Consider the following 112,423-nt stretch of genomic DNA (forward strand, 5'->3'; position numbering starts at 1 on the left):
TTCGCCAAGAAGCTCAACTCGGCGGTCTTCCCCGGCCAGCAGGGTGGCCCGCTCATGCATGTGATCGCGGCGAAGGCTGCCGCGTTCAAGATCGCTGCTACCGAGGAGTTCGCCGACCGTCAGGTTCGTACTCTGTCGGGTGCCCGGATCCTCGCCGAGCGTCTGACCGGTGCTGACGTCAAGGACAAGGGTGTTTCCGTCCTCACCGGCGGCACCGATGTGCACCTGGTCCTGGTCGATCTGCGCAACTCCGAGCTCGACGGTCAGCAGGCCGAAGACGTGCTCCACGAGGTCGGTATCACCGTCAACCGCAACGCGGTCCCGTTCGACCCGCGTCCCCCGATGGTGACCTCGGGCCTGCGTATCGGAACGGCGGCTTTGGCGACTCGTGGTTTCGGTGATACCGAGTTCACCGAGGTAGCCGACATCATCGCCGCCGCGCTGGCTGGCACCTCCGATGTCGACACCCTGCGTGGTCGTGTCTCCAAGCTGGCTCAGAGCGTCCCGCTGTACCAGGGCCTCGAAGACTGGCGCCTGCTCGGCTGAGCCGGCCCCCACACGAAACGCCCTCGCCGACCGATACTTTCGGTCGACGGGGGCGTCGTCGTGACAGGGGATGGTCGGTATCGATTGTCGGAACGCACAAAGTTCCGGCGAATTGCCTACGTGGCTAATGGAATACGGCATGGTCAGTCCGTATGAAATATCGACGTGCGCTCGCGCGCGAGGTCGGCGGGGAGGTGCACGCGTTCGAGCTGCTCTCCGAGGCCGAGGCCAGGGAGCTGATCGAACTGTTCCGGGCCGCGCGAGCCAACGAGGTGCGGGCACTGCGCCGGGCCATCGATGCCGCGCTCACCGCGATGCCCGTCCCCCTGCGCAAGGTCACCCGCAAGATCATTTTCGGCAGCTGAACCGATGATCGAGACCGAACTGGAAGCCCAGACCCAACTCGTGGTGCTCGCGCGCACCCTGCAGGTGCCGCCGCAACACCTCGCGCCGCTGGCTCGTCTCGGCGCGGTCCATCTCTCGGCGATGCAGCGGCAGATCCTGCGCGCGCTGCACGCCGAGCACGCGGACATGTTCCGGCGGATCGGCCCGGTCGTGCCGATCTTCCCGGTCGCTCTCGGTGTCGCGCTGTTCGAGCGGGTGGTGCCGCCGGTGGTCGCGGCCAGATTCCTCGGGGCGGTCGGCGTCAAGTATCCCGAGAAGTGCGCGCAGGCGTTGTGCACGGTCGACGCCATCTACGCGGCCGACGGCGCACCGTTTCTCGACCCCGACGTCTTCGAGCAGCTGATGCGGTACGGCAGGCCGGAGCCGATCACCCTCATCATCAACGAGCTACTGCGGCGTCGCGACTATGTGACAGCGGCGCGGTTCCTCTCGGTGGTGAACGAACCCTTGGTCGCGGCATTGGAGCAGACCGTTCTCGACGATGCCGGTCTGGTCTTCACCGCCGCCTACGCCTACCCCGCGCACACGCTGAGCCGGATAGTCCGGCAATTGCTCGCGGGCCCGCGCGGGCGGGTACCCGGCATGCTCCAGACGGTGCTGGCCGGTCCGCCCGCCCTGCATCACGCGATGCTCGCGTTCTTCTGCAAGGTCGCCCCCGATGTCGCGGCGACCCTCGGCGACATCTTCTTCGGCCGCGGTACCACGCACGAGGTCGGTCGATTCCTGCTCACCGCGGTCAACCGGAACGCCTCTCCCGCCCTGCTCACCGTCATCGGCCGGCTCAATCCGGTTGCCCTGTGGGCACTGTCGACGAACCCGCAATTCGCCGACACCGACGTGCTCGGGGCACTGGTCCGCTCGCTGGACGGTAAGGACGAAGCCGACCCGTGGCGCGGCCTTTTCGCACTCTCCGCCCGCCTGAGCGAACCGGCTCGCCGCCACATCGCCGCCACCCTGGCCGAACTGGACGAAACCTCGGTAGCCGCCCTCCCCGCCCACGCGACCGACGCCACCTACTGGCCCGCCCTCCTGCAGCTGCTCGCCGAATCCGAACCGGCCGCCCAATCCAGAGTCGCCGCGATCTGGTCGCGCCTTCCCCCCGAATGGCAAGCAGGCATCGAACGCCACATCCACGAGAACCGCTACGACACCCGCCTGAGCCGCATCACCAACGCCCTCACCACCGTCACCCCCGAAGAGGTCTTCTTCCGCCGCCGCCAGCAGATCCGCCAACGAGGAGAAGACCACTTCGCATCGTGGTGAGCCGGCTCAGTTCACCAGGGGTCGCAGGGCGCGGCCTGCCTGGTCGATGATGCCGGGTTCGTGGCCGTTGGCGATCAGGTTGACGATGAGGCCGTCGATGCCGTGATCGAGGACCCGGGTTCGGATCTGCTCGGCGACTTCGTCCGGGGTGCCGGCGAATTGGCGGTCGGCCACGGTGGTGCGGCGTTCGGCTTCGGTCATGGTGGACAGGTCGATGCCGAGGCGGGACAGCATGTCGGACTGGGTCTTTCGGGCGCGGTCGCCGTCTTCGTCGACGATGGCCATGGCGAGGAAGCTGGTTTCGAGGGTGGCGGGGTCGCGGCCGGCTTCGTCGCAGCGCTGGTGCAGGGCGTCGAGTTTGCGTGGCAGTTCGGAGGCGTTGCAGATGATGTTGAGGTGGTCGGCGAAGCGGGCGGCCATGCCGAAGGTCTTCTTCTCGCCGCCGCCGCCGAGCAGAATCGGCAGGTCGTCGCGGATGCGTGGCTCGTTCATCGCGTCTTCGGTGCGGTACCACTTGCCGTCCAGGGTGGAGCGCTGTCCGCGCAGCATCGGGGTGATGATCTGCAACGCCTCGTCGAGCCGCTCGAATCGCTCGGTGAACGTGCCGAACTCGAACCCGTACTGTCGATGCTCGAGCTCGAACCACCCGGCCCCGATCCCGAGCACCGCCCGCCCGCCGCTCACCACATCGAGCGTGGTGACGGTCTTGGCCAGCAGTGCCGGATTCCGGTAGGTATTGCCGGTTACCAAGGCCGACAACTGGATTCGCTCGGTCGCGGTAGCGAGGCCGGATAGCGCCGAGTACGCCTCCAGCATCGGCTCCTCGGGCCCGCCGATCAACGGCAACTGGTAGAAGTGATCCATCACGAAAGCGGCGTCGAACCCCGCCGCCTCCGCCTCCCTTGCCTGCGCGATCACCGCGGGAAACAGCTCACGCACCGAAGCGGTGTTGCTGAAGTTGGGCATCTGGTAACCGAGTCGAATGCTCATGAAATCGACCATATGACCTGGAGTGCACTCCAAGTCAAGGGCTACACGCCGACTGTCTGCGGGTAGTCGATCAGGTCGATGTCGTTGGCGGCCTTGTCGCCGTATTTCATCATCATGGTGAAGAAGCGGGATCCGAGGAACCAGTTGCGGACCTTGATGCCACGGGCGGTCTTCGGTGTGAGGAAGCGGCCCGCGTTGCTGCTGCCCGCGATTTTCGCGTAGCGCTTCATGATTCGGTCGTATTCGGCGAACGCGGTGACGTGATCGCCTGCGGCGGCGGCCAGTTCGCCCGCGAGGACGTAGGCGCCGACGATGGCGAGGCCGGTTCCGAAGCCCGCGAGGGTGTTTCCGTAGGCCGCGTCGCCGATGAGGGCGACGCGGCCGCGGGTGTAGGCGCCGTTCATGCGGACCTGGCTGATCGAGTCGAGGTAGATGTCGTCGAAAGCGGCCAGGTCGGTGAGCATGCGTGGGGCGTGCCAGCTCATGTCGGCGAAGGTCGCTTCGATGATGCGGCGTTGGGCAGCGGGGTCGTTGCGGGGGTAGTCGAGTTCGGGGGCGGCGAACATGTACATCTGCTGGGCCTTCGGACCGCCGTCGATGGCGAGTTTGCCCGGGGTGTTGTGGGCGTAGCCTGCCGCTTTGTCGCGGGAAGTGGCCGCATCGCTCCAGCGGCTGGCACCCGCCACGCAGTAGTAATAGCCGAGGTGCGCGACGTAGTCGGATTCGGGGCCGAACGCCAATTTCCTTACCCGCGAATGGATTCCGTCGGCGCCGAGGACGAGGTCGAAGGTGCGGGGCGGGTTGTTCCCGAACCGTACCGCCACCCCGTCGCCGGTGTCGCGCAGGTCGGTGATGGTGTCGCCGAAGAGGTACTCGACGGTGCCTGCGGTTTTGCGGTACATGATCTCGGCCAGGTCGCCGCGCAGGATCTCCACGTCACCGCCGGTGAACTCGCCCGGCATCACCCCGAGCTCGCGCCCGTCCTCGTCGACGAAAACCAGGTCGGTGGTGCCGGTGCGCCTGGCGCGAACCTCGTCGAGAATGCCCATCCGCTCGAGCACTGTGAGGTGGGTCTTGCCCTTGAAATCCACCGCCTGGCCGCCCGCCCGCAGTGCGGGGGCGCGCTCGACGACAGTGACGGAAAAGCCGTATCGGTGCAGCCAGTAGGCCAGGGCGGGGCCGGCGACACTGGCGCCGGAGATGAGGACGGTACGCACGATGAACTCCTGGAAGATCTGTGTCCGATGTAATCTGTATCCGGTAGATACAGATTAGAGTATGGTAGACACAGTTTCGCGTCAAGATGGTTTCCGAGAGGATGGACAGATGCCGCCGCCGACCACAGTCGAGCTGTTGTGGGGGACCATGCAGCGTCCCAAGCGCGGGCCCAAACCCGCGCTCACCCTCGACGGGATCGTCGCCGAGGCCATCGCGCTGGTCGATGCCGAAGGACTGTCCGCGCTGTCGATGCAGCGACTGGCCGAACGCCTCGGCTTCACCAAGATGTCGCTCTACCGGTACGTGCCGGGCAAGGAGCAGCTGACCGCGCTGATGCTCGACGCGGCGATGGGTGAGCCGCCTGATACCGCGGGTTCGCAGCAGAACTGGCGCACAGCTCTGCGCGACTGGGTCGAGGCGATCTTCGCGCGCTACCTCGCACACCCGTGGACGATCGAGCTCACCCTCGGTGTGCGCCCCTTCGGCCCGAACGAGATGGGGTGGACCGAAGCCGCGCTCGCCGCGTTGGCTCAGACCGGCTTCACCGGCTCGGAGAAGCTCGACACGATCGTCGTGCTCAACGGTCACGCCCGCAACCTGGCCCAGCAGGTCGCGTCGATGAGCGGCGACGGCGAACTTCGGTTCACCGAGCAATTCGCCGAGATGATGACCGCCGCGGCAGGCCGCTATCCCGAGGTGCTCGCGGCCTTCACCGAGGAAGCCGCCGCTGCGGCGGGCAGCGGCGGACCGAACGACGCCCTGCGTTTCGGTGTCGACCGCATTCTCGACGGACTCGCCGCGCTGGTCGATCAGCGAAACTTCAGCAGCCCCCTGGTCCCGCCGCGATCGTCGTCCTAGGCTCTTCCCATGACCGACGAGCCGGAACTGCCGGAGCCCGCTGTCACCATCGTTCGCGAATTCTTCGCCGCGCTCGAGCTCAGCGCTGTCGACGAGGCGCTCGATCTCCTCGATCCCGCGATCGTCTGGAAGAACGCCTCACTGCCGTCCGTGCGCGGCAAGCAGCGGGTGGCCGCGGTGTTGCGCGGCCTGGATCGACCCAAGCTCGGGTTCTCCGCGCAGATCCACCACATCGCCGCCGACGGCGACATCGTGCTCACCGACCGCACCGACTACCTGCACTTCGGCCCGGTGCGGATCGGCTTCTGGGTGAGCGGCACCTTCGAGCTGCGCGAGGGCCGAATCCTGCTGTGGGACGACCACTTCAGCAAGGGCAACGTCCTGCGCGGCACCATAGTCGGCGTGGCGAAGGCGATCACCGGGCGCTGACTACCGGCGCTTGCGCAGATAGTCCAGGTAGGTCGGTCGCAGCACGTCGGCGAGTTTTCCGTCGCCCGCGTGGAAGTAGTCGTCGATCATCGGCAGCACGTATTTGATGTCGGCCGAACTCTCGCCCAGGTCGCCCGCCTCGGCGCGAGCCGCCGGGATCGACTTGAGCAGCTCCCACAGGAACTTCACATCACCGTGGCGTACGGCCGTCGACACCGCACGATCGTGCAGTTCCTTCGACGACAGCTTCTCCAGATCCTGGTCATCGGCCATGCCATCGACTCTAGCCCTCGGCGGCGCACTCGTGCCGGATCCGCCCGCGACAGCGCCGGTTAACGACAAATTCACGGACACGTGCGCCGGTCCAGCAGCGCGGCTACGAATTCGGCGGTAGCGTCGGTGATGCGAGTCGCGTCGGTGTGATTCGTACGGGAGGTCCTGACCGTGACTGAGCTAATCAGTGCGAGAGGGTCGGCACCTGGCCCTCGTGGCGGTTGACTCAGCGTCAAACGCCCACAAGGACGGACCGGTCCAGCGAGATCGTTCGCGCGGGTGCCGTGCGAACACATAAGGAGCCCACCGTGACTGCTGCACGCTCCGTTTCCGCTTCCGCGAAGCACACGGCCTCGGCCTCGGCCTCGAGCAATTCGGCCTCGAAGAAAGGGGCTCGCCCCTCACGTTCCGGTCGCAAGACTTTTGTCGTCGACACCTCTGTACTCCTGTCGGATCCCTGGGCCGTCACCCGGTTCGGGGAACACAGTGTGGTCCTACCCCTGGTCGTGATCAGTGAGCTGGAGGCGAAACGGCACCACCACGAGCTCGGCTGGTTCGCCCGCGAGGCTCTTCGCATGCTCGATGACCTGCGTGTGCAGCACGGCAGGCTCGACCAGGCGCTGCCCATCGGCACCGACGGCGGCACCCTGCAGGTGGAGCTCAACCACACCGATTCGTCGGTGCTGCCCGCCGGATTCCGTTCCGACACCAACGATTCCCGCATCCTCGCCTGCGCGCTGAACTTCTCGGCCGAGGGCGAGGACGTGGTGCTGGTGTCCAAGGACATCCCGCTGCGGGTCAAGGCCAGCGCGGTCGGCTTGTCGGCCGACGAGTACCACGCGCAGGACGTGGTGACCTCCGGCTGGAGCGGGATGGTGGAACTCGACGTCGCGGGCGCCCAGATCGATCAGCTCTACACCGATTCGGTGATCGATCTCGACGATGCGCGAGAGTTGCCGTGCCACACCGGCGTTCGGTTGCTGGGCAGCAGCTCGAGCGCACTGGGCCGGGTCACCGCCGACAAGCGGATTCAACTGGTCAGGGAGCGGGAGGCATTCGGTCTGCACGGGCGTTCGGCCGAGCAGCGCATCGCACTCGATCTGCTGCTCGACGAGAGCATCGGGATCGTGTCGATGGGTGGGCGCGCCGGTACCGGTAAGTCGGCGCTGGCGTTGACCGCCGGGCTCGAGGCGGTGCTGGAGCGGCGGACGCAGCGCAAGGTGGTCGTGTTCCGGCCGCTGTACGCGGTGGGCGGGCAGGAACTGGGCTATCTGCCGGGTTCGGAGAGCGAGAAGATGGGCCCGTGGGCACAGGCCGTCTTCGACACGCTCGACGGCCTGGCCAGCCGCGAGGTGCTCGAGGAGGTGCTCAGTCGCGACATGCTCGAAGTGTTGCCGCTGACCCACATTCGCGGTCGGTCGCTGCACGATTCGTTCGTGATCGTCGACGAGGCGCAGTCGCTCGAGCGCAATGTGCTGCTCACGGTGTTGAGCCGTCTCGGCACGGGTTCGCGGGTGGTGCTCACCCACGATGTCGCCCAGCGCGACAATCTGCGGGTGGGCAGGCACGACGGTGTGGCGGCGGTGATCGAAAAGCTCAAGGGACACCCGCTTTTCGCGCACATCACGCTCACGCGCAGCGAGCGCTCGCCGATCGCGGCACTGGTGACCGAGATGCTGGAGGAGTACGGACCGAACGTGTAATCGTTGGCAATCGGGCCGCGTCACGGCCCGAATCCGTTTGATTACCGCAAATGGTGGGTAATATCCGCGAGGACACCAATCCAGCAACGGCTCGGCGAACACTGTTCCGCCGGGCCGTTGCGGATTATCGGCCAGGCTCCATTCCGGGGGCACCCCCCGGTGGGGCCACTCGCGAGAGGATGGATATGAACCACTTCGCTCGACGTACTGCTGCCGGGAGCGCCGCGATCCTGGCCGCGGCGGGTCTGCTGCTCGCTGCCGGTTGCACCGACGAAAACAAGGACAAGGCCAAAGACGCCGTCGCTTCGGTGACCTCCGCCGTCGGCGCTCCGGGAGCGAGCGCCACGACCGAGCCGGGAATGGGCGGGATGACCACCACCCCCGCTGCGGGAACCACCACCGATTCCGATACCACCTCCGGCCCGGCCACCACCGGCGCAGCGGCCGGCGAATCGACCACCGTCTCCACCCCGAACGGTGACATCACCATTTCCGGTGAGGTGTACAAGAAGTACGTGGCGGCCGGCGGCGCGAGCAGCCCGCTCGGCGCACCGGAAGAAGCCCAGGAAGCCGGCCCCGATGGTGGCGAGTACCAGGACTTCACCGGCGGCACCATCTACTGGAGCAAGAACACCGGCTCCCACATCGTGTGGGGCGAGATTCGCGAGGCGTGGGAGGAGAACGGCGGCGCCAACGGCACGCTGGGCTACCCGACCAGCGACGAGAAGGACATCACCGGCGGCAAGCAGAGCGACTTCACCGGTGGCACCATCACCTGGGTCAACGGTGAGACCACGGTGACGCCCAAGTAAGAGCATTGCGCTCCGCCCAGCGCGGGGGCCTGGATCACCCCGTAGGTCCCCGCGCTTGCGCACGAGGTACTAGGTTGTCTGGGTGCAGAAAACTTTGACCGACCGCGAGCTGCTGGATTCGCTCGCGGACGAGGTGGAAATCAACCTGCGTCGCCACATCGAGTTGGCCGACGGCTGGCAGCCGCACGAGCTGGTGCCGTGGTCGGACGGGCGCAACTTCGCCTTCCTCGGCGGCACCGACTGGACCCCGGAACAGTCCGAGCTCAGCGACACCGCCCGGCTCGCGCTGACCGTGAGCGTCCTGGTCGCCGACAATCTGCCGTCCTACCACCGTGAGCTCGGCAAGCACCTGCGCACCGGCTCCTGGTGGCGCTGGGTCGGCCGGTGGACGGCGGAGGAGAACCGCCACGAGATCATGATCCGCAACTACCTCATGCTCACGCGCGCGGTGGACCCGATCGCGCTAGAGCGGGCCCGCATGCAGCACATGACCGACGGCTTCAACCGGCCGCCGATGCACCTGATCGACGTGCTCGCCACCTGCGCGTTCGAAGAGGCCGCCGCCGCGATCCGGCATCGCAACACCGCCGCGCTCGGCGAGAACCCGATCGTCACCGCGATGGCCGAGAAGCTGGCCGCCGACGACGAACTGCAGGCCGAGTTCTTCGCCGTCCTCGTCGCCGCCGCCCTCGACCTGGTTCCCGACCAGGGCGTGCGCGCGATCGCCGATCGGGTCGCCGACTTCCGTGTACCGCACGTGGATCTGCCCGGTGGCGGATCCAGCGATGAGGCGCTGGCCGAGGCGGGCATCTACGACCGTGCGAACGAGGACGAACTGGTGTTCAAGCCGCTGCTGCGGCGCTGGAACATCTTCTCCCGCACCGATTTCAGCGAAGCGGGCGAGAAGGCTCGCGCCGAACTCGCGCACCTGGCCTGAGCTTTTCCACGAACGGGCCGTCACCTCCTGGGCGGTGACGGCCGTTCGGCGTCTCAGCGGTCGACGTCGGCCATGGCCAGCACGTCGAGCTTGCGGTCGAGCTCCTCGAGCGAGAGCTTGTCCGGGACGAGCCCGCGATCGATCACGGTCTGACGGATCGTCTTCTTCTCGCGCAGAGCCTGTTTGGCGACGGCAGCCGCTTCCTCGTAGCCGATGGCCGAGTTGAGCGGGGTGACGATCGACGGCGACGATTCGGCGAGGGTGCGCAGGTGCTCCTCGTTGGCGACCAGCCCGATCACGCACTTGTCGGCGAACAACCGGGAGACGTTGGCCAGCAGGCGAATCGACTCGAGCAGGTTGCGGGCCATCACGGGAATGTAGACATTGAGCTCGAACGCCCCACTGGCCCCGCCGAACGCGATCGCCGCATCGTTGCCGATCACCTGCACCGCCACCTGCGTAACCGCCTCGGGCAGAACGGGATTCACCTTGCCCGGCATGATCGAGCTACCCGGCTGCAAGTCCGGCAGCTGCAATTCGCCGAGCCCGGTGAGCGGGCCCGAGCCCATCCAGCGGATGTCGTTGGCGATCTTGGTCAGGCTGACGGCGATGGTGCGCAGCGCGCCGGAGGCCTCGACGAGTCCGTCGCGCGCGGCCTGGGCTTCGAAGTGGTCATGGGCTTCGCGCAACGCGTCGATTCCCGTGGTACGCACCAGTTCCGCGACGACCTTCGTGCCGAATCCGGCGGGGGCGTTGAGTCCGGTGCCCACCGCGGTGCCGCCGATCGGCAATTCACCCAGGCGCGGCAGGGTGGCCATCGCGCGCTCGATGCCCGCGGCGATCTGGCGGGTGTAGCCGCCGAATTCCTGGCCGAGCGTCACCGGCACCGCGTCCATCAGGTGGGTGCGTCCCGACTTCACCACGGTGCGCCACTGATCCGACTTGTCGAGCAGGGCCAGGCGCAGATGTTCCAGTGCGGGAACGAGTTCGGTGATCACGGCCTCGGTGGCGGCCAGGTGTGTGGCGGTGGGGAAGGTGTCGTTGGAGGACTGCGACATGTTCACGTCGTCGTTGGGGTGCACGGTGACGCCGTCGCGCGCGGCGATCGAGGCGATCACCTCGTTGGCGTTCATGTTCGAGCTGGTGCCGGAACCGGTCTGGAACACGTCGATCGGGAACTGGTCGTCGTGCTCGCCGTTCGCGATCTCGCCCGCCGCCGCGATGATCGCGTCGGCCTTGACCGGATCGAGCAGGCCCAGATCCTTGTTGACCTGCGCGCAAGCGGCTTTCAGCAGACCGAGCGCCCGGATCTGCGCCCGCTCCAGCCCTCGCCCGCTGATCGGGAAGTTCTCCACGGCGCGCTGGGTCTGTGCCCGCCACAGTGCGTCGATCGGGACGCGAACCTCGCCCATGGTGTCGTGCTCGATCCGGTACTGCGCGTCGTCGTCAGCCATACCTCGACCCTAGGACGCGAACCGCCCGAATGGTGCCCCCACGCCAGCGCGAAATCCCACACCCGGACCAGGAATAGTGCCGGTGCAGGCGTCGGGCGAATCTGTGGGCGTGAAAATGCCCCCTCGCTCTGCCGAGACAGTATCGAGGGGGCATCGGATGTCACATCAGGGCAGCGGCGGGTTCGCGCTGTCGTCGCCGTCGAAGTCGACCGAGGAGTACTCGCGCAGCTTCGTCAGGCGGTGGTAGGCGTCGATCATGCGGACGGTGCCCGACTTGGAACGCATCACGATCGACTGGGTCGACGCGCCGCCCGGGTAGTAGCGCACGCCGCGCAGCAGGTCGCCGTCGGTGACGCCGGTGGCGCAGAAGAAGACGTTGTCGCCGGAGACCAGGTCGGTGGTCGAGAGCACGCGGTCCAGATCGTGGCCCGCGTCGATCGCCTTCTGGCGCTCGTCGTCGTCCTTGGGGGCGAGCATGCCCTGCAGTTCGCCGCCGAGACAGCGCAGTGCGGCGGCGGCGATGATGCCCTCGGGCGTACCGCCGATGCCGACCAGGATGTCGACGCCGGACTCGGGACGCGCGGCGGCGATGGCGCCCGCGACGTCACCGTCGGAGATGAGGCGGATGCGGGCGCCCGCGTCGCGGGTCTGCTGGATGAGCTCCGCGTGGCGGGGGCGGTCCAGGATGCAGACGGTCAGATCGGAGACCGACAGTCGCTTGGCCTTGGCCACGCGGCGGATGTTCTCGCCGATCGGGGCGGTGATGTCGATCGAGCCTGCGGCGTCGGGGCCGACGGCGATCTTGTGCATGTAGAACACCGCGGACGGGTCGAACATCGCACCGCGCTCGGCGACCGCCAGCACGGAGATGGCGCCGGGGGACCCGTTCGACATCAGGGTGGTGCCGTCGACCGGGTCGACCGCGAAGTCGACCTCGGGGCCGGTGCCGTCGCCGACGAGCTCACCGTTGTAGAGCATCGGCGCTTCGTCTTTCTCGCCTTCGCCGATGACGACGATGCCCTTCATGGACACCGAGCTGACGAGCTGACGCATGGCGTCGACGGCCGCGCCGTCGCCACCTTCCTTGTCACCACGGCCGACCCACCGGCCGCTCGCCATCGCACCTGCCTCGGTGACGCGGACCAGCTCGAGCGCGAGGTTGCGATCAGGTGCCTCGCGGCGGCTGGGGGCGGGCGAAGATGCCGTCATTGCGGAGTGCCTCCTTGGCGTTGGTGTTACGGGGGCATTGTCGCATTTCGAAACGGCACGCTCGTGCACGACCTCCTGCGATGACCCCTGAGCGGCCTGGTCAGGGCTCGAGTGGATACTGATAGCCGTGTCCCAGAAGAAGCACCGCATTTTCAACGACTACCGCGATCTGTTCTGGTCGTTGATCCCGTTGGTGCTGGCCGCGGTCGTGCTGGCGGGGGTCGCGAGCCAGTGCACGGTGGCCACGAACGGCCCGACACAGGGTCAGATCCCGTTTTTCGACGCCGACGCCGCGCTGACATCGGACGCGAAGTCGCTGTCGTTCCCGATCCGCAAGCCCGCGTTGCCGCAGGGCTGGACGTCGAACTCGGGCAGCCGCGACACCATCGCCGCCGCCGGCGGCGGTGCGGTGAGCACGGTCGGCTACATCACACCGCAGGGCACCTACATGCGGTATTCGCAGACCGATGCCACCGAGGAAGCCTTGTCGCGGCAGGTGCTCGGCTCGCGCTATCCGACCGGGACGCAAGACGTGGCCGGGCAGAAATGGATCGTCTACTCCGAACCGACCGAGGAAACCGGCTGGATCGCCGACCTCGGCGGGGTGCGGATCCTGATCACGGGCGCGGGCAACGAAGCCGCGTTCACCACGCTGGCGCAGGCCGTCACCACCGCCCAGCCGCTGACCAAGTAAGCGCACGACCGGCCTACGTGCTCAGTCGGTAGGACCAGCCGCTGTTGGGTAGCGCGGTCGACACCGCGATGGTGTCCTCGACCGCGGCATCGTCGGCTTTGCCCTGGGCGAGCAGGCCATAGGGGTCGAATTCGCGTTTGACGGCGACCTCTCTGGGTCCCCACGGCTTCATTCCGCCCGCACCGAGGACCGGGGTGTGGGAGTTCGCGATGAACAAGCCCGCCTGCTGCAAACGCTCGGTGATCGCGGCCAACTGCTCCTGGCTCTCGAACTCGAAGACCGGTGAGCCCTGGCAGGGCAGACCGCCGTCGATCCGCTTCATTTCCACGTGCAGCGGGCCGAGCTCGGCGAAATCGCGGTGGACGCCGACGATCGACCCGTGCGGGCATTGCGCGCGGTGTCCCGACCGCGAGGACCCGGCTCAGTCGGTGGTGTCGAGGTCCGCGCGGGAGAGTGCGTCCTCCACGCGACGGCGGGCACCGGCGAGATGCTGTTCGCAGCGCGTAGCCAGGGCCTCGCCGCGTTCCCACAGCACCAGCGAGTCGTCCAGGTCGAGGCCGCCCTGTTCGAGCATCTTCACCACGTTGATGAGTTCGTCGCGGGCGCGCTCGTAGCCGAAGGCCGCGATCTCGGCCAGGGTGTCGGCAGCGGTGTTCTCGGAACCGGCGTCGGCCACGGTCACTTCCTCTTCTCGTCGGTGGTCTCTGGCGTCAGTCGCTTGGTGCCCAGTGCCGCGGCGGTGACGGCTCCGTCGGCGACCCTGATGCGGAGCTGACTGCCCGCGGGGGAGTCATCGATCGAACGCACGACATGCCGGTCGGGACCGGCGACGCGCTGCACGACAGCGTAGCCACGGGCCAGCGTGGCGGCCGGACCCACCGCGGTCAGCTTCTCGCGCAGGTGCAGGGTGGTCGTGGACTCGGCGCGCAGCAGCTGTTCGACATTGCGGCGCGCGGCGGTGCGCAGTCGTTCCAGCTCGTCATGGCGGTGGGTCAGTTCGCGCAGCGGATCGGCGAGGACGGGTCGAGATCGCAACTGCGTGATGGTGTGCGCCTCGCGCTGGACCCAGCCGCGCAACGCGGCCGCCGAGCGTGCGCGCATCTCACGGACTCCGGCCAGTTCGGCGGCGGCGTCGGGGACGATGCGTTTGGCGGCGTCGGTGGGGGTGGCCGCGCGCAGGTCGGCGACCAGGTCGAGCAGGGGGTTGTCTGGTTCGTGGCCGATGGCGCTGACGATCGGGGTACGGGCGGCGGCGACCGCCCGGCACAGTGCTTCGTCGGAGAACGCGAGCAGATCTTCGACGCTGCCACCGCCGCGCGCCAGCACGATCACCTCGACGTCGGGGTCGCGATCCAGTTCGGCCAGGGCTTCGAGCATCTGCGGGACGGCCGTCGGGCCCTGTACCGCGGTATTGCGGATGACGAAACGTACTGCGGGCCAACGATTCTGGGCCACGGACAAGACATCACGTTCGGCCGCGCTCGCCCGCCCGGTGATCAGCCCGACCGTCGCGGGCAGGAACGGCAACGGCCGCTTGAGCCGGGCATCGAACAGCCCCTCGGCTGTCAACAGGGCTTTCAATCGTTCGATCCGCGCCAGCAGCTCACCGATGCCGACCGCGCGAATCTCGGTGACCCGCAACGAGACGGTGCCGCGGCCGGTGAAGAAGTGCAGCTTGCCGTAGACGACCACCCGGCTGCCCTCGGTCAACGGCACCGGCAGCCTGCGCAACAGATCGGGATCACAGGTCAGCGACAGCGACATGTCCACCGAGGCATCGCGCAACACCAGGAACGCGGTGCGGGTGCCGGGGCGCAGATTGATCTGGGTGACCTGCCCCTCCACCCAGATGCTGCCGAGCCGTTCGATCCACTGGGCGACCTTCACCGCGACCGAACGCACCGGATACGGCTGCTCCGCCGAATTCGCCGGAGCGCCGGTCTGCACGACGCCGTCCTGAGTCATAGCTCAGTTCTACGCGGACCCACCGACACAACCAAAAGGCGGCCGCGTCCCTCGGGATCGCGGCCGCCTCGACTGATGTCTGTTACTGCGCCTGGACGGTGGCGATGCGGTTGGTGAGCATCGTGACGAAAGGAGCGCGGGCGCGGGTCTGCTGTTCGAAGGCCAGCAGCTGGGCCAGCTCCTCGACGGTCAGCATCCGCAGCCGGGCGCGCAGCTGGGCCAGCGTCATCGCGGGGTAGTCGTAGCGGATCGCGACCTCGGGGGCGACGACCTCCGCCGCGGCGGGCTCCTCGGCGGGCTCGATGACCTCTTGCTCGGTCTCGAGCAGCAGCAGCGACGCGGGCACGACCTTGCCGTTGGTCTGCGTGGCGTCGGCCTCTTCGAACAGATCGAAGCGGCTGGTGTGGCCGTTGGTGGCAGGCGCGGGCTCGATGTCCTCGTCGAAGGTGGCCCACTCGGGCTGCTCGGCCGGAGCCGAGCCGAGCCGCTCGAACACACCGTCACCCTTGAGCGCGAGGCTGGTGACGAACTGCTGCACATGCATCGTGGTCTGCAGCACACGACTGAGCGCGGTGATCGGGAAATTGACCGCGGCGACGGGTAGTCGCCGGGTCTCTTCTAAGGCATACACGGCGGCGCCGGCGGCCACCCTGGCCAGGAACGGAGGTCGAAACATGCCCCCAGCCTGCCGCAAACCGGGTGTGATGCAAAGGTCCAGGCCCCTGTTATGTGACTTTCGCCCCTTGATCCGACCTGATCCGGCCCTTCGCACGCACGTAAGCTGTGGAACATGACCTCGGCAATCCCCTTGAACGTCGGTATCACGCGCTCCGCGGGCGCGAACGCTGCCGGTGGCAAGCGCGTGCTGCTGGCCGAGCCGCGCGGCTACTGCGCAGGCGTCGACCGCGCCGTCGAGACCGTGGAGAAGGCGCTCGAAAAACACGGTGCCCCGATCTACGTGCGTAAGGAGATCGTGCACAACCGCCACGTCGTGGAAACGCTACGTGAGCAGGGCGTGATCTTCGTCGACGAGACCGACGAGGTGCCGGAGGGCGCACTGGTCGTGTTCTCCGCGCACGGTGTCGCGCCGATCGTGCACGAGACCGCGGCCGAACGGAACCTGCGCACCATCGACGCCACCTGCCCGCTGGTCACCAAGGTGCACCAGGAAGCCAAGCGTTTCGCCCGCGACGACTTCGACATCCTGCTGATCGGCCACGAAGGCCACGAGGAAGTCGAAGGCACCGCCGGTGAGGCACCCGAGCACGTGCAACTGGTCGACGGGCCCGACTCGGTGGACAAGGTGACCGTGCGCGACCCGTCGAAGGTGATCTGGCTGTCGCAGACCACGCTCTCGGTCGACGAGACCATGGAGACCGTCGAGCGGCTGCGCGAACGTTTCCCGACGCTGCAGGACCCGCCGAGCGACGACATCTGCTACGCCACCTCCAACCGCCAGACCGCGGTCAAGGCGATGGCGCCCGAATGCGATCTGGTGATCGTGGTCGGCTCGCGCAACTCGTCGAACTCGGTGCGACTGGTCGAGGTGGCGCTCGGCGCGGGTGCGAACGCGGCCTATCTGGTCGACTACGCGCGCGAGGTCGATCTGGCCTGGCTCGAGGGTGTGCAGACCATCGGCATCACCTCCGGTGCTTCGGTGCCGGAGATCCTGGTGACCGGGGTACTGGACCTGCTGGCCGAGCACGGCTTCGGCGAGGTACAGCCGGTGACCACAGCCAACGAAACACTGGTGTTCTCCCTACCACGCGAACTACGGCCCTCCCGCCTCTCCGCGACTTAAGGCCAGATCTGGGGTGCGGGGAGGGGTGCGTTGGCGGCCAGACAGTGGTGGTGGCTCAGCTAGCCCGTACCCGGTGAGTTACCCATGTTCGTGTGAGATCAGTGGGCGCACAAAAAAGAAGATCCCCGCCCACTGGGCGAGGATCTTCTTTTTGTTTCCTTACCCGTTGTCGGGGCGGCGGCGTTCTGTTCGGGTGGAGTCGGCGCGATCGCGGTAGCGCACGTTCGGCTGTGGGTGTGGGGGTGCTTCGCCTCGGCGGCGTGGGACGCGGGCAGGCTCGGGGTCGCGTGGCGCGGCGGCAGCGCGTGTGGCGCGGGGTTCATTGCCGCGTGTGGCGCGGGGTCTGGCGGCGGCGGGAGCGCGTTTCGGTTCGGTGGGCCTGGCGGGGCGGCGGGCCGGGCTCGCCATATCGACCTCGGTGTCGGGGTCTGGGTCGTCCAGGACGGCGGTGGCGCGCCGGGGGCGTTTGCGCGCGGCGGTGGCGAGGTCGGGGGTCGGCTCGGGGCGGCGGCGCTTGACCGGCGTCCGTTCGGACCGGCGGTCCGGCGTGGGGCGAGCGGTCTGGGGCGCGCGCTTGGCGATCGCGATCCTGGCTCCACCGATGGCCAGTACCAGCACGGTCGCCAGTGCCATCGTCGGGAAGCGCTCCACCAGCGGGATGATCAGGTTCATCAGAACGTCTTTGATCGAGGTGGTGGCACGCCCACCCAGCATCTGGCAGGCCAGCGGCACCGCGACGAACAGCAGCAGCGGCGGCATCACCATGGTGGAGAACAGCCCGCGGAAGCGCACCGCGCAGACGGCGAGCACACAGCCGAGCACATACAGCGCCGAGAACGTGCCGGTCGGATAGGTCTCGCCGCCGAGTCCGTCGATCAGGAACCCGAGACCCGTCGCGCCCGCGGCGAGCAGAATCGCGGCCCAGGCGGGGATGCCGGGTACCGAGGGCACGATCGAACGTTGCGGCGCGGGCACCCGGGGTCGCGCACGTTGGGAAGCAGCCACACCAAGACACTAACTGCACATCGGCCCCGTAGGCGCTACGGCACGGGGATCTCAGACACGATCCTCGGCGTCGGCGAACGCGACGACGCGTGGTCGGGTGTCGGTGAGCCTGATTGCCGGGAGCTCCTGATCGCCGACGCCGAGATCGTGCATCCGGCGCGCGGTGACCATTACCCGCGACTCCACCGAGCCTACTGTCGCGTTGAAAGCCGCTACGGCCTTACCGAGATTCACGCCCAGATTGTCCAGATGCTCGGCGACCTTGCCCACCCGGGTGTAGAGCTCCTTACCCAATTGCTGCACCGTTGCCATATCGCGCGAGAGCGCTTCCTGTCGCCAGCTGAACGCCACCGTGCGCAGCAGCGCGATCAAGGTAGTGGGGGTTGCCAGAATCACGTTCCGGCCGAACGCGTACTCCAGGAGATCGGCATCGGTGGTGAGCGCGGCGTCGAGGAACGGGTCGCCCGGTACGAACAGCACGACGAACTCCGGTGCCGGATCGAAGGCCGCCCAGTACGCCTTGTCGGCCAGCTGGTCGACGTGGGCGCGCAGGTGCTTGGCGTGGCGGGCCAGGAATTGGGTGCGTGCGCCGGGATCGTCGGTGGTCGCCGCGTCCAGATACGCCGAGAACGGCACCTTCGCGTCGACGACGATGTGCCTGCCACCGGCCAGCCGCACCACCATGTCGGGCCGGACCGATCCTCGATCGTCGCCGCCGGGCCGACTCACCTGGGTATCGAAATCGCAGTGCCGGGTCATCCCGGCCAGTTCGACGACCCGTTCCAGCTGGATCTCACCCCACCGACCGCGCACCTGCGGCGCACGCAGCGCGGCCACCAGCTGGCCGGTCTGGTCGGAGAGCCGATGTGAGGTGCGTTGCATGCCCGCAACCTGTTCGCGCAGTCCCGAATACGCGTCGATCCGATGGTGCTCCACCTGCCGGATCTGCTGTTCCAGCGCGCCGACCGCGTCGCGCAGCGGATCCACCATCGCGCCGATCGCGGCCGAATGCCTGCGCGCCGCATCCTCATTGGCCGAGTGCAGCGACTGCTGCAGCAACCGTTGATTGTCCCCGGCCGCGGCGAGCCTGGCCTCCGCGGTGGCGGCGCGTTGCCCACCACGGGCGGAATGCCCCAACCAGCCCAGACCGAAGCCTGCGGCGAAGACGAAGACGAGCGCGACGAGCATCGAAGCGGTCATGGCAGGCGATACTGCCCGAGGCCACCGACAAGTTCGCAATTCTCCGGCAAACCGGGCGTGGTCGCGGCGGACCTGGCATCGTGCGCCGTGCTGCGCGCCACGCCGGTGAATTACACGCGTGTGGTGCGTCGATTGAATTCTGTCGGGGGTGTGCCCTACGGTTCGCGACATGCGGATCCTGCACACCTCCGACTGGCACATCGGGCGCACCTTTCACGGTGTCGACCTGCTAGCCGATCAGGCGCGGGTGCTGACGGCCGTCGCGGAGCTGGTCGCGGCCGAGTCGGTCGACGTGGTGGTGGTGCCGGGCGATATCTACGACCGCTCGATCCCCAATGCCGATGCCATCGGGGTCTGCAATCGTGGCTTCGAGGCGATCCGGGCGGCGGGCGCGACGATCATCGCCACCTCGGGCAACCACGATTCGCCCGCCCGGCTCGGCGCGGGCGCCAGCTTCGCGGCGGCCGGTGGTTTGCACCTGTGCACGAGAGTCGCCGACGCGCACCGGCCGATCGTGCTGTCCGATGGCGACGGTCCGGTGGCGTTCTACGGCATCCCGTATCTGGAACCGGAGATCACCCGCACCGAACTCGATGTGCCGCAGGCGCATTCGCACGCGGAGATCCTCGATGCCGCGATGGCGCGGATTCGTGCCGATATCGCCACCAGGCCCGGCTCCCGCACGGTGGTGCTCGCGCACGCGTTCGTGACCGGCGGGGAGGCGACGGGTTCGGAACGGTCCATCTCGGTGGGCGGTGTGGAGACGGTGTCGATGTCGGCCTTCGACGGCATCGACTATGTGGCGCTGGGGCACTTGCATTCGCCGCAGACGCTGTCGGAGTCGGTGCGCTACAGCGGATCTCCGCTGCCGTATTCGTTCGGCGAGAGTTCCCATCGCAAGGCGGTGTGGATCGTCGACCTCGATGCCGAGGGGCTCGCCGCGGTGCATCGCCACGATCTGCCGCTGGTCCGCGGGCTGAGCAGGATCACCGGCACCATCGAATCCCTGCTCACCGACACCGGATTCGCCGCGGCCGAAGAGCATTACGTGTCGGCCACGCTCACCGACACCACCCGTCCGATGGACCCGATGCGTAAGCTGCGCGAGCGGTTCCCGCACGCGGTACACGTGGAATGGGCACGCCCGGAGGGTAATCCGGAGCTGCACTACCGCGAGCGGGTGCACGGTCGTCGCGACGCGGAGGTCGCGGCGAGCTTCCTGACCGACGTGCGTGGCACACCGAGCAAGGGGGAGATGGCATGGGTGGAGCGTGCGCTGGCGGCCGCGGTGAGCGAAAACGACTCGGTCCGTGCCGAATCCGGCCACGAGCCGGTCGCGTCGGAGCTGACTGCGTGAGCCCACGCGCCGCGTTCGCGGTGGCGACTCTCGCCGGTGGCCTCGCGTGAGGCTGCATCGGCTCGAACTCACCGCTTTCGGCCCGTTCGCCGAGACCACTGTCGTCGATTTCGACGCGCTCGGCGCCGACGGGCTGTTTCTGCTGCACGGGCACACGGGTGCGGGCAAGACGACCATCCTCGACGCGATCGCCTTCGCCCTCTACGGCAAGGTGCCCGGTGCGCGCGGCGAGAGCAAGCGGTTGCACTCCGACCACGCCGATCCGCAGACACCACCGAGCGTCGTGCTGGAGGCCACCCTCGGTGGCCGCCTCCTTCGCCTGACCCGGTCGCCCGAATTCGAGCGCCCGAAGAAGAACGGCAGCGGAACCAGGCTCCTGCAACCCCAAGCCACCCTCACCTGGCTCGACGGCAGCGGCGAGAACCTCTCGCGCATCACCGATATCGGCGACGAGGTCCTGCGCCTGCTCGGCATGAGCGCCGACCAGTTCTTCCAGGTGGTGCTGCTCCCGCAGGGCGACTTCGCCAAGTTCCTGCGCGCTGAGAACGAAGACCGCGAGAAACTGCTCGAAAAGCTCTTCGACACCCAACGTTTCGGCACGGCCGAGCACTGGTTGTCCGATCGCCGCCGCGCCGCCGCGGCCGAGCTGGAATCCCGCAAACAGGGCATCGACCGCCTGATCACCAAGGTCGGCATGGCAGGGGGCTACGGCGGCGCGGAATCGGTCGGCGTACTCGACGCGGTGACGTGGTCCCAGGAGCTGCTGGCGACCGCGCGGACCGCGCTCGCCGAGGCAACCACGAATGCCGAACTGCGCCACAAAGAATCGGCCGAAGCCCGCACCGAAGCCGAAGAGCAACGCCGCGTCACCGAGCTCCACACCCGCATGGCCGCAGCCCGCGCCGAACTGGCCACCTACACCGCGTCCGCTCCTCGCCGCGCCGAACTCGAACACGAACTGGTCCAGGCCCGTCGCGCCGAACCCGTCGTCCAAGCCATCGACGAAGCTCGCTCCGCGGTTCGCGCCCTCCGCCGTTCGGAGACCGCGACCCGCAGTGCCACCGGTGAGCTGGCTGATCAGCTGCGGGCACCGGCGGCCGCCGACATCACGGGCGTTGACCTGCTGACCGTGGTGACGGATGACCCGATCGGCCCAGCGGATGGACGTGACGCCGCGGCACCGGGCGCCGGTGTGCTCGATGTCGGTGGCGACCTCGATGCCGCGATCAGTCAGTGGAACGCGTTGCTCGGCGTGCTCGGTGAGGTTCGCGCGGATGTGGTGACCGCGCGTCAGCTCACCGCCGATCTCGCTGCGCACGAGGGGGAAGCTGGTCGTCTCACGCAGCGTTCTGGCGAGCTCGCGCGGCGGCGTCTCGAACTACCGGCTGCGATCGGTTCCGCGCAGGAACAGTTGCGTGAGGCCACCGACGCGGCTGCGGCGTTGCCCGGAATTCGCAACGAGCTGAGCAAGTGGCAGGACTCGGCAGCGGCGGCTGTCGAAATTGCGCGTCGCCGACCAGCTTTGGACAAAACGCGGACCGAACACGATTCCGCTTGGCGCGTTCACCTCGAAGCCAAGGAGCGGGTCCTCGATGTGCGTGCCCGCCGCCTCGCGGGCATGGCCGCCGAGCTCGCGGGCGCGCTCACCGACGGTGCGCCGTGCACGGTCTGTGGTTCCGCCGAACACCCTGAACCGGCGCGGCCCACCGATGACGCGGTGTCCAAGGAAGCCGAGGACACCGCGCAGGCGGCCGAACAGGCAGCAGAGGCCGCGCGGGATCGCATCGCCGAACGCATCAGCGTCATCGAACGCGAGATCGAGGCGCTGACCGCGCGCGGTGGCGACGCCGACCCCGTCACCCTCGCCGATGCCGTCCGCACCGCCACCCACCGCTTCGACGACACCGCGGAAGCCGCCGAACGTACGCCCGCCCTGACCAGCCGGCTCGAAGCCCTGCGCACCGAGGAAACCGCCCTCCACGACCAGTCCCGTGACCTCGACGCCCGCCTCGGCACCATCACCGCCAACATCACCACCACCCGCACCCGCCTCGACGAACTCACCACCCGCCTGCGCACCGCCGCGGGCGCCGACAACACCGTCGACGCCCGCACCGCCCGCCTCGAATCCCTCATCGGCGCGGCCACCACCCTCCGCACCGCCCGCACCGAGGAATCCACCGCCCGCGATGCCGTCCGCACCATCGCCACTCGCGTGGAAAACCTGGCCCGCACGGCCGGTCTCGTGCCGGAGGGATACGAGGAGCAGGTGCGGTCGGAGGTACCCGCTGCACCGGCCGATGCCACCAGTGGAACTGCGGCCCAGGATGTTTCGGCTGAGACCGATGCCGAGACGGGCGACGATCCCGAGCTCGGCACCGATGAGGAGACGGGCGACGATGCCGTGCTCGGTACCGACGAGGAGACGAATGCGGCCCCCGCGCAAGTTTTCCGCGGCGAGCCTGAAATGCCCAGCCTGTTCGATCTGTTCGACGAAGATCCCGTCGACGAGGAACCAGCCGAGGAGGTCCCGGCCGTCGAACCATCGGCGCCTCGCGACGACATCGCCCTCCTGACCGCCTACGCCCAGGTCGTCACCGCCGTCGCCCGGACCGCGCGGCAACAGTCCGTGATCGAGTCCGAACTCACCGCCGCGGACCGGGCCCGTGCGCATGCCGAGGCGGTGCTCGCCGAACCGCAGATCCGTGCTGTCGCCGAGCAGATCCCGGGCGACCTGAAAGCGCTCGAGCAGCGCTTCACCGAAGCTCAGAGCGCGCTCACCATGGCGGTGGCAGCCCAGTCGGCGGCCACCGAGCGAGTCGCCCAGCTCGAACAGCTGGGCACGCAGCTGTGGGGAGAGGTCGAGCGGATCGCGCCCGAGCAGCGTGATTTCGACGAGCTGGCGTCCCTGGCGGAAGTGGTCGCGGGCCGTGGTGAGAACAACAGGCGAATGTCGTTGCGCTCCTATGTCCTCGCGGCTCGGCTCGAAGAGGTCGCGGTCGCGGGGTCGCTGCGGCTGCGCCGAATGTCGGGCGGCCGTTACGAATTCGTCCACTCGGACAAGGCGGGCCCACGGGGCAGGCGCGGCGGCCTCGGCCTCGACGTCCGCGACGACTACACCGGCGTCGTCCGCTCCGCGAAAACCCTGTCCGGTGGCGAAACCTTCATGGCCTCACTGGCATTGGCGCTCGGCCTCGCCGACGTGGTCGCCGCCGAATCCGGCGGCCTGGTCCTGGACACGCTGTTCATCGACGAGGGCTTCGGCAGCCTCGACGCCGATACCCTCGACGCCGTCATGGGGGTCCTAGACGAACTCCGCGCGAACGGCCGCGTGGTCGGCGTCGTCAGTCACGTCGACGAAATGCGCCAGCGCATCCCCACGCGCCTGCACGTCCTGCGCGGCCGCACCGGCTCCCACCTCGAAGCCACGGTCGCCTAACCGCCGGGTACTTTTGCCGCGAGCCCGACGAAGCCACCGTCACACCCACCTGCTCTGCCGCCGTCAGAGGAAGCACCTCGCCGGCGGGACGGCGGAGGACTCGGCGTGCAGCGGCAGGGCTGGAGGTGCGTGGCCGATCGAAGTCGCGCGCATCGCGACAGCGTCAGCACGGCGCGGCTGGTGATTGCGTCCGGTCGTCCGGCACCGCCGCTTCCTGGCGGACGACCGGCGCGAAACCGGGGAGTCGACCGTCGACGAGCGGGATCATCAGCTGGACCAGCGGCCCGATCCCGAAGGCGTAGACCAGCGTGCCGATCCCCACACTGCCGCCGAGGAACCAGCCGGTGGCCAGCACCGAGACCTCGATGCCGGTCCGAACAGACCAGACCGGCCAGCCGGTCCGCGCTACCAGTCCAGTCATCAGTCCATCGCGTGGCCCCGGACCCATGCCCGCACCGATATAGAGCACCGTCGCCGCGGCGTTCACCACCACCGCGGCGACCATGGCCAGTATCCGCAGCCACACTCCGTCCACGGCCGGGATCAACCACAACCCGGCGTCGACCGCGATCGCGATCACCACCACATTGCTGATGGTCCCGAGCCCCGGCCGCTGCCGCAACGGAATCCAGGCGAGCAGCACGGCGATTCCGGTCAGGGCGGTCACCACGCCGAAACTCAACGGCACATGCGAGGCGACGCCCTGATGGAACACATCCCACGGGTCGAGCCCGAGCCCCGCCCGGATCATCACTGCCATCGATGTGCCGTACAACCACAAACCGACATACAGCGCGAGCAGGCGACGAGTGAGCATAGGTACCAGAATCCGGCCTACTGGACCTGGAAAGAAGAGCCAATCAGGGATAACTGGACTGATCTGTGGTTCCGGGCCTTTTATGCCTCGTGCACGAGCAACCAGGCCTTGGCCTCCAGCCCCCACCGGAACCCGCCGAGCGCTCCGCCGATCCGCAGCACGCGGTGGCACGGCACGAACAGTGCGGCGGAGTTGCGCGCGCAGGCGTTGGCCGCTGCCCGCGTGGCCGCTGGACGCCCGGAGAGCCCGGCGAACTCGGTATAGGTAACCGGCTCGCCTGCGGGCACCTTGCGCAGGACCTCCCAGGCGTGGACCAGGAACTCGCCCGACTGCTGACGTACGGGAATCGCGTCGATCGCGGTGAGGTCGCCCGCGTGATAGTCGATGACGGCCTGGGTGACCGCGCCGAGCGAATCCCGTTGCCGCAGTTCGGTCGGACGCAACGTGGCGTGGATGAGGCCGGTCAGCGTGCCCGCATCCCCGGTCCAGCCCGACGCGAGCACGGCGCCGTCGGTATCGACGATGGTGGTGAACGGGCCGATCGGGGTGGGGACGGTCGCGACATCGGCGCGACGAAGAGCGGTGTCAGTCATGGTGTTTTCGCTTCCTGAAGGGCAGGTTCACGGACAAGCGCGCCACGATGTTCGAGCGCGGTCTTCCACAAGTGCATGGACAGATAGGAGCGCCACGGCGCCCAGCGGGTGGTGTTGTCGAGGTCGATCCCCGCCCGCGCGGCGCCTTGGCGAACGACCAGGTCGGTGCCGAGCAGAATGTCGGGATCGGCCAGGGATCGCATGGTGACGTAGTCGGCCGTCCACGGCCCGACCCCGTCGAGCGCGAGCAGGTCGCGCCGCAGGTCATCGGCCGTGCGACCGGAATGCAGGACCAGTTCGCCGTCGGCGATCGCCCGTGCCGCGGACACGATGGCAGCTACCCTGCGCGCGGGCCCGGTCAACACCTCGGCACCGTGCTCGGCGATCGCCTCGGCAGTCGGGAACAGCCGAGGCACCGGCCCGTCGATCTGCTCGCCGAGCGCTTCCACCAGCCGTGCGATATGCGTCCCCGCCGCACGCACCGAGATCTGTTGCCCGATCATGGTGCACAGCAACAAGTCTGAGCCCTCGAGGCATCCGGGTACCCGGATGCCTGGTGTGAAACCCAGCCCTGCGCTCGCAACCGCTGCGGTTCCCGAATGTGGTGTGGCATGGTCTGATTCGCCGGAACCATTGCCGATATGACCGGCGCTGTCGACGGAGCGGATGCCGCCGTAACCGAGGTCGCCGATTCCCGCCGCCCGACCGATGCCCAGCGCGCTATCGATACCCATCGGATCCGCATCCAGGTCGAGCAGATGCCGCACCCGCGCCACGGTCGGAGCGAGATCGCGCATATCCCGCAGCGCCAACTCGGCCCGCACGTGCCCCGGCTGAAACGACAGTCGAATAGTCGCGTGGCCGTGGGGGGTTCGCAGGCTGCGCGTATAGACGCCGTCCTCCCACAGCTCCATCCCCGGCACCGCGTGCGCCGAGAGGAACCAGCTCAGCCAGCCGGTATCGAGCGGCTCGCGATACGGCAGCCGCAACGTGAGCAGACCGGGTGTGCCGGGTGCGACGACATCGGCGCGCGGTGATCGGCGTAACTCGCTCCGCATCGTCGTCGGACTCACCGCGAACACCTCGCGCACGGTGTCGTTGAACTGCCGAATGCTGGCGAACCCCGCCGCGAAGGCGATATCCGACATCGGCATCTCGGTGGTCTGAATGAGCAGCCGCGCGGTATGCGCACGATGCGCCCTGGCCAGCGCGAGCGGCCCGGCCCCGAGTTCGGTGGTGAGCACCCGCGTGAGCTGACGCTGCGAATAGCCCAAGGTAGCGGCCAGTCCGGGCACCCCACCACGCTCGATCACCCCGTCGCCGATCAACCGCATGGCCCGCGCGGCCAGATCGGCCCGCACATTCCACAGCGGTGAACCGGGCGCGGCATCGGGCAGGCACCGGCGGCAGGCGCGATAACCGGCCTGCTGCGCGGCCGCCGCGGTGGGCAGGAACGACACATTGACCCGCTTGGGCGTGATCGCCGGGCACGACGGCCTGCAGTAGATGCCGGTGGTGCGCACCGCGGTGAAGAACTGCCCGTCGAAGCGGGAGTCACGGGTGGAGACCGCCCGGTAGCAGCCCTCGAAGTCCAAAGCAGTGATGGTCACGAGTTCCACAATGGCACCCATCCCGGCGGGGTGCTAGCGGAAATCGGCCACCGATCCTCTAGCGGTGTGTACCTGGGTCAGCAGCAGCGATTGGTCGGATTCCGCTCGGCCTCGGCGTAGCGTTCGCGCCAGTAGTCACGCACGGAGGGCACCGGAGCCCCCGGATGATTGCGGCGCAAGTGGGCTACGTAGCGCTCGTAATCCTGGCCGCCGTTGACAGCGCTGTACCACCGGGCGACCCCCCGAGCCGCCGCCCAGACCCGCCTCAACATCGCTCGAGCAGCACCGGCGGTGCCGACCACGGGCACAGGAGTGCGGACGGCCGTTCCACTGAACCGGCCGTCCGCGTCCCTGACCACACGCACACTCAAGAGACGTGCGCCGATCCGGGCGCGCTCACCTTGCCCTCGGCGATCAGCACATCCCATTCCTTCTGCACGGCCTTCTCCTCGGCGGTCGCGACAAAACCGCTGGGGGAGAAGATCTTCGACGGCTGCTCCTCGGATTCGGTGCTCGACACCGTGCCCGTACGGATCGCCTTCACACACACCATCACACCGACGGCGGTGACGATCAAGACCAGCACCGCGAACACGATCGAGAGCGTGCCCTGGATGAAGGTATTGCGGATCGCGATGTCGACCTGCTCCGGTGTCTTCGCCGTCAGGCACGCCTTGCCCGCGTCCTTGGCGGCCTGGCACATGCTGTGCTGCTTCCAGAAACCGAGTTTGGGATCGGCGGAGAAGATCTTCTGCCAGGACGCGGTCATCGTGACCAGCAGATCCCACGCCAGCGGAATGCCGGGAATCCACGCCCACTTCCACTGTCCGCGCTTGACGATGATCGTCAGCACCACGGTCAGCGCGATCGCGGCGAGCAGCTGGTTGGCGATGCCGAACAGCGGATACAGCGCGTTGATACCACCGAACGGATCGTTGACGCCCATCAGCAGCACCCCGCCCCAGCCCGCGACCACGATCAGCGAGCACAGCCAGGCGCCGATCCGCCACGACGGATCACGGAACTTCTTGAACCCGCCGCCGAAGTTGCTCAGCGCGTCCGAGACCAGGAATCGCGCGACACGAGTGCCCGCGTCGATGGTGGTGAGGATGAACAGCGCCTCGAACATGATCGCGAAGTGGTACCAGAACGCCTTCATCGACGCGCCGCCGAGGAATTCGGAGAAGACCTCGGAGATGCCGATCGCCAGGGTCGGGGCGCCACCGGTGCGCGAGACGATCGAATTCTCGCCCACATCGGCGGCCGCGTCGGCGAACAATTCCGGCGTCGCGGGCGGACCGGACAGGCCGAGCGTATTCGTGAACTTGGCGGCGCCTTCCGCCGTGCCACCGGTGAGCCCGGCCGAGGCGTTCATACCGAAGTACAGGTGCTGGTCGATGATCGAGGCGGTGATGATCGCCATCACCGCGACGAACGACTCCATCAGCATGCCGCCGTAGCCGATCATCCTGGCATTGGATTCCTTGGCCAGCAGTTTCGGCGTTGTGCCCGAGGAGACCAGTGCGTGGAAGCCCGAGAGCGCACCACAGGCGATGGTGATGAAAAGGAACGGGAACAGACTGCCGGCGAACGCGGGACCGGCACCGGTGTGCGCGAATTCGGAGACGGCGGGCGCCTTCAGCACCGGCATCGTGATCACGATGCCGACCGCGAGCAGCACGATCGTGCCGACCTTCATGAACGTCGACAGGTAGTCGCGCGGGGCGAGCAGCAGCCACACCGGCAGCACCGAGGCGATGAAGCCGTAGGCGATCAGGCACCACGCGATGGTGGTCCGCGAGAGCGTGAACCAGTCCGCGCCCCACTCGGTTTCGGATACCCAGCCGCCGCCGATGATCGCGGCCAGCAACAGCACGATGCCGATCGCGGAGACCTCGCCGACCGCACCCGGTCGCAGATACCGCAGGTAGACACCCATGAACAGGGCGATCGGGATGGTCATCGCGATGGAGAACACGCCCCAGGGGCTCTCGCCGAGCGCGTTCACCACGACCAGCGCGAGCACCGCGAGCAGGATCGCCATGATCACCAGAATCGCCACGATCGCCGCGACACCGCCGACCACACCGAGCTCGTCACGCGCCATCTGGCCGAGGCTGCGGCCACGTCGACGGGTCGAGGCCCACAACACCAGGTAGTCCTGCACCGCTCCGGCGAACACCACGCCGACGATGATCCAGATGGTGCCGGGCAGATAACCCATCTGCGCGGCCAGCACCGGACCGACCAGCGGGCCCGCGCCCGCGATGGCGGCGAAGTGGTGCCCGTAGAGCACCCGCCGGTCCATCGGCATGAAATCTTTGCCGTTGTCATAGATTTCGGCGGGCGTGGCCACGTCGTCGCGTGGCTTGGTGATCTTCCACTCGATGAACCGCGCGTAGAAGCGGTAGGCGATGATGTAGGTACAGACCGCGGCGATCACGATCCACACCGCGTTCACGGACTCGCCGCGCACGAACGCGATGATCGTCCACGCGATGGCGCCGAGTACGGCGATCCCCGCGAACACGGCCTTCTTCGCGGGCGTGATCGGCGTGCGATCGACGACACCGACCGGAGGCAAGTCCGGATCGGTCCGCAGATATTCGATGGTCGCCATTGACTCAACTCTCCTGTATAACGCGCAGAGCCTCGGGTGAAGCAATCGACAACGTAGCCGATCGCCGAACTGCGACGGAGAGGATCGCACACGTTCGTGCGCAGAATGAAGTTTTGTTCAGATGGTCATTCGCCCCGGTAGGTTCCGAAGCTCCAGAGGTTGCCTTCCGGGTCGGCGGCGCTGAAGCCGCGGGAGCCGTAGTCCTCGTCGCGCAGGTCGCGGATGATCGTCGCGCCCGCGGCCTTCGCCCGGTCGTAGAGCGCGTCGGGCTTGTCGGTGACCAGGTAGAGGTTGGCGACGCCCGGCAGCCGGGTGCCGAAGGGGGAGCCGTCGCGGCCGGTGGAGCCGAACATGATGCCGCCGCCGCCCGGCCAGCGCAGTTCGCCGTGTTCGACGATGGAGTCGTCGTCTTGCCTGGCGTAGACCGCGGTTGCTTCGAGACCGAAGGCGGTGGTGAGGAATCGGATCATGGCGCGGGCATCGTCGAAAGCGAGGCAGGGCCAGATGATGGCGTGGGTATCAGTTGAAGTGTCCATGTGTTCAGCCTCGCGCTTCGAGGGCATTCGGGTCTTGGACGGATGGAATCTCCTCGGCGAGCCAGGCGGTGGGGGCGATGCCCGCCAGTTCGGCGAAGTCGCGGTTCAGGTGGGCTTGGTCGTAGTAGCCGCAGGTGGTCGCGATCTGGGCGATGGAGATATAGGAGGGGGTGCTGGTCAGCATGCGCTTGGCCCGCTCGAAGCGGATGATCCGCGCGGCCAGTTTCGGGCTCGCGCCGAATTCGGCGGTGAACTTGCGGGTCAGGTGCTGGCGGGTCCAGCCGATCCGGTCGGCGAGCGGGTTGATCGAGCAGGTGCCGCCGGTTTTCACGAGAGCGTGCCAGGCCCAGGTCAATTCGGGGCCGGCGAGAGTTTCGGTACGTGCCGCCGCGGTGAGGGCCTTGTCGCACGCGGCGAACCGGCTCGGCCAATCCTGTTGTGATTGCACAGCATCGGCGAGTTGATCGCCGAGAATGCTTTGCGCTTGGGAACATTCGATCGAGATATCCCACAGCTCGCTCGCGGGCATACCGAACAGCACCCGGCAACCCAGCGGGGTCAGCTCGATCGCCACGCCTTCTTGGAAACCGGTGTGCGCGATCATCGCTGGACTCGCCTGCAGGCCGCTCAGGACACAGCGGTAGCTGCCGGGGGCTTGGTGCGGGTCGGTCTGCTCGACGACATCGATCGTCGGGCCGACCGCGACGATGAAGGTCATGTGCCGTGATGGCAGGCCGCGGTGCAAGCCGGGCTCGAATCCCGCGAGTCGATAGCCCACGTACCGGTCGATGAACGCTGCCAGCACCGGCGCGGGGGCCGCGGTCACCACCTCCGTGGTCGCCTCCATACGGCAACGCTACGCCGGGTGTGTGGGATTACCCACGCGTCTGGGGTATCGCCGCGGGGTAACCGAACCGTGAAGGTGCTCTCCGCAATGCGGCGGAGGCGGTGAGATTTCGCACTCGCGGGCTCACGGCCTGTGGAAACACGAGGTCAGCCGGTTAATCTTGCGCCTTCGCTCAATTCTGTAGGAGGTGTCATGCGGCGGGTTCAGTACGAACGCAGCGGTGGTTCGGAGATGCTCGAGGTCGTCGCGGCCGACGTGCCGGTGCCCGGTGTGGGCGAGCTGCTGGTCCGGGTCGAGGCCATCGGGGTCACGCTGTCGGCGATTCGGCGGATCAGCGCCGCGCCTGTCGCGCAGATGCGTGCCGAAGTCGCCGGTGAGGTCGTCGGGGTCGGGGACGGGGTCGATGGATACGGCGTCGGCTATCGGGTGGTCGGGCTGTGTACTTCCGACGCCTATGCCGAGTACGTCGTGCTCGCCGCCGACCAGGCTTCCGCCATTCCCGACGGCGCCTCCGCGGTCGACGCCGTCGCGCTGATGCGCAGCGGACTCGTCGCCCTCGGCGCGCTCGACACCGCGACCCCGCGTGAGGGCGAAACCGCGCTGGTCACCGCCGCTGCCGGTGGTGTCGGCCATCTCGCCGTGCAGCTGGCCAAGGTGCGCGGGGCGAGCTGGGTCATCGGCGCGGTCTCCGACGAGTCGAAGATCGATTTCGTGCGCGAACTCGGTGCCGACGAGGTGTTCACCTACGACCAGCTGCACTGCGGCAAGCAGGCCGACTACGCCCTCGACGGCGTCGGCGGCACCGGTCTGGGCGGCACTCTCGCCGGTCTCGCCGAAGGCGGCCGCGCGGTCACCTACGGCACCGGCGGCGGCCTCATCGACACCGAAGACCTCCTCGCGGGCGGCAAATCCCTCACCGGATTCCGGATCGGTCGTCTCGCCCAGCGCGACCCGGCTCGCTACGAGGACCTGCGCCAGGAGGTCTGGCAGTACTACGCCTCCGGTCTGCTGCACCCGGTCGTGCACGCCGAGTTCGCGCTCGACGACGCCGTCGCCGCACACGCGGTGATCGAGCAGCGCGCCAACCTGGGCAAGGTCGTCCTCGTTCCGTGATCGGCGCTGGAACCCGCCCCGGCCGCGGGGGCGGGTTCCGGTGATTCGGGCATGGTCGCGGACCCGTAGACTCTGCTCCTTGTGAGCCTCACCCTCGGAATCGTCGGCCTGCCCAACGTCGGAAAGTCGACGCTGTTCAACGCGTTGACCAAGAACGACGTGCTGGCCGCGAACTACCCGTTCGCGACCATCGAGCCCAACGTCGGCGTGGTCCCGCTGCCCGACCCGCGTCTGAACAAGCTCGCCGAGATCTTCGGCTCCGAGAAGATCGTGCCCGCCGTGGTGTCGTTCGTCGATATCGCCGGCATCGTGAAGGGCGCCTCCGAAGGTGCGGGCCTTGGCAACAAGTTCCTCGCCAACATTCGTGAGGCCGACGCGATCTGCCAGGTCGTGCGCGTGTTCGCCGACGACGACGTGATTCACGTCGACGGCCGGGTCGACGCCGCCGCCGACATCGAGGTCATCGAAACCGAGCTCATCCTCGCCGACCTGCAGACCCTCGAGAAGGCCATCCCGCGCCTCGAGAAGGAAGCCAGGGTCAAGAAGGACCGCAAGCCCCTGCTCGACGCGGCCAAGACCGCCGAAGGGTTCCTGAACGAGGGCACCACCCTGTTCGCCGCGGGCAAGAAGATCGACGCCGAACTGCTCCGTGAGCTCTCCCTGCTCACCATCAAGCCGTTCCTCTACGTCTTCAACGCCGACGAATCCGTCCTCACCGACGAGGCCAAGCTCGCCGAACTGCGCGCGACCGTCGCCCCCGCCGACGCGGTCTTCCTCGACGCCAAGGTCGAAGCCGAACTCCTCGAACTCGACGACGAATCCGCCCTGGAACTCCTCGAGTCCATCGGCCAGACCGAACCGGGCCTGCACGGCCTCGCCCGCGCCGGCTTCCACACCCTCGGCCTGCAGACCTACCTCACCGCAGGCCCCAAGGAATCCCGAGCCTGGACCATCCACCAGGGCGACACAGCCCCCAAGGCCGCGGGCGTCATCCACACCGACTTCGAACGCGGCTTCATCAAGGCCGAAATCGTCGCCTTCAACGACCTGGTCGACGCTGGTTCCATGGCAGCAGCCAAGGCCGCGGGCAAGGTCCGCATGGAAGGCAAGGACTACACCATGGTCGACGGCGACGTCGTGGAGTTCCGCTTCAACGTGTAATTCGTTGCGCCTGAGGTCGATTGACGTGGCATCAGGCGTTCGAATTGATTCCGGGTGGCGCCGCCCTGTCAGGCGATTCCGAGGGCTGAGGCGGTCAGGTGCCACAGGCGGTCGGTTGCTTGGTGCTGGTCGGCCGGGGGTGTCGATCGGAGTTGTTGGGCGATGCCGTGGCGTAGGCCGCCGATGACGTAGGCGCCTGCGCTGGCGGGGTCGAGGGTGATGGGGAGCTGGCCGAGGGATTGGCCGTGGCGGATGTTGTCGGCGGCCATGGCGCTCATCGTTTCGATGTGGACGGCTTCGAGTTCGGCGAGGTCGGGGTCGAGGGCGGCGCGGGTCAGCAGGATGGGGGCCAGCTGGTCGGCGAAGTGGTAGGCGACGAAGAGGTTGGTGCGTTCGCGTTCGCGGGTGCTCCAGTCGGCGTGGGCGGGGAGGTTGGCGTCGGCGATGGCGTGGCGGAGGCCGTCGTAGAAGCCGTCGTAGATCGCGGCGAGTAGACCGCTCTTCGAGCCGAAGTGGTGGTAGAGCGCGCCGGTGCTCAGCTTCGCCCTGCGGGTGAGCGCGCTCAGTTCCAATACGCCGTTGCCGCGGACCAGTTCCTCGCGCGCGGCGGTGAGAAGTTGTTGACGTCCGATGGGAGCCCGTGCCATATTCGAAACATAACAGAACTCAGTTATGTTCAAGGAGTCGCCGTGAGCAGCGAAGTGTCCTCGTTGGCCGATTTGGGTGGCGATCTGGCCGGTACGTACCGGCGGACCGCGAGCGGTGGGACGACCGTCGATCAGGCTCTCGCCGAGGCGGACCTGGCCGCGGTCCTGCGCGACGGCTACGTGATCCTTCCTGACCTACTCACCCCGGAGCAGCTGGACGGCATCCGCGAATCCGTGCGGCCACTGCTGGATCGACACGGGCGCAATCACTTCGAGGGTCACACCACCCAGCGGGTGTACAGCGTGCTGAACAAGACGGACAGCTGTGATCGCATCGCCGACCATCCGCGAGTGCTGGCGCTGCTCGATCGGCTGTTCCTGCCGAACTACCTGCTGTCGATGTTGCAGGTGATCAACATCCTGCCCGGGGAGCAGGCGCAGATGCTGCACACCGACGACGGCTTCTACCCGATTCCGCGACCGCGAGCCGCGCTCGGGGCAGCCACGATCTGGGCGATCGACGACTTCACCGCCGACAACGGCGCCACCGACATCATCGCGGGCAGTCACCGGTGGGGCGATCGGCTGCCCGCGGAATCCGACCGCGCGCCCGTGGTGATGTCGGCGGGTTCGTGCGTGTTCTTCCTCGGCACGTTGTGGCACGGCGGTGGCGCCAACCGAAGCGATCGGTCACGCTTGGCCGTCACCGCGCAATACTGCGAGCCGTGGTTGCGGCCCCAAGAGGCGTTCACGCTGTCGACCACCCGAGACACCGCGCGCCGGGTGTCCGAAGACCTTCGGCGCATGCTCGGCTACAGCATCCACCCGCCTTTCATCGGCCAAGTCGACGGCATGCATCCCAAGCGGCTGCTGGAACCCGGCGCCCAGGCGCTGTAAACCGGTGCGCCGGAGGTGAAACGGCCTACCTCAATTCGAGCTCTATTGCGCCGGTGAGGAGTTGGCGGGCCCGGGTCAGGTCGAGCGATCCGCTGTGCCAGCGTTCGCTGAGGCCTTCGACCAGAGCGGTCAGGCGTTCGGCGGAGTCCGTGGCGTCGACGGTCGCGGCGACGGTGCCGAGGTCTCGAGCCTCGCGAATCAAGGATTCGACGTCGGTGTTCCAGGCTTCGGTGGTGGTGCGCAATGGGTCTCGGAGGTCGGGGTTGAACGCGGCGCTGGCGCGCAACTCGCCCCAGGCGATGCTGGTCTCGCGGACTTCGGAGGTGTCCTGGAGTTCGCGCAGGAGCATGTGTTCGAGTTGAGTGCGTGGGTCGGTGGCGGGGGTGTCGGTGTAGGACTGGGCACGGTGGTTGATGTGTTCGAGGGCGGCGCGCAGGATGCCTGCGCGGTCCTTGAAGTGGTAGTAGATAAGGGCCGGGGAGACTTCGGCTGCGGTGGCGAGCTTTTCGATACGCAGTCCGCGCACGCCGTCCTGGGCGATGACGCGGACGGCGGCTTCCATGATCTGGGTACGGCGTTCCGACACGGTTCCTCACAGTAGGGGCCGGGTGCCCGGCGGCGAATCCGCCGGGGTGGCTCAGTCGACGGGTTCCTGCTGTGTGGTGCAGTGGATACCGCCGCCACCTGCGGCGATGCCGTCGATGTTGATCTGCACCACTTCGCGGCCGGGGAACAGCCGCGTGAGGGTGGCCGCGGTGGCGCTGTCGGCGGCCGGGTCGCCGAACTCGGGGGCGATGACGGCGCCGTTGCAGACATAGAAGTTGATATAGCCGGCGGCGAAATCGTCGTTCTCGAACTGTTCGCGCACGGTCGACGGCCCGGTCAGCACCTCCACCTGCACAGGGCGGCCGTGAACGTCGGTCGCCGAGCGCAGGATATCGAGGTGGCGGCGGGTGACGTCGTAGTCGAAGGAGTACGGGTCGTTGTCGAGTCCGGCCACGACCACGCCGGGGCCGGTGAAGCGGGCGTAGAAGTCGGTGTGCCCGTCGGTGATGTCCTGGCCGGCGATGCCGGGCAGCCAGATCACCTTCTTGATGCCGAGCAGGTAGTCGAGTTCCTCCTCGACATCGCGCTTCTTCCAGCCGGGATTGCGATTGTTGTCGATCACGCAGCTCTCGGTGATGATCGCGGTGCCCTCGCCGTCGACCTCGAGCGCGCCGCCTTCGAGCACCAGATCGGTGTGGCGAGTGTCGACGCCCGCGCGGCGGGTGACGAACTCGGCGACCTTCGCGTCGGCGCGGTGTGCTTGCTTGTCGCCCCAGCCGTTGAAGTTGAAATCCACACCGGCCTTGGCGTTTCCGCTCCGGACGAACACCGGGCCGGTATCGCGCATCCACAGGTCGTCGAGGTCGGTGGGGATCAGTTCCACGTTCGCGGTGCCGATCAGGCGCTGTGCCTGGGCCAGTTCGCCGGGGCGCACCAGCATGGCGACCGGTTCGAAGCGGGCGATCGTGGTGGCGATGGTGGCCAGATTGCGCTGCACCTCGGGGACCAGGTCGGCACCCCAGATCCGTTCATCGGCCACGAAGGCCATCCAGGTGCGCTTGTGCGGCTGCCCTTCCTCGGGCATGAGCCAGGTCCTTCCGTCGTCGTCGACCTGCGTGCTGGTGTCGTCACAACCGGCCCACAGCACACTGCTGAGCGCGGCCATCGTGGTCTGGACGAATGTGCGTCGTCGCATTTGTTTTCTCCTTCCGACTACCATCACCATGAATCCTGACTGAAAATTTAGTCAAGGATCGTGACGGGTAGCACCTAGGTGGTGTTCTGCGCACCCTCGGGGGAGCGGCCCCAGCACTCGGGGTCCTGATAGCGGCACCTGATCAGGCGCAGAGTTGATGCTGTCACCGCACGCGAGCCGGAGGTTCCGATGTCGATCATCAGCTCAATCGCCCACTCGGACGAGCGTCGTGTTTCGGTGTCGACCGGTGACGGTGTGCAGCTCGCGGTTCGTGAATACGGTCGGCGATACGCGGACCTGACGGTTGTCCTGATTCATGGGCATTGCCTGCGGACCGAGTCGTGGACGGATGTGCGGGACGCGCTGTTGCGCGAGCACTCCGGTGCCAAGGTCGTCTGCTACGACCATCGCGGGCACGGTGACTCCGCCGTGGCGTCGAGGCAGACCTACAACATCGAACAGCTCGGTCGTGATCTGCACGAGGTGCTCGACGTCGTCGCCCCGACCGGCCCGGTTGTGCTGGTCGGGCATTCGATGGGTGGCATGACCGTGCTGACCTACGTCGACCAGTACCGGCACGAGGTCGGGACCCGCATCGTCGGCGCCGGACTCATCGCCACCGCCGCGAGCGGGCTCGCCGACGCCGGCTTCGGGCGGCTGCTGCGCAGTCCGATCATCGCCGGCTTCCAGGCGGCGGTACGGCGCGCACCGCGCCTGATGCAGCACGCGAAGGTGCTGTCCTGCAAGGTTTTCGCCCCGGTGGTGCGCACCGCCGAGTTCGGTGACCGCAAGGTCAGCCAGCGTGTGCTCGCGCTGGCCGAGGCGATGCACAACGCGACGTCGATCGTGACCATGGCCAGCTTCCTGAGCGCCTTCAAGACCTTCGACCGCACCGCCGCCCTGACCACGCTCTCGACCATCCCCACCCTGATCCTGTGCGGCTCCGCCGACCTGATGACACCCCCGTCCCATTCCGTCGCCATGGCCGCCGCCGTCGACTACGCGGACTTCGTGCAGATCGACGGCGCGGGCCACTCGGTGATCTTCGAGCAGCCCGCCCAGGTCGCCGAGGCCATCGCCCGCCTGGTCGGCCGCGCGGCACGCACCGACCGACCCGAGCGCGCCCAGTTGGCCCTCGCCGCCTGAGGCGCTCAACGGCTGCGATGCAGTGTCAGCTGTCGTCGAACTGGAGTCGCTGCACGGGTTGGCCGGTGAAATCGGCGATGAGTTCGAAGTCCTTGTCGGCATGTAGGACGGTGAGTTTCGCGCGCTCGGCGATCGCGGCGATCAGCAGATCGGGAATTGACGGGGCCCGGTGCTGTCCCCGCGTGGCTAGCTCCCGGAGGACTTGCAGCGCGCGGTCTTCCGAAGTGGGCGTCTGGTATTCGACCGGCATGTTCGCGAGCGGGGGCAGGTCGAGCAGCTTGGCGAGGTCTTTCGCGGTGCGAGCGGAGTAGCCGGTTTCCAGCAGGGTGACGGTCGCGATGCGAACCATCCCGCGTTCGATGCGGTCGGCCCACACGTGCGCGTCCGGTGCGGCGCCGATGCGAACGAGGGCGGACTTGTCGATCAGCCAAGGGCGCGGGCTCACGACCATGCGCGCCCCATGACCTCGGGGTTGTCCAGATCTTGTGCGAGCTCGGCAACCCGATTCAGGTCGCCGACGGTGACGGGCACGATTCGCTGAAAGTCCCGCACCAGCCAGCGCCGTAAGAACTCCCCCCGGGATATCCCCAACTCGCGGGCGCGCTGGTCGACTTCTTCGATCGCGGATTCGGGGACGTCACGAATGAGGATATCTGTCATGGTCACTACCTCCTGATATCAATGATATCAGCAGGTAGTGGGTTGCCCGAGACGAACAAGCAGATCGTCGCCGCCGTCATCGGCGGTCGATCGGCTTCACGACTTGGCTACAGCCAGGGCTGAATGAGGGCGGATGTCGCCGGATGCTGGGTGGTGCAGGCGGGCTAGTTCGGTGAAGCCGGCTGTGTGGAGGGTTTCGGCGAGGTGGTCGGTGGGCCAGCGGTAGGCGGTGGTCACTTTGTGGGGGAAGGTTTCGACGGCTTCGGTGGCTTCGAAGAAGCCGATGACCAGGCGGCCACCGGGGGTGAGAACGCGGTGGAATTCGGCCAGCACGGTGGGGAGTTCGATGGGGTCGAGGTGTATGAGGGAGAACCAGGCCAGCAGGCCGTGGATGGATTCGGTGGGGGCGTCGATGGCGCGGAGTGAGCCGAGTTCGAAGGGGATAGCCGGGTATGTCGATCGCGCGTGGGCGATGAATTCGGGGACCAGGTCGATGCCGGTCGTGGTGATGCCCGCGTCGGTGAGGAATTTGGTGAACTGGCCGGGGCCGCAGCCGAGGTCGAGGACGGGGCCGGGAGCCAGGTGCGTTTGGGCGAAGGCGGTGTCTTCGGGCGCTAGGTCGGTGGGGGAGCCGAAAAGGTCGATGTAGAGGGTATGGATGGCGGTGTAGGCGGCTTGGACGGTGTTGTCTGGCACCCGCTCGACGGTAGTCACTGGACAGGGCATGCCCGGTTCCGTCCATCGTTTGTCCTCGGGAGACCCGGGTAGTCGAATGTAGGGAGCCGTTTTCCCAGTCGTAGACACGAAGGGATCGACGATGCCGATCAAGCCTGTTCGACGCATTGCTCGCGCGCTGCTGGGGACCACATTCGTGGCCGCAGGAGTGAACGGGTTGATGAATCAGAAGCCCCGAGCCGACGCCGCGACCGCGCTGGCCGAGAAGGGCAGAACCGGTCTGCCCGACGCGCTGGCGGCGCGGGTGCCCGACGATCCGAGTCAATTCGTGCGCATCAACTCCGCGGCGCAGGTTGTGGGTGGGTTGTTGCTGGCCAGTGGACGGGCACCGCGGCCCGCGGCGCTCCTGCTCGCCGTGACCGTCGTGCCGGGGACCATCACCGAGCAGGACTTCTGGGCCGAGAACGACCCAGACCGGAAGGCTGCCAAGCGGGTGGGCTTCCTGAAGGATCTCGGGCTGCTCGGCGGGTTGATGATCGCGGCGTCCGATACCGAGGGCAAGCCGTCGCTGGGGTGGCGGGCTCGCAAGGCGTTCTCGCGTGAGGAACCGCGCATCGCGGCCGAGGGTGCCGCGCTCGCGGCGGCGGCCAAGGTTCGGGGTGCGCAGATCGCCGATGTGGCCCATGAGCAGGGTGGACATCTCGCGGTAGCCGCGAGCGAGCGTAGTTCTCAGCTGGCCGAGATCGCCCGGGAACGTGGGCCGCAACTGGCCGAGGCGATTCGCAACCGCGGCGCGCATCTGGTCGAGGTCGCCAAGGAGCGCGGCCCAGAGGTCGCCGAGGTGGCGCGGACCAAAGGCGCGCACTTCGCCGAAGTCGCCAAGGAGCGCGGCCCCGTACTGGCCGAATCGGCCCGGACGCGTGGATCGCACCTGGTAGACGTCGCCAGGGAACGCGGCTCCGACTTGGCGGACGCGGCCCGCGAGCGTGTCGACAACCGCGCGTCCTGACGGGCGAACAACACCGGTCGGTACGCGAATGCCCCGACAACCATGGTCTGGTGCGCCGATGTAATTGTGGCGCACCATAGACGTGGGGTCGGGCAACCCGACGAACTCACCGCACAGGCCGATCATTCGAGCAATCCGGGCGAATTAGGTTTGGCGGTGAGTTCTGGTGTGAATACTGGGCATTCGCAATGCATTTCGACAGAGTGGGATCCATCTGATGTTGTCCGGTCGTGAAACGTCCAAGCCGTACGCCGTTCGAGTCGCAGGGGTGGGAGCGGCGGTGCTGATCGGACTGCTCGGTTCGGCGGGAACCGCTGCGGCACTTCCGGGTTCGGGCTCGGCATCGGGTTCGGCCAGTGGTTCCGCGGACTTGGCATCGGGTTCGGCGTCCGGCTCGTCGTCGGTCGGTCCGGCGACGGCGGCCGGTGCCTACCTCACGTGGCAGTCGACGCAGTTCATCCACAACACCCTGCGCATGCTGCTGTCGATCCCGATGCGCAACATCTAGTTCCAGGTCTTTTCCCAGCGCTCGGCCGCCCAGTCGCGCACCTCGCCGCTGAGCAGAATCGCGGGCAGCAGTAGCGCGAAGCCGATCAGCAGGATCGCCAGCCGCACCCACACGCTGAGTTCGCCGAGGGCGCGCAGCAGTGCGGGCAGGATGCAGACCACGGCGAGCGCGACGAGGATGATCGCCGCGAGATTGTGTCCGGGTCCGGCGATCAGCGCGGCGCAGATGCCGAAGCACAGACCGAGGACCAGTCCGCCGACGCCGACGAAGTAGTTGTCCCAGGAAAGCCAGCTCGGGCGGGTAGACCGGTGAGTGACCACGCCGGGGAGCTTAGCGCGATCAGCTATCGGTGTGCGGCGGTCTGGGCCACGGGTTCTGCTCCAGCTGTTCGACCGACCGATTGAACTTGCGCATCAGCCTGCTGAGCTCGGTGACATCGTCGTCGTCCCAGTCGGCGACGACCTTGCCGATGTCGCTGGTGCGGTGCCGCCGGTCCGCCGCGAGCGCGGCCTTACCGTCGGCGGTGGTCTTGACCTTGCGGGCGACGCCGCCGTCCGGATCGGGAACCCGCTGCACCAATTCCTGTTTCAGCATCGCCCCGACCTGCCGGTTGATGGTGGAGATGTCGAGCTGGAACGACTCCGACAGCTCGCGCAGGCTCAGCGGTTCACCGAGGTCCAGCCGGGTCAGGATGAGAAACGCCGAACGGTCGAGCAGGAAACCGGGGCGCCTTCGGGTGGTCGTGGGGAAGTGCCGCGAGATCAGGTTCAGCTCGAACACCAGGCGGGTGAACGGGGTGTCATCGGCGGCGCCGGAATCGGACATGTGCCAACTATGTCGCGTGGGTCACCCCGGAGCCAAATTGTGTACTATGCACATGCTGTGTACCGTCCATATTTGTGTCTGTAACTGCCGCCGACGTCTCCCCGGCCACCTCCGAAACCCGCCGCCCGGCCCCGGCCGTGCTGATCGCGGTGCTCAGCACGGTCGGCATCGTCGTCTCGCTCATGCAGACGCTGGTCATCCCGATCATTCCGTCGCTGCCGACCCTGCTGAACACCTCGGCGTCCAATGCCTCCTGGGTGGTCACGGCCACGCTGCTGGCGGGCGCGGTGTCGACGCCGATCGCCGGACGGCTCGGCGACATGTTCGGCAAGCGGCTCATCCTCGTCTGCAATCTCGGCTTCATGGTCGTCGGCTCGGTGGTCTGCGCGACCGCGAACTCGCTGCTGCCCGAGGTGATCGGCCGGTCGCTGCAGGGCATCGCGGTGGGCGCGATCCCGCTGGGGATCAGCATCATGCGCGACGAGCTCAGGCCCGAGAAGGTCGGCGGCGCGATGGCGGTGATGAGCGCGACCCTCGGTGTCGGCGGTGCCATCGGCCTGCCGTTCTCGGCGCTGATCGCGCAGAACGCGAACTGGCACGTGCTGTTCTGGACCGCGGCCGGGCTCGGTGTGCTGTGCGCGGTGCTGGTGTTGGTGTTCGTGCCGGAGTCGCCGGTGCGCACGCCGTCGCGCTTCGATTTCGGTGGTGCGGTCGGGCTGTCGATCGCCCTGCTCACCTTGCTGATCGGCATCACCAAGGGCGCCGACTGGGGCTGGGCGAGTGGCTCGATCCTCGCGCTGTTCGGTCTGTCGCTGGCGAGTTTCCTCGGCTGGGGCGCCTATGAGCTGCGCCGGCCCTCTCCACTGGTCGACCTGCGGGTGTCGGCTCGCCCCCGCGTGCTGTTCACCAATATGGCCTCGATCGCGGTCGGCTTCTCGCTCTACGGCATGTCGCTGACGTTCCCGCAGTTGCTGATGGCGCCCGAGGAAACCGGCTACGGGTTCGGGCTGTCGATGGTGGTCGCGGGTCTGGCGATGGCGCCGACCGGTCTGGTGATGATGCTGCTGTCCCCGGTCTCGGCGCGGCTGTCGGCGAAGAAGGGTCCCAAGCTGACGCTGGCCCTCGGTTCCACGGTGATCGCGGTCGGCTACCTGTGTGCGGTGGTCATGATGGACAGCGTCTGGCAGATCGTGCTGTCGTCGGTGATCGTCGCCGGTGGCGTCGGCCTTGCCTACGCCGCGATGCCCGCGCTGATCATGGGCGCGGTCCCGATCACCGAGACCGCGGCCGCCAACGGCCTGAACTCGCTGATGCGCTCGATCGGCACCTCCACCTCGGCCGCGGTGATGGGCGTGGTGCTCGCGCACATGACGATCAACCTCGGCCCGCACGTGCTGCCGTCGCGAGAGGGTTTCCACACCGCCTTCTTCATCGCGATGGCCGGTGCGGTGGCCGCGATCGTGCTGACGGCCTGCATTCCGCTGGGCAAGGCCGACAAGAACTAGATCGCCGGGCAGAAAGTGATCAGCGACCACTCCCTGCGTGGGTGCGCGAACTCGAAATTGAGCATGGACATGCTGGTCGGCGCCCCGGTGCCGGGATCGCGTAGCGTCAGGACCGGGCTGTCGATGTCGCTCGGCTGTTGCGGTTCGGTGGTCCACAGGTGGTCCCACTCCGGTGCTGCCGAGCACGCCGCGACGAGTTCGTCGATCCGCTGCCGCGGCACCACGCCCGGGCTCATCACCCGGAACCCGTAGACAATCAGATGGATCTGCTTTTCCCACTCGATGACCACCGTGCGCGAGATCGGGTCGAGCAGCATCCATTCGAGCAAGGTGGTGCCAGGAACCAGCCCGGGAAAGAACCGCTCCCACGCCGCGTTCACGGCGAGCACATCGAAGGTCGGGTACACCTGCACGCTGGCCGGGTGGGGCAGGCTGTGCAGCAGAACCAGATCCGCCGCGGGCAGGTCGGTGAGCTGGGTGGGTGCCGGTTCGTCGTAGCGATGCGACAGCGACAGCGCGACGAGGTGGTTGCGGAACACGTCGGGCACGTCCAGCGCGTCGAACAGCGCGGTCAGCGACTCCAGAGTCGGTACGCGCGTGCCCTGTTCGATCTTCTGGATGAGCGCGGGCGAGATGCCTGCCGCCTCGCTCAGCGCCGCCCTGGTCAGTCCCGACGATTCGCGGCGTTCGCGCAGATACCGCGCAATCGGCGCGTGCGGGTCTTCCACGTGGCGTTCCTCTTTCGGTCAGTGGGACAAATTGGGACAGTCGTCTAGCTTGACCGAGGGTAAAGGTTTCGCAAAACTCATGTCAGCCGAGTGGGAGATCGCCTGGCTGCCCGGCCGCTGCGCCCAGGCCGATTATCGGCCTTTGGACTGGTCGGGCCAGTGTGTTCCGAAGCGGAAAGTGTTCGACACCACCCCTGCGCGGATGAATGTCGCCGGAGGGGACGGCGCGCGCTCGCCTCGCGCGCGCCGAGAGCGATTGCCGGGCTGAAACCCGGGTGGCGCAGGGGTCCATCCGGTGGTCGCCCCGTCCGCTTCGGAAAACACCCGTGATCGGGAACCGAAAGCGCTCGTGATTCGTCCAATAGATCAGAAGGATGAACGAGAGCGGGGGGCGATGACGCAGATTCGAGCCGAACGACCTGGACGACGCACGTCCTGGATCGTCGGAATCTCCGGGATGCTGGCCGCGGCCACCGTGGTCGCCGTCGGACTGGTGTGGTGGCAGCACGATTGGGGCGACCAGTTCCCCGCGCTCGACAGCGAACGTCTCGACGAGCAGCAGATCGTGCTGGTCGACGTGTTGCGCCGCGAGCACGAGCAGCCCGGCGGCGGCCCGAAGTACGCCGAGGGGGTCCAGGAGGCCTGGTGCGCCGACTTCGTCAGCTGGACCATGCGCGAGGCGGGCAGGCCGCTGGCCAACCCGAACTCCGGTTCCTGGCGCATTCCCGGCGTGTACACGCTGCAGGAGTACTACCAGCAGGTCGGCCGATTCACCCGCGCCGACGTCGGCTACCGCCCGCGCACCGGTGACGTGGTGCTCTACGGTCCCGACAGTCCGCTCGGTCAGCACACCAACATCGTGTTGAAGGCCGACGGCGAAACGATCACCACCATCGGCGGCAACGAGATGGGCGGGGTTCGGGTTCGCACCATCACACCGGCCGAAACCGCCGATCTGGTCGGTTACGGACGATTCTGAAATCGATTGGCGCTCAAGACAACTGCGATGATCCTGGACGGCGGTACCACGCCGATACCCGTACCATGGATCTCGCGGCGCCCGGCAGCGCCGTTGCCGGCTCCTCCGTCCTGCTTCCCCCTCATCGGCAGGACGGGGGAGTTGTGCCACCAGCAGGGGGTTCGCGGTCGTCACGTACCGTGTTCGATGTGCGTGTGAAGGTGGGCGAGAAGCCACGTCGTGACCCGATGTGGATCGAGTACGCCGATTTCGGCGAACGGTTCGTCACCTACGCGGTGACCGAGGAGCGCATCACCGCCGCGGTGTCGGGGATGACCGGCCGTGGCGTGAAGATCGGGCCGTTCTCCCTCGGCCCCGCCGGACTGGCCGGTTTCGTCGCCGAGGGCACGCTCGGCACCCCCGTGGTCACCCGTACGCCCGGCGACGCGCTGAGCTTCGGCGTGCGGATCCCGCTGACCCTGGCCGTGAACCTGGTTCTCGGTGGCCGCAAACTGCGCCTGGCCGCCGTGGTGGAGATCGGGCTCACGCTGCACGCGCGCACCGCCGCCCCGCTGCTGGTCGTGATCGATGTCGCACCGGTGACCGCCAAGGATGTCAGCTTCACGTTGCGTGCCGAGGCCATCGACGGTGCGTGGGAGATGCTGCTCGACCCGATCGCGGGCCTGGTGCAGCGCGAGGTCGCCAATCGGGTCAACGCCATCGTCGGCGATCCGAAGGTCCGCTCGGAGCGGGTCTTCGATATCGAGGCGATCCTGGACGGCTACCGCTCACCGCATCGCAACGACACTGTCTTCGACTGGATCGACTACCGCGAATTCGGTCTGCGATTCTTCACCACCATCGTCACCAGGGACCGCGTGCACGGCGTGGTCGGCCAGCTGGCGGGCAGCGAGATCGAGGTCGGCCCGCTGGCCGAGGGTCCGCGCGGTGCGGCCACGGTGACCGTACGCGGCGCGATCGAGCAGCCGCGCGTGATCGATCGTGGCCTCGGCGAGCCGGGCGACCTGCGGATCTTCGACATGACACTGCCGGTCGGGCTCGACATCACCGTCGACGTGCTCAAAGCCAACCACTACCGCGCCGACCTGGAGATTCCGCTGGTCCTCACGGCCAGAGCCGCCGAGCCGTTGCAGATCGTGATCGAGGTGCCGCCCCCCGCGATCGAGGACATCTCGATGGAATTCAGCGCGAAGGGCCTGCGCGCGGCTACGCTGGCCCGGCTGGCCGGGATCAAGCGGCAGGTCGTCGCGCAGGTCGTCGCGGTGGTCAGCACCGAGCTGGCCGATCCGACCGGTCGCACCATCGATGTGGGCGCGGCGATCGACGGCGCGACCTGACTCGTGTGACTCGTGGGGCGAATGTTGCCGTTGGTTCTGGCGGTTCCCCTGGGGTTGTGGTGCAATGAATCGCACGTTCCAGACTCCCGGCGCGCGATTTTCGGGGAAGGCGCGCCGGGTTCGCTTACCGGTTGAAGGTCGGGTTGCGCGAAGGAGTCCTGCGATGCTTTCTGTTCCGGTGACCAGGCGGAAGTTCTTCGGCTTCGCCGCCGCCGCGGCCACGATCGGGGTCGGCCTCGCCGCCGCGCCCGCCCGCGCCCAATCCTTCGGCACCATGGTCGACTACGCCGCCGGGGTTCCCTCCGCCGCGTCGATCGCCGCCGAAGGGCACATCGGCGTCATCCGCTACGTCTCCGAGCGCAGGCCCGGCGCGGAGTGGATGGAGGGTAAACCGCTGCTCGCCGCCGAGGTCGAAGACCTGTGGGCCAACGGACTGTCGATCGTGTCGAACTACCAGTTCGGCAAGGGCCCGACAGCCGACTGGCGCGGGGGCCTCGAAGCGGGCAAGGAACACGCCGAGCGCGGCTGGGCGATCCATGTCGCCGCGGGTGGACCCGACACCGCGCCGATCTACGCCTCCATCGACGACAACCCCTCGGTCGAGGAGTTCGACGAGATGATCGCGCCCTATATCGAGGGCTGGCAGTCGGTGCTCGGACCCGAACTCGTCGGCATCTACGCCAACGCGCCGACTATCGACCGCGCCCTCGACGCGGGCCTCGGTTCCTGGTTCTGGCAACACAATTGGGGCACCGAGCGAGGTTTCGTGCACGGCTCCGCGCACCTGCACCAATTCGAGATCGACAAGCGCGCGATCGACGGCGTCGGCGTCGACCTGAACCGGGTCCTCGCGTCGGACTACGGCCAGTGGTGACCTAGGTCTGGCAGTGGCAGGTCGCTCCGCAGCGAATATCGGGCTCGTCGTCGGGCATCACGCGCAGCGCCGACCGCATCTCCGGTTCGGCGAGCACCCCGCGCCACGACATCAGCGACCACCGCGACAGACCGGATAGCGCCGACCCGATACTGGCGAACGACAGCGATGAGATCGCCGACCCGAACGACCCGATCGAGCCGATGGACAGCACCGACCCGACACTGCCGATCGACAGCACCGAATAGGCCGATCCGATCGACAGGATCGACCCCTCGGACCGATAGGACAGGATCGACCGGCTGCTCCGAATCGACCGAACGTTCCGGGAAGAACCATGCGTGGTCGCCATCGTCTCGGTTTACCACATCGCGATGCCCGCGGGAACAGCCGAAAACAACTGAGCCCGATCCGTTCTCGAGGAACGAATCGGGCTCGGTGTGCGCTTGTACTCAGACCGTGAAGAATCCGAGTGTCGGCAAGAACGTGCAGGTACGCGGTGCGGCGCCTTCGGCGGCGGTGGTGAGCGAACCCGAGATCACCGCGACGACGCGGCCGTGGCCGGTGTTCGCGACGGCCGACAGGGTGGCCGGACCGCCGGGGTTGATCTTGGCCTCGTCGGTCAGCGTCTGGGTCGCGGACTGACGGGTGTCGAGGTTGAGCCACTGCACCGTCATCGGCGGGTTCTGCTCGGCGGTCGGCGCCTTGGTGCCGAGCGCGGTGAACACGAAACCGGCCTGTCCGGCGGCGGGGCCGGGCGGGGGCAGCTGCGCTGGACCGGCGACCGCGAGCGCGGTGCCGACCGAATCGGCGCCGTCGCCGATGCAGCCCCTGCCGATCGTCGGGTACAGGAACTGCGCGATGACCGGGCCGTCCTGCGGGAGCTCGGGACCGCCGCCGCCGCTGCCGTCGAGGAAGGTGATGATCCGCTCGAGGGTGGCCTTGATGGCGGGCGGCAGGTTCAGCGTGGCCAGCAGCGCGCGCGCCTGATCGAGCAGGGCGGTCTGCGGGCTGGCGATGTCGGCAGGGCCCGCGACCAGGCCTGCCACCGCGGGAGCGAAGGCGGCTAGCGCGTCGACCGGGACGCCTTCGGGCACCATCGGGACACTGATCGGCGCCGCCTGTGGGGCGGGCGCGGGTGCGGCAATGGTCGATGCCGGCGCGGCCAGCATGGCACCGGCAGCGATGGCGAGAGCGGTCGTTACGATCCGCGATCCTCGGCTACGAAGCACTTGTCTAGCCGTCCTTACCTCGATGGTGCGATGGGCGAGGGTTGTCGAGCCCAACATGTCGGGGGTCACTCTAAGGACAAGGCTGCCGTGTTGTACAGCCGCCGGGCCCTTCGTGGCGTACCGGCCGAAACCATGTTCATCGACGCTAGTCCCGCATGGTGTTACACCTGGGGATGTTGATGCAAATGTTACCCATGGTGTCGCTGCGACCGGTGCCCGCTGGGGCTTGTCGGCACCCGGTTAAGGTAGCGGGGCACCCGCGAAACGGCGAACGACGCCCCCATCCGACCGAAAGCCTGGCCTTGAACCGACACCTCCGATGGGCTCTCGCGCTGCTCGGACTGTCCGTGCTCGCCCGGCTGGCCTGGATGCTCTTCGCCCCGAACGGGCTCAATGTCGTAGATCTGCACGTCTATGTGGACGGCTCGGCCGCCCTGCTCACCGATCGGCTCTACGACTTCACCTACTCGGAGGTGACGCCGGACTTCCCGCTGCCGTTCACCTATCCGCCGTTCGCCGCGCTGGTGTTCTTCCCACTGCACTATCTGCCCTTCACCCTCGTGGCGGTCGGCTGGATGCTGGCCACGGTCGCCGCGCTCTACGGCGTGATCCGGATCAGCTTCGAACTGCTCCTCGGTGCGGAGACGGCCAAGCGGACGCCGTGGATCACCGCGGCCGTCGGCTGGACGGCGCTCGGGGTGTGGCTGGAGCCGGTGCGAACCACGATCGACTACGGCCAGGTCAATGTGTTCCTGGTGCTCGGCGCGATGCTGGCGGTGCGCAGTGCGCGCTGGTGGATCTCGGGCACCCTCGTCGGCGTGATCGCGGGCATCAAGCTGACCCCGGCCATCACCGGCCTGTATTTCGTGGCGCGGCGGCGCTGGGCGACGGTGCTGTGGTCGGCGGCGGCCTTCGGGCTGACCGTCGCTGTGAGCTTTCTCATCAATGCCCACGAGGCGAAGCGCTACTTCGGCACCCTGCTCGGCGACGCCGACCGGATCGGCCCGGTGGGCTCGGTGTGGAACCAGTCACTGCGCGGTGCGCTGAGCCGCATCCTCGGGCACGACGTGCAGTCGGGGCCGTGGTGGCTCGCCGCGGTAGCGGTCACGGCCGTGCTGGCGTTCTGCGCGTGGCGCACCCTCGACTCCGACGACCGGCTCGGCACCCTGGTGCTGGTGCAGCTGTTCGGGCTGATGATCTCGCCGATCTCCTGGTCGCACCACTGGGTATGGCTGATCCCGACCGCGCTGTGGCTGCTCTACGGGCCGCTGCGGGCCGAGCGGGTCGCGCGGATCATCGCCGGGTTCTGGGTGCTGACGATGCTGGTCGGCGTGCCGTGGGTGCTCTCGTTCGCGCAGCCGACGATCTGGACCATCCCGCGCCCCTGGCCGCTGGCCTGGCTCGGCGCGGTCGATGTGATCGGCGTGTTCGTCCTGCTCGGCTGGCTGATCTGGCACGGCCGCGACACCCTGCGCGCGCAACTCCCCGGCCGTCGCACGGCCGAGGTGCCCGCGAGCTGAGGCTCAGCCGAGGATGCCGTCGATGGTGTGCGCCATCGCCGTATCGAGCGAGGTCAGCCCACCCGCCGAATGCGTACTCAGCGTGAAACGCAGTGTGCGCCATCGGATATCGATATCGGGATGATGATCGGCCGCCTCGGCCGCCGTGGCGACCTTGCGCACCGTCTCGATTCCGGCGAGGAAGCTCGGTGCCTGCACCGTGCGGGTGATCGCGTCACCGTCGCGGGACCACTCCGGCAGAGTGGCCAGCGCGATGGTGAGTTCGGGAGCGGAGAGCAACGGAGTACCCATACTTCGGTTGTACGCCTCACTCCCTCACTTTGCGCGCGCCAGCTTCAAGGCCTTTTTGAGATCTTTACCGCACGTTCCGGCTGCCTCGGCCTTCTTCATCCGCATGATGACGACGGGGCATTTGAAGCAGCGCGTCTTCTTCCTGCAGCACTTTTTCTTCGGCTTCAGGCTCGAGACCTTCTTTGCCTTCACCTTGCCCATGGGAGTTAGCGTAGCCTAAGTACAAAGCCTGACACGAGGTCGCACCGAAGGTACCGGTAGGGTGTAACAGGCCGCGATGCCAGATGAATGCGCGCCAAATACACCAACAGCAGGAGGATTGAGGCGTGTCGTCTTCACGCGATTTTCGCAACGTCGCCATCGTGGCCCACGTCGACCACGGCAAGACGACGCTGGTGGACGCCATGCTTCGTCAGTCGGGCGCGTTCGCTGAGCGAGCCGAACTGGTCGACCGAGTCATGGACTCCGGTGATCTGGAGCGCGAGAAGGGCATCACCATTCTCGCGAAGAACACCGCGGTTCATCGCCATAACCCCGATGGTTCTCTCACCGTCATCAATGTGATCGATACCCCCGGCCACGCCGACTTCGGTGGCGAGGTCGAGCGCGGCCTTTCCATGGTCGACGGTGTCGTGCTGCTCGTCGACGCGTCCGAGGGCCCGCTGCCCCAGACCCGCTTCGTGCTGCGTAAGGCCCTCGCGGCCAAGCTGCCGGTCATCCTGGTCGTCAACAAGACCGACCGTCCCGACGCCAGGATCGCCGAGGTCGTCTCCGAGTCGCACGACTTGCTGCTCGACCTGGCCTCCGACCTCGACGACGAGGCCGCCGAAGCCGCCGAGCTGGCGCTGGACCTGCCGGTCCTCTACGCCTCGGGCCGTGAGGGCAAGGCGTCGAAGGTGGAGCCGGAAAACGGTTCCGCTCCCGACGCCGAGAACCTCGACGCCCTGTTCGAGGTGCTGATGGACTACATCCCGGCACCCAAGAGCAACAAGGACGCGCCGCTGCAGGCCCACGTCACCAACCTCGACGCGTCGGCGTTCCTCGGCCGTCTTGCCCTGGTCCGCATCTACGCGGGCGAGCTGCGCAAGGGTCAGAACGTCACCTGGATCAACGCCGACGGCGCCAAGACGGTCAAGATCACCGAGCTGCTGCAGACGATCGGTGTCGAGCGTCAGCCCGGCGAGGTCGCTGAGGCCGGTGACATCGTCGCCATCGCCGGTATCCCCGACATCATGATCGGCGACACCCTCGCCGATCCGGAGAACCCGGTCGCGCTGCCGCGCATCACCGTCGACGAGCCCGCCATCTCGGTGGTCATCGGCACCAACACCTCGCCGCTGGTCGGCCGGGTGCAGGGCCACAAGCTCACCGCCCGCATGCTCAAGTCGCGCCTGGATTCCGAGCTCATCGGTAACGTGTCGCTGCGCGTGCTCGACATCGGCCGTCCCGACGCCTGGGAGGTGCAGGGTCGTGGTGAGCTGGCGCTGGCCATCCTGGTCGAGCAGATGCGTCGTGAGGGCTTCGAGCTCACCGTCGGCAAGCCGCAGGTGGTCACCAAGCAGGTCGACGGCAAGACCCACGAGCCGTTCGAAGAGCTGACCATCGACTGCCCCGACGAGTACCTCGGCGCGATCACGCAGCTGCTGGCCGCCCGCAAGGGCAAGATGGTGCAGATGAGCAACCACGCCGCCGGCTGGGTGCGCATGGAGTTCATCGTCCCCTCGCGTGGCCTGATCGGCTTCCGCACCGTGTTCCTCACCGAGACCCGCGGCACCGGCATCGCCAACGCCGTCGCCCACGGGTACGCACCGTGGGCCGGTGAGATCCGCGCCCGCCACACCGGTTCGCTGGTGTCCGACCGCGCGGGCACCGTCACCCCGTTCGCGATGATCCAGCTGGCCGACCGTGGTCAGTTCTTCGTGGAGCCGGGTGCCGACACCTACGAGGGCATGGTCGTCGGCATCAACCCGCGTGCCGAGGATCTCGATATCAACGTGACCCGCGAGAAGAAGCTGACCAACATGCGCAGCGCCAACGCGGACACCTTCGAGACCATGGCCAAGCCGTTGCAGCTCGACCTCGAGCTCGCGATGGAGTTCTGCACCGAAGACGAGTGCGTCGAGGTCACCCCCGAGGTGGTCCGGGTGCGCAAGCTCGTTCTCGGCGCCAACGAGCGGGCCCGCGACCTGTCGCGTCGCAAGGCCCGTGACAAGGCCGCCGCGAACTAGTCGGCAGTAGTTCTCACGGCGTCGGCCGGGTACCGGAAACGGACCCGGCCGACGCCTTTTTGCTGGCCGGTTACGGCCGACCGGCAGTCGATCGAGGGGTTGGGTAGAGTGCGCAAGGTGAGTTCGGGGCGGCGCGCAGGGTGGCGCGCGATGGTGCTGGCGATGATTGCCTCGACGGCGGTCGTGGCCGGTTGCACGGCGAATCCGCCACCACCGATCGAGTCGTCCGACTCGCCGAAGACCACCCAGGCCAAGCCGGGCAAGAACACCGTGGTCGTCGCGATCGACGACATCGGGATCGGATTCAATCCGCATCTGCGCTCGGATCAGTCGCCGGTGACCAGCGCGGTGAGTTCGATGGTGCTGCCGAGCCCGTTCCGTGCCGCGCCGAGTCCCGTGCATCCCGGTCTGGTCGACTGGGTGCCCGATTCCTCGCTGATCGTGTCGGCCGACGTGACGGCGCAGGAGCCCTTCACCATCACCTACGCCCTGCGTAATCAGGCCAACTGGTCCGACGGCGCCCCGATCGCGGCCGAGGACTTCCGGTTCCTCTGGCAGCAGATGATCAGCCAGCCCGGTGTGGTCGATCCGGCCGGCTACCGGCTCATCTCGGATGTGGCGTCCTCGGGTGGCGGGAAAACGGTCACGGTCACCATGACCCAGCCCTATCCCGCCTGGCGTGAACTGTTCTCGAACCTGCTGCCCTCGCACCTGGTGAAGGATTCCCCGGGTGGGTTCACCAGTGGCCTGGTCGACAAGATCCCGGTCTCGGGCGGCAGTTTCACCATCAAATCGGTCGATCGCGGACGCGACGAGATCCTGCTCGAACGCAACGACCGTTTCTGGGGCACCCCCGCCTCGCCGGATCAGATCCAGTTCCGTCGTGGCGGCACGCCCTCGCAGCTGGCCGAATCGCTGCGCACCGGCGACGCGCAGATGGCGCTGGTGCACGGCGGTGTGGCGACCCAGGCGCAACTGGCCGCGATCCCGTCGGTGCGGACCACGATCATGCCGCAGGCCCGGGAACTGCAGCTCGCGCTCAACGGCCGCTCCGGCGACCTCGCCGATGTCCGGGTCCGCAAGGCGGTGCTCGCGCTGCTCGACCCCGCCCTGTTGGCGACCGTCGGCGCGCAGACCGGCGGCTGGGTGGAACCCGCACGCGCACAAGTGCTTTCGCCGTCGAGTCCCAATTACGTGCCTACCGCGCCGCCGCGGATGACGGCCGACGAGGCGTTCGCTCTGCTGGCCGAGGCCGGTTACGGCCGCGCACCGGAGACGCCGCAGACCGGTTCGCCCACCTCGCCCGCGCCGCGTCCGCGCTCGGTGGCGCGTAACGGTAAGGGGCTGTCGGTGCGGATCGGCGCCGTCACCGAGGACGCGTCGTCGCTGGCCGTCGCCAATACGGCCGCCGACCAATTGCGCAGTGCCGGAATCGATGCCACTGTTCGCGGCCTGCCCGCCGACGAGCTGTACGGCAAGGATCTCATCGAATCCTCGATCGACGCCATCGTCGGCTGGGAGCTGGCAGGCGGCGACCCGGCCACCGCGCTGGCCTCGCGCTACGGCTGCCCGCCGGTCGAACCGGCCGGTGCCGAAGGTCCCGCACTGGCCGCGGCCGAGGCTTATCGCCAGGCGCCGAGCAACATCGGCGGTGTGTGCGACCCGACCATCCAGCCGTCGATCGATGAAGCGCTGCGTGGGTTCGAGGTGCCGCGGATCCTTGCCGAGGTGGAGCCGCGGCTGTGGGAGCTGGCGACCGTGTTGCCGATCGTGCAGGACAACGTTGTCGCGGCGGCCGGTCCGCGCGTCGACGGTGTGTCGCTCTCGGGTGCCATCCAGGTCGGCATCTTCGGCGATACGGCGCAGTGGCGGAGGATCCCGTGACCGAGACCGGCGGCCTGCTGCTCGTCCATGCGCATCCCGATGACGAAACCCTCACTACGGGTGGCACGATCGCGCACTATCGCCGACGTGGTGTCCCGGTGACCGTGGTGACTTGCACGCTCGGCGAGGAGGGTGAGGTCATCGGCGAACGGTGGTCGCGCCTGATCGCCGCCGAGGCCGACCAGCTCGGCGGCTACCGCATCGGCGAGCTCACCGCCGCGCTGTCGGCACTCGGCGTGGCAGCGCCGTGGTTCCTCGGTGGCCCAGGTCGGTGGCGCGATTCCGGCATGGCGGGCACGCCGTCGGCGGCGAACCCACGAGCCTTCGTGAATTCCGGTGACGCGGCCGTGGACGAGCTCGTCGCGGTGATCCTCGAACTGCGCCCCCGGGTGGTCGTCACCTACGACCCGCGCGGCGGATACGGCCATCCCGATCACATTCGCGCGCACGAGATCACCACCGCGGCCGTCGCGGCAGCCGCGGAACAGGGCTGGGATGTGCCGAAGTTCTACTGGACCGTCACCGATGGTGATCTGCTGCGCCAGCACACCGCCGCGCTGGCTCGCCGCACTGTCGACGAACTGCCGGGCGCGCTGCCCGCGGGCTGGCGGTTGCCGATCGAGGCCGAACTGGCCGCCATGTCCACGAGCGGGGTGACCACCGTGGTCGATGTCTCCGATGTGGTCTCGGCCAAGCGCGCCGCCATGCGTGCGCACGCCACACAGGTCACCGTCGCGCCGAGTGGCCGGGAATTCGCGCTGTCGAACAACATCGCGTTGCCGGTGCTGCCGGAGGAACACTTCACGCTGGTGCGCGGCACGCGTGGCCAGGTGGGTGCCGACGGGTTCGAGCACGACCTTTTCGCCGGTCTCGATTGAGTGGCGCGTGCCCGCGCCGCTGACCGGCCGACGGTTCTCGGGGGCGCGCGCGGCACAGCAGTCCGGTCCGGCCGAATAGACTCACGCCCATGGTGACCGATTCCGATCAGCCCACCGCCGTGCTGCGGTCCGCACGCATCCCCGGCCTGCCGGATCCGTTGCTTTCGGGACTCATCGTCGTGCTGCTGTTCGCCGACGCGCTGATCACCCTGGCCATAGAAGTGCTGTTCCTGCCCTTGTACATCGGCTCACTGGCCTTTCCGGTGGTGGCGCTGCTGGCCGCACCGATCAACATCGCCCTGGTCTACGGCATGGAATCGGTGACCGACCGGATCGGCTTCACCTTCGCCCCGATCGTGGTGTGGGTCTTCGGATTCCTGGTGTGCGCCTCACGCGGGCCCGGCGGTGACATCATGCTCGGCAGCGACGGCCGCACCCTGTTGCTGTTCGCGTGCGGTGTGCTCGCGCCCGCGGGGTACATGTACTACCGCTCGAACGTCAGTCGGTAGATTTCGTCCGCTGCCACGGCCACTGCCCGGTCAATTCGAGTTCGAGCGAGTAGCTGAGGAACGTCCGTACCAGCACGATCAGCGCGAGCACGCCGACGCTGGTGAAAGTCGGTGAGATCGCGACCGTGCGGATGATGTCGGCCGCGACCAGGAATTCCAGTCCGAGCAGGATCGCCCGGCCGAGCCCGCGCCGGTAGGCGCGATAGGCGAGGTCGAATTCCTGATTCCGGGACAACTGCCGCAGGAACCGGATCGTGCCGACCGACCCGCCGATGACGATGGCCGCGACACCCGCCGCGTCCAGCCCCTGGCCTGCGGTCTCGACAACCTCGGTGAACTGCACACGAATCACCCCTAGCGTCAGCGGCACGGCGATCGAATCGAACGCTACGCCGCGTCGGCATCACCTGCGGTGCTATCGGGCGTGGCGGGTTTCCGCGCCGTCCAGGATCAGGTCGATGGCCTGGGTGAATCGGCTGAGCACCCCGTTGGCGGCCTCCTCGACGACCTGCGGGCGCTGCGCGACATAGCGCCGGTGCAGGCGCGGATACTGCTGCGACGCGGCCTCGCTCGCCACCATCACCCGGTCCACCCATTGCTGCGTCGACAGGCCGCTGCGCGCGATCGTCATCATCATCGCGGCCTCGTTGCCGCAGGATCCGACCACGAACTGGAATACGGCGTTGGTCGCGATATCGACCACCTCGTCGTCGAAGCCCCCGGCTTCCACGATGGCGACCATCGAGTCGGTCAGCCGCATCATGTTGGGCCCGAGGTAGGTCAGTGCCGCGCTGCTCAGCACCACCGTGATCCACGGATGCGCCAGGATCGTCGCGCGCAGCCCATCGGCCTGTTCGTGCATCACCGCGCGCCAGCGTGCGGGATCGGGCGCCGGCGTCGGCGTCTCGCCGATGACCTGGTCTACGACGAGTTCGAGCAGTTCGTCCTTGTTCGCCACATGGGTGTACAGCGAGGTCGCGCCCGCGCCGAGGCGTGCGCCGAGCTTGCGCATGCTCAACGCGTCGAAGCCTTCGTCGTCGAGCAGGGCGATGGCCTCGGCGACGATCTGGTCGCGGCTCAGTGTGGGCTGGTCGCGCCGTTCGCGCGCGGGTTTGGTCCACACCGAGGTGATCTCCGTCGAGCCGGTGCTCGCCATCCCGCTGCCTCCTCGTGTTCTACGACTTCGCCGACCAGCACAGCATAGCTCCGGGCGAACACTGTACGGAGGACGAACGTCGAAACTATTGCGAACAGTGTGCGGCAACCGTACAGTGTTCGACATGCCCGCACGACGTGCGGAGAGCGCTCGAAAGGGGAGCAAGATGCTCGCAACGACTCCGGCGGATCAGACGGTCCGCAACCCACGCCGGTGGCTGATTCTGATCGTGCTGTGCCTGAGTTCGCTGGTGCTGGTGGTGGACAACATGGTCCTCACCGTGGCCATCCCGCAGATCGCCACCGATCTGGGTGCGGGCGCGCAGGACATCCAATGGATCATCGACGCCTACCTGCTGGTCTTCGCCGGCTTGCTGCTCACCTCGGGCAGCCTGTCGGACCGGTTCGGCCGCAGGCTGGTGATGGTGATCGGCCTGGTCGTCTTCGGCGCCGCGTCGCTGCTCGCCGCCTACGCGGGCAGCGCGGAAATGCTCATCGCCGGGCGCGTGCTGATGGGCATCGGTGGGGTGCTGATCATGCCGAGCACCCTGTCGATCCTGATCACCGTCTTCGACGACGACGAACGGCCCAAGGCGATCGGCGCGTGGAGCGCGGTGGCGACCGTCGGCATGGTCGGCGGCCCGGTGGTCGGTGGCGTACTGCTCGACCACTTCTGGTGGGGCGCGGTGTTCGTGATGAATGTGCCGATCGCGGCTGTCGCCATCGTGGCGGCGCTGGTGCTGATGCCCGAATCCAAGGGCCCGTGGCGCAAGCCCGACTTCCCCGGCATGCTCACCTCGATCATCGGTATGACCGCGCTGGTGTGGACCATCATCTCGGTCCCACACGCGGGCTGGACCGACGCCAGTGTGCTGGGTGGTTTCGCCGTGACGGTGATCGCGTTGTCCGCCTTCGTGATTCGTGAACTGCGCACCGACTCGCCGATGGTGCCGCTGCAGTTGTTCCGCAACCGCACCTTCACCGGCTCCAGCTTCTCCCTGGTCCTGGTCACCTTCGCCAACGGTGGTCTGGTCCTCGTGCTCACCCAGTATCTGCAGTTCGTCCTCGAATACTCGCCGATCCGCACCGCGCTGGCCTTCACCCCGATGGCCGTCACGCTGCTGATCGCCAATGGCATCGGCGCGGTGCTCGTCGGCAAACTCGGGCCCCGCATCGTCACCATCGCGGGTCTGATCGTGATCGCCGCCGGCTTCGCGGTACTGGCCACTCTCGACGCGGGCGCCGGGTTCACCCTGCCCGCCGTCGCGATGGCGCTGCTCGGGGCCGGTGCCGGTCTGGCGATGCCCGCCGCGATCGGGGCGCTGATGAGTGCTGTTCCAGGCGAGCACGCGGGCGTCGGCTCCGCGCTCAACGACACCATTCAGCAGGCGGGCGCGGCACTTGGCGTAGCCGTTCTCGGCGCGATCCTGGCGGGCACCTTCGCGGGGGCGATGCCGGATTCGGCGCCGTCGGCGGCGCGGGAGTCCATCACGGGGGCGCTCGGCACCGGCGATGCGACGGTCATCGGGCTGGCGCGGGACGCGTTCTGCACCGGAATGCAGGTGACGTTCGGGGTGGGTGCGCTGTGCGCGCTGGCCGCCGCGGTGTTGGCGGTGGTGCTGATGCGTGACGCGAAAACCGTTGTGGGCGAAGTTGATCTGGCGAAGGAGCCCGTGAACGCCTAAGCTGACGACGCGGAATGGCCGGGAGTCCAAGGGCTCCCGGCCATTTCAGCGTTCGCCGAGCCGGCCCGGGGTCACTGCTTCGATCAGGGCGGCGGCCTGATCGATCGGGATGTCGACCACCAGGTAGGCCTTCTTGCCTGCCGCGGTGGCCGCGACGACGGTGGCGAGTCCGGCTCGGCGCTGCCAGAAGGTCTGTCGCACAGTCCATCCGATGATGCCCGGTGCTTCGAGGCAGTCGCGATTGCGATCGAGGCTGCCGCGGCGGGTGATCAGCCAGGTCGGGCCCGTGGTGCCGGGGAGTACGCGGTGGCCAAGGCCCCGGTAGCGGTCTTCGGCGAGGACAGCCATCACGAGGGCGAGGGCCACCGGGAGCGCCCAGGTCCACGGCGGTAGGTGACCGCCCGTGAGCACGATGGCGAGCATCGCGACGACAACGCCACCGACGGGCCACGCGGCCCGGGTGTAGCGGCGACGGCGTGCGGCGGGTCCGTGTCTGTGCAGGTCGACGGTGCCGAGTGCGGAACCGGTGATCGGTTGCGGCGCAATCGGATCCGCGAGCACCGCGGTCGACTCGCCTTTGGTGAGGGAGGTCGCGACCGGGCGCTCGGTGTCGCCGGTTTCGGTGAAGGCGGACGCCGAGCTCGATTCGTCGCGCCGGGCCCAGGCTGAGTCCGGTACGGGGACGGTCGGTTCGTCGTGCCGGGCCCAGGTCGAGTCAGGGACGGGGGCGGTCGATGCGTCGGAGTGCGGGCGTCGGCGGGTGCGGAGCAGTTCGTCGAGGGTGCGTTCGACGGCGGTCCGTGGCGCCTGGGGGAGGATCTTCTGGCGTGGGTTCTCGCCGGTCATGATCATTTCGAGCTGGGCGGCTTTGGCGGCGCGCAGCAGGAGTGGTTCGTTGAGGGTGGCGCCGCGGAACCGCGCCAGGTCCAGGGTGATCTGACGGGTGGTGAACAGGCCGTGGCGCAGGTGCAGGGTGGCGCCGTTGTCGAGCACACGCAGGCCGAACCAGGTGGCGAGGTACTGGGCGCACGCGGCCAGACTCACCAGCACCAGCGACAACACGGTCAACCCGGTGATGACGATGACGACGATCATCGCGGTGTCGTCGTCGAGATGTTGCACGAGGGCACTTCTCGACAGCACGTCGATGAGCCCGTACTGCGCGCCGAGCCCCGCGATCGGCGCGACGACGGCCAGCCCGGTCAGCGACAACGGCGCGTACCGCACCCACGCCGCCCGCCAGTGCCCGATCTCCACCCCGGAATCCGCGTGGGCATCGGGTTGCGAAACATGGGGCACCCCCGCGTTGTCGAGGTGCGCGGGTGCGTGGTGACCGGTGTGCGCGAGCAATTCGGCACGCAATGCCGGGATCTGGCTCGTGTCGAGCGCGTCGAGCTTGAATTCCTCACCCTTGTCGGTCTGCTTCCCGGTTCCGATGGCCAGCACCGCCAAGCCGAGCATCCGGTGCAGCAGATCGGCTTCCACGTCCACCGATCGAATCCGTGGGCGCGGCACCGATAACGTCCGGCGCTGCACGATCCCGCTGCGTAACTGCACGTGATCGGCATCGATCCGATACGAGGTGGTGAACCACCGCGCGACGCCGAACGCCGCGACGAGCGTCACCGGGATCAAACTCCACAGCGGATTGCCACTGGTCGTGCCGACGATGATCGAACCGAGCAGCACCGGAATGTATTTCATGATCTCGTTGACCGGATACACCAGTAGCATGCGCGGATCCAGGCGCTGCCAGTCGGTCTCGGTGCGCGCGGGCGCGGTCATGTCGCGTCTCCGCGGTGCTGGGCGGCGACGGCGGTCAACCGCAGCACTGCCTCCTCGGCGATCGGCAGGTCGAGCGCACTGATCTTCACCGCCCCCGCCGACGACGCGGTGGTGACGGTGACCGTCGCCAGTCCCAGGATCCGTTCCAGCGGCCCACGCTCGGTGTCCACGGTCTGCACCCGCGAGATCGGCGCGACCCGCGACTCCTGGTCCAGCCACCCCACCCGCGTGTACACGGCATCATCGGTGACCTCCCACCGATGCACCGCGTACCGCCACACCGGGATCACCACGACAGCGAGCACCGCGAGCGCCACGAGCACCAGCCCGGTGAGCACCTGCCACCCACGACGGTCCTCATCGAGCACCGCCCACACCGCGAGCGCCACGAACAACACGACCACCCCGATCGCGTTCTCCAACGCCCACAGCAGCTTGGCCTTGGAACTCGGACGCCAGGCCGGTTCGGCCAGGATGGTAGAGCGTGGCAACGACATGCTGCCCATGGTTCCATGTGCGTGCGACGAGTTCACCCCGTCGGGAATATGCGCGGTCGGGGGGGAGGTTGTCGTCGACAAGGACGACCGCACCGCGCCCGCCGAGGGCCCGTGACCAGCCGACCACACGTCCGGGGAAGAAGTAGCGCATGATCGACGGGGTGACCGACCTTCCGAAGCCGAGCGTTCCGATGCCGCCGCCGAGTCCCGCCGCGATGCGCCGGGCCCTGCGCCGAGCCCGCGACGGCGTCACGTTGAACGTCGACGAGGCCACCGTCCTGCTGCACGCCACCGGCGACGACCTCATCGATCTGTGTGCCAGCGCCGCCAGAGTCCGGGATGCGGGTCTGGAATCGGCGGGGCGCCCACGCACGATCAGCTACTCGCGCAATGTGTTCATCCCGCTCACCAAACTGTGCCGGGACAAGTGTCACTACTGCACGTTCGTCACCGTGCCGGGCAAGCTGCGTGCCGAGGGCAAGGGCATGTTCCTCGAACCCGACGAGGTGCTGGAAATCGCCCGCCAGGGTGCCGCCCTCGGATGCAAGGAAGCGCTGTTCACCCTGGGTGACCGGCCGGAGGACCGCTGGCCGGAGGCCGCGCAGTGGCTCGACGAACGCGGCTACGACTCCACCCTCGACTATCTGCGCGCCGTTTCCATCCTCGTACTCGAGGAGACGGGCCTGCTGCCGCACCTGAACCCCGGCGTGATGAGCTGGAACGAGATCTCCCGCCTCAAGCCCGTCGCCCAGTCCATGGGCATGATGCTCGAAACCACGGCCACCAGGCTGTTCACCGACAAGGGCGAGTGCCATTACGGCAGCCCCGACAAGGATCCCGCGGTCCGGCTGCGTTCGATCACCGACGCGGGCAGGCTCTCGGTGCCCTACACCACCGGCATCCTGGTCGGCATCGGCGAGAATCTCACCGAGCGCGCCGAGTCGATCATGGCGATTCGTAAGCAGCACCGGGAATTCGGGCACATCCAGGAAGTGATCGTGCAGAACTTCCGGGCCAAGGACGACACCGCCATGCGCGATGTGCCCGACGCGGGCGTAGCGGAGTTCCTGGCGACTGTCGCGGTGACGAGATTGCTGCTCGGACCCGATGTTCCGGTGCAGGCACCCCCGAACCTGGTGTCGCACAGTGATTGCCGGGCGCTGATCGACGCGGGCATCGACGACTGGGGCGGGGTGTCGCCGGTGACGGTCGACCACGTGAACCCCGAACGGCCGTGGCCGAACCTGGATACCCTGCGTGAGATCACCGAAGCGGCCGGGTTCACCCTCGTCGAACGCACCTCCGCGCACCCGAAATACGTTCGCGCGGGACACCCTTGGATCGATCCGCGCATCGGCGCGCACGTCGACGCGCTCACCGATCCCGCGACCGGGCTGGCCAGGCCCGATGCCATGCCGGTCGGCCTGCCCTGGCAGGAGCCGGACGAGTCGTGGGATTCGGTCGGCCGCGTCGACCTGAACACCGCCATCGACACCGAGGGCCGAAACACCGACAGCCGCAGCGATTCCGGGCTCGGCCAGGAGGTCGTCGGCGCGTTCGGCGACTGGGAGACGATCCGCGAACACGCCCGCGACCTGGCCGTCGTCGCACCCGAGCGCCTCGATTCCGAGGTACTCGACGCCCTGCGCGCCGCCGAGAAGGACCCGGCGGGACTCACCGACGACCAGTACCTGGCCCTGGCCACCGCCGACGGCGCCAATATGGAAGCTGTTGCCGCACTCGCTGATTCGCTGCGGCGCGAGGTGTCCGGTGACGAGGTCACCTATGTGGTGAACCGCAATATCAACTTCACCAATATCTGCTACACCGGCTGCCGCTTCTGCGCCTTCGCCCAGCGTAAGGGCGACGCCGACGCCTTCACCCTCAGCACCGACGAGGTCGCCGATCGCGCGTGGGAAGCCCACGTCGACGGTGCCACCGAGATCTGCATGCAGGGCGGCATCGACCCCGAACTCCCCGTCACCGGCTACGCCGATCTGGTCCGCGCCATCAAGGCCCGCGTCCCGTCGATGCACGTCCACGCGTTCAGCCCGATGGAGATCGTCAACGGTGCGTCACGCGGCGGCCAGAGCATCCACGACTGGCTTTCGGCGCTGAAGGAGGCCGGATTGGGCTCGATCCCCGGAACGGCCGCCGAAATCCTCGACGACGAGGTCCGCTGGGTCCTCACCAAGGGCAAACTCCCCACTTCCGCCTGGATCGAGGTCATTACCACCGCCCACAAGCTGGGCATCCCGTCGAGCTCGACGATGATGTACGGCCATGTGGACAACCCGAAGCACTGGGTGGGTCACCTGCGTGTGCTGCGCGGCATCCAGGACGAGACGGGCGGCTTCACCGAGTTCGTTCCGCTGCCGTTCGTCCACCAGAGCGCGCCGCTGTACCTCGCGGGCGCGGCGCGACCCGGACCGACCAACCGCGACAATCGCGCGGTCCACGCCCTGGCCCGCATCATGCTGCACGGGCGCATCCACAACATCCAGACCAGCTGGGTGAAACTGGGCACCCTGGGCACCCAGGCCATGCTCACCGGCGGCGCCAACGACCTCGGCGGCACGCTGATGGAGGAGACCATCTCCCGGATGGCGGGCTCCCAGCACGGTTCGGCCAAGACCGTCGCCGAGCTCACCGAGATCGCGGCGGGGATCGCTCGCCCGGTGCGCGAACGCACCACGATCTACGGTCGGGTGGAATCCAAACCGGCGCCGCTGCCGCTCTCGATCGGCTGAGTTCAGGATTCCAGCCGGGCCCGAACGCTGGTGAGCCGCTCCTGGAGTTCTCTCTCGTCGATGACGCCGCGCGTCACGAGGGAATGCGCCAGGGCGACGAGCTGGTTCTCGGGGTAGGGCAGGTCGGCGTAGACGGTCGCCGACAGCGCATCCTCGTCGTCGCGCCGGTTCTGGAAATCCGGGATCGGCGCCGCGCAGCGCGCGTGATCGAGCGCGTCGCAGAGGCCGTCCAGGCTGGTCTTCCACGGTGGCACGGGATTGCTCACGCCGTACGCGGCGGCCATCCTCGGCCACACCTGGTCGCGGTCGACGATGGCCCGCAGCGCGGCGATCTCGGGTGTGCCCACAGCGCTCCTAGGTAGCCGGGTGGATGGCAGGCCGGGTGTGGGTGACCACATTCGTGGTCACGCCCGGGGTGGGCAGCGCGACGCCGATCAAACAGTCGCGGGTGATGATCTCCGCGAGCTGATCCTCGTTCCAGCCGTCGGTGCCCGCCGGACGCAGCGGCATCACCATGAATCGGTGCTTCTGGTTCGAGTCCTGCACGCGCACAGCCATATTCGCGGGCAGGTCGAGCCCGAATTCGGAGAGCACCTGGCGTGGCCAGCGCACCATCCGCCGCCGGTAATTCGGGGTGCGATACCACTCGGGGGAGTTGCCGAGAATCGGTCGCGGGTAGCACGAACACAACGCGCACACGATCACGTTGTGCAGCGTCGGGGTGTCTTCGAGGATGGAGAAGGCGGTGAAGTCGCTCGGTGTGCCGAAACCGGTGGGCTCCAGCCAATCCACCCCGACCTCTTTGCTCGCGGTCATCGGTTCGGCGAGCGCGAGTGTCTTGAAGTCGGGATCGAGCCAGGCTCGTGCCACGAGGTGGACAGCGGGCGTCGGGCCGATCTGTTCGGCGAATTCGGTGAACCGCCGGTGTTCGGCGGCGGTGAAGATGCCCTTCTCGATACACAGCTCGCGCAACGCGATCTCCAGCACTTCGAAATCGGTGATCTCGTCGACCATCGGTGCCACCGTGCGTTCGTGATCGTGGTCGTGCCCGGTCATGGGATCCCTTTCTGGGCAGGATGATCGGTCTAGGTGATGGGCTCGAGCCAGCGTTCGGGGATCTCCGTGCGCAAGAGGTCGGTGCTGGTGCCGGTGTAGCCGTGCCACAGCGTCGCGAGGTCGAACTCGACAACGTAGAACCACTCGGGCAACGCGCCCGGCCGGTCCCACGTCTCGTCCTCCGGTGCGGGGCTCTCGTAGGCGAGCGCGGCGATCCGCCCGACCGCGCCACGCACGTACTCCGGGGTGCGGGTGTAGAACAGCGCGGGCAGTTCCCTGACCCGCACGGGATCGCCGACCTCGAACCGCGCCTCGCCTGCCTTACCGGCGAATACCTGCGGATCGCCCTTGCCGACCGCCTCGAGGTGATGACGATTGCGCGCGACCCGCGAGCCGTCGCCTTCGAACTTCGGCTCGGCGGCCAGGGTCTTGCCGGCCAGACCGCCCTCGTAGCGCGCCTCGACCTCGACCATTCGTTCGCTCAGTTCGGTCAGGCCGATGTGATGTTTCTCGGCCAGGACACGCGCGACGGCGAGCAGCCATCTGCCGTAGTACGGAAGTCCCAGGTACATCGCGCGCCCGAGATCGACATTGCCGATCCGGCGCCGTTCCTCGGAGAGCCAGATCCCACGCCAGGCGAGCACCTCGCAGATCACATAGGTGTTGTGCTCCCACAGCTCGTACTGCTTGTTCTCGTAGGCGATCGGGGCGTCGGGCTCACCGCCCACATCGTGATCGGTTTTCAAATACGCCCATAGGCGGTCGTGATCGAGCAGATCCGGGGTCGGCGCGTTCGGAAGCTCGGGATAGGACGACTTCAGCCGGGCTACCAGGTCCAGCGCGGCCGCACGCTCTTGCGCTGTACTCATAACGGTTCCCTTCGTCGCGCGGTCTCCGTGACGCGAGGGGATCCGCTGTGTGCAACGATTTCCGAGAACAAATCTAAGCCTCGATGTTGCGCAGGTAAAGGGCGCAACGCGGTCCCCGCCGCCGATGGTCGGTGGAGCGGGCGACCCGGCAGGGTCGGCAGCGGCGGCAACGTCATGACCGGCGGTAGTTAGGGCAGGCTGACCTGGGCCTGGGCCCAGGATCACGCTAGGGTTGCGTGGGCGGAGTACCACCGCAGGTGAGGACAGACTAGGAGAACGGCAGTGCCGTACATCATCGCTGAACCGTGCGTTGACGTGAAGGACAAGGCGTGCATCGAGGAATGCCCCGTGGATTGCATCTACGAGGGCGGTCGCATGCTCTACATCCAACCCGACGAGTGCGTGGACTGTGGTGCGTGTGAGCCGGTCTGCCCCGTGGAGGCGATCTTCTACGAGGACGACACTCCGGATCAGTGGAGCGGTTACATCAACGCCAACGTCGACTTCTTCAACGAACTGGGATCCCCCGGCGGCGCGACCAAGGTCGGTGTGGTCGACTTCGACCCCGCCTTCATCAAGGCGCTGCCCCCGATGGCCGAAGAGTGAGCGCAGGGGTGCCAACCCGGGGGCGTGTGAGCAGCCTGCTGCCTGATTTCCCCTGGGACACCATCGCCGCGGTCAAACAGAAGGCGGCCACCCATCCGGGTGGACTCGTCGACCTTTCCGTCGGCACGCCGGTGGACCCGGTCGACCCGCTGATCCAGGCGGCCTTGGGTTCGGTCGCGGCTGTTCCCGGATACCCGACCACGCACGGCACCCCTGAGCTGCGCTCCGCCGTCGTCGCGGCGTTGGCGCGCAGGTTCGGCGTCACCGGTGTCGATCCGGCGGCGGTGCTGCCGGTGCTCGGCACGAAAGAGCTGATCGCCGGGCTGCCGCGGCTGCTCGGTATCGGTGCCGACGACCTGGTGGTGATCCCCGAGATCGCCTACCCGACCTACGAGGTCGGCGCGTTGCTGGCGGGCGCGAAGCCTTGGCGCGCAGACGGTCTCACCCAGATCGGCCCGCAGAATCCGGCGCTGATCTTCGTGAACTCGCCCTCGAACCCCACCGGCAAGGTGCTGCCCGTCGAGCACCTGCGCAAGGTGGTCGCGTTCGCTCGCGAGCGCGGCGCGGTCGTCGCCTCCGACGAGTGCTACCTGGGCCTGACCTGGGAGGGCGAGGCCGTCTCGATCCTCGACCCGCGCGTCTGCGACGGTGACCACACCGACCTGCTGGCCATCCACTCCCTGTCGAAGACCTCGAACCTGGCCAGCTACCGCGCCGGTTTCATCGCCGGTGACCCGGAACTGGTGGCCGAACTGCTCGAGGTGCGCAAACACTCCGGCATGATCATGCCGTTCCCGATCCAGGCCGCGATGACCGCCGCGCTCAGCGACGACGTGCACGAGGCCGAGCAGCGCGAGCGTTACCGTGCCCGCCGTGAGATCCTGCGAAACGCCTTGCAGCAGGCGGGTTTCCGCATCGATTTCTCCGAAGCTGGTCTGTACCTGTGGGCCACCCGCGGCGAACCGTGCCGCATCACCCTCGACTGGCTCGCCGAACGCGGAATCCTCGCCGCCCCCGGCGATTTCTACGGCCCTCGTTCGCCCGAACATGTGCGCATCGCGCTGACCGCCACCGACGAGCGCATCGCCGCCGCCGCCGAACGCCTGTCCTGAGCACTACGCACCCCGGGCCGGGGGTGCGCTCCGGCCGGGCGCGAATAGACTGACGAACGCTGCGCGCCGGTGCCGGGAACGGTCCGGCGATCGGCGCGGTACCGGATCGAAAGGCTCGCAACGAATGCACGGGGTGGAGTTCGAGGCGGGCACGGTGTTCGCGGAGTATCGCATCGATCGGCTGCTCGGCCGGGGTGGGATGGGCACCGTGTATCTGGCGGCGCACCCTCGGCTACCCCGGCGGGTCGCGCTGAAACTGCTGAATCGCGAACTGTATTCCGACCACGAGGTTCGCGGCCGGTTCGAGCGCGAGGCCGATGTCTCCGCGCATCTCGACCACCCCGGCATCGTGTCGGTGCTCGATCGTGGGGTCGAAGACGGGCTGATGTGGATTTCCATGCAGTACGTCGACGGTCGCGATGCCTCGGTGTTCCGTGGTGAGCCACTGGATCCGGTTCGGGCGATCGGCATCATCACACAAACCGCCGAAGCGCTGGACTACGCCCATGATCGCGGCGTACTGCACCGAGATGTGAAGCCCGCCAACATCTTGCTGGCCCCCACGCGCTCCGGCGACCGTGTCCTGCTCACCGACTTCGGCATCGCGCGACTGCGCGGCGACGCCCGCCAGCTCACCCGCACCGGAGCATTCCTCGCCACCCTGGCCTACGCGTCCCCCGAACAACTCTCGGGTGCCCCGGTCGATCACCGCTCCGACCAGTACTCGCTGGGCTGCACCCTGTTCACCCTGCTCACCGGCGAAAGTCCCTTTCCCGCTGACAATCCCGGCGCGGTGGTCGCCGCCCACCTGACCAAGCCGGTGCCTCGCGCGTCCGCGGTGGTCGGCGGCCTGCCGCCCGGAATCGACGCGGTCATCGCCAGGGCGATGGCGAAGGAACCTTCCGAAAGATTCGACAGCTGCGAGGAATTCGCGCGTGCGGCGACAGCGGCGTTGGCCGTCGCGGGCCCCGCATCGCAGCCCCGTACCGGAGAAGGCCCCCGTGCGGCGAGCGTTTCGCCCGGAGCGCCTTTCGGTCGTGAGTACCGGCCGCCGAATGCCGACGAGGGTTCGCTGAGCCCGACCCTCGTGAGTTCGCCGTCGTACTCCGCTGCGCGACAACCTCAGCGGGCGGTGTCGTCGCGGTGGCGGGTACTGGCGGTGAGCCTGCTCGTGCTGGCGATGGTCGCCGGGGTCGGCGCTATCGGAGTCGGTGCGATCTACTGGAAGTTCGTGCGCCCGAATCGAGTTCCGCCGCCGCCCACCTGGGGTGCGCACGCGCCGGTCGCCTCGGGCTTCACCGACTTGATCCCGTCGGGGCCGACCGGGCGCGGCTGGCGCGAGGCGACTTGTTCGGCGACCCCGTCGCTGGTCGTGCTGCCGGGTGATCCGGCACCGGTGCGGCAGATCACCTGCACCGACATCGACGGGCTCATCGCCTGGTACACCGAGTACCCGAACGCCGCCGATGCCGATGCCTATCTCCTGCGGCACACCACCGAGGACGCCACACGGGAGCTGCACCACACCAGCCTCGCCGCCTACCGCCCCCGCGACCCCGCCGCACCGTTCACCCTCGCGGCCAGGGAGCGCGGCAATGTGTTCAGCGCGAACTCGGTGGTCGAGGTGTCGTGGCCGGGTCATTCCTTCGAGGAGACCCGCGAGAACTGGTGGCAGCAAGCCCCGTTCTGACGCGGGTCCGGTGCCGGGCTGGATCAGTACGCGCCGGCCAGGCGCAGGATCAGCGCGGGCAGGGCGTCGAGCACATCCGCGGACTGGTCCGCCGGGGTGCCGTAGGTGTGCGCGGCGACCGAGAAGCTGGGTCCGAAGGACGCGGACGCCACCTCGGGAGCACCCAGATCGGACCACCCCCACTTGCTGCCCTGCACGCCGGGAAGCTGGGCGGTGCCCCAGTTCTGGGGAGTGCCGTCGGCAGCGGTATTGCTCGCACCCGCCATCCACTCGAAGATCGGCGAACCGGCATCGGTGCGCTGCTTGGCGGCCAGGAAGTCGGTGATGTCGGCGGTGCTGGTGCTCGACCGGCCCCAGTCGGCGGTGCCGTGGGTCTCGCGCAGTCCGTACTCACTCGCGGTCGCTTCGATCGCTTGCGGGTATTTGCCGGCCAGCTGGGTGGCGGCGCCGTCGTCGGAGTCGCGGATCATCCGTTCCGACAGCGCGCGGTCCTCCGGCGAGCCGTCGCCGTGGCGCAGCGCGTAGTCGACGATGTAGAGCTTGGACATCGACAGCGCCGACCGCGATTCGTGCTCGTTGGCTGTGCCCCAGGCGAATCCGCCCGGCATCCGCAGCGAGATGGCGGTTCGTGGCGGCACCGTCGTGGGGTCTTCGTCGGCGTGGGCGGCGGGCGCGGCCGCCAGCAGGCCGACGGCGGCCGCCGCCACACACCAGGTCACTGTTCGAATGCTCACGAGCGTCCTCCGATTCGTACGACGGCGTTGCGGTCGTGGGAATGAAACCCGAATGCCGCAGGTCGGCGGGTGAGGCGCGCGGTAAGGCCGGTTCACGCCCGCGATCTCGTTTGTCCGAAACATGTTCGTTTCACTGAATTACTCGGTATAACAGGTTCTCATTGCCGTCTCGATGAGGAGCTGCACGGTGCGTGAATTCTTGTATGAAAAGCCCGGTAGAAGTCAGTATTCCGGCGGGCTGTCCCGCCGCCGATTTCTAGCTGCAACAGGTGTCACTCTGGGTGCCGTAGCGCTGGCCGGGCGGGCCGTGGCCGCCGCGGCTCCGCTGGCCGACGGCGACAAGGTTCCCGCCCTGGTCATCGGCAGTGGGTACGGCGGTTCGGTCGCCGCGTTGCGCTTGGCGCAGGCCGGTGTCGACGTGACCGTCGTCGAGATGGGCATGTCCTGGACCACCCCGGGTGCCGACGGCAAGATCTTCTGTCCGGTCCTGAAGCCGGACGGGCGGTCCTACTGGCTGCGCGGTCGTACCGATCAGCCGGTCGGCTACTTCGCGGGCAGCTCCTACAACAAGGACATCGACAAGTACACGGGCGTACTGGATTCCGAGGACTTCGGTGGCATCCGCGTCTATCAGGGGCGCGGTGTCGGTGGCGGTTCGCTGGTGAACGGTGGCATGGCCGTGACGCCGAAACGGGAGAACTTCGGGGCGATCCTGCCCTCGGTGAACGCCGACGAGATGTACAGCACCTACTACCCGCGAGCCAATACCGGACTCGGGGTCAATCACATCGACAAGAGCTGGTTCGAGTCGGCCGAGTGCTATCAGTTCGCCCGCGTGGGCCGCAAGCACGCCGAAAGATCCGGCTTCGGCTGGACTTTCGTGCCCAATGTCTACGACTTCGAGTACATGAAGAAGGAGCAGGCGAACACCGTCACCCGGTCCGCGCTCGCGGGCGAGGTCATCTACGGCAACAACAACGGCAAGCGTTCGCTGGACAAGACCTATCTCGCCGCGGCCACCGCGACCGGCAAGGTGCGGATCACCCCGCTGCACAAGGTCACCACGGTGACGCCCGCCGAGGGTGGTTACCGCGTGGAGATGGCCCAGATCGACACCTCGGGCAACACCGTCGCCACGAAATCGGTGATCGCGCAACGGGTCTTCTTCGCGGCGGGCAGTATCGGCACGAGCAAGCTGCTGGTGGCCATGAAGGCCAAGGGCAAGCTCACCGACCTGTCCGACGCCGTCGGGCAGAAGTGGGGCAACAACGGCAATGTGATGGTCGGGCGGGCCAATCACATGTGGGACGGCACCGGCAGCCTGCAATCGGCGATGCCGTGCCTGGGCATCGACAACTGGGCCGACGCGGGCGGGCCGTCGTTCGCCGAGGTCGCGCCGTTCCCGTCCGGGCTGGAAACCTACGTGAGCCTGTATCTGGCGATCACGAAGAACCCGAACCGTGGGCGGTTCACCTTCGATTCCGGTAGTGGCACAGTCGGTTTGAACTGGCAGAAGGCCTGGAACCAGTCCTCGATCGATGCGGCGAAACGGGTGTTCGACAAGATCAACAGCAAGGAGGGGACGATCTATCGGACCGATCTGTTCGGCGTCTACAAGACCTGGGGTGACGACTTCACCTATCACCCGCTCGGCGGCTGTGTGCTGAACGAGGCCACCGACAACTACGGCCGCTTGCACGGATATCCCGGGCTATACGTGATCGACGGCGCGCTCGTTCCCGGCAATACCAGCGTCAACCCGTTCGTCACGATCACCGCGCTGGCCGAGCGCAATATCGAGCGGATCATCGCCGACGATCTGCGCTGACCGCGCGCTCCGACTGCCGGATCGGCCGGCGGTCGGAGCGGCGTGGTGGGTCAGATCAGCGGCTTGCCCCGTCGGTTGCGGCGGCGCATATCGGCGAGTGTGACGTTGAAGGGGAAGGCTCGGACGAAGCGGGGCATGCGGCCCGTTACCTTGCCGGTGGTGCGCAGCAGGCGGTTGAGTTTGCGCTCGTCGGCGGCGGTCCAGGAAAGGTCGAGTTCGTCTCGGAGGTGTTGGGGGAGTAGGCCCGTGGTGAACCAGCGGTGGAAGCGGGCGAAGGGCAGGCGCAGCAGTGGGTTGATCATCTTCAGGTCGAGTAGGTCGTCGAAGTAGGCCTTGATCGTGGGGTCGACGCTGGTGCGCTGCAAATGCTCGGACCAGTAGACATCGAACGCGGCGCGGTCGGCGGGCCACATTTCGCGAGGCACCTGGAGGGTGGTGCCGAGGTAGTGGGCATAGTCGTAGAAGGTGTCGGCGGCGGTGTCGTCTGCGGGGCCGTGGAGGCGATCCATCACGTCGACCGCGCCCGCGTACAGGCACGCGGCCACCCACAGCTGCAGGTTCTTGTCGAAGGCGTTGTACTTCACCGGGCTGTCGGCGGTGGAGTGGACCTGACGGTGCGCGCCGTTGACGGCGGCACGGTAGGCCGCGCGGTCGGCGTCGGTGCCCATCAGCGCCACGGCCAGGTACGTGAATGTGGTCCGGGTGCGCTTCACCGGGTGCAACATGATGCTGCCGCTGTGCACTCGCGATTCCGCGACGCCGTAGCCGACGGGGGCCAGGCTGAGCTGCATGATCACGTTGGCGGTCGCGCCGTAGAAGGCGGCGGAGCCGTCGACGTAGTCGCGGATGTCGAATTGTGCCGGTTCGGACCGCTGCGAACGCGAGCGCGACAGGATGGTCATCGTTGACCCCGTTTTCGTCGAAGAGAGCGTGAGAGAGTTATACGTTGAATGTCTCATTATGTCGCCGGGGTGTCAACGACAGCGGCGGCGGCAAGCCACGAACCGCTTCGCGTTAGCGTTGACGAATGCCCTATGGTCCGCCGCTGCTGCTCGCTTCGCTGAATCCGGCCGCCGTCGCCGCCGGGGATGACATTCCCGACGCCGTCACCATCGATGATGCCACCGTCTCGCGTAGCGATCTGCTGGGTTCGGCAACATCGGTGGCCGAACGAATCGCCCGTGCCGACCGCGTCGCGGTACTGGCCGAACCGACCCTGCGCACCGTGATCGCCGTGGTCGGTTGCCTGATCGCGGGCGTGACCGTCGTTCCGGTGCCGCCGGACTCCGGAACCGCCGAACGCGAGCACATTCTGCGCGATTCGGGTGCGCAGGCCTGGCTGGGCGCGGCACCGGACGATACGGATCTGCCGGTGGTGCCGGTGCGATTGCACGCCCGGTCATGGCATACCTATCCCGAGCCCGATCCGGCGGCGATCGCCGTCATCCTCTACACCTCGGGAACCACCGGGGCGCCCAAGGGCGTGATGCTGAGCCGCGGCGCGATCGCGGCCGGGCTCGACGCGCTGGCCGAGGCATGGGCGTGGACGTGGAAGGACACGTTGGTGCACGGGCTCCCGCTGTTCCACGTGCACGGGCTGATCCTCGGGCTGCTCGGGCCGTTGCGGGTCGGTAGTCCGGTGATCCACACCGGCAAGCCGACACCCGAGGCGTACGCGGCGGCGGGCGGCAGTCTGTATTTCGGGGTGCCGACGGTCTGGTCACGGGTGGTCGAGAAGCCCGAACTGGCAAAGGAACTGAGTAGGGCACGGTTGCTCGTCTCGGGCAGTGCGCCGCTGCCGGTGCCGGTGTTCGAGAAGCTGGCCGAACTCACCGGGCAAGCACCGGTGGAGCGGTACGGGATGAGCGAAACCATGATCACGCTGTCCACCCGGGCCGACGGTGAGCGCAGGCCCGGCTGGGTCGGCACACCGGTGCGCGGCGTGGAAACGAGGCTGCGCGATGAAGCCGGTGAGCCCGTCGCGCAGGACGGTGTGAGTATCGGCGGCCTGCAGGTTCGTGGGCCGATGCTGTTCGACGGGTACCGGAATCGGCCCGAGGCCACCGCGCAGGACTGGACCGAGGACGGGTGGTTCCGCACCGGGGATGTGGCGGTCATCGATGCCGGCGGGTTCCATCGGATCGTCGGGCGCGAGTCGATCGACCTCATCAAATCCGGTGGCTACCGCATCGGCGCGGGGGAGATCGAGACCGCGCTGCTCGGGCATCCGGCGGTCGCCGAGGTCGCCGTGGTCGGGCTGCCCGATGACGATCTCGGTCAGCGGATCGTGGCCTTCGTCGTCGCGCGCGACGGGAGTTCCGATGCGCTCGGTGCCGAGCTGACCGCCTATGTGGGCGAACAGCTTTCGGCCCACAAGCGCCCGCGCGAGGTCCGCTTCGTCGACTCGCTCCCGCGTAACGCGATGGGCAAGGTGCAGAAGAAGCTGCTGGGCTGACGTGCGGTCGGTCTTCAGGTAGTTCGCTCGGTACTCCCGCGCGCGCTCATCCTGCGGATCGGCCCGATCAACGCGTGGTAGATCGGGCGCACCACGCGTCCCGGCAGGTAGCGATGACGCTCCTCCTGCCAGACGCGCGCCCGGTGGTGTGCCGCGAGCGGTGACCACTTGTCGGGGTCGGCGGGCGCGGAAGTGTGGAATTCGATGCGGCACAGGTGCTTCGTGTTGACGAACCCGTACTGGCCGGGACTCACCAGCCGAACCGGAGCGCCGTGATCGCTGGTGAGTGGCTGCCCGTCGAGCCGGTCGGCGATGAGTACGTCATCGGCCAGTGCGTCCTCGAGCAACGCGACCGACAGATACCCGTCGAGACCTTCGAAAACGACATGGCTGATCGAAGTGCCCGGCGCCAGCAGCGGTTCGACGCGCGTGCGGTAGAGCGTGGCGAACGGTATGCCCTCCCATCGCAGGTCGGTGGCCGACCACCCCGCCACGCAGTGGAAGTCGGCCTTCACCTCCGAGCGCGGCAGCTGGGCGAGGTCGGTCATGGAGAGAGTGAACGGTTGCGTCACCGCACCGCCGACCTCGATCACCGGGGTCGCCGGCACCGGCGGCGGTGGGTGATGGAGGTGTGTGCCGAAACGCGGGAAGCCGTCGATGGCGCGTTGACCAGGGGGAAGTGTCATGTCGAACCTCCAGTTATACGGTTCCGTATAGGTTGAAAGCCTAGCGCGCGGGCGGCGCGAGGTCGAGAGGCGGCTCGCATCTCGCGCCTGTGCGCTCGCCCACGCCGCCCGCGGTGCGGTCTTACGTCGGAACTCGCACAGTCCTGAGCTTGTCGGGGTTGCGCACGCTGTACAACGCGGTGACGACACCATCGGTGACCTCGATGGAGGTCACCTGATCGAGCATGCCGTCGACGGTCGCCACGATCGAGGGCATCGCGTTGTAGACACCGAAGTGCATACCCATCGTGCCCATTCGCTGGCCCTTGGCGAGCAGGCCGATGACCAGCCGGGCGACCTTGTCCTGGCCGAGCACCGGCCGTCGCACCGCGTTCACCACACCGCCGCCGTCGCCGAGGAACACCACTTCGGGGGCGAGCACGTCCATCAGTGCTTGCACATTGCCGGTAGCGGCGGCGATCGCGAACCGCTCGACCACCGATCTGGCCTCGGCGGGCGTGGCGATCGCGGTGTGTCGCTGCGCGTGCACGCGATCGCGGGCACGTTGATTGAGCTGGCGCACAGCCGCTTCGGATTTGTCCACCGCGGTCGCGATCTCGGAATAGTCGAACGCGAACACCTCGCGCAGCACGAACACCGCGCGCTGCACCGGCGTGAGCTTCTCCAGCACGAGCAGCATCGCGGTGGTCACCGCCTCGCCGGTCAGCACGTGTTCGACCCCGTCGTCCGCCTCGGTGGCCAGCGGTTCGGGCAGCCACGGCCCGATGTACTCCTCGCGCCTGCACGCGGCCGAACGCAGCACACCCAGCGCCTGCCGCGTGACGATCTGCGCGAGGTAGGCGCGCGGATTGTCGATCAGCGTGAGGTCGACATCGCGCCAGCGCAGGTAGCTGTCGTGCAGGACATCCTCGGTATCGACCACCGAGCCGAGGATCTCGTAGGCGATCGAGAACAGCAATCGCCGGTTCTCGGTGAAGGTGGCCTCGTGGGTCACTGCTTCGGGCCGCTGATCCATACGCTGTTGCCGGTGCGGGAGGCGTAGGCGGCATAGCGGCTGACGCGTTCCTTCGCGAACGCCGCGATGGATCCGCCGAGGTACAGCCGCTGGGCGGTGTCGTAACGGTCGGTCGGTTGGATCAGCCCGTCCCGCCTGCCCAAGCTCATTCCCTGCCCGGCGTAGCCCATCGAAAACGGCCGCGGCTGCTGTCCTTTGATCATCCTGGCCAGCGTATCGGCCGCGTGCGCGCCCTGGGGTGCGGCTGTGGCGCACGCCATGCGCATGCCGGGGACGGCCGCGCAATCGCCGACGGCGAAGACCCGCGGATCGGTGGTGCTGCGCAAGGTGGCATCGACCAGGGCCCGGCCGTCGGCGTCCACCGCGAGTCCGCTGCGGGCGGCCAGTTCGGGGACCGCGGAGACGATCGCCCAGAGCGTGAGGTCGGAATCGAGTTCGGTGCCCGAGCTCAGTCGCAGGGTCGTTCCGTCGATCTCGTCGATCTGATCGGCCACGATCTCCACATTCAAGCGGGCCAGCGTGTTGCGGATGTGCCGCTGCGCACCGGCCGAGAGCGCGGCGGCGACCGTATCGCTCACCAGCCGTACGCGCAGGTCGGGACGGGCTTCGGCGACCTCGGCCGTGGTCTCGATCCCGGTCAGCCCACCACCGATCACCGTGACGATCCCGTCGGCGGGCAGCGCCTCTAGTGCGATTCGCGCCTGTTCGGCACCTTCCCATGTGCCGACCGGGATCGCGCCCGCCAGCGGGTTGGCGATGCTGCCTGCCGCGAGGATCGCATGGTCGAAGTCCAGGCTCCGGCCGTCGTCGAGGGTGACGGCACCGTCGCCGATCTTGTCCACACTCGCGGTCTCCACCGCGATGCCGTCGCGGAGCATCTCGGCGAGCGGGCGAGCCGCGGCACCGCTGCCCGCGATCTGCTCGTGCAATCGCACCCGTTCGATGAAGTCGCCGCGCGGATTGACCACGGTGATCCGCGCGGCGGGGGCCTTCCTGTTCAGCCGATTCGCCGCGACAGTCCCGGCGTAGCCCGCTCCGATAACCACGATGTTCATCTGTGCCTCCTGCCATGGGAACTGTGTGTTCGACCATGGGATGCGGCCCGGCACCCGTTTGTGACGGTGACCTGCATCACAGCGGAAAGGCCCCGTACTCCGCAGAAGTACGAGGCCTTTCCCTATCGCGATGTCGGATCAGGGCTGACCGGTCGCGAACGCGATCACGGCGTCCAGGAATTCCTGGCCGCCCATCACGTAGCCACCGATGACCATGCCGGCCGGAATGGTGATCAGCCACAGGAACGGGAAGAACGCGCCGATGATGCCGCCGATGACGACGCCGGGCAGGTTCTTGTTGACCTGCGCCATGAGCCGGTCGTAGGAGCTGATGTCCTTCAGTTCCGCGACGTTGCTCAGCTTCGCGGAATCCTCGGGCGCCATGGTGGAGGTCAGCTTGACGGTGCGGCCGTCCTCGCTGATCTGCTGGTTCACGGCGATCGGCAGGCCTGCGACCTCGGAGCGCAGCGGCGCCTGGTCGACGGTCACGCCGTCGGCGGTCTTCAGCAGCACCGAGGCGCCGTCGGCGGCGACCTCGAACTTGCCGCTGTCGACTGCCCAGGTGACGGTCTTGTCAGCCGGGGACACCGTGGTCTGGTAGTTGATTCCGTGCGTCACGCCAGAAGTCACGCCCCCCGAAGCCACTACAGCGGGCTGCTCGGTGGCCACCGCGGGCGCACCGTGAGCAGTGGCCGCGGTAATCCCCACCGCAGCGACTGCCATGAAAACAGCAGTAGTGATCTTTCCGAACTTCATTCTTCAATCCCTCCGCTTTTTCGCTGTCCTGATCGGAGCAGCGAAACGAAGGTTAGCGCGCGAAATTGCTTGTCGCACATTCGGGTTCATTGTCATGAAACCGCAATATTTGCTGAATTGTGACTGGCGCGCGGAATTGCCGGGCCGCTCGGCCCGGCAATTCGACTGTCAATCGTTGGCGTGCAATGCGGCATTGAGTTCGACGCCGGTGCCCTTACGCGGAACGACCTCGACGGCGCCGGTGGTGGAATTGCGGCGGAACAGCAGGTTGTCCTGACCGGACAGGCTCGCGGCCTTGACGACGGTGCCGTCGGGTCCGGTGACCTTGGTGCCCGCGGTGACGTAGAGACCCGCCTCGATCACGCAGTCGTTGCCGAGGGAGATGCCGACACCCGCGTTCGCGCCGAGCAGCGAACGCTCGCCGACCGAGATAACCTGGGTGCCGCCGCCGGACAGGGTGCCCATGATGGAGGCGCCGCCGCCCACATCGGAACCGTCGCCGACCACGACACCCGCCGAGATACGACCTTCGACCATCGAGTTGCCGAGGGTGCCCGCGTTGAAGTTGACGAAGCCCTCGTGCATGACGGTGGTGCCCGCGGCGAGGTGGGCGCCGAGGCGGACCCGGTCGGCGTCACCGATGCGCACGCCGGAGGGGACCACGTAGTCGACCAGGCGGGGGAACTTGTCGACGCTGAGCACCGTCACCGGGCCGCGGGCGCGCAGCTTCAGGCGGGTCTGCTCGAAGCCGTCGACCGCGCACGGGCCGTGGTTGGTCCACACGACATTGCTGAGCAGGCCGAACTGGCCGTCGAGGTTGAGGCCGTGCGGCTGGACCAGACGGTGCGAGAGCAGGTGCAGGCGCAGGTAGACCTCGTGCGCGTCGGCCGGGGCGGCCGACAGGTCCGCGATCGTGGTGCGCACCGCGACGACCTCGACGCCACGCGCCGCGTCCACGCCGAGGAGCTCGGCGAACTCGGGCACATCGGCGGCGTCGAGGCGCTGGGAGCCGGTTTCGGTGAACTCGCCCAGCGCGGGGCTGGGGTACCAGGTATCGAGGACGGTCCCGTCCGAGGTCACATTGGCGATACCGACTGCAGTTGCTCCCTGAATACTCACGGAGGCTATTTTGCCCGTTCCAGCCGTTGCGGTGTGCCGCGGGCCCTGTGCGATGGACCACGCGGTCGGCTTCACCCGGATCAGGGGATTGAGGGCTCGCCCGTACTAGTGTCGAGATGTGACTCTCGATTTGCGCGCCGATCCCATCCAGCTGACCGCCGCCCTCGTCGACGTGCCGAGCGTTTCGCGCGACGAGGCCAAGATCGCGGACTTGGTCGAGCACGCGATCCGGGAGCAGACCACCGGGTTCGAAGTGGTGCGCCACGGCAACGTGGTGCTGGCGCGGACACAGCGTGGACTGCCGACACGGGTAATTCTGGCGGGACATCTCGATACCGTGCCGATCGCGGACAATCTGCCGAGCCGGCCCGATGAAGTCGACGGCGAAGCGGTGCTGTTCGGTTGTGGCACAGTCGATATGAAATCAGGCGACGCGGTATTCCTGCACCTGGCCGCCACGATCACCGATCCGGCCCACGATTTGACGCTGATCTTCTACGACGGCGAGGAGATCGCCGCGGAGTTCAACGGCCTCGGACATATCGAGCGCGAATTGCCGGAATGGCTCGAAGGTGATTTGGCGATTCTCGGTGAACCGTCGGCCGGTTGGATCGAAGCCGGCTGCCAGGGCACCCTGCGGGTGCGATTGACCACCTCGGGCGTACGCGCGCATTCGGCGCGAGCCTGGCTGGGGGAGAACGCGATCCACGGTCTCGCGCCGGTGCTGGCGCGGCTGTCGGCCTATGCGCCGCGCAAGGTCGATATCGACGGGTGCGTGTACCGCGAGGGTCTGTCGGCCGTGCGGGTCTCGGGTGGGGTCGCGGGCAATGTGGTGCCCGATGTCGCCGAGGTGGATGTGAACTTCCGTTTCGCCCCCGACCGCACCGTCGAGCAGGCCATCGCGCATGTCCACGAGGTCTTCGACGGACTCGACATCGCCTTCGAAGTCACCGACTCCTCACCCGGCGCGCTCCCCGGCCTGACCGCCCCCGCCGCCCGCACCCTCATCGACTCCGTCAACGCCCACGGCGGTGGCGGGGTGCGCGCCAAATACGGCTGGACCGACGTCTCCCGTTTCGCCGCCCGCGGCATCCCCGCCGTGAACTTCGGCCCCGGCGACCCCAACCTCGCCCACAAACGCGACGAGCACGTCCCGCTCGGCCAGATCACCGCCGTCACCGCGATGCTGCGGACCTACCTGTCGCGCGCCTGAGCCCTCAGCGGCCAGAAGGGGACATATCGCACAATAGGGATCCGAAGCCTGATCTCGTGCGTCCAGGAACAGTAGGAGACGTACATGACGTCGGAAGAAATGGTGCCAGCTCGGGTGCGGGACATCTTCGTCACAACTCTGAAACCGGGGACGACCCACATCGCCGCACTCCCGGATCCACTGCCGATGGGGATTGGGATCGGGTTGATCGCACCAGAAGGGTCATCCCGCGAGCGGATTGTCGTCCGCGCCGAGCACGACGAGACCGGCTACTTCCTCGACTTCTACAAAGAGGGCAACGACGGGGAAACCTCCTCTCACTACCGGGTTCGTGAGGATGGCTCGGTTACGCCGCTGGAGAATCTCATCTTGGTGCACCGGCATTTCGACGATCCCGAACAGGCCAGGCAGGAGCGGGAGCGCGTCGGCGCCCACAACAAGCGGGTCAGGGAGATCCTTCGGGCGAAGGATTTATTCTTCTGAATCAGAGAAACCCGCACCGCCTCGGCCCTGCACGTTCGCGCGGTGACATCGTCGGTGGGCCGTGTTGCGCCTAACCGCGGGTTGAGCAAGTATCTGGGCTGGCGGTTGTCTCGAGCCATGAGAGCATTGTGGGCGTGTCCGAACGCTTGCGAGCCATCGCCGCCGACAACGAGCAGATCATCGCAGCTGGCGGTTACCTGACGCCCGGCGGACACTATGTCTCGTTGACATCGAGGGTGCAAGCCGCCGTCCAGGGCACCCGGATGTACGGTCCCGACCCGGTCCCGGTCATCACCCGCAGCGAGGCCGCCACCGTCATCACGGTGACCGGGGAGAGCAGCCTCGCCGCGGCGCTCCGGATGCACGATACCGATCCGGAGCCGGTCGCCGTCCTGAATTTCGCGTCCGCCCGCAATCCCGGCGGCCACTACCTCGCCGGCGCCCGCACCCAAGAAGAAGCCCTGTGCCGAGCGTCGGCGCTGTACACCACCCTGCTGGCCGTGCCGCAATACTACGAGCACCACCGACGCACACCGGACCCTTTCTACAGCGACCGCGTGATCCTGTCTCCCGCCGTGCCTGTCTTCCGCGATGACACGGGCGTCCTGCTCGACAGCCCCTATACGGTCGGCTTCCTCACTTGCCCGGCGCCACGGACCAACGTGATCATGCAGGAGCTGGCGAGTGAGGCGCATCGAATACCCGCGGTGCTGGCCTCCCGCGCCGAGCGCATTCTCGAAACAGCGGTCGGTTACCGGCGTTTGGTACTGGGCGCCTGGGGTTGCGGCGCCTACGGCAACGACCCAGGCATGGTGGCCGGTGCCTTCCATGCACTGCTAGCCGAGGGTGGGCGGTTCAATGGGCACTTCGACGAGATCACCTTCGCAATACTGGACCGGACCCGTGGCGAGACCGTCCTCACTGCCTTCCGAACCGTCTTCGCGGCAGAGTAGATCCGAGTGCGTGTAGGGGTCATGCGGCCGACCGATCGAGAAGTGCGCGCCCGTGCCCGGAATCCGACACAGTAAGTTGGGGGTCATGTCCGCTGATGAACAGGTTGGGAAGGTCAAACCGAGGTTCCGTGGTCCGGTGATGTTCCGCCGGGAGCGCAAGCCCGGCGTGCGGACCGCTGACCGGAACCTGCTCGATACGCGGCAGGACAGCGACTGGGTGCATACCGATCCGTGGCGGGTGCTGCGGATCCAGGCCGAGTTCGTCGAGGGCTTCGGCGCGCTCGCGGAGATCCCGCGCGCGGTGACGGTGTTCGGATCGGCCCGCACCGGCCCCGACCATCCCGAGTACGTGGCGGGCAAGGCGATCGGCACCGCGCTCAGCGAGGCCGGTTTCGCGGTGATCACCGGCGGCGGCCCCGGCGCGATGGAAGCCGCCAACCGTGGTTGTTCGGAGGCGGGCGGCTACTCGATCGGGCTCGGGATCGAGCTCCCGTTCGAGCAGGGGCTCAACGAGTGGGTGGATCTGGGGATCAATTTCCGGTACTTCTTCGTCCGCAAAACGATGTTCGTGAAGTACTCCCAGGCCTTCGTCTGCCTGCCCGGTGGTTTCGGCACCCTCGACGAACTGTTCGAGGCGCTCACCCTGGTGCAGACCCGCAAGATCACCCGGTTCCCGATCATCCTGTTCGGCACCGACTACTGGTCCGGCCTGGTCGACTGGATGCGCAGCTCGCTGGCGGGGTCGGGCAAGATCTCGCCCACCGATCTCGATCTGATCCAGGTCACCGACAGTGTCGACGAGGTCGTGCGGATCATCCAGGGCGAAACCGGCGACCACGCGAACATCGAGCGTCTCGGCACCGAGGATCAGTGGTGAGCTACTCCATTTGTGTCTACTGCTCCGCCAGCACCACCGATCCCGACCTGATCAGCGTCGCCGCGCGCGTCGGCACCGAAATCGCCCGGCGCGGTTGGCAATTGGTCTCCGGTGGGGGCCACGTGTCGATGATGGGCGCGGTCGCCACGGCGGCAAGGGCCGGTGGCGCGCACACCATCGGGGTGATCCCGAAGCATCTGGTGCACAGGGAAGTCGCCGATGTCGACGCCGACGAACTGCTCGTCACCGACACGATGCGCCAGCGCAAACAGCTGATGGAAGCCCGCGCCGACGCCTTCCTCGCCCTGCCGGGCGGCATCGGGACACTCGAGGAACTGTTCGAGACCTGGACCGGCGGCTACCTCGGTGAGCACACCAAACCGGTAGTGCTGCTGAACGCGAACGGCTTCTACGACGGCCTGTTCCGCTGGATCGATGAACTGTCCGAGCGCACAATTGTGCCGCGGCAGGCACGTGACCGACTCATCGTGGCCACCGACCTGCCCTCAGCGTTCGCCGCGCTGGAACCGGCCGCGGCCGCACAGTAGGAGAGATCGACGTGAGCACAGACGCCCGCGACACGGTAAGCGTGTTCGACCTGGCCAAAGCCCTGCCCGCCATGGCACTCGACGTTCCCGGCATGCTGCGCAACGCGCGCGGAATGCTGGTGGGGCCCAAGGACAAAGCCTCCATCGGGCTGTATTTCCAGCGGGTCGCGCACCGCAGGCCCGACCGGGTGTTCCTGCGTTTCGAAGGCCGCTCCTACACCTACCGCGCCGCCAACAGCGAGGTGAACCGGTACGCCGCAGTGCTTTCCGCGCGCGGGGCGAAGCGCGGTGATGTGGTCGGCGTGCTCATGACCAACCGTCCCGAGACCCTGTTCACGGTCCTGGCTGTGCTCAAGCTCGGCGCCACGGTCGGCCTGCTCAACTACAACCAGCGAGATCAGGTGCTGGCACACAGCATCGGTCTGCTCGGCAGCGTGCTCAATGTCGTCGGTGAGGAGTGCACGGAGGCACTGGATTCGCTGCCGGAGCCCGCGGCGAACGTGCTCACCGCCGAAGAACTGGACGAATCCGCCCGCACCGCGGCCGATTCCGATCCCGCCGTATGCGAGCAGGTCCGGGCTGGGGAGCGGGCGTTCCTCATCTTCACCTCCGGCACGACCGGTCTGCCCAAGGCCAGCGTGATGACCCATCAGCGCTGGACCAAGAGCATGTCCGGGCTCGGTGGGCTCGGCATCCGGTTGCGTGCCGACGACGCGCTGTACTGCTGCCTGCCGCTCTATCACAACAACGCGCTCACGGTCGCGCTGTCGGCCGTGCTCGCGGGCGAATCGACCTATGTGCTCAGCCGCAAGTTCTCGGCGTCGGGGTTCTGGGACGAGATCGCTCGCGAGCGGGCCACCGCGTTCATCTACATCGGTGAGCTGTGCCGATACCTGATCAACCAGCCGGTGCGGCCTGCCGAGAAGGGCAATCGGGTCCGGCTGGCCGTCGGCAACGGGCTGCGGCCCGAACTGTGGGACGAGTTCCGTCGCCGGTTCGGGATCGGCCGGGTGGTCGAGTTCTACGGGTCGAGCGAGGCGCCGCTGGCGTTCGTCAACGCGTTCGGTGTCGACCGGACCGCCGGTCTGTGCCCGCTGCCGTACGCGGTCGTCGAGTACGACGACGAGACCGGCCACGCCCGCCGCGGTAGCGACGGGAAGCTGCGCCGGGTGCGGTCCGGCGGGGTCGGGCTGCTGCTGGCGAAGGTGAACAACCGTCAGCCCTTCGACGGCTACACCGACAAGAAGGCGTCGGAATCCAAGCTGGTGCGCGACGGCTTCAAGAAGGGCGACTGCTGGTTCGACACCGGCGACCTCGTCCGCGATCAGCATTTCTGGCACATCGCGTTCGTCGACCGGCTCGGCGACACCTTCCGGTGGAAGGGCGAGAACGTGGCGACCACCGAGGTCGAGGGCGCGCTCGGGCACCACGAGAGCATCGAGCAGGCCGTTGTCTACGGTGTCGACATCCCCGGCACCGACGGCAAGGCGGGCATGGCGGCGATCACGTTGTCGGCCGAGGCCACCTTCGACGGCAAGACCCTGGCGGCGACCGCCTACGGACGGCTGCCGCTGTACGCGGTCCCGCTGTATGTGCGGGTGGTCGCCGAGCTCGAGCAGACCTCGACGTTCAAGAGCCGGAAGGTGGAATTGCGCAAGCAGGGATTCGCGCCCGACTCCGACAGTCAGCTGTATGTGCTGTCCGGTCCGGCAGACGGCTACATTCCCGCGTACGACGACTACGCGGCTGACGTAGCCGCCGGTAAAGCGCCCCGTAATGGCTGATTTCGCATGAACATGGGTAACTCGTCGGGCACGCCCGAACGCCGACCGGATTCGCTACCGCCTGCCCGACCCGGAGGCAGTAGCGATGCTCAGCGGTCGGCGAAAGACTCGGGGAGGCGGGACGAGCTCTCGACTTTTTGCGGGCGTGAGGTGGCGACCGATCGCGCACTGGTGATGGCGATCGTGAATCGCACGCCGGACTCGTTCTACGACCGTGGTGCCACCTTCAGCGACGAGGCCGCGATGGAACGGGTTTCGCGCGCGGTCGACGAGGGCGCCGATCTGGTCGATATCGGCGGCGTGAAGGCGGGGCCGGGAGTCACTGTCGACGCGGTCGAGGAATCGCAGCGGGTGGTGCCGTTCGTCGCGGCGATCCGGGCGAAGTATCCAGACCTGTTGATCAGTGTGGATACCTGGCGCGGTGAGGTCGCGCGGGCGGCGGTCGCCGTGGGTGCCGACCTGATCAACGACACCTGGGCCGGTGCCGACCCCGACCTCGTGCGCGTCGCCGCCGAGACGGGCGCCGGCATCGTCTGTAGCCACACCGGTGGCGCCGTGCCGCGCACCCGTCCGCACCGGGTCCGGTATGCCGATGTGGTGGCCGAGGTGACCGCCACCGTCGTCGCCGCGGCCGAGAATGCCGCGGCCTCGGGTGTGCGAGCCGATGGCATCGTGATCGATCCCACCCATGATTTCGGAAAAAACACCTATCACGGGCTCGAGTTGTTGCGCGGAATCGACGGTCTTGTAAAAACCGGATGGCCAGTACTGATGGCACTGAGCAACAAGGATTTTATCGGGGAGACTCTAGATGTAGGTCTTACCGAAAGGGTCGAGGGCACACTGGCGGCAACCGCATGGTCGGCCGCCGCGGGCGCTCGGATCTTCCGGGTTCACGAAGTCGCCGAAACCCGGCGGGTCGTGGACATGATCGCCGCGATCCAGGGCATCCGTCCCCCCGCACGAACTCTGCGAGGTCTGGCATGAAAATCCAACACCGCGAGCCCGCCTGGGCCACTACCCACACCTGGGACACCCCTGACTGGACGGTCGGCGAACTCGTCGCCGCCAAGGCGGGCCGCACCGTTTCGGTGGTGCTGCCCGCGCTGAACGAACAGGACACCGTCGCCGATGTCGTGGCCAGTATCCGGCCGCTGCTCGGCACGCTCGTCGACGAACTGATCGTGCTGGACTCCGGGTCCACCGACGCCACCGCCGAACGCGCACGCGCGGCGGGCGCCGAGGTGATCTCGCGTGAGGAAGCCGTCCCCGAACTGGAGCCGGTCCCCGGCAAGGGCGAGGTGCTGTGGCGATCGCTGGCGGCCACCACCGGCGACCTGATCGCCTTCGTCGACTCCGACCTGATCGACCCCGACCCCGACTTCGTGCCCAAGCTCCTCGGCCCGCTGCTGATGATGCAGGGCACGCACCTGTCCAAGGCCTACTACCGCCGCCCACTGCGTCAAGGCGAGTCCGTCGACGCGAACGGCGGCGGCCGCGTCACCGAACTCGTCGCCCGCCCTCTGCTGGCGGCCCTTCGCCCCGAGCTGGCCCAGGTCCTCCAGCCGCTCGGCGGCGAATACGCGGGCACCCGCGAACTGCTCACGGCGGTCCCCTTCGCGCCCGGCTACGGCGTGGAGATCGGCCTGCTCCTCGACACCTACGACCACATGGGCATGGATGCCATCACCCAGGTCAACCTGGGCGTGCGCACCCACCGCAACCGCCCGCTGTCCGATCTGGGCGTGATGAGCCGCCAGATCCTCGGCACCGCGCTGCGCCGCAGCGGAGTCCCCGACTCCGGCGCTCCGCTGACCCAATTCCCCTTGATCGAAGGCGAATTCATCGCCCACACCACCGCGGTCTCGCTCGAAGACCGGCCGCCGATGAAAACCCTTCGGCCGGAACAAGTCGCGGCCTAGTCGTCCACGTCGGGCGTCGCCTCGGTCGGGGCGGCGCCCGACGTGTCAGTTCCGGCGTCGAGCGTTGAGCGCGACGGCGGCGGCCAGCATGGCCAGCAGGAGCACCGCCAGCAGCACCTGCGGGTGCAGGCCGATGATCGTGATGTCGGCGAACTCGGGATCGTGAATGGCGGTGCCGGGGAACAGCAGTGCCGCCAGCAGACCGAGCCACGGCGTGGCCAGGATCGCGCAGGCTGTCCACAGGCGTGCGCGGGTGCCACCGTCGCGCCGGAGCAGCAGCGTCAGCGCGAGCACACCGAGCAGGATCGACATGACGATGTACTGGGCATCGTGGAATTTCGCGTGCGGTGGCCACGCGTCGTTGCGCAGGTGCTGTGCCGCGCCCGCCGGGACGACGAAATCGGCCAGCAGAGCACCGAATACGGTGATGACCGCGACGAGGACGGCGAGAACGCGGGGAGCGGACAGGTTCTTGGAGACGATGGTCGTCATGTCACGAGGTTCCTTGCTGGTGTGCGGGTTTCGAGGCGTGGCCGCGCAGGAAGTCGTCGAGGACCGCGCGCACGTAGTCGAGGTCGAAGGTGCGGTTGGCGACGAGCCGCCGGAAGAACAACGGACCGTGCAGCTGATCGAGGGCGAGGTCGACATCGAGTTCGGCGGGCAGTTCCCCCCGGGTGACGGCCTCGGTCAGGATCGTGCGCACCGCCTGGGTTCCCGACCGGTACAGCGCCTGCTTGACCTCCGCGAATTTCGGGTCGACAGCGGCTCTTTCGATCATCACCCGCATCCCCTGCTCGGTCGCCGGTTCGTGCAGCATCGCGTGCGTGGCGGTCAGCGCGGTCAGTAGATCGGCCCGCAGATCCCCGGTCGGCTGCGGCTGCGCGAGCGTGATGTGCCGGGTCAAGGTGGCGCGCACCAGATCGGTCGGCTCCGGCCAGAGCCGGTACAGCGTGGCCCGGCTGATCCCGCTGCGCGCCGCGACCGACCCATGCGTCAGCCCGGCCAATCCCTGCTCTACCAACAGCTCTCGGGCCGACGCGAGCGCGGCGTCACGGCTGCGCACCGTCCGCGGGTCGGGTGGTCGCACGGCATTCCCTTCGGACAATCTGTTTCACAACTTCGATACAAACTGTATCGAAGTTCTGCGCGAATGAACAGATGTCCGTCTTCTTCGGAAACTGAGTGGGATCTAATCCGGTCGGCGGTGGATCGGGCCGTCCAGGTCTGCCAGTGGCTGGGCGGTGGCGTTTCCTCGGGTGGCGAGGATTTGGGCGAGGATGGAGATGGCGGTTTCCTCGGGGGTGTTGGCTGCGAGGTCGAGGCCGAGGGGGCTTCGGACACGGGCGATTTCGGTGTCGGGGACGCCCGCTTCGCGCAGGCGCGCGGTGCGGTCAGCGTGGGCTCTGCGCGAACCGAGGGCGCCGATGAAGGCTGTGGCGGGGAGGCGCAGTGCGGTGGCCAGCAGGGGAACGTCGAATTTCGGGTCGTGGGTGAGGACGCAGAGAACGGTTCGCTCGTCGATGCGGCCCGCGCTCTGTTCGGCCTCCACATAGCGGTGGGGCCAGTCGACCACCACCTCGTCGGCCGCCGGGAAACGGGATGGGGTGGTGAAGGTTTCGCGGGCGTCCACGACGGTGACGTGGTAGCCGAGATTCGCCGCGGCGACGGTCAAGGCGCGGGTGTAGTCGTTGGCGCCGGCCAGGATCATGCGGGCGGGGGAGCGGAAGACCTGGACGAAGGTGCGGGGGCGTTCGGCCAGGCCGGGCGTGCATTCCTGGGCGCCGATGAGTCCGTTGTGGCCTGCGGCGAGGAGGGCGGCGGCGTCGTGGTCGAGGCCGCGCCACGGGGCGCAATCGCCGGGGCGCAGGAGTTTTCGGTCGGGCCTCGCCTCGAGGGTGGTGGCGTAGGCGACCGGGTGGTGGACTTCGAGTGCGGTGTGAAGTGCGCGCAAGGCGGGCAGATCGGTGTGGTCGAGGCGTTCGACGAAGACTTCGATCTCGCCACCGCACGGGAGGCCGACGGTGAGCTGGTCGGCGGCCGCGAACCGCTCGAGGCTCGCCCGGCCGTCGAGGAGAACCTGGTCGGCGGTGGTGAGCACCGCCGATTCGACGCAGCCGCCGGACAGTGAGCCGAGCACACGTCCGTCGCCGGTCACCACCATCGCGGCCCCGGTTTCGCGCGGGCCCGCACCGGTCCGGTCGATGATCCTGGCCAGCGCCACGGCCTGATCGGGCAGCAGTTCGAGTACCTGTCCGAGGAGATCACGCATCACGCACCGGCCTCTCCACGGTCACCGTCGAGGCGCTGTGACCGTCTGACCAGCATAGTAGGCACCGGCGCGGAGCGGTCGTCGGTCTTTCGCGCATGGCCGGAGCGAAGGCGGAGGTACGCCTAGCTATCGCCGGGCACGCGCGCGCGGCGAGAAACTCTCAGTCGAGGATCTCGCGCTGCTGCAAACCGGCGGAGACCGTACCGGCGTGGAAGAAGTCACGGAAGATCGCCACCGCGCTGTCGGCGGTGAACACCTCTTCCGGGTAGACGTAGGTGTCCTCGTCGCCGTGCGGGAGGTACACGGTCGGCAGGCCGAGTCGGCCGCCGGGTAGTCCGAGGGTGAAGCGCCGGATGACGTGATCGACCTTCATGCGCAGTTGCAGGGTCATCGCGTCCGCCGAACCGGCGCAGCCGAGCGCGAGATCCCCGCGCTCCGAACTCACCGTCGTGGTGACCTCGGTAGCGGGCACCGGCTCGGACAGCACGGTCAGATCGAGCGCGTAGCGCTGATGACCGTCCATCCGCCGCAGTGGGCGCAGAAAGCTGTCCACGTCCTCGTGCGGGCCGATGAAGACCTTCAAGCGGTCGCTGTAGGTCACGCGGTGGGTGGTGACGATGACGTCGCCGGCAGCCGGCTCCGCCTCGAAGGGTGGAACGGGCCGTGGGTGGCCTGCCGCGCGAACGGGCAGAACCCGGCATGCGCCGGCCTCTGGAGACGAGAACATGTGATGCTCACCTACTCACACTCGGTTACTCGCTAGCAATCTAACCATCGCGGAAGACTTGTGATCCATAACAGTACAGTGATGCAGATCACTAAGCATGGCGAGTTTAGATCAGCTTAGGGACGAACCCGGGTCGTAGCCAACTTGGGGTCTGTTTCATGGCGGTAAACCGGGGTGAGTAGATCAGCATCAACCGGTTCACCGGTTGCGCGGTCGTACCGGACTGCGATGAGGACCGAGAACAAATGGCTGCTCGCCCGCTCGTGCAGGGTCGCCAATCGGGTCGCCAGCAATCGGATCGCACCCAGTGAGCCGGGTGGATGCAGGCCGTCGATCAGCATGATGCTGCCGCGGCGGTCGGGCCGGGGGAGCCGGGCGAGGTAGGCGATGTCGTGCGGTTCGGTGCCGCCGGGCCGGTAGACACGGCGCGCGGCCCTGTCCTCGATGCCGCGCCGGGTATCACCGGCTCTGGTGACGGTCCGGCGCAGACGCGGATCGGCCACCACCAGCTGGCGCAGGCTGGGCGAGAGCTCGGGGCCGCCGAGGATCACCAGCCCGTCGCGATTGAGGTCGATCGGCCTGCCCGGCATGAAGGTCTCGACGTTCGCGGCGAAGCCGAGTTGCCGCAGCAGCTCGGCCAGGCGCTGGGCGGCCTGTGGGTCGGGTGCGCCGAGGAGCCTGCCCGAGCGGACCTCGGGGGCGAGCACGGTCAGTGTGCCGTGGCCGAAGAACAGTCCCTCGGGAACGGGGCCCTGGGTGCTCACCTGGTGGATGCGCGCACGCGACAATCCGGCGGCGGCGCCGATCCGGGCGAACGTCCAGCCGTCGGCATGGAGTTCTCGGATCACGGCTCGCCGGATCCTGGTTAGTTCGTTGATGGTCTGCTGGGCAGCCGCCACCCCGTCGGTGGCTGCTTTGAGTCTCTCGACCTTGTCCTCGATCGCGAAAACTCGTGCCACGTCATCGGCCGACATGTGCGAAGTCTAGACAGCTCGACAGCATTGTGTGTCTATATCCGTTGACATCGAACTGTCTTGCGAGACAACACTCTCGAACACAGATTGTCGGCAAATCGCAGAGAAGCGAGGTCGCCGCCGCAGTGTCCGCCCGGCGCGATCTCACAGCAAATGCCGACCGTGCGGTGTGTTCGGTGGTCTAGGTCGCGTCGTAGTCGACCGGGGGGCGCTCGTTGTGCTCCAGCGACTTCTGCGGCGCGGGTGCCGACGGGGTGCCGGGCATGCCGCTGCTGGTGCCGAACAGCTGCTTCTTGTCGGGCACCGCGCTCTCCAGATCGCGCAGCACCGAATCGTCACCGCCCAGCAGGTGTTTGGTGACCACGGCCCGCGGGCTCATGCCGCGCAGCTCGTTCAGCTCCGCGAGCGGCTTGCGCAGGTCGTCGAACTCCGGTCCGAGCTCCTGCTTCAGCTGGGAGGTGGCGCCGCTGGCGTAGTCGCGCGCCTGGCGCAGCGCGCCGGTGGTCCAGCGGACAGCGCCGGGCAGTCGCTCCGGGCCGAGGATCACGAGGGCGGCGACGAGCAGGATCATCATCTCGCTCCACCCGATGTTGCTGAACACGAATCCAGGCTACCCGGCGCGCGCGTCCGCAGGTCAGTCGGATTCGAGGGTGACGGGCACGTCCACCTGCCTGCCATCGCGGATCAACTGCACGTTCACCGTTTCGCCGATCTTGCGCGACTGCACGGCGACCACCAGCTCGTCGGGCCCGGTGACCTCGCGGTCGCCGACCCGCACCACCACGTCGCCCTCGACGATGCCCGCCTTGTCGGCCGGGCTGCCCGGCGCCACATCGGCGACGGCGGCACCGCTCATCACCTCGTTGGCGACGGTCTTGGTGCGCGCGCTCAGACCGATCACCGGGTGGTGCATCTGGCCGTCGCGGATCAGGGTCTGGGTGACCGTGGTCATCACGTCGACCGGGATGGCGAAGCCGAGGCCCACCGAACCACCGGTCTCGCTACGGATGGCGGTGTTGATGCCGACCACACGGCCCTGCATGTCGACGAGCGCGCCACCGGAGTTACCCGGGTTGATCGCGGCGTCGGTCTGCACGGCGTCGATCACCGCGTTGGTGTCGCTGCCCTCGCCCGCGAGCTTCACGGGGCGGTGCAGGGCGCTGACGATGCCGGAAGTGACGGTCTTGCTCAGGCCGAGCGGCGAGCCGACCGCGAGCACGTCGTCGCCGACCTGCACGTCGGCGGACTTGCCGAGATTGGCCACCGTCAGGTTCTTCGCCTCGACCTTGAGCACCGCGAGGTCGGTCTTGGGATCGCGCCCGACGATCTGCGCGGGCACCCGGGTGCCGTCGGAGAACTGCACCTGGATGGCGGCCCGGTTGGACTTGTCGGTCGCGGCCATCGAGATCACGTGGTTGTTGGTGACGACGTAACCCCCGCCGTCGATCACCACGCCGGAACCGGTCGCGCCGTTGTCGCCGACCGTGGCCCGGATCGAGACCACCGAGGGCAGAACGGCATTGGCGACCGCGGCGATCTGGCTGTGCGGTGTCTCGACACCCGCGCTCTGATCCAGGGTCACCTTGCGTGAGGTGAGCGTGGACGCGGTCTCGGCGGTGACCCGGCCGACGAGCCCGCCCAGAACGGCGATGCCGAGTGCCAGCGCGGCCAGCATCGCCAGTGCCTTGGGCGCCACCCGCGAACCGAACAGCACCTCGCGAGCGCTCAGCTTGTCCGCGACAGGCAGCCGGGCGGGCGGGGGAGTGTCGACGGCGGGCGCGCCGAGCCGGGCAGCCGCGTCGGGATCGCGCCACGGGTCGACCGGACCCGCGACGACCGTCTTCGGCTCGTCGGCGCCGGGCTCGCGCTGCAACAGCTCCGAGGAGCCTTCGGGCCGGGCGAACGCCTCGGCGAGCACACCGTCCGGCGGGCGCTGGACGAGTCCTTCGTCGGCGCCCTTACCGGCCGCGCGCTGCGGGTCGTGCGGTGCGAACGACCCGGCTTGGCCGTTCGGGCGGCGGAACGCACGCGCGGTGTGGCTGTCGATGTGCGGCCGGTAGACCGGTCGCGGCCCGAGGCTCGGCGCGTCGGAAGGGCGCAGCGTGCCCCGCTTGTCTGTCGAATCCGAGTGCTCGGCCGATCCGGAATTCGTCGATTCGCCTGTCACGTCGCAGACTCTACTTGCGCCGCCACGTTGTCCACCGGGTCGCGGTGAAGGAATCTGTGATGAATCCGAGAAATGCCTCGTTACGGCGTTGCGGTTCGGGCGCGTTGCCGGGGAGGTCGGCCAGCGGGATGCGCGAGAGGCTGTCGTGCAGGCTGCGCGGAATCGCCACCTCGGCGGCCCGGCGCAGCGCGATCCGCGCCTGCTGCTGGGCATCGACCTCGGCCGCGCATTCGGGGCAGAGCGAAAGATGCTGGGCGGCACGCAGATAGGCGTTCATCCGCAGCTCGCCGTCGACGAAGGCAGCGACAGCCTCACTGGCCAGATGCTCGGTGGGCTGAAAGCGCGGCGGGCGACCCGCGGCACTGGGATCCACGCTCATGCCTGCACCTCGCCGGCGCACGGTTCCGGCATGACCGCGGTCACGGCTGTGTTCATCCGCCGCTCGCTTCGCTCACTCACGCGGAGTTCTTCCTTCCGACCGACATCAACCGAGAGGCCCCGGTGACGTCGAACTTCCGTCACACCGATGGGGCTTCAGCGGAGTACCGCTGCTCACTTCCATTATGCGCAAGGTACTCGCGCAGTGCCTGACGCCCACGATGGATCCGGCTGCGCACGGTGCCCAGTTTCACACCGAGCGTGGCGCCGATCTCCTCGTAGGACAGGCCCTCGATGTCACACAGAACGACCGCGGCACGGAACTCCGGCGCCAGCGAATCGAGTGCTTTCTGCAGGTCGGGGTCGAGTCGGGAGTCGTGGTAGGCGTCCTCGGGGGTGGGGCCTTCGGCGGGCACACGGTCGTAGTCCTCTGGCAGCGCCTCCATGCGGATGCGGTTGCGACGGCGGACCATGTCGAGGAACAGGTTGGTGGTGATGCGGTGCAGCCAGCCCTCGAAGGTGCCGGGCTGGTAGTTCTGCAACGAGCGGAACACCCGGATGAAGGTGTCCTGGGTGAGGTCTTCCGCGTCCTGGGCGTCACCGGAGAGGCGGTAGGCCAGGCGATAGACCCGGTCGGCGTGCTCGCGGACCAGTTCGTCCCAGGAGGGCATGGCGGCGCGATCGCCGGTCGCGTCGAAAGCGGCGGTACCGGTGAGTTCGGCGTCGAGTTCGTCGGCTTCTGCCGCGGTGAGATCGGCGGGCAGAGTCTGGTCGGTGGCGTCTTGACGCGCCGTGTCTACCATCGGGATGGGACACCTCCTACTCGGGACCGCTGGCACAAAACCTGGCTGGTCCGGGTCAGCGAACCTTGCTTACCGACAATCAACCAGCAACTGTGTGTGGTTGTTCCCGAGTCTCGTGCCCGCCGCGATCGGCTGGCCTTGCGTAGGGCAACTATTTCCTGCCCTGATATGGGTCAGATGTGGAGATCCTGAGTGTGACCTGAGAATTCTGGTCAGATTCGACCCTAGTCCCGCCGGCAACGGAGAACCAGCAGTTCCGGGCCCGTTGTGACCGAGTCGCAAACCTACAGCAATTGTTCGGGATCTGTGCGACACAGTGCCGGATCCGTCCCTTTGCTGAATACACAGACCCCTCCGGTGGCCTAGCCTCATAGCTGTGGCATCGAACGTGGAGCGGAACCTGGCCTATGTGGAGGAGTCCGTCGTCGAGGACGAGGTTCTTCTCGAAGCGCGCGAGCGGGCCACCGAATTGGGGGCCGCGCCGGTGCCGGCGGCGGTCGGTGCGCTGCTGAGCATGTACGCGCAGATGCTGGGCGCGCGCTCGGTCGTCGAGGTGGGCACCGGGGCGGGTGTCAGTGGGTTGTGGCTGCTCGACGGGATGCGTGAGGACGGGACGCTGACGACGATCGACTCCGAACCCGAGCATCAGCGCGCGGCCAAAGAGGCGTTCCGGACCGCCGAGATCACGCCGTCACGCACGCGCCTGATCAACGGGCGCGCGCTGGACGTGCTCCCCCGGCTGGCCGATGGCTCCTATGACCTGGTCTTCATCGACGCGGCGCCGATGGAACACCCCCATTACGTCGAACAGGGTGTGCGGTTGCTGCGTGAGGGCGGCGCGTTCATCCTCAACAACGCGCTGCTCGGTGGGCGCGTGCCCGATCAGGAACAGCGCGACCCGGCCACGCAGGCGGTGCGCGCGGCGACTCGCGCGATCGCGGAGAATCCCGAGCTCACCAGCGTCTTGATCCCGATCGGCGACGGGCTGCTCTGCGCATCGAGGGGCTGATTTTTCGGCGGCTGGCGCCGCGGGTTCTCGGCCTGTTCCCTTGATCTTCCCTCCCTCCGGGCACTCCTTCGTCGCACCCCCCAGTCAGTCCAGATCAAGGCGGCCGAGAACCTACCCGACCCAGATCCCTTTGCCCACGGTGACCACGCCGCCGTTGCTGACCGCGAAACGTTCCCGGTCACGGTCCAGGTCGAGGCCGATGATCTCGCCCTCGCCGACCACCACGTTCTTGTCCAGGATCGCGTGGCGCACCACCGCGCCGCGCCCGATCCGCACACCGGGCATCAACACACTGCCCTCGACCGTGGCGCCGTCCTCGATCACCACGTTCGAGCTCAGCACCGAATTGCGGACCGTGGCGGCCGACAGGATGGAGCCCGCCCCGACGATCGATTCCTGGGCGAGCCCGCCCTGGGCGAATTTCGCGGGCGGCAGGTTCTCGGCGGCGCCGCGGATCGGCCAGTGCTTGTTGTAGAGGTTGAACACGGGATGCACCGAGACCAGGTCCATGTGCGCCTCGTAGAAGGCGTCGATGGTGCCGACGTCGCGCCAGTAGCCGCGGTCGCGCTGGGTGGCGCCGGGGACGTCGTTGTCGGCGAAGTCGTAGACGGCGGCCTGGCCGGCACCGACCAGCGTCGGGATGATGTCGCCGCCCATATCGTGGTCGGAATCGGAGTTCTCGGCGTCGGCGCGGATCGCGTCGACCAGTACGCGGGTGGTGAACACGTAGTTGCCCATCGACGCGAACGTCACGTTCGGGTCGTCGGGGGTGCCCGGCGGGTGCGCGGGTTTCTCCAGGAACTGGGTGATCTTGCCGGACTCGTCGGTGTCGATGCAGCCGAACGCGCTGGCCTCGGCTCGCGGCACCCGGATCCCGGCGACGGTGACGCCCGCGCCCGAGGCGATATGGCTGGCCACCATCTGCTCCGGGTCCATCCGGTACACGTGGTCGGCGCCGAACACCACGATGTAGTCGGGGTCCTCGTCGTAGATCAGGTTGAGCGACTGCATGATCGCGTCGGCGCTGCCGGTGTACCAGCGCGGCCCGAGCCGCTGCTGCGCGGGCACCGGGGTGATGTACTCACCGGTGAAACCGGACAGCCGCCAGGTCTGTGAGATATGGCGATCGAGCGAATGCGACTTGTACTGGGTGAGCACGCACAGGCGCAGGTATCCCGCGTTCACGAGGTTGCTCAACACGAAGTCGATCAGCCGGTACGCGCCACCGAACGGAACCGCGGGCTTGGCCCGGTCGGCGGTGAGTGGAAACAGTCGTTTGCCCTCGCCACCGGCGAGCACGATCCCGAGTACGTGCGGCTGGCTCCTCACCCTGCTCAAAGTACAGTGCCAGCGCGGCTACGGTGGCCCATGTCGACCCGAGGATCTAAAGCGTGTGTCTGAGAACTCGGCCGGTTGCCGCGTTCGGTCCAGTGTCGGTGGCCTGTGTCACACTCTCCGACGATGAGCCGCCACACCAGCTTCCGCTACTGCCTCGACCCAACGGTCGAGCAGTCCGAGGTGCTCACACGCCACGCCGGTGCGGCCCGGTTCGCGTTCAACCACAGCCTCGGTGTCGTCAAAACCGCGCTCACCCACCGCACAACCAACCCGGACCGACGGGTGCCGTGGACCGGGTTCGATCTGATCAACGCGTTCAACTCCTGGAAGAAGACCGAAGCCGCCGGGCGGGTGATCGTTGTCGGCGCGAACGGGACAGCCGAGATCAACGTGACCGGGCTGGCGTGGCGGACCGAGGTCTGCCAGCAGGTGTTCGAAGAAGCCGCTGTCGACTGTGGACGCGCCCTGGCGGCGTTCTCGGATTCCCGCACCGGTAAACGCGCGGGTAAACGGGTTGGGTTTCCCCGTTTCAAGACGAAGAACACGACCACCCCGACTTTCCGAATCCGCAACAAATACACCAAGGCGGGGCGGGCCGGTGGTGGATCAGCGTGACCTGCGAGGCTGCGGACTTGCATCCGGCTCACCATCACCTCCCGCGAGACCACGGCGACAACCTGGGTTGGGTCGGAATCGACCGTGGACTGAGCGTCTTCGCTGTTGCCGCGACCGCCGACGGTGCCGAAATCGCCCGTATCACCGCACCCAAACCCTTGACCACCGCACTGGGCAGGCAACGCCGCCTGGCGGAGTCGATGTCGCGCAAACAGAAGGGTTCACACAACGACCGACAAGCAGCCACCCGGTTGGCACGCCATCATCTTCACCTCGCGAATATTCGCCGTCACTTCGCTCATCAGGTCACTAACAGGCTGGTCAAAACCCACGACCGGCTCGTGATCGAAGACCTGCACGTGGCGGGGATGATGGCCAACCAACGATTGGCGCGCGCGATCAGCGACGCCGGGTGGGCGGATTTCGCGCGGCTGTTGACCTACAAACAGGCCTGGCGTAGTGGTGCGGTCACTATCGCGGATCGTTGGTATCCGTCGAGTAAACGGTGCTCAGCCTGCGCGACGATCAACCGTGGCCTGTCGTTGGCAGATCGGGTATTCGTCTGTCGATGTGGGTTCCGTGCCGACCGTGACCGCAACGCAGCGATCAATCTCGCGGTCTGGCCCACGATTCAACAGGACTTTTCACGATCCCCGGACCCCCGAGCACGGGGCCGGGTTACCAAAGTCCGCCGACGGGAAGGCGCTGACCGACACCCTTTGGGTATCGGTGAAACCGTCCCGGTTGACGCGGGAACAGACGTTCACACCACACTTGTGGAGTGAGCTGAGGACGCCCGAGAAGGGCGGTGTCCGGACATCTATCAGAGTTGTCCGGATACGCTGTAATTTGGACCGGTGAGTGATGATGGCACCGACAGCGAGCAGACTCCGGCGCAGCTGCTGCGGGTCGCCATGCTGACCCGGGAGTATCCCCCCGAGGTGTATGGCGGTGCGGGAGTGCATGTCACCGAACTCACTGCCCGGTTGCGCGAGCTCTGTGACGTCACCGTGCATTGCATGGGCGCGCCGCGCAACGGTGCCGTGGTGCACCGACCCGACCCCGAGCTGTATGCCGCCAACGCCGCGTTGCAGATGATGTCGGCGCAGTTGCGGATGGCCGATGCCGCGGGTGGGGTGGACGTGGTGCATTCGCACACCTGGTACGCGGGGCTGGCCGGGCACCTCGCCTCGATGCTGTCCGGGATTCCGCACGTGCTCACGGCGCATTCGCTGGAACCGCGAAGGCCGTGGAAAGCCGAGCAGCTCGGTGGTGGATATCGGCTCTCGTCGTGGTCGGAACGCAATGCGATGGAGCACGCCGATGCGGTGATCGCGGTGAGCGAAGGCATGCGTCACGACGTGCTCGACGCGTATCCCGCGATCGACCCTGATCGGGTTCATGTGGTGCACAACGGTATCGACGCGAACGTGTGGCATCCTGGCCCGCCCGCCGGTGACGAGGTGCCGGTGCTGGAGCGGCTCGGGGTGCGCGCCGACCTGCCGATCGTGTCGTTCGTCGGGCGGATCACCCGGCAGAAAGGCGTCGGACATCTGCTCGCCGCGGCCGCCTCGTTCGACCCCGATATCCAGCTGGTTCTGTGTGCGGGCGCGGCCGATACCAAGGAACTCGAGGTGGAGGTCGCGGCCGCCGTCGACGGATTGCTCCGGCAGCGCGGCAATGTTTTCTGGGTGAAGGAGATGCTGCCCACCGAGCAGGTCCGCCAGATCCTGTCCGCCTCCGCTGTATTCGTGTGCCCTTCGGTATACGAACCGCTCGGCATCGTGAACCTGGAGGCGATGGCGAGCGCGACCGCCGTCGTCGCCTCCGATGTGGGTGGGATTCCCGAGGTGGTCGTCGACGGGGTCACCGGCCGATTGGTGCACTACGACCCGGACGCGACGGGGGACTACGAGCGGGCGCTCGCGACCGCGGTCAACGAGGTCGCGGGGGATCCGGCGCTGGCCGTGCGCTACGGCGAGGCAGGGCGTGCGCGGGCGATCGCGGAGTTCGACTGGGCGCGGATCGCCGAGCGCACAGTCGAGGTGTATCGCGGCGTGCTCGGATAGGCCGTCGGCATCACCGTTCGCAGGGCCAGGCGACCGGCCCGCCGGTAGCCTTGTCCCACAAGGTCTTCAGGACACGTGGGGGTGAGCATGACCAGGATCGAGCAGCTGGAACTGCCGGACGGCACCGAGGTGTTCGCCCGGATAGACGGGCTCGACGATGCGGAAGACGACGCCGAGACGCCGGGCGTCACCGATATCGCTCTCGGTTTCGGCAGCCGCCTGGAGAACCTCGGCCCGACCATTCGCGGTGTCGCCTCGTCGGTGCACGCGAGCGTCGCCGGTCTCTCGGCCGATTCGGTGTCGGTCGAATTCGGAATCGAATTGTCCATGGGCACAGGCGGGGTCATCGCGGTGATCGCCTCCGGTGGCGCGAAGACCTCGGTCAAGGTCCGGCTGGACTGGGATCTGCGCGGTGACGATGATGCGGAGCAGTCGCAACCCTGACGGAAGACTGGCGATGGACGACGTCGACAACCTGGTGACCGCGGCGGCCTGCGTCATCTGGGTCCGTAACAAGGCGGGACAGTGGAAGGCCAACGGCACCGGGTGCCGGATCGCGCCCGAGTTCGTCGTGACCTGCGCACATGTCGTGGCCGCGGCCGGTGGCCGGGTCGAGGTGGAATTCGGTGACGGTACGCGGTTCGGCGCGGATGTCGCCGCCAGTACCGACGCGGCCGGCGGATTCGATGACCTCGCGGTGCTTCGCCTCGACGGCGCGCCCGCCGCGGACGCGACCTGTGCGCTGATGGTCGAGGCGGTGATCGGCCGCGGAACTCGGCTGCAACTGTGCGCGTACAACGCCGACTACGCGGGTTTCCTCGAGCTCGGGGCGGCCACGGCACTGGAGTTCTCCACGCATGAGACCGGTGAGGTCGGCGCAACCTACATCAAGCTCACCGGCAACCAGCGACTGCTCGCCGGGATGTCCGGCGGGCCGGTGGTGCTGCCGGACCAGGGCGTGATCGGCCTGGTCAAGCAGTACAACAACCGTAATCCGACCGGCGGTGCCGCCGTGCGATTGCTCGCCGGGCTGCGCAGGCTGTGTGCGCCGGGGCTGTACCGGGAGATCGTCGGCTCGCACGATCGATACCATCGGGCCGACATGCGCTGGTCGGATGTCGTCGGCGGCGAGGCCACGATCCGCCGCTTGCTCATCGACCTCAACGGTGTGTGCACCGGGCTGCCCGCCGCGGTCCAGGATCAATTGCGGGCCGAGCTCACCGAGGTCATCCTCGCCAATCACCTCGACGTGCCGACCGATTGGCGGGTGATCCGGGACCTCGCCGAGTACGTGGCGATCGAGGCCCCCGGTGACGACGGTCTCAATCTGGCGCGTTGCGCCTGGCTCATCGGCAACCGCGCGGCCGCTGACCCGGATCGCGAGGCGATCGTGGCCATCGCCCGGCGCGCGGCCGGACGACGATTCGTCAACCTCGACCGCTCGATGCGCAACCGCTTCGGCAGGCTCGCGCCGAAGCCCCCGCGGCCGGGCGGCGTGCCGATCACCCTGTTCGCCATCATCACCCCCGACGAAACGCCCGGTACCCCAGCGGGTTCCGAGCAGGGGCATCGCTACGAGATTCATCGCCGCACCGGTGACGGCGACATCATCGGGGTGCGGTCGGCGACATCGATGCCGAGTTTCACCGCGGCCAAGGCGGCCGTGAAAGTCGCGCTCGACGACCAGCTCCAGCACCTGGACGCCGACGGCGCCGAGATCGAGATCGTGGTCGCGCTGCCCGACGACTACCTCACCGCCGACCTGCTGTGCCGGTGGCTGCGACCCGATGAGCGCCCGTTCCGCCAGTTCATGATGCGGTTGCGGCGCAGCGCGACCTGGGAGAAGCCCGCCGAGCAGATCCGGGAACTCGAGCAGCGCTGGAACCGGTTGCGGGCCGGTGGGGCGCTGGCCTGGCTCGCCTGCGCCGACGACCGGTCCGGTGATCTGCGCGCGCTGCACGCACTCGTCGAGGCCGACGGACTCGATATCCCCGTCGACGCGCTCGGCATCGCCGAGCCACCGACTCCGGCCGTGTTCGCCGCGGCGGGCGCCAACGCGCTGCCCGTGCTGATCTGGCGCGACGAGAGCTGCCCGGATCGGTCACCCGGTCACCTCGATTGCGGCGGTACGCATTTCGTCGACCGGCTCGTCACCGAACTCGGGGACAACGGCTGGATCGATGGGCATCCGGTCGTCTGGCGCGAGCAGTGTCGCTCGGCGAAGGCGCAGCGGGACAATGATTTCTGGCTGCGCGTCGTGTATGTCCTCGACATTCCGGGGCACAGCAGAAGGAAGCCACACCCGCTGGCGGGGCCGCCTGCGGTGTCAGGAGGATTTCGATGAACGCACCGAGCTGGCACGTGTTCCTCGGTGGGGGTGAACCGCGCCCCCAGGCTTGGGACGGAGTGCCGAAACCCATGTCGGCGAGGGCATTCGACGGCACGCCGCTCGACTACACCCCGGCCGGCGCCGTACCGCAGACCGAACGCAGGCTCGGCACCGAGGGCATCGGCGCGCATCAGCTCCGGCCCGCCGACCTCGATGTGATCAACGCGGCGATCCTGTGCAGGCGCCCGCTGCTCGTCACCGGCGCCCCCGGTCTCGGTAAGTCGTCGCTGGCCTATCTGATCGCCAGGGAACTGGCGCTCGGCCCGGTCCTGCACTGGCCGATCACCAGCCGCAGCACCCTCGGTGACGGGCTCTACACCTATGACGCGATGCGCCGCTTCGAGGAAGCGCAGCTCACGCGACGGTGGTGGCGTGATCCGCGGGCCGGGGTCGCCGATTTCGTCACGCTCGGTCCGCTCGGCACGGCGCTGCTGCCGAGCCACCGACCACGGGTGCTGCTCATCGATGAGATCGACAAGGCCGACGCCGACCTGCCCAACGATCTGCTGCACGTGTTCGAGGACGGCGAGTACACGATCAACGAACTCCGCCGCATTCGCGCGTATCGGCCGCAGGTGTCGGTGGTAGCGCACGACGCGGGCAGGCAGGTGCCGATCACCGACGGCTTCGTGCGCTGTCACGCCTTCCCGATCGTCGTGATGACCAGCAACGGCGACCGCGAGTTCCCGCCCGCGTTCCTGCGCCGCTGCCTGATGCTGAAACTCGAAGAGCCCGACCGTGATCAGCTCGAACGGCTGGTCGCCTCGCATTTCGGCAGCGAGGTCCCGCGGGAATACGACGACATCATCGCCACGTTCCTGCAGCGGCGAGCCGATCTGGGAGCTTTGCCCGCCGACCGCCTGCTCACCGCGCTGCACGTGCTGACCCACGCGGGCGGCGACGCCACGCTGGACCGGCAGAGCCTGGCGCGCACACTGTTGCAACCGATCGGGCCGGGAGACTGAAACATGTCCAAGCTGGGCGAGTTCGTAGCGGCTGTCGACCCGCTGGCGCTCGACGCGCCCGCGATGGCCGACGCGCTCTGGCTGGCAGCGCACATCACCGAGCAGCAAGCAGATCCCGCCGCAGCGGAGCGGTACGCCGAGCATCGCACCGATGCGGTCGCCCACCATGATCCGGCCGTCGCGGCCGAGGGCGCACCGGAGCGGGGCGTGCCGGTCGATGTGCACCGGCCCGCGCAGTCACCGAGCGCCGCCGCGCGCGAGGATCGTCCGGTCCGGCTGGTGGCGCCGCGTGCGCTGGCGGGTTGGCGCACGGTGCTGCGCGAACTGCGCCCGGTCACCCGGCGGATCCCCGGTCGGCGGGAGAGCTTCGACGAGGCGGCCTCGGCGGAGCGCAGTGCGCGGATCGGCAGGCCGTGGGCGGTGACCGGGCCGCGGCCGGGCCGCGAACGCGACGCGGTCCTTGTCCTGGATCTGAACTCGGCGATGGTCGTGTGGAGCAGGCTGGCCGAGGAAGCGCGGGCGTTGCTGGAGTCGGCGGGATTCCGCACGTTCACCGTGCGATTCATGGCCGAGCGTGCGGACGGCGCGTTGCGGTTGTCGACCCGGCCGCAGCAGGAGCCGCGACAGCCACTGAGCGACCTGCGCGACCCGTCGGGGCGCCGGGTCGTCTTCGTGCTCAGCGCCTGTCTCGGCGATACGTGGGCGCGCGGAACCGGCGCCGCGCAGCTGGCGGCGCTGGCCAGGTTCTCACCGGTGGTGCTGTTGCAGCCATTGCCGAACTTTCTGTGGCGGCGGACCGGTCTGGATTGGGAGAGAGGACGAATCGCCTCGGTGATCCAGGCAAGCCCATCGCCGCTGCGCGTCGTCGCCGGCACCGACCCTGCGCTGCACCCGATTCCGGTCCTCGAGCTGAGTCCTGGCTGGTTCGGGCCATGGGCACAGGTGCTGGCGGGCGACCGGCTCTCGGCCGAATATCCGCTGCTGCACACGCCGTCGGTGCACGCGGAGCCGCCGCCGCTGGGCCGGCGCCAAGACGACGAACTCGGCGCGAACCCGGTCGAACGGGTCCGCCGCTTCCGGGCCGGATCGTCGCCGGAGGCGTTCCGGCTCGCGGCCGGGCTCGCCCAATTTCCGTTGCGGCTACCCATCATTCGGCTGGTCCAGCAGGTGCTGCTGCCGGGCAGCGGGTCGAGCATCCTGGCCGAAGTGCTCGCGGGCGGGTTGATCCTGGATGCCGTGCCCGGACTGGCGCCCTACGGCGTGCCCGAGGACAGTCGCGCGTTCGAGTTCCGGCCCGGCGTGGCCGATGTGCTGCGGGCGGCGATGCCGCGCAGCGAGGTGCTGCGGGTGCGGGCCGCCGTGTCGGACCACCTGTGCGCGCACTACGACGTGCCGGGCGTGGTGTTCCGGGCGACACTGTCGTATACCGGCGCGGGCGAGGGTTTCGCCTATCTGTCACCGGAGGTCCTGCGCATGCTGGCCCCGCACTACGCGGCCGAGGACGCGGCTGTCGACGTGGACGCCGGAGATCGGCTGATCGAGGCGGCCGCGGCGGCGGTGCGGTCCGGAAACCGGGCGGCAGCGGTGTCGGCGCACCGGATCGCGCTGGCCGCGCTGCCCGTGCGGCACCCGTCGCGGATCTCGCTGCTCGACACCTTGAGCGCGCTGCTGGCCACCGACAGCGACAGCGCCGACGCGCTCGACGAGGCGATCGGGGTGGCGAAGCTGGCGATCGGCGAAGCCGACGACGATGATCCGGCGCGCCTTGCCGCGCTGGGCGACCTCCTGGTGCAACGGTATTCGCGGTTCGGCGGGCTCGACCATCTCGCCGACGCCACCCGGCTGCTGCGGGCCGCCTACGAATCCGCCGACCCCGCCGACGAGGGATATGCCCGGCTGATCGATCGGCTGGCCGAGGCGACCATCCTGCGCTGCCTCGCGACCGAGGAAGCGATCTTCGGCTGGGACGCGATCGACCTCTACGAGAACGCACTGGAGACAACCGATTCCGACGAGCGGCGCCGCACCGTCCAGCTCGAGCTGGCCAAGGCGCAGCTGGTGACGGCGACCGTGTCGGCCTACCCGGATGCCGAGGTGCCCGAGCAGGTCATCGCCCTGTTCCTGGCCGCCACCGCCGAATCCTCGGCGACGGTCACCGATCCGGCTTTCGAGATCGCGCTCCGAGCCGCGGTAGCCGCCGCGATCACCGCGATCGGCGCCGGGAAACTCGCACCACGGCACGCGGATTCGCTGGTGTCGATCCTGGCAGGCAGCGCGGTACCGGTACCGACCGAGGTGATATCGCAGTTGCGCGCCGCCCGGCCGAGCGGCGCGCGGTGACAGCCGCCGCGGCATGGCCCCGGGTCCGCACCGCACTGCATGTACTGGTGGTGGCGGTCGGGGTCGCCGCGGCGGGGAAGGAGTGACTGTGCCGATCACGCTCGTCCACGTCGCCAAGGACTCGGTGTGGGTGCGTTGGCTGCGCCAGGAGTGGATCGACCGGCTGGCGGTCACTCGGATGGTGCCTGGCATCGAAGTCGCCGATGTGGTGCCACCGGCGGGGGATCTGATCGTCATCGTCAGCGAGGTACTGCTGGCGGTGTGGGGCAGGGAGTCGTCGAACTGGGCCGATCTGGTCGCCGCCGATCGCGCGATCACGGTGTGCCTGAGGGGGATCGACGCGGCGGCGCTGCCTGCGGCGCTGGCGAGCCTGCCGCTGGTCGACCTGGCCGCGGACGAGGATCATGTCCGCGCGCGGCTCGGACTCCCGCCCGCCACGGGCGCGCTGCCGTTGCGCGGGGACCGGGTCCGATTCCCCGGGCCGACGGCGGGTGCGCCGAAGGTGGTGCCCGAGTCGCTCACCGAACCGCGCTGGTTCTACGGGCGCTACGGCGAACTGGACGCCATCCGGGCCGGACTGGCCGTCACCGGGGCGGTGGTCCTGGTCGGTACCACCGCGTCGGGCAAGACCTCGCTGGCCAAGACCTACCTCGACCGGCACCGCTCGCAGTACGACCTGATCGCCTGGGTGAACGCGGGGAATCCGACGACGCTGCGCCATGACCTCGTCCGTCTCGCCGGGCCGCTCGGGCTCGAGAATGTCGTCGGAAATCAAGACGCGCATCGGCTGGTCGTACAGCATCTCGTCCAGATGCCGCAGCGCTTCCTGCTCGTCTACGACGACGCGCGCCCCGATTCGGCAGGCGATCGACAGGCGGTGGGCTCCAAGCCCGCGCCGCTGGCCGAAGTCGTCCCGTGGGGCGGCAACGGGCACATTCTGTTCACCTCGAAAGTCCAGCGCTGGCAGGGGCCCCACACCGTCACGGTCCCGCTGTTCACCGACGACGACGGCGCCCGATTCCTCAGCTATCACGTGCCCGAACTGGCCCACGACCTGATCGAACTAGCGGTGGAGGAGTCGGCGGGCAGTCCGCTGCTGCTGCACACGATGGCCCGCCGCGGCCGCGAGGACGTGGCCCGTCTCGCCGCCGACCTCCGCGAGAAGGCCTTCACCGCACCGACATTCATGCTCGACAAAGCCGATGCCCGCGAATACCGCGCGGTACAGCGGATACTCGGCAACTCGTTGCGCAGGCTCATCGACGCACCCGCCGGATCCGACGAGCGCGCCGCAGGCTACCTGCTGCGACTACTCGCCTACTTCGCGCCGAACATGCCGATCCCGCTGGTCCTGCTCGAGGCAGAGCCCGACGGTGTCCCCGTTGCCGACACCGTCGATCCGGGCTGGCAGGCCACGGTCCGCCGCAGCCTGCGCGACGAGGACCGGCGCACGCGGTTGCTCGAACTCATCCGCACCGAATCGCTCGCCGACACGCTCACCTTGACGACCCCGGTCGCTGTCGCGGCGACCGGGGTGGTGCTGCACTCGGTCATCACCATGGGTATCCAGGTCAATCTGTCCGACAGCCGCGTGCAGAGCATCCGGCACGAAGCCCATCGCATCCTGTGTGCCGCCGACCCGCGCCGCCCCGACCTCCCTGAACACTGGGAGCGCTACCACTGGCTGTGGCGCCAGCTCGATCCGAGCGGCGCGCTGGCCTGCGACCGGCTCGGCGATCCGCGGCACTCCTGCGGTGGCTTGCTCGGCATGACCGGTCACATCGTGCAGGCGTTGCGCAACCGCAGCGAGCTCACCGCGTCGGCCGCGCTCGGCGAGCGCGCCACCGACGCGTGGGCACCGCATCTGGGTGCGGACCATATCGGGATCGTCCGGCTGCGCACCACCACCGGCGATGTGCTGTGGCAGATGGACCGCTGGGAACAGGCACACGAGATCGCGCGGCGGGCACTGGCGGGGGTCGCGCCGAACCGGGACCGATATCCCGAGGAGTACACCGCGGCCTCGGATCTGATCGCGGCCTGTCTTCGCTCGTCCGGGGACTGGGCCGGATCGGTGGGCTACAACGAGGCCTCCTACGCGACGGTGCGCGCGGTCCTCGGGCCGGAGCATCGCGAGACCTTGCGCGCTCAGCACAATTTCGCGGTCGCGGTGCGCATGATGGGCCGCTTCGCCGAGGCGCTCGAGCTCGACAGCGCCGTCTACGCGAGCAGGCGCGGTGATCCCGACGACGAGGACCAGATCTTCGCGCTGCACTCACGCAACAATGTCGCCCGCGATCTGCGCGAACTCGGCCGCTACACCGAATCGGTGCGGGTTCAGGAGGAGGTGGTGCGCGACATGCTCACCCTGCTCGGTGACCCGCGTCAGCAGCACGTGCTGCGGGCGGAGAAGAACCTGGCCGTCTCCTACCGCAAGGCGGGCAGCTTCGCCGACGGCTACCGGTTGCAGCTGCGTGCCCTCGACCACCACGTCGCGGTGTACGGGCCCGACCACCCCGAATCGGTGGCGGCGCGCACCAACCTGGCCAACGACTGCCGCCTGCTCGACCGGCACGACGAGGCGCTCGAACTGGCCGAGGAGGCCTATCAGCGGTGCGCCGCCGTGCGCCCCGCCCATCCCTATACCGCCGCCTGCGCGGTGAACTTCGCGGCAGCACTGCGCACCGGCGGCGATTTCACCGACGCGCTGGACCTGGACCGGCAGGCCGTGCGGATCTTCACCGATCGTCTCGGCGCGGCCCACCCGTACACCCTCGCGGCCGGTAGCGGCATCGCAGCGGATCTGGCCGGGCTGGGCGAGTACGCCGAGGCGGTCGAGATCGGCGCGGTGGTGCTCGACCGGTCGACCGAGGCGCGCGGCGCCGACCACCCGTACACCCTGCAGGTGGCGATCAACTACGCGCTGGACCTGCGGGCGCTGGGCCGGGTCACCGAAGCGGACGGTTTCGAGGCCGACGCACTGGGCAGATATCGCGCGACCCTTGGGCCGGATCATCCGGACACGGTGCAGGCGACACAGCGGCGGCGCGGCACCTGCGATGTCGAACCGCCGCCGATGTAGCCGCTCAGGAAATCGGGAGATAGGTCGACACGGTGACCGAGGCCGTCACCTCGGTGATCTCGGGTAGGGCCGCGATGCGTGGATCGTCGGCGGGGGTGCCGTGGAAGGCCGACGGGCCCATCGCCACGACATTGGTGACGTCAGGGCGGGACAGCTTCATCGGGAACTCGACGGCGGTGTGCTCGGCGCGGGTGAAGGTGCCTGCCAGTGAGTCGGCCAGGCGGCGGTCCTTGTCGGGGTCGACGCTGACCATGCCGAGAGGGCCGATCAGTTCGCCGAGATGACGAGCAGTGGGCGCGACGACGACGAAGCGTCCGCCCGGCGCGAGGACGCGGGCGACTTCGGCGGGGTTGCGCGGGGCGAAGACCGAGAGCACGCCGGTGATGGCGTCGTCGCGCACCGGCAGGCCGCGCCAGGCGTCGGCCAATACGGAGGCCATGCGGGGGTGCGCGCGGGCGGCTCGGCGGGCGGCGTGCTTCGCGACATCCAAGGCGATGCCGAGGGCACCGGGATTCGCGTCGAGTACATCGGCGAGGTAGTAGCCCGTACCCGCGCCGATTTCGAGCACCGTCGGATCGGTGTCGAGGGCACGGGCGATCGCCGCGGCGATCGGGGCGAAATGGCCCGCACCCTGAAAAGCGGCGCGGGCGTCGAGCATGTCGGCGGTATCGCCGGTCATCTTCGTCGATGCGCCGGTCAGCAGCCCGACATAACCCTGGCGGGCGATGTCGAAGCTGTGGCCGGTACCGCATCGCAGCGCACGATCGTGCGGTTGCAGTGCATCGCCGCACTCCGGGCAGGCCAGAAGTACGGCGACCTCGGTCAGCGCATTCAGCTGGTGACGCTCTTCAGTTCGTCACCGAGCGCCGCAGCCTCGTCCGGTGTGAGTTCGACGACCAGACGCCCGCCACCCTCGAGTGGAACCCGCATGACGATTCCACGACCTTCCTTGGTTGCTTCGAGGGGACCGTCCCCGGTACGGGGCTTCATGGCCGCCATCCTCTGCTCCCTCCAGATCTGCGCGGTGGTTCTGCGCACTGTTTTCTCGTCTGCCGGTTGTCGCCAACCAGCGGGCTCGCCGGGTGTTCGGCGGGCCACACCGGTCCTATTCTTCCCTATTGCCGTCGCGGGCGGACACCTGAGTGCGAAATGTGACTGCTGAGTCGGTTCCGTTCGGTACCGCGGTCACCCAGCAAACATCCAGGTGATCGTCCACCATGCCGGTTGCCTGCATGAGGGCATACGCCGTCGTCGGGCCGACGAAAGCGAACCCGCGACGCTTCAATTCCTTTGCCAGAGCAACGGATTCGGGTGTGGTGGCGGGCACATTCGCGATCGAGGTGGGCCGTGGGCGTGGCGCGGGTGCGAACGACCACACCAGCTCGTCGAGGCTCACCGGCAGGTCGCGAGCAACTCGGGCGTTGTTGATCACCGCGTCGATCTTGGCGCGGTTGCGCACGATGCCGACGTCGGCCAGCAGCCGCGCGCGGTCGTGATCACCGAATTCGGCGACCTTCGCGATCTCGAAACCGGCGAACGCGGTGCGGAACGCCGGTCGCTTACGAAGAACGGTGATCCAGGCCAGCCCGGACTGGAAGGCTTCGAGGCAGAGCCGTTCGAACATGGCGTCGTCGCCGTGCAGGGGCCTGCCCCACTCGGTGTCGTGGTAATCGCGATACAGCTGTGAGCCGGTCGACCAGTCGCAGCGCACGAGGCCGTCGTCGGCGAGCTCGCTCACCCGCGATCCTGGCCCGCCGCCACCTGCGCCTGCCACTGCCGAGCCTGCGCCAGCTCGAACTCGAGTTCATCGATCCGCTCGGCCAGCCTGCTCAGCGCCCAGTCGACCTCACCGGCCTTGTACCCGCGCACCACCTGCTGGAACCGCAATGCCCGCACATCGGCCCCCGTGACGCCGTCGGCGGGCAGCACGGTAGCGGTGGTCCCCTCGGGCAACGGCCCGAGCTCCTCGGACCGCCCGAATACCGCACTGGCGACGAGAAACAGCATCGCCGCGACCAACCCGACGATGAGCACGTATAGAAGCAGTGTCAGCATGAAGCTCCCCCGCCTCTCCGGGAATTCAGGCCGGATTCGTGCACGGACTTGCGCACCGTTGGCGGCCGACGGTTCTCGAGGTGATCAGGTTTGCCCGTACCCGGTGAGTTACCCATGTTCTACAGATGCCGAGTGGTGTCGATTCCCAGCGACATGCCTGCCAATCCGCGCTTGCGGACGGCGAGTTTGTCGGCGATACCGAGCAGGGCGACGGCGGCGGGGTTCTCCGGGTCGGAGAGCACGATCGGGTTGCCGTCGTCGCCGCCTTCGCGCAGGGCCTGCTCGATCGGGACCTGGCCGAGCAGCGGCACATTCGAGCCGACGGCGCGGGTGAGGCGGTCGGCGACGACCTGGCCGCCGCCGGAGCCGTAGAGCTCCATGCGTGAACCATCCGGCAGGTCGAGCCAGGACATGTTCTCCACGACCCCGGCGATGCGCTGGCGGGTCTGCAGGGCGATCGCACCCGCACGCTCGGCCACCTCGGCGGCGGCGATCTGCGGGGTGGTCACGACCAGGATCTCGGCGCTCGGGATGAGCTGGGCGAGGGAGATCGCGACGTCGCCGGTGCCGGGCGGCAGGTCGAGCAGCAGCACGTCCAGGTCGCCCCAGAACACGTCGGCGAGGAACTGCTGCAGCGCGCGGTGCAGCATCGGACCGCGCCACACCACCGGGGTATTGCCCTGGGTGAACTGCGCGATCGAGATCATCTTCACGTCGTGCGCGACGGGCGGCATGATCATCCGCTCGACCTGCGTGGGCTTGGCGTCGGAGCCGAGCATGCGCGGGATGGAGTGGCCGTAGATATCGGCGTCGAGCACACCGACCGACAGCCCGCGCTGGGCCAGCGCCACGGCGAGGTTGGCGGTGACGCTGGACTTGCCGACGCCACCCTTGCCGGAAGCCACCGCGTAGACACGGGTCAGCGAGCCGGGCTGGGCGAACGGGATGACCGGCTCGGCCGAATCGCCACGCAGCGACTTGCGCAGCTCGGTGCGCTGCTCATCGCTCATCACATCGAGGTCGACGGTCACCGCGCCCGCTCCGTTGACGTCCGCGACGGCCTTGGTGACCCGCTGAATGATCTCGGTCCGCAGCGGGCACCCGGAGGTGGTCAGGTAGATCTCGATGTGCACATCACCGCTGTCGGCGATGGCGATGGACTTGACCATCCCCAACTCGGTGATCGGTTTGCGGATCTCCGGGTCGTCGACCTTCGCGAGCGCCGCCCGCACATCCGCTTCCGTAATCACTGCCATACGCCCGATGTTATCCCCCCAGCGATAACGAGCCATTCGGGGATTCGAAGACGGTCCCGAGACTTCAGCGGGTACCCGCCCGGTTCTGCTCGACCGCCGCCACGAAATCCGGGTGTGCGGAAACGATCAGCTGGTCGGCTGTGTCGTTCATCCACACATCGGCGAAATACCCGGATCGGCTCCAGGCCAGCACCGCCGACAACAACGCGATCGGCATGCACCCAGGGATCACTGCCAATCCCAGCGGTATATAGAACTGCGTGAGCTCGAGTTGTGTGGCCGTGAGAAGGGCGACGATCGTCAGCCCTACCGCGAGCAGCGACAGCGCCGCGATCCACCGGAACCGCCGGACCTCGGCCAGGCAGTATTCGCAGGCCGGACACTGGAACCTGACGCGCGCCTCGGCACTACTCCATCGGCTGGGCGGCATCGAGCTCAGTAGGACCCGCACTGTCGGCATCTCCGAATTCGGCCCGCTGGAATTCACCACGAAGTCACGGCGGTCCACAGCAGGCAGGCCGTGCTCGCTGCACAGCTCGGGCATCGACTCGGTCAGGACCAGCTCCATCGGCGTCGCCGCGTAAATCGGTAGCCAGTCCGGATTGACCTCGGTGTCGAACACCACTTGCTCGCGGGTCACCCCCGCCCCCGCGAGACCGTCATTGCAGCCACCCCCGCTGCTGGCGTCCGTGGAAATACATTCGTCCCCCTGTCAGCGGCGACGCTAGTGGATCCGGGGGAGGTCTTGCGGCTTGGGGGCGAGGCCGCTGGAGTACGAACCCGACCAGGCCATCACGTTGGCGACGTAGGCCATCGAGTTGTTGTAGCGCAGGATCGCCTTCGACTGCTGGGAGAGATCGCGCATGTTCAGGCCGCCGTCGCACAGGTAGCGGCCCGCGGTGAGGGCCGCGTCGAAGAGGTTCTGGGGGTCGGCGATGCCGTCGGCGTTGCCGTCGGCGGCGTAGCGGTGCCAGGTTTCGGGCAGGAACTGCATCGGGCCGATGGCGCGGTCGTAGCCGCCGAGGCCGTCGAGCTCGCCGTCGTCGCTGTCGTGGATGACATTGTTGCCAGAGAGGCTGCCGTCGAGGACTGGTCCGTAGACCGCCTTGATCGGATTGCCCTGCGCGTCGGCTTTGCCGTAGGCGTGGGTGGATTCGACGCGGCCGATGCCCGCCAGCAGCGACCAGGACATTCCGCAGTGCGGATTCTCCACGGCCAGTTGCTGTTCGGCGGTCTGATAGGCGGCCACGGCGATGCCGGGAATGCCGAGCGGACCCGCGGGCATATCGGCGGACGAGCGATCACCCGACAGCGCAACGGTTTTCACGACCGGCGTGGCCGAGGCCGACTGGCGCGCTTCCGCGTGTACGACCTCGGCGAAATCGGCCTGCGGCGCCGCGACCAGCTCGGCCGTCGCCTCCGGCTCGGCGCCGGGCAGCAGGTCGTGCTCGACAGCTGCGTTGGTTGCTGTGGTCGCCTCGGTGGCGGCCGCGGTAACGGCTACCAATCCGGCGGGGACCAAACCGGTCAATGCGATGAGCGAGCTACGCCGAACCGTCGTAGCAGGCTGTTTCCGATGACGACCCACTGTGTGGTGCCCTCCTCAACCGTGTTGGATGAGAAGAGATTACCGCACCCGAGACCTTTTTGTTACCCCTCTGTGATCTGAGTTTCGGTTTGATTTCTACGGAGCCGGTGCGGGGGCGGGCGGCAGCGGGATGACGATGCCGAACGGCAGCGTGATGCCGGGTTGCTGGGTCGGCGCCACCGGTGCGGGCTCGGCGGGTGCGGGTTCCTCGGCGGGCGCGACACCTGGTTCCGGTGTCTTCTCCGGCGTGACGGGTGCGGGCTTCTCGGTGGGCTCGGCGGCGGCCGGGGCGCACGCGGCGGGTTCGACCACCGGCTGCTCGGGCACGGCCGGATCCTTGGGCGCCGCGGCGCCGTAGGTCTGCTGGGCCGGCTTGTCGACGGGCCGCGGTGCGGGTTCGAGCGGGTTCGGCATCTGCGCGGGCACCGGCTCGCTCACACAGGTTTCGGGCGGCGCGACCGGCGCCGGGCAGAAGATGCCACACGGGATCGGCGGCAGACCGGGCAGCGTGATCATCACCTGGGTCGGCGTGGTGACCTTCGGCGTGGTCGGGGTGGTCGGCGTGGGCGTGGTGGAGGGGGTGTTGGTCGACGCGGCCAGCACATTGGGCGCCACCAGCGGACCACTGCCCGGCGGGATGATCTCCGGCGAGATGGCCACCTGGCTCGGTGCGCCGCCGGTGCGATACGCCGCCGACCAGCTCAGCACATTGGCCGCGTAGGACATGGAGTTGTTGTAGCGCAGTACCGCTCGCAGTTCCTGGGCGGCCTCGCGCAGGTTCATGCCACCCGAGCAGAGGTACTTGCCCGCGGCCAGGGCGGCGTCGAAGACATTGTGC

The 112,423-nt window shown here is 67.9% G+C and carries 113 protein-coding genes and 1 pseudogene (1 of these 114 cut by a window edge); 51 read left to right on the forward strand and 63 right to left on the reverse strand.

The annotated features are described in order from the left end of the window. The 3 genes and pseudogenes from ACFWPK_RS13820 to ACFWPK_RS13830 form a co-directional block, all read left to right on the forward strand. Positions 1–546, forward strand: a pseudogene (locus ACFWPK_RS13820) (serine hydroxymethyltransferase); the annotation flags it as partial. Positions 547–698: 152 nt separating this feature from the next. Continuing rightward, on the forward strand, positions 699–911 hold the full coding sequence (locus ACFWPK_RS13825; RefSeq protein ID WP_378915301.1) for a hypothetical protein: 213 nt from the start codon (positions 699–701) through the stop codon (positions 909–911). 4 nt (positions 912–915) lie between these two features. Continuing rightward, positions 916–2,214, forward strand: coding sequence for a hypothetical protein (locus ACFWPK_RS13830; protein WP_378915303.1), 1,299 nt, complete (start codon positions 916–918; stop codon positions 2,212–2,214). A 6-nt stretch (positions 2,215–2,220) separates the two neighbouring features. On the opposite strand, the gene ACFWPK_RS13835 is transcribed toward ACFWPK_RS13830, so the two are convergent. Continuing rightward, positions 2,221–3,204 (reverse strand): LLM class F420-dependent oxidoreductase, encoded by a 984-nt coding sequence (locus ACFWPK_RS13835; RefSeq protein ID WP_378915305.1) that lies wholly within the window; start codon positions 3,202–3,204, stop codon positions 2,221–2,223. 41 nt (positions 3,205–3,245) lie between these two features. Beyond that, positions 3,246–4,421, reverse strand: a complete 1,176-nt coding sequence (locus ACFWPK_RS13840; protein ID WP_378915307.1) for an FAD-dependent monooxygenase — start codon at positions 4,419–4,421, stop codon at positions 3,246–3,248. A 109-nt stretch (positions 4,422–4,530) separates the two neighbouring features. On the opposite strand from ACFWPK_RS13840, the gene ACFWPK_RS13845 reads away from it, so the two are divergent. Then, on the forward strand, positions 4,531–5,280 hold the full coding sequence (locus ACFWPK_RS13845) for a TetR/AcrR family transcriptional regulator (RefSeq protein WP_378915309.1): 750 nt from the start codon (positions 4,531–4,533) through the stop codon (positions 5,278–5,280). A 9-nt stretch (positions 5,281–5,289) separates the two neighbouring features. Beyond that, positions 5,290–5,709 carry a limonene-1,2-epoxide hydrolase family protein gene (locus ACFWPK_RS13850; protein ID WP_378915311.1) on the forward strand — a complete coding sequence of 140 codons (420 nt, stop codon included), beginning with the start codon at positions 5,290–5,292 and terminating at the stop codon, positions 5,707–5,709. On the opposite strand, the gene ACFWPK_RS13855 is transcribed toward ACFWPK_RS13850, so the two are convergent. Then, positions 5,710–5,982, reverse strand: coding sequence for a hypothetical protein (locus tag ACFWPK_RS13855; protein ID WP_378915313.1), 273 nt, complete (start codon positions 5,980–5,982; stop codon positions 5,710–5,712). A 308-nt stretch (positions 5,983–6,290) separates the two neighbouring features. Between ACFWPK_RS13855 and ACFWPK_RS13860 the strand changes: the two genes are divergently transcribed. The 3 genes from ACFWPK_RS13860 to ACFWPK_RS13870 all read left to right on the forward strand — a co-directional run bounded on the left by ACFWPK_RS13860 (position 6,291) and on the right by ACFWPK_RS13870 (position 9,434). Next, on the forward strand, positions 6,291–7,685 hold the full coding sequence (locus ACFWPK_RS13860) for a PhoH family protein (RefSeq protein ID WP_378915315.1): 1,395 nt from the start codon (positions 6,291–6,293) through the stop codon (positions 7,683–7,685). A 185-nt stretch (positions 7,686–7,870) separates the two neighbouring features. Beyond that, positions 7,871–8,497 carry an LGFP repeat-containing protein gene (locus tag ACFWPK_RS13865; protein WP_378915317.1) on the forward strand — a complete coding sequence of 209 codons (627 nt, stop codon included), beginning with the start codon at positions 7,871–7,873 and terminating at the stop codon, positions 8,495–8,497. A gap of 82 nt (positions 8,498–8,579) precedes the next feature. Continuing rightward, positions 8,580–9,434, forward strand: coding sequence for an acyl-ACP desaturase (locus ACFWPK_RS13870; RefSeq protein WP_378915318.1), 855 nt, complete (start codon positions 8,580–8,582; stop codon positions 9,432–9,434). A gap of 53 nt (positions 9,435–9,487) precedes the next feature. On the opposite strand, the gene ACFWPK_RS13875 is transcribed toward ACFWPK_RS13870, so the two are convergent. Together ACFWPK_RS13875 and glpX are read right to left on the reverse strand one after the other, a co-directional pair. Continuing rightward, positions 9,488–10,888, reverse strand: coding sequence for a class II fumarate hydratase (locus ACFWPK_RS13875; protein WP_378915320.1), 1,401 nt, complete (start codon positions 10,886–10,888; stop codon positions 9,488–9,490). Positions 10,889–11,053: 165 nt separating this feature from the next. Then, positions 11,054–12,097: a class II fructose-bisphosphatase gene (gene glpX, locus ACFWPK_RS13880; RefSeq protein ID WP_378915322.1), complete on the reverse strand. Its 1,044-nt coding sequence runs from the start codon at positions 12,095–12,097 to the stop codon at positions 11,054–11,056. 127 nt (positions 12,098–12,224) lie between these two features. Between glpX and ACFWPK_RS13885 the strand changes: the two genes are divergently transcribed. Beyond that, positions 12,225–12,791 (forward strand): DUF4245 domain-containing protein, encoded by a 567-nt coding sequence (locus tag ACFWPK_RS13885; RefSeq protein ID WP_378915324.1) that lies wholly within the window; start codon positions 12,225–12,227, stop codon positions 12,789–12,791. Positions 12,792–12,804: 13 nt separating this feature from the next. On the opposite strand, the gene ACFWPK_RS13890 is transcribed toward ACFWPK_RS13885, so the two are convergent. The 4 genes from ACFWPK_RS13890 to ACFWPK_RS13905 all read right to left on the reverse strand — a co-directional run bounded on the left by ACFWPK_RS13890 (position 12,805) and on the right by ACFWPK_RS13905 (position 15,432). Next, positions 12,805–13,113 (reverse strand): hypothetical protein, encoded by a 309-nt coding sequence (locus tag ACFWPK_RS13890; RefSeq protein ID WP_378915326.1) that lies wholly within the window; start codon positions 13,111–13,113, stop codon positions 12,805–12,807. 99 nt (positions 13,114–13,212) lie between these two features. Then, positions 13,213–13,473: an exodeoxyribonuclease VII small subunit gene (locus tag ACFWPK_RS13895; protein WP_378915328.1), complete on the reverse strand. Its 261-nt coding sequence runs from the start codon at positions 13,471–13,473 to the stop codon at positions 13,213–13,215. Next, entirely contained in the window at positions 13,470–14,756 is a 1,287-nt protein-coding gene (gene xseA, locus ACFWPK_RS13900; protein WP_378915330.1) for an exodeoxyribonuclease VII large subunit, read from the reverse strand. The genes ACFWPK_RS13895 and xseA overlap by 4 nt, the downstream gene beginning before the upstream one ends. 82 nt (positions 14,757–14,838) lie before the next feature. Further along, entirely contained in the window at positions 14,839–15,432 is a 594-nt protein-coding gene (locus tag ACFWPK_RS13905; protein ID WP_378915332.1) for a lipid droplet-associated protein, read from the reverse strand. A 114-nt stretch (positions 15,433–15,546) separates the two neighbouring features. Here ACFWPK_RS13905 and ACFWPK_RS13910 point away from each other — a divergent pair, with 114 nt between their 5' ends. Further along, a complete protein-coding gene (locus ACFWPK_RS13910) occupies positions 15,547–16,557 on the forward strand; it encodes a 4-hydroxy-3-methylbut-2-enyl diphosphate reductase (protein ID WP_378915334.1) in 1,011 nt (336 codons plus the stop codon). A 159-nt stretch (positions 16,558–16,716) separates the two neighbouring features. On the opposite strand, the gene ACFWPK_RS13915 is transcribed toward ACFWPK_RS13910, so the two are convergent. Next, positions 16,717–17,562 carry a DUF6542 domain-containing protein gene (locus ACFWPK_RS13915; protein WP_378915336.1) on the reverse strand — a complete coding sequence of 282 codons (846 nt, stop codon included), beginning with the start codon at positions 17,560–17,562 and terminating at the stop codon, positions 16,717–16,719. 51 nt (positions 17,563–17,613) lie between these two features. Continuing rightward, entirely contained in the window at positions 17,614–18,762 is a 1,149-nt protein-coding gene (locus ACFWPK_RS13920) for a DNA recombination protein RmuC (protein ID WP_378915338.1), read from the reverse strand. Positions 18,763–18,931: 169 nt separating this feature from the next. Here ACFWPK_RS13920 and ACFWPK_RS13925 point away from each other — a divergent pair, with 169 nt between their 5' ends. Then, a complete protein-coding gene (locus ACFWPK_RS13925) occupies positions 18,932–20,119 on the forward strand; it encodes an exonuclease SbcCD subunit D (protein WP_378915340.1) in 1,188 nt (395 codons plus the stop codon). 46 nt (positions 20,120–20,165) lie between these two features. After that, entirely contained in the window at positions 20,166–23,558 is a 3,393-nt protein-coding gene (locus ACFWPK_RS13930; protein ID WP_378915342.1) for an AAA family ATPase, read from the forward strand. A gap of 163 nt (positions 23,559–23,721) precedes the next feature. Here ACFWPK_RS13930 and ACFWPK_RS13935 read toward each other — a convergent pair whose 3' ends face one another. From ACFWPK_RS13935 to ACFWPK_RS13965, 7 genes are all read right to left on the reverse strand, one after another. After that, positions 23,722–24,375: a YitT family protein gene (locus tag ACFWPK_RS13935; protein ID WP_378915344.1), complete on the reverse strand. Its 654-nt coding sequence runs from the start codon at positions 24,373–24,375 to the stop codon at positions 23,722–23,724. A gap of 80 nt (positions 24,376–24,455) precedes the next feature. Next, a complete protein-coding gene (locus tag ACFWPK_RS13940; RefSeq protein ID WP_378915346.1) occupies positions 24,456–24,968 on the reverse strand; it encodes a methylated-DNA--[protein]-cysteine S-methyltransferase in 513 nt (170 codons plus the stop codon). Beyond that, a complete protein-coding gene (locus ACFWPK_RS13945; RefSeq protein WP_378915348.1) occupies positions 24,965–26,599 on the reverse strand; it encodes a DNA-3-methyladenine glycosylase 2 family protein in 1,635 nt (544 codons plus the stop codon). The genes ACFWPK_RS13940 and ACFWPK_RS13945 overlap by 4 nt, the downstream gene beginning before the upstream one ends. Positions 26,600–26,655: 56 nt before the next feature. Beyond that, positions 26,656–26,850 carry a YbdD/YjiX family protein gene (locus ACFWPK_RS13950; protein ID WP_378915645.1) on the reverse strand — a complete coding sequence of 65 codons (195 nt, stop codon included), beginning with the start codon at positions 26,848–26,850 and terminating at the stop codon, positions 26,656–26,658. Between the two features lie 95 nt (positions 26,851–26,945). Beyond that, a complete protein-coding gene (locus ACFWPK_RS13955) occupies positions 26,946–29,198 on the reverse strand; it encodes a carbon starvation CstA family protein (protein ID WP_378915350.1) in 2,253 nt (750 codons plus the stop codon). 125 nt (positions 29,199–29,323) lie between these two features. Then, entirely contained in the window at positions 29,324–29,734 is a 411-nt protein-coding gene (locus ACFWPK_RS13960; RefSeq protein WP_378915352.1) for a VOC family protein, read from the reverse strand. 4 nt (positions 29,735–29,738) lie between these two features. Continuing rightward, a complete protein-coding gene (locus ACFWPK_RS13965; protein WP_378915354.1) occupies positions 29,739–30,581 on the reverse strand; it encodes a helix-turn-helix domain-containing protein in 843 nt (280 codons plus the stop codon). 192 nt (positions 30,582–30,773) lie between these two features. Between ACFWPK_RS13965 and ACFWPK_RS13970 the strand changes: the two genes are divergently transcribed. Both ACFWPK_RS13970 and ychF read left to right on the forward strand, forming a co-directional pair. Then, on the forward strand, positions 30,774–31,694 hold the full coding sequence (locus ACFWPK_RS13970; RefSeq protein ID WP_378915356.1) for a zinc-binding alcohol dehydrogenase family protein: 921 nt from the start codon (positions 30,774–30,776) through the stop codon (positions 31,692–31,694). 81 nt (positions 31,695–31,775) lie between these two features. Next, a complete protein-coding gene (ychF, locus tag ACFWPK_RS13975) occupies positions 31,776–32,855 on the forward strand; it encodes a redox-regulated ATPase YchF (protein WP_378915358.1) in 1,080 nt (359 codons plus the stop codon). A 68-nt stretch (positions 32,856–32,923) separates the two neighbouring features. Here the strand turns inward: ychF and ACFWPK_RS13980 are convergent, their stop codons facing one another. Further along, positions 32,924–33,502, reverse strand: coding sequence for a TetR/AcrR family transcriptional regulator (locus ACFWPK_RS13980; RefSeq protein ID WP_378915360.1), 579 nt, complete (start codon positions 33,500–33,502; stop codon positions 32,924–32,926). Between the two features lie 42 nt (positions 33,503–33,544). Between ACFWPK_RS13980 and ACFWPK_RS13985 the strand changes: the two genes are divergently transcribed. Next, complete coding sequence (locus ACFWPK_RS13985; protein ID WP_378915362.1) at positions 33,545–34,399, forward strand: phytanoyl-CoA dioxygenase family protein; 855 nt, start codon at positions 33,545–33,547, stop codon at positions 34,397–34,399. 25 nt (positions 34,400–34,424) lie between these two features. On the opposite strand, the gene ACFWPK_RS13990 is transcribed toward ACFWPK_RS13985, so the two are convergent. Continuing rightward, positions 34,425–34,985 carry a TetR/AcrR family transcriptional regulator gene (locus tag ACFWPK_RS13990; RefSeq protein WP_378915364.1) on the reverse strand — a complete coding sequence of 187 codons (561 nt, stop codon included), beginning with the start codon at positions 34,983–34,985 and terminating at the stop codon, positions 34,425–34,427. A 51-nt stretch (positions 34,986–35,036) separates the two neighbouring features. Further along, on the reverse strand, positions 35,037–36,140 hold the full coding sequence (locus ACFWPK_RS13995; protein ID WP_378915366.1) for an agmatine/peptidylarginine deiminase: 1,104 nt from the start codon (positions 36,138–36,140) through the stop codon (positions 35,037–35,039). A 189-nt stretch (positions 36,141–36,329) separates the two neighbouring features. On the opposite strand from ACFWPK_RS13995, the gene ACFWPK_RS14000 reads away from it, so the two are divergent. After that, positions 36,330–37,286, forward strand: coding sequence for an alpha/beta fold hydrolase (locus ACFWPK_RS14000; RefSeq protein WP_378915368.1), 957 nt, complete (start codon positions 36,330–36,332; stop codon positions 37,284–37,286). Between the two features lie 25 nt (positions 37,287–37,311). Here ACFWPK_RS14000 and ACFWPK_RS14005 read toward each other — a convergent pair whose 3' ends face one another. The 3 genes from ACFWPK_RS14005 to ACFWPK_RS14015 form a co-directional block, all read right to left on the reverse strand. Continuing rightward, positions 37,312–37,737: a PIN domain nuclease gene (locus ACFWPK_RS14005; protein WP_378915370.1), complete on the reverse strand. Its 426-nt coding sequence runs from the start codon at positions 37,735–37,737 to the stop codon at positions 37,312–37,314. Beyond that, positions 37,728–37,946 (reverse strand): ribbon-helix-helix protein, CopG family, encoded by a 219-nt coding sequence (locus ACFWPK_RS14010; RefSeq protein WP_378915372.1) that lies wholly within the window; start codon positions 37,944–37,946, stop codon positions 37,728–37,730. The genes ACFWPK_RS14005 and ACFWPK_RS14010 overlap by 10 nt, the downstream gene beginning before the upstream one ends. A gap of 96 nt (positions 37,947–38,042) precedes the next feature. After that, entirely contained in the window at positions 38,043–38,642 is a 600-nt protein-coding gene (locus ACFWPK_RS14015; RefSeq protein ID WP_378915374.1) for a class I SAM-dependent methyltransferase, read from the reverse strand. A gap of 121 nt (positions 38,643–38,763) precedes the next feature. Between ACFWPK_RS14015 and ACFWPK_RS14020 the strand changes: the two genes are divergently transcribed. Both ACFWPK_RS14020 and ACFWPK_RS14025 read left to right on the forward strand, forming a co-directional pair. Next, positions 38,764–39,630, forward strand: a complete 867-nt coding sequence (locus tag ACFWPK_RS14020) for a DoxX family protein (protein WP_378915376.1) — start codon at positions 38,764–38,766, stop codon at positions 39,628–39,630. Between the two features lie 217 nt (positions 39,631–39,847). Continuing rightward, a complete protein-coding gene (locus ACFWPK_RS14025; protein WP_378915378.1) occupies positions 39,848–40,138 on the forward strand; it encodes a hypothetical protein in 291 nt (96 codons plus the stop codon). On the opposite strand, the gene ACFWPK_RS14030 is transcribed toward ACFWPK_RS14025, so the two are convergent. Beyond that, complete coding sequence (locus tag ACFWPK_RS14030) at positions 40,135–40,458, reverse strand: hypothetical protein (RefSeq protein ID WP_378915380.1); 324 nt, start codon at positions 40,456–40,458, stop codon at positions 40,135–40,137. The genes ACFWPK_RS14025 and ACFWPK_RS14030 overlap by 4 nt on opposite strands. A 19-nt stretch (positions 40,459–40,477) precedes the next feature. Further along, entirely contained in the window at positions 40,478–40,963 is a 486-nt protein-coding gene (locus tag ACFWPK_RS14035; protein WP_378915382.1) for a MarR family winged helix-turn-helix transcriptional regulator, read from the reverse strand. Between the two features lie 68 nt (positions 40,964–41,031). Here ACFWPK_RS14035 and ACFWPK_RS14040 point away from each other — a divergent pair, with 68 nt between their 5' ends. Next, positions 41,032–42,468 carry an MFS transporter gene (locus tag ACFWPK_RS14040; RefSeq protein WP_378915647.1) on the forward strand — a complete coding sequence of 479 codons (1,437 nt, stop codon included), beginning with the start codon at positions 41,032–41,034 and terminating at the stop codon, positions 42,466–42,468. On the opposite strand, the gene ACFWPK_RS14045 is transcribed toward ACFWPK_RS14040, so the two are convergent. Further along, positions 42,465–43,196 carry a helix-turn-helix domain-containing protein gene (locus ACFWPK_RS14045; RefSeq protein ID WP_378915384.1) on the reverse strand — a complete coding sequence of 244 codons (732 nt, stop codon included), beginning with the start codon at positions 43,194–43,196 and terminating at the stop codon, positions 42,465–42,467. The two genes, ACFWPK_RS14040 and ACFWPK_RS14045, sit on opposite strands and share 4 nt — an antisense overlap. Before the next feature lie 394 nt (positions 43,197–43,590). On the opposite strand from ACFWPK_RS14045, the gene ACFWPK_RS14050 reads away from it, so the two are divergent. The 3 genes from ACFWPK_RS14050 to ACFWPK_RS14060 all read left to right on the forward strand — a co-directional run bounded on the left by ACFWPK_RS14050 (position 43,591) and on the right by ACFWPK_RS14060 (position 46,386). Further along, a complete protein-coding gene (locus ACFWPK_RS14050; protein ID WP_378915386.1) occupies positions 43,591–44,175 on the forward strand; it encodes a CHAP domain-containing protein in 585 nt (194 codons plus the stop codon). A gap of 188 nt (positions 44,176–44,363) precedes the next feature. Then, positions 44,364–45,512 (forward strand): hypothetical protein, encoded by a 1,149-nt coding sequence (locus tag ACFWPK_RS14055; protein ID WP_378915388.1) that lies wholly within the window; start codon positions 44,364–44,366, stop codon positions 45,510–45,512. Between the two features lie 163 nt (positions 45,513–45,675). Beyond that, complete coding sequence (locus ACFWPK_RS14060) at positions 45,676–46,386, forward strand: DUF1906 domain-containing protein (RefSeq protein ID WP_378915389.1); 711 nt, start codon at positions 45,676–45,678, stop codon at positions 46,384–46,386. Between the two features lies 1 nt (position 46,387). Here the strand turns inward: ACFWPK_RS14060 and ACFWPK_RS14065 are convergent, their stop codons facing one another. Both ACFWPK_RS14065 and ACFWPK_RS14070 read right to left on the reverse strand, forming a co-directional pair. Next, entirely contained in the window at positions 46,388–46,738 is a 351-nt protein-coding gene (locus ACFWPK_RS14065; RefSeq protein ID WP_378915391.1) for a hypothetical protein, read from the reverse strand. A 100-nt stretch (positions 46,739–46,838) separates the two neighbouring features. Then, positions 46,839–47,618 (reverse strand): hypothetical protein, encoded by a 780-nt coding sequence (locus ACFWPK_RS14070; RefSeq protein WP_378915393.1) that lies wholly within the window; start codon positions 47,616–47,618, stop codon positions 46,839–46,841. A gap of 194 nt (positions 47,619–47,812) precedes the next feature. Here ACFWPK_RS14070 and ACFWPK_RS14075 point away from each other — a divergent pair, with 194 nt between their 5' ends. Further along, positions 47,813–49,138, forward strand: coding sequence for a mannosyltransferase (locus ACFWPK_RS14075; protein ID WP_378915396.1), 1,326 nt, complete (start codon positions 47,813–47,815; stop codon positions 49,136–49,138). A 3-nt stretch (positions 49,139–49,141) separates the two neighbouring features. Here the strand turns inward: ACFWPK_RS14075 and ACFWPK_RS14080 are convergent, their stop codons facing one another. Beyond that, positions 49,142–49,429, reverse strand: a complete 288-nt coding sequence (locus ACFWPK_RS14080) for a 4a-hydroxytetrahydrobiopterin dehydratase (protein ID WP_378915397.1) — start codon at positions 49,427–49,429, stop codon at positions 49,142–49,144. Positions 49,430–49,453: 24 nt separating this feature from the next. Then, positions 49,454–49,630, reverse strand: coding sequence for a hypothetical protein (locus ACFWPK_RS14085; protein WP_194826542.1), 177 nt, complete (start codon positions 49,628–49,630; stop codon positions 49,454–49,456). Positions 49,631–49,755: 125 nt separating this feature from the next. Here ACFWPK_RS14085 and typA point away from each other — a divergent pair, with 125 nt between their 5' ends. From typA to ACFWPK_RS14105, 4 genes are all read left to right on the forward strand, one after another. Next, complete coding sequence (gene typA / locus ACFWPK_RS14090; RefSeq protein WP_358064503.1) at positions 49,756–51,657, forward strand: translational GTPase TypA; 1,902 nt, start codon at positions 49,756–49,758, stop codon at positions 51,655–51,657. A gap of 150 nt (positions 51,658–51,807) precedes the next feature. Continuing rightward, positions 51,808–53,541, forward strand: a complete 1,734-nt coding sequence (locus ACFWPK_RS14095; protein ID WP_378915649.1) for an ABC transporter family substrate-binding protein — start codon at positions 51,808–51,810, stop codon at positions 53,539–53,541. Further along, positions 53,538–54,419: an N-acetyl-1-D-myo-inositol-2-amino-2-deoxy-alpha-D-glucopyranoside deacetylase gene (mshB, locus tag ACFWPK_RS14100; protein WP_378915399.1), complete on the forward strand. Its 882-nt coding sequence runs from the start codon at positions 53,538–53,540 to the stop codon at positions 54,417–54,419. Before ACFWPK_RS14095 ends, mshB begins: the two co-directional genes overlap by 4 nt. Positions 54,420–54,508: 89 nt before the next feature. Next, positions 54,509–54,928, forward strand: a complete 420-nt coding sequence (locus ACFWPK_RS14105) for a hypothetical protein (RefSeq protein ID WP_378915401.1) — start codon at positions 54,509–54,511, stop codon at positions 54,926–54,928. Here ACFWPK_RS14105 and ACFWPK_RS14110 read toward each other — a convergent pair. Together ACFWPK_RS14110 and ACFWPK_RS14115 are read right to left on the reverse strand one after the other, a co-directional pair. Beyond that, a complete protein-coding gene (locus tag ACFWPK_RS14110; RefSeq protein WP_378915403.1) occupies positions 54,918–55,271 on the reverse strand; it encodes a DUF1622 domain-containing protein in 354 nt (117 codons plus the stop codon). The genes ACFWPK_RS14105 and ACFWPK_RS14110 overlap by 11 nt on opposite strands. Positions 55,272–55,343: 72 nt before the next feature. Further along, positions 55,344–56,084, reverse strand: coding sequence for a TetR/AcrR family transcriptional regulator (locus ACFWPK_RS14115; RefSeq protein WP_378915405.1), 741 nt, complete (start codon positions 56,082–56,084; stop codon positions 55,344–55,346). Positions 56,085–56,250: 166 nt separating this feature from the next. Here ACFWPK_RS14115 and ACFWPK_RS14120 point away from each other — a divergent pair, with 166 nt between their 5' ends. Next, positions 56,251–57,768, forward strand: coding sequence for an MFS transporter (locus ACFWPK_RS14120; protein ID WP_378915407.1), 1,518 nt, complete (start codon positions 56,251–56,253; stop codon positions 57,766–57,768). 45 nt (positions 57,769–57,813) lie between these two features. Here the strand turns inward: ACFWPK_RS14120 and ACFWPK_RS14125 are convergent, their stop codons facing one another. Together ACFWPK_RS14125 and ACFWPK_RS14130 are read right to left on the reverse strand one after the other, a co-directional pair. After that, positions 57,814–59,553, reverse strand: coding sequence for a PH domain-containing protein (locus ACFWPK_RS14125; protein WP_378915409.1), 1,740 nt, complete (start codon positions 59,551–59,553; stop codon positions 57,814–57,816). Next, a complete protein-coding gene (locus ACFWPK_RS14130) occupies positions 59,550–60,050 on the reverse strand; it encodes a PH domain-containing protein (protein WP_378915411.1) in 501 nt (166 codons plus the stop codon). The genes ACFWPK_RS14125 and ACFWPK_RS14130 overlap by 4 nt, the downstream gene beginning before the upstream one ends. Positions 60,051–60,199: 149 nt before the next feature. On the opposite strand from ACFWPK_RS14130, the gene ACFWPK_RS14135 reads away from it, so the two are divergent. Further along, positions 60,200–62,800: a bifunctional FO biosynthesis protein CofGH gene (locus ACFWPK_RS14135; RefSeq protein WP_378915413.1), complete on the forward strand. Its 2,601-nt coding sequence runs from the start codon at positions 60,200–60,202 to the stop codon at positions 62,798–62,800. Positions 62,801–62,802: 2 nt separating this feature from the next. Here ACFWPK_RS14135 and ACFWPK_RS14140 read toward each other — a convergent pair whose 3' ends face one another. From ACFWPK_RS14140 to ACFWPK_RS14150, 3 genes are read right to left on the reverse strand one after another with little or no spacing between them, the layout of a single operon-like run. Continuing rightward, a complete protein-coding gene (locus ACFWPK_RS14140; protein ID WP_378915415.1) occupies positions 62,803–63,147 on the reverse strand; it encodes a thiocyanate hydrolase in 345 nt (114 codons plus the stop codon). Between the two features lie 7 nt (positions 63,148–63,154). Beyond that, positions 63,155–63,856, reverse strand: coding sequence for a thiocyanate hydrolase subunit gamma (gene scnC, locus ACFWPK_RS14145; protein ID WP_378915417.1), 702 nt, complete (start codon positions 63,854–63,856; stop codon positions 63,155–63,157). A 29-nt stretch (positions 63,857–63,885) separates the two neighbouring features. After that, the gene (locus ACFWPK_RS14150) at positions 63,886–64,725 is read right to left on the reverse strand and encodes an SH3-like domain-containing protein (RefSeq protein WP_378915419.1); all 840 of its coding nucleotides are present in this window, start codon (positions 64,723–64,725) and stop codon (positions 63,886–63,888) included. Between the two features lie 282 nt (positions 64,726–65,007). On the opposite strand from ACFWPK_RS14150, the gene fdxA reads away from it, so the two are divergent. The 3 genes from fdxA (at position 65,008) to ACFWPK_RS14165 (ending at position 68,133) form a co-directional block, all read left to right on the forward strand. Continuing rightward, entirely contained in the window at positions 65,008–65,331 is a 324-nt protein-coding gene (gene fdxA, locus ACFWPK_RS14155; protein WP_056813450.1) for a ferredoxin, read from the forward strand. A gap of 26 nt (positions 65,332–65,357) precedes the next feature. After that, on the forward strand, positions 65,358–66,443 hold the full coding sequence (gene dapC / locus ACFWPK_RS14160) for a succinyldiaminopimelate transaminase (RefSeq protein ID WP_378915421.1): 1,086 nt from the start codon (positions 65,358–65,360) through the stop codon (positions 66,441–66,443). Positions 66,444–66,567: 124 nt separating this feature from the next. Beyond that, positions 66,568–68,133 carry a serine/threonine-protein kinase gene (locus ACFWPK_RS14165; RefSeq protein WP_378915423.1) on the forward strand — a complete coding sequence of 522 codons (1,566 nt, stop codon included), beginning with the start codon at positions 66,568–66,570 and terminating at the stop codon, positions 68,131–68,133. Between the two features lie 23 nt (positions 68,134–68,156). Here ACFWPK_RS14165 and ACFWPK_RS14170 read toward each other — a convergent pair whose 3' ends face one another. Next, on the reverse strand, positions 68,157–68,867 hold the full coding sequence (locus ACFWPK_RS14170; RefSeq protein WP_378915425.1) for a hypothetical protein: 711 nt from the start codon (positions 68,865–68,867) through the stop codon (positions 68,157–68,159). A 187-nt stretch (positions 68,868–69,054) separates the two neighbouring features. Here ACFWPK_RS14170 and ACFWPK_RS14175 point away from each other — a divergent pair, with 187 nt between their 5' ends. Next, a complete protein-coding gene (locus ACFWPK_RS14175) occupies positions 69,055–70,695 on the forward strand; it encodes a GMC oxidoreductase (protein WP_378915427.1) in 1,641 nt (546 codons plus the stop codon). Between the two features lie 50 nt (positions 70,696–70,745). Here ACFWPK_RS14175 and ACFWPK_RS14180 read toward each other — a convergent pair whose 3' ends face one another. Then, positions 70,746–71,597, reverse strand: a complete 852-nt coding sequence (locus ACFWPK_RS14180; RefSeq protein WP_378915428.1) for an oxygenase MpaB family protein — start codon at positions 71,595–71,597, stop codon at positions 70,746–70,748. Between the two features lie 125 nt (positions 71,598–71,722). On the opposite strand from ACFWPK_RS14180, the gene ACFWPK_RS14185 reads away from it, so the two are divergent. Next, a complete protein-coding gene (locus tag ACFWPK_RS14185; RefSeq protein WP_378915430.1) occupies positions 71,723–73,150 on the forward strand; it encodes an acyl-CoA synthetase in 1,428 nt (475 codons plus the stop codon). A 14-nt stretch (positions 73,151–73,164) separates the two neighbouring features. On the opposite strand, the gene ACFWPK_RS14190 is transcribed toward ACFWPK_RS14185, so the two are convergent. The 5 genes from ACFWPK_RS14190 to dapD all read right to left on the reverse strand — a co-directional run bounded on the left by ACFWPK_RS14190 (position 73,165) and on the right by dapD (position 77,781). Further along, positions 73,165–73,836, reverse strand: coding sequence for a molybdopterin-dependent oxidoreductase (locus ACFWPK_RS14190; RefSeq protein WP_378915432.1), 672 nt, complete (start codon positions 73,834–73,836; stop codon positions 73,165–73,167). A 121-nt stretch (positions 73,837–73,957) separates the two neighbouring features. Beyond that, positions 73,958–74,851 (reverse strand): RNA polymerase sigma-70 factor, encoded by an 894-nt coding sequence (locus tag ACFWPK_RS14195; protein WP_378915434.1) that lies wholly within the window; start codon positions 74,849–74,851, stop codon positions 73,958–73,960. After that, the gene (locus tag ACFWPK_RS14200) at positions 74,827–75,906 is read right to left on the reverse strand and encodes an NAD(P)/FAD-dependent oxidoreductase (RefSeq protein WP_378915436.1); all 1,080 of its coding nucleotides are present in this window, start codon (positions 75,904–75,906) and stop codon (positions 74,827–74,829) included. Before ACFWPK_RS14200 ends, ACFWPK_RS14195 begins: the two co-directional genes overlap by 25 nt. A gap of 138 nt (positions 75,907–76,044) precedes the next feature. Beyond that, positions 76,045–76,662, reverse strand: a complete 618-nt coding sequence (locus ACFWPK_RS14205; protein ID WP_378915437.1) for a hypothetical protein — start codon at positions 76,660–76,662, stop codon at positions 76,045–76,047. Positions 76,663–76,830: 168 nt separating this feature from the next. After that, positions 76,831–77,781 (reverse strand): 2,3,4,5-tetrahydropyridine-2,6-dicarboxylate N-succinyltransferase, encoded by a 951-nt coding sequence (dapD, locus tag ACFWPK_RS14210; RefSeq protein WP_378915439.1) that lies wholly within the window; start codon positions 77,779–77,781, stop codon positions 76,831–76,833. A gap of 118 nt (positions 77,782–77,899) precedes the next feature. Between dapD and dapE the strand changes: the two genes are divergently transcribed. From dapE to ACFWPK_RS14250, 8 genes are all read left to right on the forward strand, one after another. Next, a complete protein-coding gene (dapE, locus tag ACFWPK_RS14215; RefSeq protein ID WP_378915441.1) occupies positions 77,900–78,994 on the forward strand; it encodes a succinyl-diaminopimelate desuccinylase in 1,095 nt (364 codons plus the stop codon). Between the two features lie 84 nt (positions 78,995–79,078). Next, a complete protein-coding gene (locus ACFWPK_RS14220) occupies positions 79,079–79,477 on the forward strand; it encodes a hypothetical protein (RefSeq protein ID WP_378915443.1) in 399 nt (132 codons plus the stop codon). 134 nt (positions 79,478–79,611) lie between these two features. Continuing rightward, positions 79,612–80,430, forward strand: coding sequence for a TIGR02452 family protein (locus tag ACFWPK_RS14225; RefSeq protein WP_378915445.1), 819 nt, complete (start codon positions 79,612–79,614; stop codon positions 80,428–80,430). 85 nt (positions 80,431–80,515) lie between these two features. After that, on the forward strand, positions 80,516–81,307 hold the full coding sequence (locus tag ACFWPK_RS14230) for a TIGR00730 family Rossman fold protein (protein WP_378915447.1): 792 nt from the start codon (positions 80,516–80,518) through the stop codon (positions 81,305–81,307). After that, positions 81,301–81,855 (forward strand): TIGR00730 family Rossman fold protein, encoded by a 555-nt coding sequence (locus ACFWPK_RS14235; protein ID WP_378915449.1) that lies wholly within the window; start codon positions 81,301–81,303, stop codon positions 81,853–81,855. The genes ACFWPK_RS14230 and ACFWPK_RS14235 overlap by 7 nt, the downstream gene beginning before the upstream one ends. Before the next feature lie 11 nt (positions 81,856–81,866). After that, entirely contained in the window at positions 81,867–83,639 is a 1,773-nt protein-coding gene (locus tag ACFWPK_RS14240; RefSeq protein ID WP_378915451.1) for a long-chain-acyl-CoA synthetase, read from the forward strand. A 12-nt stretch (positions 83,640–83,651) separates the two neighbouring features. After that, complete coding sequence (gene folP, locus ACFWPK_RS14245) at positions 83,652–84,626, forward strand: dihydropteroate synthase (RefSeq protein WP_378915651.1); 975 nt, start codon at positions 83,652–83,654, stop codon at positions 84,624–84,626. Continuing rightward, the gene (locus tag ACFWPK_RS14250; protein WP_378915453.1) at positions 84,623–85,561 is read left to right on the forward strand and encodes a glucosyl-3-phosphoglycerate synthase; all 939 of its coding nucleotides are present in this window, start codon (positions 84,623–84,625) and stop codon (positions 85,559–85,561) included. The genes folP and ACFWPK_RS14250 overlap by 4 nt, the downstream gene beginning before the upstream one ends. Before the next feature lie 45 nt (positions 85,562–85,606). On the opposite strand, the gene ACFWPK_RS14255 is transcribed toward ACFWPK_RS14250, so the two are convergent. The 9 genes from ACFWPK_RS14255 to sigE form a co-directional block, all read right to left on the reverse strand. Then, a complete protein-coding gene (locus ACFWPK_RS14255) occupies positions 85,607–86,053 on the reverse strand; it encodes a DUF6640 family protein (protein WP_378915455.1) in 447 nt (148 codons plus the stop codon). Between the two features lies 1 nt (position 86,054). Continuing rightward, the gene (locus ACFWPK_RS14260; RefSeq protein WP_378915457.1) at positions 86,055–86,648 is read right to left on the reverse strand and encodes a TetR/AcrR family transcriptional regulator; all 594 of its coding nucleotides are present in this window, start codon (positions 86,646–86,648) and stop codon (positions 86,055–86,057) included. 102 nt (positions 86,649–86,750) lie between these two features. Next, positions 86,751–87,830, reverse strand: coding sequence for an XdhC family protein (locus ACFWPK_RS14265; RefSeq protein WP_378915459.1), 1,080 nt, complete (start codon positions 87,828–87,830; stop codon positions 86,751–86,753). A gap of 160 nt (positions 87,831–87,990) precedes the next feature. Further along, positions 87,991–88,557 carry a hypothetical protein gene (locus tag ACFWPK_RS14270; RefSeq protein WP_378915461.1) on the reverse strand — a complete coding sequence of 189 codons (567 nt, stop codon included), beginning with the start codon at positions 88,555–88,557 and terminating at the stop codon, positions 87,991–87,993. A 116-nt stretch (positions 88,558–88,673) separates the two neighbouring features. Continuing rightward, positions 88,674–89,531: a hypothetical protein gene (locus tag ACFWPK_RS14275; protein ID WP_056813397.1), complete on the reverse strand. Its 858-nt coding sequence runs from the start codon at positions 89,529–89,531 to the stop codon at positions 88,674–88,676. A 181-nt stretch (positions 89,532–89,712) separates the two neighbouring features. Next, positions 89,713–90,132, reverse strand: coding sequence for a Sec-independent protein translocase protein TatB (gene tatB, locus ACFWPK_RS14280; RefSeq protein WP_378915463.1), 420 nt, complete (start codon positions 90,130–90,132; stop codon positions 89,713–89,715). 33 nt (positions 90,133–90,165) lie between these two features. After that, positions 90,166–91,698, reverse strand: coding sequence for a trypsin-like peptidase domain-containing protein (locus ACFWPK_RS14285; protein ID WP_378915464.1), 1,533 nt, complete (start codon positions 91,696–91,698; stop codon positions 90,166–90,168). A gap of 10 nt (positions 91,699–91,708) precedes the next feature. Next, on the reverse strand, positions 91,709–92,077 hold the full coding sequence (locus tag ACFWPK_RS14290) for a hypothetical protein (RefSeq protein WP_378915466.1): 369 nt from the start codon (positions 92,075–92,077) through the stop codon (positions 91,709–91,711). A gap of 139 nt (positions 92,078–92,216) precedes the next feature. Beyond that, positions 92,217–92,879 (reverse strand): RNA polymerase sigma factor SigE, encoded by a 663-nt coding sequence (gene sigE, locus ACFWPK_RS14295; RefSeq protein ID WP_378915468.1) that lies wholly within the window; start codon positions 92,877–92,879, stop codon positions 92,217–92,219. A gap of 376 nt (positions 92,880–93,255) precedes the next feature. Here sigE and ACFWPK_RS14300 point away from each other — a divergent pair, with 376 nt between their 5' ends. Next, positions 93,256–93,888, forward strand: coding sequence for an O-methyltransferase (locus ACFWPK_RS14300; protein WP_378915470.1), 633 nt, complete (start codon positions 93,256–93,258; stop codon positions 93,886–93,888). A 111-nt stretch (positions 93,889–93,999) separates the two neighbouring features. Here ACFWPK_RS14300 and glgC read toward each other — a convergent pair whose 3' ends face one another. Further along, positions 94,000–95,217 (reverse strand): glucose-1-phosphate adenylyltransferase, encoded by a 1,218-nt coding sequence (gene glgC, locus ACFWPK_RS14305; protein WP_378915472.1) that lies wholly within the window; start codon positions 95,215–95,217, stop codon positions 94,000–94,002. A gap of 132 nt (positions 95,218–95,349) precedes the next feature. On the opposite strand from glgC, the gene ACFWPK_RS14310 reads away from it, so the two are divergent. The 8 genes from ACFWPK_RS14310 to fxsT all read left to right on the forward strand — a co-directional run bounded on the left by ACFWPK_RS14310 (position 95,350) and on the right by fxsT (position 106,686). Further along, positions 95,350–95,841, forward strand: a complete 492-nt coding sequence (locus tag ACFWPK_RS14310) for a helix-turn-helix domain-containing protein (protein WP_378915474.1) — start codon at positions 95,350–95,352, stop codon at positions 95,839–95,841. After that, a complete protein-coding gene (locus tag ACFWPK_RS14315; RefSeq protein ID WP_378915653.1) occupies positions 95,832–96,626 on the forward strand; it encodes an RNA-guided endonuclease InsQ/TnpB family protein in 795 nt (264 codons plus the stop codon). Before ACFWPK_RS14310 ends, ACFWPK_RS14315 begins: the two co-directional genes overlap by 10 nt. A 117-nt stretch (positions 96,627–96,743) precedes the next feature. Further along, positions 96,744–97,910 (forward strand): glycogen synthase, encoded by a 1,167-nt coding sequence (gene glgA / locus ACFWPK_RS14320; RefSeq protein WP_378915655.1) that lies wholly within the window; start codon positions 96,744–96,746, stop codon positions 97,908–97,910. An 87-nt stretch (positions 97,911–97,997) separates the two neighbouring features. Next, complete coding sequence (locus ACFWPK_RS14325; protein WP_378915475.1) at positions 97,998–98,354, forward strand: CU044_2847 family protein; 357 nt, start codon at positions 97,998–98,000, stop codon at positions 98,352–98,354. 13 nt (positions 98,355–98,367) lie between these two features. Continuing rightward, positions 98,368–100,254: a serine protease gene (locus ACFWPK_RS14330; RefSeq protein ID WP_378915477.1), complete on the forward strand. Its 1,887-nt coding sequence runs from the start codon at positions 98,368–98,370 to the stop codon at positions 100,252–100,254. After that, positions 100,251–101,264 carry an AAA family ATPase gene (locus ACFWPK_RS14335; protein WP_378915478.1) on the forward strand — a complete coding sequence of 338 codons (1,014 nt, stop codon included), beginning with the start codon at positions 100,251–100,253 and terminating at the stop codon, positions 101,262–101,264. Before ACFWPK_RS14330 ends, ACFWPK_RS14335 begins: the two co-directional genes overlap by 4 nt. A 3-nt stretch (positions 101,265–101,267) precedes the next feature. After that, positions 101,268–103,604: an SAV_2336 N-terminal domain-related protein gene (locus tag ACFWPK_RS14340; RefSeq protein WP_378915480.1), complete on the forward strand. Its 2,337-nt coding sequence runs from the start codon at positions 101,268–101,270 to the stop codon at positions 103,602–103,604. A gap of 88 nt (positions 103,605–103,692) precedes the next feature. Continuing rightward, entirely contained in the window at positions 103,693–106,686 is a 2,994-nt protein-coding gene (gene fxsT, locus ACFWPK_RS14345; protein WP_378915482.1) for an FxSxx-COOH system tetratricopeptide repeat protein, read from the forward strand. 4 nt (positions 106,687–106,690) lie between these two features. On the opposite strand, the gene ACFWPK_RS14350 is transcribed toward fxsT, so the two are convergent. The 8 genes from ACFWPK_RS14350 to ACFWPK_RS14385 all read right to left on the reverse strand — a co-directional run. Continuing rightward, the gene (locus tag ACFWPK_RS14350; RefSeq protein ID WP_378915657.1) at positions 106,691–107,521 is read right to left on the reverse strand and encodes a putative RNA methyltransferase; all 831 of its coding nucleotides are present in this window, start codon (positions 107,519–107,521) and stop codon (positions 106,691–106,693) included. Beyond that, positions 107,518–107,685, reverse strand: a complete 168-nt coding sequence (locus tag ACFWPK_RS14355; protein ID WP_011211259.1) for a DUF3117 domain-containing protein — start codon at positions 107,683–107,685, stop codon at positions 107,518–107,520. The genes ACFWPK_RS14350 and ACFWPK_RS14355 overlap by 4 nt, the downstream gene beginning before the upstream one ends. 106 nt (positions 107,686–107,791) lie before the next feature. Then, positions 107,792–108,424 carry a DNA-3-methyladenine glycosylase I gene (locus tag ACFWPK_RS14360; RefSeq protein ID WP_378915484.1) on the reverse strand — a complete coding sequence of 211 codons (633 nt, stop codon included), beginning with the start codon at positions 108,422–108,424 and terminating at the stop codon, positions 107,792–107,794. Beyond that, positions 108,421–108,741: a DivIVA domain-containing protein gene (locus tag ACFWPK_RS14365; RefSeq protein ID WP_378915485.1), complete on the reverse strand. Its 321-nt coding sequence runs from the start codon at positions 108,739–108,741 to the stop codon at positions 108,421–108,423. The genes ACFWPK_RS14360 and ACFWPK_RS14365 overlap by 4 nt, the downstream gene beginning before the upstream one ends. 119 nt (positions 108,742–108,860) lie before the next feature. Further along, positions 108,861–109,997: an Mrp/NBP35 family ATP-binding protein gene (locus ACFWPK_RS14370; protein ID WP_378915487.1), complete on the reverse strand. Its 1,137-nt coding sequence runs from the start codon at positions 109,995–109,997 to the stop codon at positions 108,861–108,863. A gap of 64 nt (positions 109,998–110,061) precedes the next feature. Beyond that, complete coding sequence (locus tag ACFWPK_RS14375) at positions 110,062–110,637, reverse strand: hypothetical protein (protein ID WP_378915488.1); 576 nt, start codon at positions 110,635–110,637, stop codon at positions 110,062–110,064. An 84-nt stretch (positions 110,638–110,721) separates the two neighbouring features. After that, the gene (locus ACFWPK_RS14380; RefSeq protein WP_378915489.1) at positions 110,722–111,585 is read right to left on the reverse strand and encodes a lytic transglycosylase domain-containing protein; all 864 of its coding nucleotides are present in this window, start codon (positions 111,583–111,585) and stop codon (positions 110,722–110,724) included. A 96-nt stretch (positions 111,586–111,681) separates the two neighbouring features. Then, on the reverse strand, positions 111,682–112,423 hold the 3' portion of the coding sequence (locus ACFWPK_RS14385) for a lytic murein transglycosylase (protein WP_378915490.1). Its footprint extends 563 nt past the window's final position; only the last 742 of its 1,305 coding nucleotides appear in the window; its start codon lies off the right edge, out of view; the stop codon is at positions 111,682–111,684.

Origin of the sequence: Nocardia sp. NPDC058519, from assembly GCF_042719755.1 — a bacterium.
Taxonomy (GTDB): Bacteria; Actinomycetota; Actinomycetes; order Mycobacteriales; family Mycobacteriaceae; genus Nocardia.

Bases quoted from the DNA above. Each gene is read 5' to 3' on its own strand.
- ACFWPK_RS13825 (WP_378915301.1), top strand. From the start codon at position 699: ATGAAATATCGACGTGCGCTCGCGCGCGAGGTCGGCGGGGAGGTGCAC.
- ACFWPK_RS13830 (WP_378915303.1), top strand. From the start codon at position 916: ATGATCGAGACCGAACTGGAAGCCCAGACCCAACTCGTGGTGCTCGCG.
- ACFWPK_RS13835 (WP_378915305.1), bottom strand. From the start codon at position 3,204: ATGAGCATTCGACTCGGTTACCAGATGCCCAACTTCAGCAACACCGCT.
- ACFWPK_RS13845 (WP_378915309.1), top strand. From the start codon at position 4,531: ATGCCGCCGCCGACCACAGTCGAGCTGTTGTGGGGGACCATGCAGCGT.
- ACFWPK_RS13850 (WP_378915311.1), top strand. From the start codon at position 5,290: ATGACCGACGAGCCGGAACTGCCGGAGCCCGCTGTCACCATCGTTCGC.
- ACFWPK_RS13855 (WP_378915313.1), bottom strand. From the start codon at position 5,982: ATGGCCGATGACCAGGATCTGGAGAAGCTGTCGTCGAAGGAACTGCAC.
- ACFWPK_RS13865 (WP_378915317.1), top strand. From the start codon at position 7,871: ATGAACCACTTCGCTCGACGTACTGCTGCCGGGAGCGCCGCGATCCTG.
- ACFWPK_RS13875 (WP_378915320.1), bottom strand. From the start codon at position 10,888: ATGGCTGACGACGACGCGCAGTACCGGATCGAGCACGACACCATGGGC.
- glpX (WP_378915322.1), bottom strand. From the start codon at position 12,097: ATGACGGCATCTTCGCCCGCCCCCAGCCGCCGCGAGGCACCTGATCGC.
- ACFWPK_RS13890 (WP_378915326.1), bottom strand. From the start codon at position 13,113: ATGAAGCGGATCGACGGCGGTCTGCCCTGCCAGGGCTCACCGGTCTTC.
- xseA (WP_378915330.1), bottom strand. From the start codon at position 14,756: ATGACTCAGGACGGCGTCGTGCAGACCGGCGCTCCGGCGAATTCGGCG.
- ACFWPK_RS13905 (WP_378915332.1), bottom strand. From the start codon at position 15,432: ATGTTTCGACCTCCGTTCCTGGCCAGGGTGGCCGCCGGCGCCGCCGTG.
- ACFWPK_RS13910 (WP_378915334.1), top strand. From the start codon at position 15,547: ATGACCTCGGCAATCCCCTTGAACGTCGGTATCACGCGCTCCGCGGGC.
- ACFWPK_RS13920 (WP_378915338.1), bottom strand. From the start codon at position 18,762: ATGACCGCTTCGATGCTCGTCGCGCTCGTCTTCGTCTTCGCCGCAGGC.
- ACFWPK_RS13925 (WP_378915340.1), top strand. From the start codon at position 18,932: ATGCGGATCCTGCACACCTCCGACTGGCACATCGGGCGCACCTTTCAC.
- ACFWPK_RS13935 (WP_378915344.1), bottom strand. From the start codon at position 24,375: ATGCTCACTCGTCGCCTGCTCGCGCTGTATGTCGGTTTGTGGTTGTAC.
- ACFWPK_RS13940 (WP_378915346.1), bottom strand. From the start codon at position 24,968: ATGACTGACACCGCTCTTCGTCGCGCCGATGTCGCGACCGTCCCCACC.
- ACFWPK_RS13945 (WP_378915348.1), bottom strand. From the start codon at position 26,599: ATGGGTGCCATTGTGGAACTCGTGACCATCACTGCTTTGGACTTCGAG.
- ACFWPK_RS13950 (WP_378915645.1), bottom strand. From the start codon at position 26,850: ATGTTGAGGCGGGTCTGGGCGGCGGCTCGGGGGGTCGCCCGGTGGTAC.
- ACFWPK_RS13955 (WP_378915350.1), bottom strand. From the start codon at position 29,198: ATGGCGACCATCGAATATCTGCGGACCGATCCGGACTTGCCTCCGGTC.
- ACFWPK_RS13960 (WP_378915352.1), bottom strand. From the start codon at position 29,734: ATGGACACTTCAACTGATACCCACGCCATCATCTGGCCCTGCCTCGCT.
- ACFWPK_RS13965 (WP_378915354.1), bottom strand. From the start codon at position 30,581: ATGGAGGCGACCACGGAGGTGGTGACCGCGGCCCCCGCGCCGGTGCTG.
- ACFWPK_RS13970 (WP_378915356.1), top strand. From the start codon at position 30,774: ATGCGGCGGGTTCAGTACGAACGCAGCGGTGGTTCGGAGATGCTCGAG.
- ACFWPK_RS13980 (WP_378915360.1), bottom strand. From the start codon at position 33,502: ATGGCACGGGCTCCCATCGGACGTCAACAACTTCTCACCGCCGCGCGC.
- ACFWPK_RS13995 (WP_378915366.1), bottom strand. From the start codon at position 36,140: ATGCGACGACGCACATTCGTCCAGACCACGATGGCCGCGCTCAGCAGT.
- ACFWPK_RS14000 (WP_378915368.1), top strand. From the start codon at position 36,330: ATGTCGATCATCAGCTCAATCGCCCACTCGGACGAGCGTCGTGTTTCG.
- ACFWPK_RS14005 (WP_378915370.1), bottom strand. From the start codon at position 37,737: ATGGTCGTGAGCCCGCGCCCTTGGCTGATCGACAAGTCCGCCCTCGTT.
- ACFWPK_RS14010 (WP_378915372.1), bottom strand. From the start codon at position 37,946: ATGACAGATATCCTCATTCGTGACGTCCCCGAATCCGCGATCGAAGAA.
- ACFWPK_RS14020 (WP_378915376.1), top strand. From the start codon at position 38,764: ATGCCGATCAAGCCTGTTCGACGCATTGCTCGCGCGCTGCTGGGGACC.
- ACFWPK_RS14025 (WP_378915378.1), top strand. From the start codon at position 39,848: ATGTTGTCCGGTCGTGAAACGTCCAAGCCGTACGCCGTTCGAGTCGCA.
- ACFWPK_RS14035 (WP_378915382.1), bottom strand. From the start codon at position 40,963: ATGTCCGATTCCGGCGCCGCCGATGACACCCCGTTCACCCGCCTGGTG.
- ACFWPK_RS14050 (WP_378915386.1), top strand. From the start codon at position 43,591: ATGACGCAGATTCGAGCCGAACGACCTGGACGACGCACGTCCTGGATC.
- ACFWPK_RS14060 (WP_378915389.1), top strand. From the start codon at position 45,676: ATGCTTTCTGTTCCGGTGACCAGGCGGAAGTTCTTCGGCTTCGCCGCC.
- ACFWPK_RS14065 (WP_378915391.1), bottom strand. From the start codon at position 46,738: ATGGCGACCACGCATGGTTCTTCCCGGAACGTTCGGTCGATTCGGAGC.
- ACFWPK_RS14075 (WP_378915396.1), top strand. From the start codon at position 47,813: ATGGTGTCGCTGCGACCGGTGCCCGCTGGGGCTTGTCGGCACCCGGTT.
- ACFWPK_RS14080 (WP_378915397.1), bottom strand. From the start codon at position 49,429: ATGGGTACTCCGTTGCTCTCCGCTCCCGAACTCACCATCGCGCTGGCC.
- ACFWPK_RS14085 (WP_194826542.1), bottom strand. From the start codon at position 49,630: ATGGGCAAGGTGAAGGCAAAGAAGGTCTCGAGCCTGAAGCCGAAGAAA.
- ACFWPK_RS14095 (WP_378915649.1), top strand. From the start codon at position 51,808: ATGGTGCTGGCGATGATTGCCTCGACGGCGGTCGTGGCCGGTTGCACG.
- ACFWPK_RS14105 (WP_378915401.1), top strand. From the start codon at position 54,509: ATGGTGACCGATTCCGATCAGCCCACCGCCGTGCTGCGGTCCGCACGC.
- ACFWPK_RS14115 (WP_378915405.1), bottom strand. From the start codon at position 56,084: ATGGCGAGCACCGGCTCGACGGAGATCACCTCGGTGTGGACCAAACCC.
- ACFWPK_RS14120 (WP_378915407.1), top strand. From the start codon at position 56,251: ATGCTCGCAACGACTCCGGCGGATCAGACGGTCCGCAACCCACGCCGG.
- ACFWPK_RS14125 (WP_378915409.1), bottom strand. From the start codon at position 59,553: ATGACCGCGCCCGCGCGCACCGAGACCGACTGGCAGCGCCTGGATCCG.
- ACFWPK_RS14130 (WP_378915411.1), bottom strand. From the start codon at position 60,050: ATGTCGTTGCCACGCTCTACCATCCTGGCCGAACCGGCCTGGCGTCCG.
- ACFWPK_RS14135 (WP_378915413.1), top strand. From the start codon at position 60,200: ATGATCGACGGGGTGACCGACCTTCCGAAGCCGAGCGTTCCGATGCCG.
- scnC (WP_378915417.1), bottom strand. From the start codon at position 63,856: ATGACCGGGCACGACCACGATCACGAACGCACGGTGGCACCGATGGTC.
- ACFWPK_RS14150 (WP_378915419.1), bottom strand. From the start codon at position 64,725: ATGAGTACAGCGCAAGAGCGTGCGGCCGCGCTGGACCTGGTAGCCCGG.
- ACFWPK_RS14165 (WP_378915423.1), top strand. From the start codon at position 66,568: ATGCACGGGGTGGAGTTCGAGGCGGGCACGGTGTTCGCGGAGTATCGC.
- ACFWPK_RS14180 (WP_378915428.1), bottom strand. From the start codon at position 71,597: ATGACCATCCTGTCGCGCTCGCGTTCGCAGCGGTCCGAACCGGCACAA.
- ACFWPK_RS14185 (WP_378915430.1), top strand. From the start codon at position 71,723: ATGCCCTATGGTCCGCCGCTGCTGCTCGCTTCGCTGAATCCGGCCGCC.
- ACFWPK_RS14190 (WP_378915432.1), bottom strand. From the start codon at position 73,836: ATGACACTTCCCCCTGGTCAACGCGCCATCGACGGCTTCCCGCGTTTC.
- ACFWPK_RS14195 (WP_378915434.1), bottom strand. From the start codon at position 74,851: ATGGATCAGCGGCCCGAAGCAGTGACCCACGAGGCCACCTTCACCGAG.
- ACFWPK_RS14200 (WP_378915436.1), bottom strand. From the start codon at position 75,906: ATGAACATCGTGGTTATCGGAGCGGGCTACGCCGGGACTGTCGCGGCG.
- ACFWPK_RS14205 (WP_378915437.1), bottom strand. From the start codon at position 76,662: ATGAAGTTCGGAAAGATCACTACTGCTGTTTTCATGGCAGTCGCTGCG.
- ACFWPK_RS14220 (WP_378915443.1), top strand. From the start codon at position 79,079: ATGACGTCGGAAGAAATGGTGCCAGCTCGGGTGCGGGACATCTTCGTC.
- ACFWPK_RS14230 (WP_378915447.1), top strand. From the start codon at position 80,516: ATGTCCGCTGATGAACAGGTTGGGAAGGTCAAACCGAGGTTCCGTGGT.
- folP (WP_378915651.1), top strand. From the start codon at position 83,652: ATGGGTAACTCGTCGGGCACGCCCGAACGCCGACCGGATTCGCTACCG.
- ACFWPK_RS14250 (WP_378915453.1), top strand. From the start codon at position 84,623: ATGAAAATCCAACACCGCGAGCCCGCCTGGGCCACTACCCACACCTGG.
- ACFWPK_RS14255 (WP_378915455.1), bottom strand. From the start codon at position 86,053: ATGACGACCATCGTCTCCAAGAACCTGTCCGCTCCCCGCGTTCTCGCC.
- ACFWPK_RS14265 (WP_378915459.1), bottom strand. From the start codon at position 87,830: ATGCGTGATCTCCTCGGACAGGTACTCGAACTGCTGCCCGATCAGGCC.
- ACFWPK_RS14270 (WP_378915461.1), bottom strand. From the start codon at position 88,557: ATGTTCTCGTCTCCAGAGGCCGGCGCATGCCGGGTTCTGCCCGTTCGC.
- ACFWPK_RS14275 (WP_056813397.1), bottom strand. From the start codon at position 89,531: ATGTCGGCCGATGACGTGGCACGAGTTTTCGCGATCGAGGACAAGGTC.
- ACFWPK_RS14290 (WP_378915466.1), bottom strand. From the start codon at position 92,077: ATGAGCGTGGATCCCAGTGCCGCGGGTCGCCCGCCGCGCTTTCAGCCC.
- sigE (WP_378915468.1), bottom strand. From the start codon at position 92,879: ATGGTAGACACGGCGCGTCAAGACGCCACCGACCAGACTCTGCCCGCC.
- ACFWPK_RS14310 (WP_378915474.1), top strand. From the start codon at position 95,350: ATGAGCCGCCACACCAGCTTCCGCTACTGCCTCGACCCAACGGTCGAG.
- ACFWPK_RS14325 (WP_378915475.1), top strand. From the start codon at position 97,998: ATGACCAGGATCGAGCAGCTGGAACTGCCGGACGGCACCGAGGTGTTC.
- ACFWPK_RS14330 (WP_378915477.1), top strand. From the start codon at position 98,368: ATGGACGACGTCGACAACCTGGTGACCGCGGCGGCCTGCGTCATCTGG.
- ACFWPK_RS14335 (WP_378915478.1), top strand. From the start codon at position 100,251: ATGAACGCACCGAGCTGGCACGTGTTCCTCGGTGGGGGTGAACCGCGC.
- ACFWPK_RS14340 (WP_378915480.1), top strand. From the start codon at position 101,268: ATGTCCAAGCTGGGCGAGTTCGTAGCGGCTGTCGACCCGCTGGCGCTC.
- ACFWPK_RS14355 (WP_011211259.1), bottom strand. From the start codon at position 107,685: ATGGCGGCCATGAAGCCCCGTACCGGGGACGGTCCCCTCGAAGCAACC.
- ACFWPK_RS14365 (WP_378915485.1), bottom strand. From the start codon at position 108,741: ATGCTGACACTGCTTCTATACGTGCTCATCGTCGGGTTGGTCGCGGCG.
- ACFWPK_RS14370 (WP_378915487.1), bottom strand. From the start codon at position 109,997: ATGGCAGTGATTACGGAAGCGGATGTGCGGGCGGCGCTCGCGAAGGTC.